This is a genomic window from Brevundimonas albigilva, from assembly GCF_023503965.1.
GTDB classification, from domain to species: Bacteria; Pseudomonadota; Alphaproteobacteria; order Caulobacterales; family Caulobacteraceae; genus Brevundimonas; species Brevundimonas albigilva.
In genome coordinates this window covers 3111968-3214410 of the sequence record NZ_CP097298.1, presented here as the reverse complement: position 1 = coordinate 3214410, position 102443 = coordinate 3111968, and the positions used below count along the sequence as shown (strand labels likewise).

Annotated in this window: 105 protein-coding genes, 1 tRNA gene and 11 pseudogenes; 48 read left to right on the top strand and 69 right to left on the bottom strand. The window is 68.4% G+C overall.

Features of this window, described 5'->3' with window-relative positions:
- Positions 1–475: 475 nt before the first annotated feature.
- The 10 genes and pseudogenes from MU852_RS17095 to MU852_RS17055 all read right to left on the bottom strand — a co-directional run bounded on the left by MU852_RS17095 (position 476) and on the right by MU852_RS17055 (position 10938).
- Entirely contained in the window at positions 476–637 is a 162-nt protein-coding gene (locus MU852_RS17095; RefSeq protein ID WP_249750548.1) for a GcrA family cell cycle regulator, read from the bottom strand.
- Between the two features lie 47 nt (positions 638–684).
- Positions 685–951, bottom strand: a pseudogene (locus MU852_RS18345) (GcrA family cell cycle regulator); the annotation flags it as partial.
- Between the two features lie 131 nt (positions 952–1082).
- Positions 1083–1502 (bottom strand): single-stranded DNA-binding protein, encoded by a 420-nt coding sequence (locus MU852_RS17090; RefSeq protein ID WP_249750547.1) that lies wholly within the window; start codon positions 1500–1502, stop codon positions 1083–1085.
- Positions 1503–1543: 41 nt separating this feature from the next.
- Entirely contained in the window at positions 1544–1897 is a 354-nt protein-coding gene (locus MU852_RS17085) for a single-stranded DNA-binding protein (RefSeq protein ID WP_191558544.1), read from the bottom strand.
- A 120-nt stretch (positions 1898–2017) separates the two neighbouring features.
- A pseudogene (locus MU852_RS17080) lies at positions 2018–6278 on the bottom strand (strawberry notch-like NTP hydrolase domain-containing protein).
- A gap of 1192 nt (positions 6279–7470) precedes the next feature.
- Positions 7471–8529, bottom strand: coding sequence for a ParB/RepB/Spo0J family partition protein (locus MU852_RS17075; protein ID WP_249750546.1), 1059 nt, complete (start codon positions 8527–8529; stop codon positions 7471–7473).
- Between the two features lie 26 nt (positions 8530–8555).
- Positions 8556–9485: a toprim domain-containing protein gene (locus MU852_RS17070; protein WP_249750545.1), complete on the bottom strand. Its 930-nt coding sequence runs from the start codon at positions 9483–9485 to the stop codon at positions 8556–8558.
- The gene (locus tag MU852_RS17065; RefSeq protein ID WP_191558548.1) at positions 9482–10156 is read right to left on the bottom strand and encodes a JAB domain-containing protein; all 675 of its coding nucleotides are present in this window, start codon (positions 10154–10156) and stop codon (positions 9482–9484) included. Before MU852_RS17065 ends, MU852_RS17070 begins: the two co-directional genes overlap by 4 nt.
- Positions 10157–10360: 204 nt before the next feature.
- Entirely contained in the window at positions 10361–10723 is a 363-nt protein-coding gene (locus MU852_RS17060) for an SOS response-associated peptidase family protein (RefSeq protein WP_249750544.1), read from the bottom strand.
- The gene (locus MU852_RS17055; RefSeq protein ID WP_249750543.1) at positions 10669–10938 is read right to left on the bottom strand and encodes a hypothetical protein; all 270 of its coding nucleotides are present in this window, start codon (positions 10936–10938) and stop codon (positions 10669–10671) included. The genes MU852_RS17060 and MU852_RS17055 overlap by 55 nt, the downstream gene beginning before the upstream one ends.
- A 149-nt stretch (positions 10939–11087) precedes the next feature.
- Between MU852_RS17055 and MU852_RS17050 the strand changes: the two genes are divergently transcribed.
- The 3 genes and pseudogenes from MU852_RS17050 to MU852_RS17040 all read left to right on the top strand — a co-directional run bounded on the left by MU852_RS17050 (position 11088) and on the right by MU852_RS17040 (position 13284).
- Positions 11088–11846 (top strand): ImuA family protein, encoded by a 759-nt coding sequence (locus MU852_RS17050; protein WP_224762200.1) that lies wholly within the window; start codon positions 11088–11090, stop codon positions 11844–11846.
- Positions 11761–12159: pseudogene (locus MU852_RS17045) on the top strand (Y-family DNA polymerase); the annotation flags it as partial. The gene MU852_RS17050 and the pseudogene MU852_RS17045, both read left to right, overlap by 86 nt.
- Positions 12160–12342: 183 nt before the next feature.
- Positions 12343–13284 carry a DNA polymerase Y subunit UmuC family protein gene (locus MU852_RS17040; RefSeq protein ID WP_249752007.1) on the top strand — a complete coding sequence of 314 codons (942 nt, stop codon included), beginning with the start codon at positions 12343–12345 and terminating at the stop codon, positions 13282–13284.
- Between the two features lie 247 nt (positions 13285–13531).
- Here the strand turns inward: MU852_RS17040 and MU852_RS17035 are convergent, their stop codons facing one another.
- Positions 13532–13777, bottom strand: a complete 246-nt coding sequence (locus tag MU852_RS17035) for a hypothetical protein (protein ID WP_185224174.1) — start codon at positions 13775–13777, stop codon at positions 13532–13534.
- Between the two features lie 259 nt (positions 13778–14036).
- Between MU852_RS17035 and MU852_RS17030 the strand changes: the two genes are divergently transcribed.
- The 8 genes from MU852_RS17030 to MU852_RS16995 all read left to right on the top strand — a co-directional run bounded on the left by MU852_RS17030 (position 14037) and on the right by MU852_RS16995 (position 22095).
- On the top strand, positions 14037–14609 hold the full coding sequence (locus MU852_RS17030) for an alpha-ketoglutarate-dependent dioxygenase AlkB (protein ID WP_191558551.1): 573 nt from the start codon (positions 14037–14039) through the stop codon (positions 14607–14609).
- Between the two features lie 36 nt (positions 14610–14645).
- Positions 14646–17888, top strand: a complete 3243-nt coding sequence (locus MU852_RS17025) for an error-prone DNA polymerase (RefSeq protein WP_249750542.1) — start codon at positions 14646–14648, stop codon at positions 17886–17888.
- Positions 17889–18357: 469 nt separating this feature from the next.
- Positions 18358–18858 carry a YciE/YciF ferroxidase family protein gene (locus MU852_RS17020; protein ID WP_249750541.1) on the top strand — a complete coding sequence of 167 codons (501 nt, stop codon included), beginning with the start codon at positions 18358–18360 and terminating at the stop codon, positions 18856–18858.
- A gap of 355 nt (positions 18859–19213) precedes the next feature.
- A complete protein-coding gene (locus MU852_RS17015; protein ID WP_249750540.1) occupies positions 19214–19534 on the top strand; it encodes an OmpA family protein in 321 nt (106 codons plus the stop codon).
- Positions 19535–19593: 59 nt separating this feature from the next.
- Positions 19594–19992 carry a DUF3597 domain-containing protein gene (locus MU852_RS17010; protein WP_249750539.1) on the top strand — a complete coding sequence of 133 codons (399 nt, stop codon included), beginning with the start codon at positions 19594–19596 and terminating at the stop codon, positions 19990–19992.
- A 627-nt stretch (positions 19993–20619) separates the two neighbouring features.
- Positions 20620–21513, top strand: coding sequence for an SDR family oxidoreductase (locus tag MU852_RS17005; RefSeq protein WP_249750538.1), 894 nt, complete (start codon positions 20620–20622; stop codon positions 21511–21513).
- A 27-nt stretch (positions 21514–21540) separates the two neighbouring features.
- Positions 21541–21753: a hypothetical protein gene (locus tag MU852_RS17000; protein ID WP_249750537.1), complete on the top strand. Its 213-nt coding sequence runs from the start codon at positions 21541–21543 to the stop codon at positions 21751–21753.
- Positions 21754–21888: 135 nt separating this feature from the next.
- Complete coding sequence (locus MU852_RS16995; RefSeq protein ID WP_249750536.1) at positions 21889–22095, top strand: hypothetical protein; 207 nt, start codon at positions 21889–21891, stop codon at positions 22093–22095.
- A 34-nt stretch (positions 22096–22129) separates the two neighbouring features.
- Here MU852_RS16995 and MU852_RS17625 read toward each other — a convergent pair whose 3' ends face one another.
- The 10 genes and pseudogenes from MU852_RS17625 to MU852_RS18335 form a co-directional block, all read right to left on the bottom strand.
- On the bottom strand, positions 22130–22735 hold the full coding sequence (locus tag MU852_RS17625; RefSeq protein WP_283843701.1) for a cation:proton antiporter: 606 nt from the start codon (positions 22733–22735) through the stop codon (positions 22130–22132).
- 23 nt (positions 22736–22758) lie between these two features.
- Positions 22759–23274: a cation:proton antiporter domain-containing protein gene (locus MU852_RS17620; RefSeq protein WP_283843700.1), complete on the bottom strand. Its 516-nt coding sequence runs from the start codon at positions 23272–23274 to the stop codon at positions 22759–22761.
- Between the two features lie 376 nt (positions 23275–23650).
- Positions 23651–23953 (bottom strand): annotated as a pseudogene (locus MU852_RS17615) (NADH dehydrogenase ubiquinone Fe-S protein 4); the annotation flags it as partial.
- Between the two features lies 1 nt (position 23954).
- A complete protein-coding gene (locus MU852_RS16980) occupies positions 23955–24128 on the bottom strand; it encodes a hypothetical protein (protein WP_249750535.1) in 174 nt (57 codons plus the stop codon).
- Positions 24125–24574: a hypothetical protein gene (locus MU852_RS16975; protein ID WP_249750534.1), complete on the bottom strand. Its 450-nt coding sequence runs from the start codon at positions 24572–24574 to the stop codon at positions 24125–24127. Before MU852_RS16975 ends, MU852_RS16980 begins: the two co-directional genes overlap by 4 nt.
- Positions 24575–24765: 191 nt before the next feature.
- Entirely contained in the window at positions 24766–25389 is a 624-nt protein-coding gene (locus tag MU852_RS16970; protein WP_283843699.1) for an HdeD family acid-resistance protein, read from the bottom strand.
- A gap of 69 nt (positions 25390–25458) precedes the next feature.
- Positions 25459–26145 carry an RNA polymerase sigma factor gene (locus tag MU852_RS16965; protein ID WP_249750532.1) on the bottom strand — a complete coding sequence of 229 codons (687 nt, stop codon included), beginning with the start codon at positions 26143–26145 and terminating at the stop codon, positions 25459–25461.
- Between the two features lie 44 nt (positions 26146–26189).
- The gene (locus MU852_RS16960) at positions 26190–26600 is read right to left on the bottom strand and encodes an HPF/RaiA family ribosome-associated protein (protein ID WP_249750531.1); all 411 of its coding nucleotides are present in this window, start codon (positions 26598–26600) and stop codon (positions 26190–26192) included.
- 78 nt (positions 26601–26678) lie between these two features.
- Positions 26679–28208 (bottom strand): AAA family ATPase, encoded by a 1530-nt coding sequence (locus MU852_RS18340; RefSeq protein WP_249750530.1) that lies wholly within the window; start codon positions 28206–28208, stop codon positions 26679–26681.
- A 116-nt stretch (positions 28209–28324) separates the two neighbouring features.
- Positions 28325–29536, bottom strand: a complete 1212-nt coding sequence (locus MU852_RS18335; RefSeq protein WP_249750529.1) for a Clp protease N-terminal domain-containing protein — start codon at positions 29534–29536, stop codon at positions 28325–28327.
- An 809-nt stretch (positions 29537–30345) separates the two neighbouring features.
- Between MU852_RS18335 and MU852_RS16945 the strand changes: the two are divergent.
- Positions 30346–30630: pseudogene (locus tag MU852_RS16945) on the top strand (transposase); the annotation flags it as partial.
- A 46-nt stretch (positions 30631–30676) separates the two neighbouring features.
- Here the strand turns inward: MU852_RS16945 and MU852_RS16940 are convergent.
- Positions 30677–31003, bottom strand: a complete 327-nt coding sequence (locus tag MU852_RS16940) for an ArsR/SmtB family transcription factor (RefSeq protein ID WP_249750528.1) — start codon at positions 31001–31003, stop codon at positions 30677–30679.
- Between the two features lie 343 nt (positions 31004–31346).
- On the opposite strand from MU852_RS16940, the gene MU852_RS16935 reads away from it, so the two are divergent.
- Positions 31347–32864: an alpha/beta hydrolase gene (locus MU852_RS16935; RefSeq protein WP_249750527.1), complete on the top strand. Its 1518-nt coding sequence runs from the start codon at positions 31347–31349 to the stop codon at positions 32862–32864.
- Between the two features lie 298 nt (positions 32865–33162).
- On the opposite strand, the gene MU852_RS16930 is transcribed toward MU852_RS16935, so the two are convergent.
- From MU852_RS16930 to MU852_RS16915, 4 genes and pseudogenes are all read right to left on the bottom strand, one after another.
- Positions 33163–33846 (bottom strand): TolB family protein, encoded by a 684-nt coding sequence (locus MU852_RS16930; protein WP_249752006.1) that lies wholly within the window; start codon positions 33844–33846, stop codon positions 33163–33165.
- Positions 33847–34231: 385 nt separating this feature from the next.
- Positions 34232–34828: pseudogene (locus MU852_RS16925) on the bottom strand (radical SAM protein); the annotation flags it as partial.
- A 236-nt stretch (positions 34829–35064) separates the two neighbouring features.
- On the bottom strand, positions 35065–36258 hold the full coding sequence (locus tag MU852_RS16920) for an ImmA/IrrE family metallo-endopeptidase (RefSeq protein ID WP_249750526.1): 1194 nt from the start codon (positions 36256–36258) through the stop codon (positions 35065–35067).
- The gene (locus MU852_RS16915) at positions 36255–36572 is read right to left on the bottom strand and encodes a type II toxin-antitoxin system HigB family toxin (RefSeq protein WP_249750525.1); all 318 of its coding nucleotides are present in this window, start codon (positions 36570–36572) and stop codon (positions 36255–36257) included. Before MU852_RS16915 ends, MU852_RS16920 begins: the two co-directional genes overlap by 4 nt.
- Positions 36573–36707: 135 nt before the next feature.
- On the opposite strand from MU852_RS16915, the gene MU852_RS16910 reads away from it, so the two are divergent.
- The 3 genes from MU852_RS16910 (at position 36708) to MU852_RS16900 (ending at position 37565) form a co-directional block, all read left to right on the top strand.
- A complete protein-coding gene (locus MU852_RS16910; protein ID WP_249750524.1) occupies positions 36708–36848 on the top strand; it encodes a hypothetical protein in 141 nt (46 codons plus the stop codon).
- A 67-nt stretch (positions 36849–36915) separates the two neighbouring features.
- Positions 36916–37191 (top strand): hypothetical protein, encoded by a 276-nt coding sequence (locus MU852_RS16905; protein ID WP_249750523.1) that lies wholly within the window; start codon positions 36916–36918, stop codon positions 37189–37191.
- Positions 37191–37565, top strand: a complete 375-nt coding sequence (locus MU852_RS16900) for a hypothetical protein (protein WP_249750522.1) — start codon at positions 37191–37193, stop codon at positions 37563–37565. Before MU852_RS16905 ends, MU852_RS16900 begins: the two co-directional genes overlap by 1 nt.
- 438 nt (positions 37566–38003) lie before the next feature.
- Here the strand turns inward: MU852_RS16900 and MU852_RS16895 are convergent.
- From MU852_RS16895 to MU852_RS16860, 8 genes are all read right to left on the bottom strand, one after another.
- Positions 38004–38080, bottom strand: a tRNA-Pro gene (locus tag MU852_RS16895).
- A 60-nt stretch (positions 38081–38140) separates the two neighbouring features.
- On the bottom strand, positions 38141–38566 hold the full coding sequence (locus tag MU852_RS16890) for a MerR family transcriptional regulator (protein ID WP_249750521.1): 426 nt from the start codon (positions 38564–38566) through the stop codon (positions 38141–38143).
- Positions 38567–38571: 5 nt separating this feature from the next.
- A complete protein-coding gene (locus tag MU852_RS16885; protein WP_249750520.1) occupies positions 38572–38880 on the bottom strand; it encodes an integration host factor subunit alpha in 309 nt (102 codons plus the stop codon).
- Positions 38881–38969: 89 nt separating this feature from the next.
- Positions 38970–39947, bottom strand: coding sequence for a beta-ketoacyl-ACP synthase III (locus tag MU852_RS16880; protein WP_249750519.1), 978 nt, complete (start codon positions 39945–39947; stop codon positions 38970–38972).
- A complete protein-coding gene (gene plsX / locus MU852_RS16875) occupies positions 39944–41017 on the bottom strand; it encodes a phosphate acyltransferase PlsX (protein ID WP_283843698.1) in 1074 nt (357 codons plus the stop codon). Before plsX ends, MU852_RS16880 begins: the two co-directional genes overlap by 4 nt.
- A 97-nt stretch (positions 41018–41114) precedes the next feature.
- The gene (locus MU852_RS16870) at positions 41115–41441 is read right to left on the bottom strand and encodes a YceD family protein (protein ID WP_249750517.1); all 327 of its coding nucleotides are present in this window, start codon (positions 41439–41441) and stop codon (positions 41115–41117) included.
- Positions 41442–41578: 137 nt separating this feature from the next.
- Complete coding sequence (locus MU852_RS16865; protein ID WP_249750516.1) at positions 41579–42001, bottom strand: ubiquinol-cytochrome C chaperone family protein; 423 nt, start codon at positions 41999–42001, stop codon at positions 41579–41581.
- On the bottom strand, positions 42001–42168 hold the full coding sequence (locus MU852_RS16860; RefSeq protein ID WP_249750515.1) for a hypothetical protein: 168 nt from the start codon (positions 42166–42168) through the stop codon (positions 42001–42003). Before MU852_RS16860 ends, MU852_RS16865 begins: the two co-directional genes overlap by 1 nt.
- A 93-nt stretch (positions 42169–42261) precedes the next feature.
- Between MU852_RS16860 and MU852_RS16855 the strand changes: the two genes are divergently transcribed.
- A complete protein-coding gene (locus MU852_RS16855; protein ID WP_249750514.1) occupies positions 42262–42741 on the top strand; it encodes an outer membrane protein assembly factor BamE in 480 nt (159 codons plus the stop codon).
- Between the two features lie 121 nt (positions 42742–42862).
- Here MU852_RS16855 and MU852_RS16850 read toward each other — a convergent pair whose 3' ends face one another.
- Positions 42863–45010, bottom strand: a complete 2148-nt coding sequence (locus tag MU852_RS16850) for a sodium-translocating pyrophosphatase (protein WP_249750513.1) — start codon at positions 45008–45010, stop codon at positions 42863–42865.
- A gap of 343 nt (positions 45011–45353) precedes the next feature.
- On the opposite strand from MU852_RS16850, the gene hemA reads away from it, so the two are divergent.
- The 13 genes and pseudogenes from hemA (at position 45354) to MU852_RS16785 (ending at position 53466) form a co-directional block, all read left to right on the top strand.
- A complete protein-coding gene (gene hemA / locus MU852_RS16845) occupies positions 45354–46580 on the top strand; it encodes a 5-aminolevulinate synthase (RefSeq protein ID WP_249750512.1) in 1227 nt (408 codons plus the stop codon).
- Positions 46577–46762, top strand: coding sequence for a DUF6898 family protein (locus tag MU852_RS16840; protein ID WP_249750511.1), 186 nt, complete (start codon positions 46577–46579; stop codon positions 46760–46762). The genes hemA and MU852_RS16840 overlap by 4 nt, the downstream gene beginning before the upstream one ends.
- A gap of 78 nt (positions 46763–46840) precedes the next feature.
- Positions 46841–48124 carry a serine hydroxymethyltransferase gene (glyA, locus tag MU852_RS16835; RefSeq protein ID WP_283843696.1) on the top strand — a complete coding sequence of 428 codons (1284 nt, stop codon included), beginning with the start codon at positions 46841–46843 and terminating at the stop codon, positions 48122–48124.
- A gap of 7 nt (positions 48125–48131) precedes the next feature.
- Entirely contained in the window at positions 48132–48602 is a 471-nt protein-coding gene (gene nrdR, locus MU852_RS16830; RefSeq protein WP_249750510.1) for a transcriptional regulator NrdR, read from the top strand.
- The gene (locus MU852_RS16825; RefSeq protein WP_249752005.1) at positions 48602–48775 is read left to right on the top strand and encodes a hypothetical protein; all 174 of its coding nucleotides are present in this window, start codon (positions 48602–48604) and stop codon (positions 48773–48775) included. Before nrdR ends, MU852_RS16825 begins: the two co-directional genes overlap by 1 nt.
- Positions 48694–49221 carry a RibD family protein gene (locus MU852_RS16820; protein ID WP_249751988.1) on the top strand — a complete coding sequence of 176 codons (528 nt, stop codon included), beginning with the start codon at positions 48694–48696 and terminating at the stop codon, positions 49219–49221. The genes MU852_RS16825 and MU852_RS16820 overlap by 82 nt, the downstream gene beginning before the upstream one ends.
- Positions 49222–49306: 85 nt before the next feature.
- Positions 49307–49897, top strand: a complete 591-nt coding sequence (locus MU852_RS16815; protein WP_249750509.1) for a riboflavin synthase — start codon at positions 49307–49309, stop codon at positions 49895–49897.
- Positions 49894–51031 (top strand): annotated as a pseudogene (gene ribB, locus MU852_RS16810) (3,4-dihydroxy-2-butanone-4-phosphate synthase). Before MU852_RS16815 ends, ribB begins: the two are co-directional and overlap by 4 nt.
- Entirely contained in the window at positions 51028–51489 is a 462-nt protein-coding gene (ribH, locus tag MU852_RS16805) for a 6,7-dimethyl-8-ribityllumazine synthase (protein WP_249750508.1), read from the top strand. The pseudogene ribB and the gene ribH overlap by 4 nt, the downstream one beginning before the upstream one ends.
- Complete coding sequence (nusB, locus tag MU852_RS16800; protein WP_249750507.1) at positions 51486–52010, top strand: transcription antitermination factor NusB; 525 nt, start codon at positions 51486–51488, stop codon at positions 52008–52010. Before ribH ends, nusB begins: the two co-directional genes overlap by 4 nt.
- Positions 52010–52579, top strand: coding sequence for an AIR synthase related protein (locus tag MU852_RS16795; RefSeq protein ID WP_249750506.1), 570 nt, complete (start codon positions 52010–52012; stop codon positions 52577–52579). The genes nusB and MU852_RS16795 overlap by 1 nt, the downstream gene beginning before the upstream one ends.
- Positions 52486–52998 carry a thiamine-phosphate kinase gene (locus MU852_RS16790; RefSeq protein WP_249750505.1) on the top strand — a complete coding sequence of 171 codons (513 nt, stop codon included), beginning with the start codon at positions 52486–52488 and terminating at the stop codon, positions 52996–52998. The genes MU852_RS16795 and MU852_RS16790 overlap by 94 nt, the downstream gene beginning before the upstream one ends.
- Positions 52999–53040: 42 nt before the next feature.
- Complete coding sequence (locus MU852_RS16785) at positions 53041–53466, top strand: hypothetical protein (RefSeq protein WP_249750504.1); 426 nt, start codon at positions 53041–53043, stop codon at positions 53464–53466.
- 8 nt (positions 53467–53474) lie between these two features.
- Here MU852_RS16785 and MU852_RS16780 read toward each other — a convergent pair whose 3' ends face one another.
- Positions 53475–54056, bottom strand: coding sequence for a class I SAM-dependent methyltransferase (locus tag MU852_RS16780; RefSeq protein ID WP_249750503.1), 582 nt, complete (start codon positions 54054–54056; stop codon positions 53475–53477).
- A 361-nt stretch (positions 54057–54417) separates the two neighbouring features.
- Between MU852_RS16780 and hemB the strand changes: the two genes are divergently transcribed.
- Together hemB and MU852_RS16770 are read left to right on the top strand one after the other, a co-directional pair.
- Positions 54418–55416 carry a porphobilinogen synthase gene (gene hemB, locus MU852_RS16775; RefSeq protein ID WP_249750502.1) on the top strand — a complete coding sequence of 333 codons (999 nt, stop codon included), beginning with the start codon at positions 54418–54420 and terminating at the stop codon, positions 55414–55416.
- Between the two features lie 92 nt (positions 55417–55508).
- Complete coding sequence (locus MU852_RS16770; RefSeq protein ID WP_249751987.1) at positions 55509–55715, top strand: alkylphosphonate utilization protein; 207 nt, start codon at positions 55509–55511, stop codon at positions 55713–55715.
- Positions 55716–55718: 3 nt separating this feature from the next.
- Here the strand turns inward: MU852_RS16770 and MU852_RS16765 are convergent, their stop codons facing one another.
- On the bottom strand, positions 55719–56585 hold the full coding sequence (locus MU852_RS16765; protein WP_249750501.1) for an NAD(P)-dependent oxidoreductase: 867 nt from the start codon (positions 56583–56585) through the stop codon (positions 55719–55721).
- 116 nt (positions 56586–56701) lie between these two features.
- Between MU852_RS16765 and MU852_RS16760 the strand changes: the two genes are divergently transcribed.
- Entirely contained in the window at positions 56702–57601 is a 900-nt protein-coding gene (locus tag MU852_RS16760) for a flagellar motor protein MotB (protein WP_249750500.1), read from the top strand.
- A gap of 114 nt (positions 57602–57715) precedes the next feature.
- Complete coding sequence (locus tag MU852_RS16755; RefSeq protein ID WP_249750499.1) at positions 57716–58453, top strand: arginyltransferase; 738 nt, start codon at positions 57716–57718, stop codon at positions 58451–58453.
- A gap of 18 nt (positions 58454–58471) precedes the next feature.
- On the opposite strand, the gene parC is transcribed toward MU852_RS16755, so the two are convergent.
- The gene (gene parC, locus MU852_RS16750) at positions 58472–60685 is read right to left on the bottom strand and encodes a DNA topoisomerase IV subunit A (RefSeq protein ID WP_249750498.1); all 2214 of its coding nucleotides are present in this window, start codon (positions 60683–60685) and stop codon (positions 58472–58474) included.
- A 163-nt stretch (positions 60686–60848) separates the two neighbouring features.
- Between parC and MU852_RS16745 the strand changes: the two genes are divergently transcribed.
- Both MU852_RS16745 and MU852_RS16740 read left to right on the top strand, forming a co-directional pair.
- Positions 60849–62180 carry a chloride channel protein gene (locus tag MU852_RS16745; protein WP_249750497.1) on the top strand — a complete coding sequence of 444 codons (1332 nt, stop codon included), beginning with the start codon at positions 60849–60851 and terminating at the stop codon, positions 62178–62180.
- A gap of 52 nt (positions 62181–62232) precedes the next feature.
- Positions 62233–63960 (top strand): cytochrome c biogenesis protein DipZ, encoded by a 1728-nt coding sequence (locus tag MU852_RS16740; RefSeq protein ID WP_249750496.1) that lies wholly within the window; start codon positions 62233–62235, stop codon positions 63958–63960.
- A 63-nt stretch (positions 63961–64023) separates the two neighbouring features.
- On the opposite strand, the gene clpX is transcribed toward MU852_RS16740, so the two are convergent.
- Positions 64024–65292 (bottom strand): ATP-dependent Clp protease ATP-binding subunit ClpX, encoded by a 1269-nt coding sequence (gene clpX / locus MU852_RS16735; RefSeq protein ID WP_249750495.1) that lies wholly within the window; start codon positions 65290–65292, stop codon positions 64024–64026.
- Between the two features lie 293 nt (positions 65293–65585).
- Between clpX and MU852_RS16730 the strand changes: the two genes are divergently transcribed.
- On the top strand, positions 65586–66119 hold the full coding sequence (locus MU852_RS16730) for an HAD-IB family hydrolase (RefSeq protein ID WP_347342406.1): 534 nt from the start codon (positions 65586–65588) through the stop codon (positions 66117–66119).
- 55 nt (positions 66120–66174) lie between these two features.
- Here the strand turns inward: MU852_RS16730 and MU852_RS16725 are convergent, their stop codons facing one another.
- From MU852_RS16725 to MU852_RS16690, 8 genes and pseudogenes are all read right to left on the bottom strand, one after another.
- Positions 66175–66816, bottom strand: coding sequence for an ATP-dependent Clp protease proteolytic subunit (locus tag MU852_RS16725; RefSeq protein WP_249750494.1), 642 nt, complete (start codon positions 66814–66816; stop codon positions 66175–66177).
- Positions 66817–66919: 103 nt separating this feature from the next.
- The gene (locus MU852_RS16720; protein WP_249750493.1) at positions 66920–67894 is read right to left on the bottom strand and encodes a hypothetical protein; all 975 of its coding nucleotides are present in this window, start codon (positions 67892–67894) and stop codon (positions 66920–66922) included.
- 54 nt (positions 67895–67948) lie between these two features.
- Positions 67949–68578, bottom strand: a complete 630-nt coding sequence (locus MU852_RS16715; protein ID WP_249750492.1) for a hypothetical protein — start codon at positions 68576–68578, stop codon at positions 67949–67951.
- A 68-nt stretch (positions 68579–68646) separates the two neighbouring features.
- Positions 68647–68826, bottom strand: a complete 180-nt coding sequence (locus MU852_RS16710) for a hypothetical protein (protein WP_249750491.1) — start codon at positions 68824–68826, stop codon at positions 68647–68649.
- Positions 68827–68925: 99 nt separating this feature from the next.
- Positions 68926–70269, bottom strand: coding sequence for a trigger factor (gene tig, locus MU852_RS16705; protein WP_249750490.1), 1344 nt, complete (start codon positions 70267–70269; stop codon positions 68926–68928).
- A 147-nt stretch (positions 70270–70416) separates the two neighbouring features.
- The gene (gene recO, locus MU852_RS16700; protein WP_249750489.1) at positions 70417–71148 is read right to left on the bottom strand and encodes a DNA repair protein RecO; all 732 of its coding nucleotides are present in this window, start codon (positions 71146–71148) and stop codon (positions 70417–70419) included.
- Positions 71149–71215: 67 nt separating this feature from the next.
- A pseudogene (locus MU852_RS17610) lies at positions 71216–71647 on the bottom strand (nuclear transport factor 2 family protein); the annotation flags it as partial.
- 20 nt (positions 71648–71667) lie between these two features.
- Positions 71668–72273: a flavodoxin family protein gene (locus MU852_RS16690; RefSeq protein ID WP_249750488.1), complete on the bottom strand. Its 606-nt coding sequence runs from the start codon at positions 72271–72273 to the stop codon at positions 71668–71670.
- Positions 72274–72460: 187 nt separating this feature from the next.
- Between MU852_RS16690 and MU852_RS16685 the strand changes: the two genes are divergently transcribed.
- Positions 72461–72901 carry a VOC family protein gene (locus MU852_RS16685; protein WP_249750487.1) on the top strand — a complete coding sequence of 147 codons (441 nt, stop codon included), beginning with the start codon at positions 72461–72463 and terminating at the stop codon, positions 72899–72901.
- Between the two features lie 103 nt (positions 72902–73004).
- A complete protein-coding gene (gene scpC, locus MU852_RS16680) occupies positions 73005–74516 on the top strand; it encodes a succinyl-CoA:acetate CoA-transferase ScpC (protein ID WP_249750486.1) in 1512 nt (503 codons plus the stop codon).
- Here scpC and MU852_RS16675 read toward each other — a convergent pair.
- From MU852_RS16675 to folK, 12 genes and pseudogenes are all read right to left on the bottom strand, one after another.
- Positions 74513–75310 carry a serine hydrolase domain-containing protein gene (locus MU852_RS16675; protein ID WP_249750485.1) on the bottom strand — a complete coding sequence of 266 codons (798 nt, stop codon included), beginning with the start codon at positions 75308–75310 and terminating at the stop codon, positions 74513–74515. The two genes, scpC and MU852_RS16675, sit on opposite strands and share 4 nt — an antisense overlap.
- Positions 75193–75687 (bottom strand): serine hydrolase domain-containing protein, encoded by a 495-nt coding sequence (locus MU852_RS16670; RefSeq protein ID WP_249750484.1) that lies wholly within the window; start codon positions 75685–75687, stop codon positions 75193–75195. The genes MU852_RS16675 and MU852_RS16670 overlap by 118 nt, the downstream gene beginning before the upstream one ends.
- Positions 75688–75762: 75 nt before the next feature.
- Positions 75763–76715 (bottom strand): annotated as a pseudogene (gene era / locus MU852_RS16665) (GTPase Era).
- On the bottom strand, positions 76712–77422 hold the full coding sequence (gene rnc / locus MU852_RS16660; protein ID WP_249750483.1) for a ribonuclease III: 711 nt from the start codon (positions 77420–77422) through the stop codon (positions 76712–76714). Before rnc ends, era begins: the two are co-directional and overlap by 4 nt.
- The gene (gene lepB, locus MU852_RS16655) at positions 77422–78261 is read right to left on the bottom strand and encodes a signal peptidase I (protein WP_249750482.1); all 840 of its coding nucleotides are present in this window, start codon (positions 78259–78261) and stop codon (positions 77422–77424) included. Before lepB ends, rnc begins: the two co-directional genes overlap by 1 nt.
- A gap of 57 nt (positions 78262–78318) precedes the next feature.
- Positions 78319–78720, bottom strand: a complete 402-nt coding sequence (gene acpS, locus MU852_RS16650; RefSeq protein ID WP_249750481.1) for a holo-ACP synthase — start codon at positions 78718–78720, stop codon at positions 78319–78321.
- The gene (locus MU852_RS16645) at positions 78717–79454 is read right to left on the bottom strand and encodes a pyridoxine 5'-phosphate synthase (RefSeq protein WP_249750480.1); all 738 of its coding nucleotides are present in this window, start codon (positions 79452–79454) and stop codon (positions 78717–78719) included. Before MU852_RS16645 ends, acpS begins: the two co-directional genes overlap by 4 nt.
- Positions 79455–79487: 33 nt before the next feature.
- Positions 79488–80069 carry an orotate phosphoribosyltransferase gene (pyrE, locus tag MU852_RS16640; protein WP_249750479.1) on the bottom strand — a complete coding sequence of 194 codons (582 nt, stop codon included), beginning with the start codon at positions 80067–80069 and terminating at the stop codon, positions 79488–79490.
- Between the two features lie 50 nt (positions 80070–80119).
- Positions 80120–80881, bottom strand: a complete 762-nt coding sequence (locus tag MU852_RS16635) for an LOG family protein (RefSeq protein ID WP_249750478.1) — start codon at positions 80879–80881, stop codon at positions 80120–80122.
- Entirely contained in the window at positions 80878–83034 is a 2157-nt protein-coding gene (locus tag MU852_RS16630; RefSeq protein ID WP_249750477.1) for a RelA/SpoT family protein, read from the bottom strand. The genes MU852_RS16635 and MU852_RS16630 overlap by 4 nt, the downstream gene beginning before the upstream one ends.
- Before the next feature lie 138 nt (positions 83035–83172).
- Positions 83173–83532 carry a DNA-directed RNA polymerase subunit omega gene (gene rpoZ / locus MU852_RS16625; protein ID WP_249750476.1) on the bottom strand — a complete coding sequence of 120 codons (360 nt, stop codon included), beginning with the start codon at positions 83530–83532 and terminating at the stop codon, positions 83173–83175.
- 83 nt (positions 83533–83615) lie between these two features.
- Positions 83616–84182: a 2-amino-4-hydroxy-6-hydroxymethyldihydropteridine diphosphokinase gene (gene folK, locus MU852_RS16620; protein WP_249750475.1), complete on the bottom strand. Its 567-nt coding sequence runs from the start codon at positions 84180–84182 to the stop codon at positions 83616–83618.
- On the opposite strand from folK, the gene MU852_RS16615 reads away from it, so the two are divergent.
- Both MU852_RS16615 and MU852_RS16610 read left to right on the top strand, forming a co-directional pair.
- Positions 84181–84717: a LabA-like NYN domain-containing protein gene (locus tag MU852_RS16615; protein ID WP_249750474.1), complete on the top strand. Its 537-nt coding sequence runs from the start codon at positions 84181–84183 to the stop codon at positions 84715–84717. The genes folK and MU852_RS16615 overlap by 2 nt on opposite strands.
- Complete coding sequence (locus tag MU852_RS16610; protein WP_249750473.1) at positions 84714–85352, top strand: uracil-DNA glycosylase; 639 nt, start codon at positions 84714–84716, stop codon at positions 85350–85352. Before MU852_RS16615 ends, MU852_RS16610 begins: the two co-directional genes overlap by 4 nt.
- A gap of 191 nt (positions 85353–85543) precedes the next feature.
- Here MU852_RS16610 and smpB read toward each other — a convergent pair whose 3' ends face one another.
- Both smpB and dapA read right to left on the bottom strand, forming a co-directional pair.
- Positions 85544–86014: an SsrA-binding protein SmpB gene (gene smpB, locus MU852_RS16605; protein WP_283843690.1), complete on the bottom strand. Its 471-nt coding sequence runs from the start codon at positions 86012–86014 to the stop codon at positions 85544–85546.
- Positions 86014–86897, bottom strand: a pseudogene (gene dapA, locus MU852_RS16600) (4-hydroxy-tetrahydrodipicolinate synthase). The gene smpB and the pseudogene dapA overlap by 1 nt, the downstream one beginning before the upstream one ends.
- Before the next feature lie 118 nt (positions 86898–87015).
- On the opposite strand from dapA, the gene MU852_RS16595 reads away from it, so the two are divergent.
- Positions 87016–89073 carry a lytic transglycosylase domain-containing protein gene (locus tag MU852_RS16595; protein ID WP_249750472.1) on the top strand — a complete coding sequence of 686 codons (2058 nt, stop codon included), beginning with the start codon at positions 87016–87018 and terminating at the stop codon, positions 89071–89073.
- Here MU852_RS16595 and MU852_RS16590 read toward each other — a convergent pair.
- The 4 genes and pseudogenes from MU852_RS16590 to MU852_RS16575 form a co-directional block, all read right to left on the bottom strand.
- Positions 89067–89807 carry an ABC transporter ATP-binding protein gene (locus tag MU852_RS16590; protein WP_249751984.1) on the bottom strand — a complete coding sequence of 247 codons (741 nt, stop codon included), beginning with the start codon at positions 89805–89807 and terminating at the stop codon, positions 89067–89069. The two genes, MU852_RS16595 and MU852_RS16590, sit on opposite strands and share 7 nt — an antisense overlap.
- A gap of 14 nt (positions 89808–89821) precedes the next feature.
- Positions 89822–90812, bottom strand: a pseudogene (locus tag MU852_RS16585) (FecCD family ABC transporter permease).
- Positions 90809–91582, bottom strand: coding sequence for an ABC transporter substrate-binding protein (locus tag MU852_RS16580; protein WP_249750471.1), 774 nt, complete (start codon positions 91580–91582; stop codon positions 90809–90811). The pseudogene MU852_RS16585 and the gene MU852_RS16580 overlap by 4 nt, the downstream one beginning before the upstream one ends.
- A 20-nt stretch (positions 91583–91602) precedes the next feature.
- Positions 91603–92226 (bottom strand): TetR/AcrR family transcriptional regulator, encoded by a 624-nt coding sequence (locus MU852_RS16575; protein WP_249750470.1) that lies wholly within the window; start codon positions 92224–92226, stop codon positions 91603–91605.
- A 113-nt stretch (positions 92227–92339) separates the two neighbouring features.
- Between MU852_RS16575 and MU852_RS16570 the strand changes: the two genes are divergently transcribed.
- From MU852_RS16570 to MU852_RS16555, 4 genes are read left to right on the top strand one after another with little or no spacing between them, the layout of a single operon-like run.
- On the top strand, positions 92340–93746 hold the full coding sequence (locus MU852_RS16570) for a glycosyltransferase family 2 protein (protein WP_249750469.1): 1407 nt from the start codon (positions 92340–92342) through the stop codon (positions 93744–93746).
- An 18-nt stretch (positions 93747–93764) separates the two neighbouring features.
- Positions 93765–94661 (top strand): RsmD family RNA methyltransferase, encoded by an 897-nt coding sequence (locus MU852_RS16565; protein ID WP_249750468.1) that lies wholly within the window; start codon positions 93765–93767, stop codon positions 94659–94661.
- Entirely contained in the window at positions 94658–95455 is a 798-nt protein-coding gene (locus tag MU852_RS16560; protein WP_249750467.1) for a TrmH family RNA methyltransferase, read from the top strand. Before MU852_RS16565 ends, MU852_RS16560 begins: the two co-directional genes overlap by 4 nt.
- 46 nt (positions 95456–95501) lie before the next feature.
- On the top strand, positions 95502–96224 hold the full coding sequence (locus tag MU852_RS16555; protein ID WP_249750466.1) for an SIMPL domain-containing protein: 723 nt from the start codon (positions 95502–95504) through the stop codon (positions 96222–96224).
- Positions 96225–96228: 4 nt separating this feature from the next.
- Here the strand turns inward: MU852_RS16555 and MU852_RS16550 are convergent, their stop codons facing one another.
- A complete protein-coding gene (locus MU852_RS16550) occupies positions 96229–96462 on the bottom strand; it encodes a hypothetical protein (RefSeq protein WP_249752004.1) in 234 nt (77 codons plus the stop codon).
- A 142-nt stretch (positions 96463–96604) separates the two neighbouring features.
- Between MU852_RS16550 and MU852_RS16545 the strand changes: the two genes are divergently transcribed.
- Positions 96605–98962 (top strand): ATP-dependent helicase, encoded by a 2358-nt coding sequence (locus tag MU852_RS16545; protein ID WP_249750465.1) that lies wholly within the window; start codon positions 96605–96607, stop codon positions 98960–98962.
- Positions 98963–98980: 18 nt separating this feature from the next.
- Here MU852_RS16545 and MU852_RS16540 read toward each other — a convergent pair whose 3' ends face one another.
- On the bottom strand, positions 98981–101026 hold the full coding sequence (locus MU852_RS16540) for an NAD(+) synthase (protein WP_249750464.1): 2046 nt from the start codon (positions 101024–101026) through the stop codon (positions 98981–98983).
- Positions 101027–101177: 151 nt separating this feature from the next.
- Positions 101178–101597 carry a hypothetical protein gene (locus MU852_RS16535; protein ID WP_249750463.1) on the bottom strand — a complete coding sequence of 140 codons (420 nt, stop codon included), beginning with the start codon at positions 101595–101597 and terminating at the stop codon, positions 101178–101180.
- Between the two features lie 99 nt (positions 101598–101696).
- Here MU852_RS16535 and MU852_RS16530 point away from each other — a divergent pair, with 99 nt between their 5' ends.
- Positions 101697–102026 (top strand): MafI2 family immunity protein, encoded by a 330-nt coding sequence (locus tag MU852_RS16530; protein ID WP_249750462.1) that lies wholly within the window; start codon positions 101697–101699, stop codon positions 102024–102026.
- 93 nt (positions 102027–102119) lie between these two features.
- Here MU852_RS16530 and MU852_RS16525 read toward each other — a convergent pair whose 3' ends face one another.
- Positions 102120–102431, bottom strand: a complete 312-nt coding sequence (locus tag MU852_RS16525) for a YdeI/OmpD-associated family protein (RefSeq protein ID WP_249750461.1) — start codon at positions 102429–102431, stop codon at positions 102120–102122.
- Positions 102432–102443: the final 12 nt, after the last annotated feature.

The following is a 102443-nucleotide window of genomic DNA, read 5'->3' as shown; positions in this document are numbered from 1 at the left end:
CCAGTGCGGTGTCAGCGACCACGTCGAGCAGCTCGGTCATCAGCGCGTGCCCCAGCTGGAGCAGCGCCTCTTCCGTCGGGTGCGGACGGGCCTCGCCGAGGGCGTCCGTCTGGTCGTCGAAGGCGGAGGCGGACTTGAGGAAGGAAGAAGAAGCGAAGGGTTGCATCGGGAACATCCTTGAAGATGTCGAAGCGCCCCATGCGCAACGACCCCGGTCTTGGCCACGTCGGGGTCCCCGGCAGTCACCGGAGCGGAGGACCGCTTGTCCTGCGCGGAGGGGAACGGCGCAGCCGTTGACTTCCGGGGTGACGTGACAAGATCGGAGGGCGTTGTGTGGGGGCATGTCCTCGCCCCTTCGGGCGAGGACCCCGTTCGGCGCCGTCGCGCCGAGACCGCCCGAAGAGACAGTCGCCGCCCGTCCCGTCGTCGCCGGCCCCGCCGGCGACGGTTACGGCCCGTCATATCCGACCGGCCGTCAGGCCAGACCGGCGAGCTGCATCAGCATCTCGGCCGACTGGGGCCTGCGCTGGTAGGCGATCTCCGCGTGCGCGGCGCAGAAAACGCCGCGCGCGACCGGACGGCCGCAGAGGCGGAACGCCGACGCGCCGGGTTCGCCATAGGGGAAGCGGCGTCGCACCGGCGGACGCTCAGGATGGTGGCGAGCCCGAACGCCGGCGCCTCTGGCGCGACGCCGGACCGGGCGGCGATCCGCACGGGCGCCGGACGGCCGGAACGCCCCGACGCGCGGCGCGGACCGCCCGGCGCCGCCACAGCCGAGTTCACCGGCGAGGCCGGCGACCGGCGGACGGACAGTTGCATCCGATGCACCTTGCCGAGCACGGCGCTGCGGGTGACGTCCTCGCCCAGGGTGTCGGCGATCCGCTGGGCGCTCCACCCCAGGGACCAGAGCGTCTTGAGTCTCGCGATACGGTCTTCGGTCCAGACAGACATGATCAGGCTCCCTCGCCTTTCGAGCCCCATCGGCTCGCCTGTCCGTCCCCGCCTTCTCCTCCCGCCCTCAGCACAAGAAGGGCCCGGCGCGCGAAGCGTCCGGGCCCTCACGCCTGTCGCGGCCTCCCCGATCAGAACGGGATGTCGTCGTTCAGATCGTAGCCGCCGTCGCCTTCCGGCGACCGGTCCGCCACGCCGCCGGCGGACGTCTCCGTCGCGGCGCGGCGGTTCTTCAACCGGATGTCGCTGACGATCAGGCGCAGGTCGTAGTGCTCGACGCCGTCCTTGCCCGTCCAGGTGTCGTTCTCGACATGGCCTTGGATCACGACGCGGCTGCCCTTGCGCGCATAGGGCTGCAGGTAGTTCTCGGTCGTGGCCTCGTTGAAGCAGATGCAATTGAAGCCGGTCGTCCGTTCGCCGGGCGTGCCGTCGGCGCGCCGGAAGCGCGTGGTCTCCAGCACGCGGAAGCTCGCGCGCTTCTTGCCGCTGCCCTGGGCCGACAGGATCGAGGGATCGGCGGCCAGATAGCCTTCGAGGGTCAGGGTCTGCATGGTTCAATCTCCTTGGAATGAGGGGTTGATGGATGGGCGGTTCAGGCCGCGACGCGGTCTTCGGCGGCCTGGTCCTGCCGGTCTTCCGCCCAGTCGAGGACGGTGAGCCGGTTCACCACAAGCTCCTTGGCGGTGCGCTCCTGGCCGTCCCGTGTGGCGTAGGCGGTGTCGATGAAGGCGCCGATGACCACGGCCTCGCAGCCCTGCGCCAGGCCGCGGGCGATGACCTTCTCGTTCAGGCTCTTCGACCAGCTGACGCAGTTGACGCCGACGAGCCGGGGCTTGCCGGCGTTGTCGGTCCCGCGCTGTTCGAGCAGACGAAAGACCGCCTTGCCGAAGTCGTCGCTGATCTGGGGATCGGCCGCGAGGCGGCCTGTGAACACCATGGTCTGCATGTCAGTCTCCTGTTGATCCGAAGCCGTCCGGGGAGACGATCTCCCCGATCCTGCTTCATCCGGGACCTCCCTTCCTCCCGACCTGCTCCCGGTCGGGCCTCCGCCCGACCGGGACCCGGATCACGCGGCCGCGCCGTCGAGGACGGACTGCACGGGATGACGCCGCAGCACCGCTTCCACCACATCGGGCCGATCCACCGGCACGAAGAGCCTCGGGGTATAGGCGATGATCTCGACGAAGCAGCCGAGCGCCACGAGCGCGTCCCGGTCCATCCGTCCGCCCACCACCTCCAGCCGCCATCGATCCATCACCCGTGCGCGCTTCAGCCACAGCCCCCCTGTCAACGCGAGCTGCACGTTGCGATCCAGGAGCGCGGCCGCCGTGCGCGCGCCGTCGGCCCAGGCGTCGCCCAGGGACGTCAGGCCGAGCGCGGCTTTCAGGGACGACGCCTGGACCTCGTCCAGCACCCGGCCGAGCCAGCGCCGACCGTCCGGCGCGCGGACGCGCCGCACGGCGCAGCCCTTGGCCGGCAGCCGCCCCCAGATCGGCAGGAGAAGGCCGGTCGCGAGCGTCAGCCGGCGCGTTCGCCATGGATCCGCCGCGGCCACCTCGGCGTCCCAGATCGAGCGCCATGTCGCCTCGTCCGCCTCGGCCCAGGCGGATTCCGCGAACGCCCTTTCCGGCATGACTCCCCGTTGGTCGGGCCGCACCAGTCGCACGGCGGGCACGAGACGATCGTCGTCGGTCGTCGTGGTCAGGCCGAGTTCCGCCACCGCCGCTCGGCCTGAGCGCGCATTGACGACGAACCGGCAGGCTCCCGCCTTCGCCTGAGCGGACGCCGCGTCGGCTGGGAGCAGGTCGCGCGCGACCTTCAGCTCGAAGGTGACGAGCGCCGTTTCGGCGCCGGTGGCGACGTCGGTGCGGATGGTCTCGGCGTCGATCACCTCCAGCGCCTCCGCCTCGATGTCTTCCAGTCCGCGATCGAGCTCCCCCGAGGCCGCGGCCCGCTCCAGAATGCCGGAGAGGATCGCGTCGAAGTCCGCGAACAAGGCGTTCTGATCGGCGATCCGCAAGGCCAGAAGCCGGTTCAGGAAGGTGTGGATCGGCGGCAGGTCGTCCGACGGCTTCAGGCCGCCGTCGGCGTCGCGCAGCTTCAGCCCGGTCTTGCCTTCGAACGTCTCCAGGTCCATCGCCGCCAGCTCCCCGAAGCCGAGCGCGCCGTAGAACACCAGCAGGGCCCGACGCGCCCACGGACTTTCCAGATTGTCCTCGGCCCGGAACAGGCCGGCCCCGGCCGTGCGGCGTTCGCCCCGCGTCAGGGCGCCCAGGGAGTCGAGCCGTCGGGCGATGGTGGAGGTGAAGCGCTTCTCGCCGTGGATGTCGGTGACAACGGGCCGGAACAGCGGCGCCGAGGCCTGGTGTGTCCGGTGGGTCCGCCCCAGCCCCTGGATGGCGTTGTCCGCACGCCAGCCCGGCTCGACGAGATAGTGGACGCGAGGCTGCCGGTTCGGGGCCGACTGGTCGGCGTGGTAGCTGCGCCCCGTCCCCCCGGCCTCGGAGAAGACGAGCACCCGTTTGCGGCCCGACATGAAGGCGTCCGTCTCGGCGCGGGCGGCCGACGCTCCGCGGCGCTCGACGACGCGACGGCCCGCCCGACGGACCACGCGGCGGGACCGTCCGGTGATCTCCGCCACATGATCGGTCCCGAACGCATCCAGCAACGCGTCCAGCGCGCCGGGGACCGCGGGCAGGCCGGCGAGGCGGGCGATCAGGAAGGCGCGACGCTGGAGCGCCTCCTGGCTGACGGCGGGCCGCCCATCGACCAACACGGGAACGAGCGTTACGCCGCCGTCCGCGTCCTCGACCGCCTCCATCAGATGCACGGGAAAAGCCTCGCGCAGATAGTCGAGGACGTATTCGCGCGGCGTCAGGTCGATCGAGAGGTTGTTCCACTCCTCCGGCGGAACGGAGGCCAGGCGGCGTTCCATCACCGCCTCGTTGGTCGACACGATCTGGACGACGGCGGAGCGTCCTTCGGCGAGGTCCGCCCGGATGGCGGCGATCAGGGTGGGCGCCTTCAGTCCGGCCAGCAGATGGCCGAAGAAGCGCAGCTTTGCGCCCTCGAATGCCGAATGGACCGCCGAGGCGGCCATCGGGCTTTTGGGTTTGCCGTCCGCGTCCGCCAGGCCGGTCGCCTTCAGGGCTTCGGCGAGATGGGCGTGGATCATCTGGAACGCGTCGGCCCAGGCGTCCCAGATGGCGACGTCGTCCTCGGTCAGGGCATGGGCGAGCGGCGCATATTCGACGCCCTCGAACGACAGGCTGCGCGCCACATAGAGGCCGAGCACCTTGAGCTCGCGCGCGACCAGCTCCATGGCCGCCACGCCGCCCTTGTCCATGGCGTCGAGGAAGTCCTCGCGGGTCGTGAACGGCGCCTCCGGTCCGCCCCACAGGCCCAGCCGCGAGGCGTAGGCGAGGTTCTCGGCGGTCGTGGCGCCGGTCGCCGAAACATAGAGGATTCGGGCGTTCGGAAGGCGGTTCTGCAGGGCCAGGCCCGCCATGCCTTGCAACGACGCCTTCTTCGCGCCCCGGGCGCCCTTGCCGCCCCCGGCGGCGTTGGCCATGGCGTGGGCCTCGTCGAACGCGATCACCCCGTCGAAATCCTCGCCCAGCCAGGCGACGATCTGATCGAGACGGGACATCTTTGCGCCGCGCGCGGGCTGCCGCAGCGTCGCATATGTGGTGAACACCACGCCCCGATCGAGCCGTACGGTCTCGCCGAGCTTCCAGCTGTTCAGCGGCGTAAGGTCCGACGCGGCCCCGCCGATGGCCGTCCAATCCCGCCGGGCGTCCTCCAGCAGGGCGTCGCTGCGGGACAGCCAGAGCGCGCGCGTGCGGCCCTGGGCCATGTTGTCGGCGATGACGGCGGCGATCTGACGGCCCTTGCCGCAGCCCGTGCCGTCGCCGAGGAAAAAGCCCCGGCGAAGCTGGACGGCGCCGGGGAGTTCTCACGGGACAGGACCAGCCGATGGGCCGCCTCGCCCGGCGTCCACCAGGCCGGCAACAGGCCGGAGTGGGCCTCGCCGGCGTAGATGACGGTCTCGGTCTGGGCGTCGGAGATCCGCCCTTCGTCGCGCAGAGCCCGGGGCAACAAAGGCCGGTAGGTCGGCGCGGGCGGGGGCACGGAGGCCATCGGTCCGGACTCCACCAGCGGCGACGGGTGCGGCCGAGGGTCCGGCAGGACGATGCGCGCCAGCCCATGGGCCTGATAAAGACCGACACCGCGGCCCTCGCCCGTCCAGGCGCGCGTTTCATAGTCCACGGCGGACGCGCCCGCCAGGAAGGCGAGGCGCGCCGACGCGCGCGCACCGGCGCGACCTCCGGGCGCCAGAAGCGAGGCCGGCGACGCTTCAATCCGGGCGCGCGGCCGGGCTCCCGCGCGCCCCGGCACGGCGGCGGCCAGAATCGCGGCGGTCGGCAGGTCGTCTGCCACGGCGAGCGGTGCGATCTCCGCACCGGCCTCGCCCCGATCCAGCACCAGCAGACCGGTCTCCACCGAGGTGCCGTGCCGGGCGAAAGCGCGCGGCGGAAAGAGTATCCGGGCGACGATGCGGCCCCGATCCGACAGCTGGCGCAGGCCGCCCTCGTCCGACAGGGTCGAAGCCGGCGCGACCGCCGCGAGACGTCCGCCGTCGGCGAGCGCGCCCAGCGCCGCTGTCAGGTGGCGCTCCAGGTCCGTGAACGGCGGATTGCAAACCGCGACGTCGAACCGGCCTGCGGCGTCCAGCAGGTCGTGGATGTGGCGGCCGTCGAGGCGCGATCGACGCGCTGCGGGAAACAGGCCGTCGAGCAGGGCGGCGCGGCCGTCCGCCGGCTCGTTGAGCCACACGGTGCCCCCACAGGCTTCCGCCACGGCCGCGATCAGGCCCGTGCCGGCCGAGGGTTCAAGGACCCGGTCCCCGGGACGCACCTGGGCCGCGAGCACCGCGATCGCCGCCAGCTCCGGCGGCGTGGAGAACTGATCCAGGGCGACCTGGTCCTCGGTGCGCCGGCTGTGCGTCAGGCCGAGCGCGGAGACCGCGGCCAGCAGGGCGGCGATTTCGGCTGGCGCGTCCTCGAGGCGGGCGACCTGGGGGCCATCCGCCGGATCTGAAGCACCGTGGCGGCCTCGATCGCCTCGTAGGCGTCGCGCCAGAGCCATTTGCCCTCCGTGTCGGCGCCGCCGAAGAGGGTCGTCATCACCTCCGAGACCAGACGGCGATCCAGCGGGCGCGATCGCGCGAGATGGCCTGCCAGCGCCCGGGCGGCCGCCAGCACATTGGCGGCGTGGGGCGTGTCGGTCGCGGGAGGAAAGAGGGACAGGGTCGAGGTCGATGACATGGTCGCGGCTCCGCTCGCCGGGAGCGGAGGGCGCATCCCCCACGGTCCTCCAGGCTCGCCGCGCCTGGCCCTCTTCTTCCCTTTCAACAGGAACGGCGCGCACAAAACCCGCCCCGCCGGACGGCGGAGCGGGTTCTTGGGCGGCAGGGGTCTCAGGCGGTCTGCTGGAGGGCCGCCTCCCCCGCCTCGGTGACGACGAAGGCGCCGGCGCCGTCCACCTCGGGCGAGGCGGTCCCTTCGGCCGCGGCGTCCGACGGGTCGGGCCCGTCCATCACCGCCCCGTCCGGATCGCCGTCCGGCATGTCGGTCGTCCACGACAGACCGGCCGGCGCCCAGGTGCGTTCGGCCGCCCGTTCCGCCACCCAGTCGACCAGGTCCGTCTTCTTCAGCACACCGACGCGGGGATCGCTCGGCTCTTCCATCGCCTCCAGCATGCCGAGCAGGAGCGCCTTGGAATGCGGCTTGAGGAAGTCGGCGTCCGGCGTCCAGTGCAAGGTGATGTCCGCGCCGCAGAGAGCAGCCAGTTCCGCCGCCTCGGCGCGCGCGGCCCGCCGGATCAGGCTGGTCCGCTCTTCGCGCAGATCGAGCGTCAGGGCCGTCAGCTCGGCGAGCAGGCTCATCTTGTCGCCATGCGCGAGCGCGTGAACCCAGGCGATCACCGTCTGGTCCGACCCCTCCCAGGCCGCGCGCCGCTCATCAAGCCGTTGGCGAACGTCGCCGTCCAGAGGCTCGATGATCCGTCCGCCGGCGGGGTTGAAGGCCGTCGCGGTCAGGGCGAAGGCGGATTCGGATCGTGCGCCGAACCCGCGGACCGCGACCTGGACGAACAGGCGCGCGATCAGCGCCGTGAGCGCCGCGCCCGGATCGTCGGCCAGCGCCCGGATCAGGCCGCGGGTCGCGACATCGGTGCGCACCGCGTGCAGGGCGTGACTGATCCCCTCGGTCTCGGGCTCCGGCGCCTCGACCTCCGGCGCCCGATGGGATCGCCCGTTCGCCGGCGACAGATCGCCGTCGTCGTCGACCTCCTCGCGGGCGTCGCTGAGCTCCTCGTCGTCCTCGATCTCCGGCTCGACCGGGGTAAAGCAGCGGATGTCGAGGCCCGCCCGGACGGACGGAAAGAAGACCATTGTCGTGGCGATGCGGCCGCCCCAGCTGATCTGGTCCATCGCGAGGCGCGCCTTCGCCATCGCGATCAGCAGGGGATCGACGACGGCCGGGTCCGTGGTTTCGGCAAGCCGTTCCCCGACCGCCTCGGCGGCGGCGTTGAAGACCTCGCGCGCCTCGCGATAGGCGTCCAGCTCGGCGGCGGGCAGCATGCCGCCATAGGCGTAGCGAGCCGGTTCCAGATCGTCCGGCAGCTCGAGAGCGTCGCCCGCCGACACATGGACGGCAAGGCCTTCCGCCTCGAAGACCAGGGCGATCTCTCGCGCGCGCGCGTCCAGACGTCGGTCAGGATCGCCGGGTCGAGAAGCACCGGCGCGCGCTCTCCGAACAGATCGACGACGGTGCGGCCGCCGGCCGCTGCATAGCGCTCCGCGCCGACCAGGGCGCAGCGCGGGTCGCCCGCCGTGACCTGGTCTTCGTCCAGCTTCTCGGTGATGCGCCAGTCCTGGAAGCCATGTCCGTCGAGCGTCATTTGCGCATATTCGGCCTGCTCGGCCTTGTCCGGCAGCCGGGCGAGCAGCCGGGCCTGCCGCAGATTGAGCCGACCGCGCCGCAAGGCTTCGAGGGCCACGGGCGGCAGGGCCGACAGGGCGGCGAGCCGCTTCACGTCGATCTCGGCGTACCCCAAGGCCTTCGCGATCCCGGGCACGGCGAGTTTGCCCTTGAGCATCCGGCCGATCGCGGCGATGACGTCGGCGACGTGAACCGGGGCGGCGGTGTTGGTGAGCAGGACAGCGGCCGCCTGGCGCGCGGGATCCGTCTCCACCACCACGTCCACGAGGAAGCCGTCCTCGATGCGGCCGCCTTCCAGCAGATAGCGCAAGGCGAGGAGGCGACGACGGCCGTCCAGGGCCATGTTCGCCCGCTCGTTTCGCCGTCCCGGGCGCACGGTCAGCGGCTCCAGCTGGCCCGCCGCGAATAGGGTTTCCGCCAGCAGCGGAATGTCGTCGTCCGGCGGTTCGCCGAAGCGCAGGTTCTCGGGGGCGATGTCCACATCGCGCAGGGGAACCCGCAGTCGGGCGCGGGCTGCGGCGATGTCGAACGGGGTCTCGACGACCGTGAGGGCGGCGGAGGCGGATCTGGGCATGACGGAACTCCTGCCGGCGACGGGGCCTATCCCCGCCTCTCCGGCGCACTCCCTCGCCCTTCCTTTCCCCCTTCGGCGGTCGTGCGGATGGCGTCGTTCCAATCGCCACAGCCGGGCGGCGGCAGACGCATCTCCACAGCAAGGCCGAGCGCCGTAAGGCGATGCTTCAAACGGCGGGCGGCGGCCTCGCCGGCGAGACCGCGGTCAGCGGCGATCACAACGCTGCGGACATCGGGCGGCGGCGTCCAGGCCGCCAGATTGCCGGCGGAGAGCAGCGCCCAGCCGGGCAGGTCGAACCCGCGCACGGCCGAAAGGGTCGTGACGACCCCTTCAGCCACCAGCATCCTGCGGCCGACGACGGACAAACGGACGGCAGCGCCGGGCGGAACACAGCCCACGGTCTTGCGTGACACCGCCAATCGGACCGCCTGACGCGCCGCAGCGTCCAGATAGGTCAGTTCCACCCCGGTCGTGCGCCCGTCGGGATCGCTGATGCGGGCCATCAGAGCCCGCAGGGTCGGCCCGCCGGTCCGATAGACCGAGACCGGCGCGGCGGGATGTTCGAGAAGGTCGCGAACGCCAATGGACCAAGGAACGGCGCGACGCTGCAGATGACGGGCGGCCAGGCCGGACGGGCCGATCCTCACGCCCTGCGACCAGAGCCGCTCGGCCGTCTGCCGACGAACGCGCGTATCCGGACGTGCGACCGATGCGGCGCCGGACAGCGGCGCGCCCGTCGGCCGGCCCGCCGCGTCCACGAGGCCGCGACGGCGCAGATCCGCCATCACGGCGCGCCAGTCCGACCCTCCGAACGAATGGGCCACGACGCGCCCCTCCGTCAGCCACAGGGACACGGAGCGGTCTTCGCCGGAATGGCCGGGCCCAGGCACGTTGGCGCGCGCGCCGTTGTGATAGAGATCGCCGCCGAGGGCGGCGACAATGCCGCGCAGGCTCATGGGAGCAACCCCATCTGCCGAAAGCTCGCCGTGCCCTCCCGACCCACCACGAGATGGTCGTGCACCGGGATGTCAAACACCCTCGCCGCCTCGACCACCTTGCGCGTCATGGCGATGTCGGCCTGCGACGGCTGGGGATCGCCGGACGGGTGATTGTGGATGAGGATCAGGGCGGACGCGCCGGCCTCGAGCGCCCGCCGCACCACCTCGCGGGGATACACCGGAGCATGGTCCACGGTGCCATCCGCCGCCGCTTCGTCGCAAAGCAGGCGGTTCTTCTTGTCGAGATACAGGACGCGGAACTGTTCCCTTGGCCGATGACCGACGGACACACGGGCGTAGGCGACGAGGCTCGACCATGAGGTGATCACAGGCTGGCGGCTGGCGGTTTCCCGGGCGAGATGTTCGATCAGTCCCGCCAGGCGTTTGATGCGGTCTACCGTCTTCTGGTCGAGACCGTGGCGCTTCAACTCCGCAGCGTCGGCGTGAACGAAGGCGCCGACTGTTTCGAACCGGCGCTGGAGCGCGCCGACCAGGGCTCCGTCGGCCGCGAGGTCGAGATCGATGAGGAGACGGTGAAGCCAGGCGCAGCCGCCGTCGGCGGTGGTTACAGCGCGACCGAAAGTGGACAGCCGCCGCGGGTTGGGCGGCTCGATGAGGGCGAGAGACATGATGAGCTCCTGACCACTCCGAAGCGGAGCGCCCCTCCCCGCCCTTCCCTTCCCTCCGGTCGCGGCCCCGGGGAACGGTCCTGAGACCTGTTCAGCGGCCGCCGGAAGTTCCGCGACGACTTGGCCGCTCCCCTCAGACGCGCGTTGGCCTCGCGGCGCGTGACCCGGCGCCACATTCGTTCAGACGCCTTCTCGGATTCAGGCTCAGGCCGCGACCGGGAAGACCTTCTCGGCATCGAGGCTCCCGGCGGGCAATGCCCGCAACAGGTCGTCGTGCGGTGTCTGCAGATTGAGCCAGGCCGCACCGTCTTGGGGGCGCAAGACCACGATCTGGCGGTCGTGATAGGGGGCGATGTCCACCCCCGGCTCGGTGGTCAACATGGCGAAGGCGCCGTCCTTGATCAGACCCGCCACCCAGAAGAGCCGCTGGCCGGCGAGGGTGAAACGCCACTTCGTCTTCCGCTTCTGGCCCGGTTCCGCGTCGGTGAACTCGAAAAAGCCGTCCGACGGAATCAGGCACCGGTGCGATCCTTGGAACGACCGTCCATCGGAGCGGAAGTTGAACACCGGCCGTCCCCCGGCCCCTTCCACGCCCAAGGCGTCATGAGAACCTCTGGCCCCGCCTTTCCCATGTGGATGACAGGCGCGCGATCGCCGATGCGGATCGACGCCATCGGTCCGAAATTCGGCATGCCTCCTGGAAAGACCAGCCGGTCGCCCGTCTGGTTGAACGCCGCGATGATGTCATCGAACGGCAGGATGAGCTGATATTCGTTGCACATAGAACCTTCCGGGGCCGTCGGGCGCAGGATTTCACGGCTCCGACCTCGCCGCAAATCGGCGGGGATAAACGCCCCGCCGGATTGACTCCGCCCCCGGCGCCGAACCAGAACGTTTCAAGAACATTATCGTGGCAATGAGGAGTTCGTCGATGCCGGCCGCGCGCTCGGCCAAACTTGAAGATCTGCGTGCTCAGGTCCTGGCCCTGGAGCAGGCCGACCGAAGACCGGTCGGTGTGTTGCCGTTCGGCGTGGCGCCGGTGGATGCCGCCCTGCCGGGCGGGGGACTGACCCTGGGCGCGCTCCACGAGGTGGCCGGAGGTGGTGACGACGCCGTCGGCGGCGCTGCGGCCGCTCTGTTCGCTGCCGGGGTGGTCGCCCGCCTCCCCGGTCCCGTGCTCTGGTGCATCACGCGACCGGACCTGTTCGCCCCCGCGCTCAGCCAGGCCGGACTGGAGCCGGATCGGGTAATCTATGTCGAGGCCGGAGACGAGAAGGCCTTGATGGCCTGTTTCGAGGAAGGCTTGCGTCATCGCGGTCTCGCCGGTGTCGTGTGCGAGACGTCCCGCCTCAGCATGACCGCCTCGCGCCGGCTTCAACTCGCCGCCGAAGCCTCGGGTGTGATCGGTCTGGCGGTCCGCCGATGGCGTCGCGCGGCCGAGGCTGCAGACTTCGGTCAACCGACCGCGGCCGCGACCCGCTGGCGCGTCAGCGCCGAGCCGTCGGCGCCCTTGCCGGTTCCAGGCATCGGGCGAGCGCGATGGCGGATCGAACTCATGCGCTGCCGCGGCGCCGACGCGGCGGACTTCATTCTGGACGCTTGCGATGAGACGGGTCGTCTCGCTCTTCCTGCCGAACTGGCCCGTCGATCGGCTTCGCCGACGGCTCGGCGCGGACGCGCCGCCGCCTGATCGGCCCCTCGTGCTCACCGGCCGGGTCGGCCGCAGACGAGTCGTCACCGCCTGCAACGCCGCCGCCGCCGCCAGCGGCGCGCGCATTGGCATGGCGGCCACCCAGGCCCAGGCCCTGATCCCTGATCTGGACTTGAGAGACGCCGATCCGAACGGAGACGCAGATGCGCTGGATCGTCTCGCCGTATGGGCGATGCGCCGCTACGCGCCCGTCTGCCAGGCTGATCCGCCTGGCGGGCTGGCCATCGACATCACCGGGGCCGCGCATCTCAAGGGCGGCGAAACGGCGCTTCTGGGCGATCTGACGGCGCGCCTCCAGCGGGTCGGCGTCCGCGCCCGCGCAGCCGTGGCTCCGACCTACGGAGCCGCCCATGCGGTCGCCCGCTTCCGCCGCGACCTGGACGTCGTCGGCGAGTTCGCGATCGACGCGGCCCTGGCCCCGCTCCCGCTCGAGGCCTTGCGCCTCCCGGCGGAACTGCCCGCCGCCCTGCGCCGAATGGGCTTCGAGCGGATCGGCGACCTCGCCCACCGGCCCCGCGCGCCGCTGCAGCTACGGTTCGGCGCGGAACTGGGGCGACGGCTGGATCAGGCCTACGGGCGGGCGGCCGAGCCTCTGATCCCTGTCGAGGCGCCGGAGACACCACGCGTCGAACAGGTCTTCGCCGAACCGATCGGCGCCCCCGAGACGCTGGCCCGCTATGCGGGCGTTCTTGCCGCCGCCCTGTGCGGCCTTCTGGAAGCGCGCGGTCTTGGCGTCCGCCGCCTCGACTGGCTCTGCCACCGCGTCGTCAACAACCGGATCGAAGCGGTCCGCGTCGGGCTGGCCGGGCCGGTACGGGATACGCGTCGCCTGACGCGCCTGTTGACCGACCGGATCGAGACCATCGAGCCCGGGTTCGGCATCGAGCGCATGACGCTCGCGGCCAGCGCGGCCGAACCGCTGGATTGGCGTCCGGCCGCAGGCCGCCTCGGCGAGCCGGCGATGCCCGATGTCTCCGGGCTGATCGATACGCTCTCGAACCGGATCGGCGCCGAGCGGCTCTATCGCCTGGCGCCCGTCGAGAGCGATGTTCCCGAGCGGTCGATGCGCAAGCTCGCGCCGTTGGCCGCGCCCACCGGTAAGGCCTGGTCGCCGGACTGGCCCCGCCCTGCCAGGCTGTTCCGCCGACCGGAGCCGATCGAAACCCTCGCGCTCCTCCCCGACAACCCGCCGACCCACTTCACCTGGCGCGGGGTCCGGCGCCGTATCCGCCGGGCCGACGGCCCGGAACGGATCTTCGGCGAATGGGGCCGCCGCGATGCCGAGATGTGGGCGGTCAGGGACTATTTCCAGGTCGAGGACGAGGCGGGCGAGCGGTTCTGGCTGTTCCGGGCCGGCGACGGCGAGGACGCCGCGACGGGGTCCCAGGCCTGGTTCATCCACGGCCAGTTCGGCTAGGGCCGTCAGGGTTGAGCGTCGCCCCGCCCGTCGTCGTCCACCGCGTCCTCGCGCTCGACGTCGTGTTCGGCGTCGTCCTGAGGTCTCTGGTCGCTCTCGCCTGGTCCGACGGCGTCGGGACTCTCGATGCCGGGCGACCGGTCGCTGTCCGAATTCCGGTCTACGTCGTCTGGGCCGGAGTCAGGACTGGAACGCGGGTCTGGTGTATGGCTCATGAGGGTTCTCCTTTGCCCCATGAACCTCAGCGCTACCCGCGAGGTTCCTCTCGTCGATGCTCGTCGCGCTGCAGTTCAGGATCCGAAAGGACGGCGATGACCTCTAGGTCGAACGCGTCGTGCGCCTCACGCTCCTCGGCGATCCGCTGGGCCTCGACGAACCGGCGGCTGGACAGTTCGAAGCCGCTGAGGTGCGCGGCGCCGCGCGCGCTCAGGCGCTCGATCCGTTCGAGCGTCACGCCGGCTTCCGACCGCACCAAGGTCTTGCGCGTCCCCATAGGCCTATTCTGCCATGAAGCGGCGTGGCGTTGAAGATCGGCGGTCAGCTAAGTCGGGTCAACGACCCGGCCCGTTCGCTTTTGCCCAAGCCCGGTGCCGACTTGGCGCGGACGGCGTCGCTGCGTCGTGGCCTGATTAGCTGATTATCGTGCGAGGACCACAGTCGCGGAAGCGGCGGAATGAGCCGCGCTTCGGTCGAAGGCACGGCCGTCCGCACAGCCCCGGCCACCGTTCGCGGCGCCCAGGCGTTGTCGCCGGATGACGTCCCAGACCGATCTCTTCGGCGCGCCGGCGCTGGAGCCGGCAGGCCTTCGGCTTGATCCGGCGCTGAACGACGCCGACGAACAGTCTGCACTGGCCGCCGCCTTCGCCGAACTGCCCTTCGCACCCTTCGAATTTCATGGCTGGCAGGGCGCCCGTCGCGTCGTCTCCTACGGCTCCCGCTATGACTTCACGCGCGGGCGTCTCGAGGCCGCCGAGCCCATCCCGCCGTTTCTCCATCCGCTGGCGGACCGCGCCGCCGGCTTCGCCGGCCTCAAGCGGGACGCCGTCGCCCAGGCGCTGGTCACCGAATATCAGCCGGGCGCCGGCATCGGCTGGCATCGGGACCGACCGCAGTACGGCCAGATCATCGGGATCTCCTTCGGCGCACCGGCGCGGATGCGGTTCCGCCGCCGGACCGGGTCGGGTTGGGAACGGCGGTCGCTCGACCTGCCATCGGGGTCCGCCTATCTGCTGGACGGGCCGGCGCGTTGGGACTGGGAGCACAGCATCGCCCCCATGGCCGCGCTGCGATATTCGGTGACCTTCCGCACCTTGCGCGAGACCTGAGTTGACGGGACGGCGCGAAAAGAACAAAGCGCGAACATGTCGCCACGCTACGTCGAACTGGAATGCGCCTCCCACTTCTCCTTCCTGCGGGGCGCCAGTTCCTGCGAGGAACTGTTCGGCCAAGCGGCGGTCTGCGGCGTCGAGGCCTTGGCGGTCACCGATCGCAACAGCGTGGCGGGGATCGTCCGCGCCCACGAGGCGGCCAAGGCCACGGGCGTGAGGCTCATCGTCGGCTGTCGCCTGGTCCTGACCGACGGAGCCGAGATTCTCGTCTATCCGACCGATCGGGCGGCCTATGCCCGGCTCTGCCGTCTGCTGACGCTCGGCAAGAGCCGCGCCGGCAAGGGCGGCTGCGATCTGTCCTGGGACGACCTCGCGCTCTGGAGCCAGGGCCTGATCGCCGTCCTCGCCCCGGATCGGGCCGATGCCGTCTGCGCGCGTCGGCTCGATCGGCTGGCCGAACTGTTCGGCCGCGATGCCTTCGTCGCCCTGACCTTGCGTCGACGGCCGCGCGATCAGCTGCGGCTGCATGCTCTGTGCGAGTTGGCCGAGGCCGCCGGCGTGCGGCCCGTGGTCACCAACGACGTCCTCTTCCATCATCCGGATCGGCGTATCCTGCAGGACGTCGTCACCTGCATCCGCAACGGCTGCACCATCGACGATGTCGGCTTCCGCCGCCAGCGATCCGCCGACCGACATCTGAAGCGGGCCGAGGAGATGCACCGCCTCTTTGCCCGCCATCCCGAAGCGCTGGCGCGGACTCTGGAGATCGCCGACCGCTGCCGCTTCAATCTGGACGAGCTGGCCTATCAGTATCCCGAGGAGGCGACGCCGGGCGCGACGCCGCAACAGGAGTTGACGCGGCTGACCTGGGCCGGCGCCGCCGAGCGCTACCCGGAAGGTCTCCCGGACGCGGTCCGCGCGACGCTCGAGCACGAACTCGGACTGATCGAAAGCCTCGACTACGCGCCCTATTTTCTGACGGTCAACGCCATCGTCCGCTTCGCCCGCAGCCAGAGTATCCTTTGTCAGGGCCGGGGCTCGGCCGCCAACTCGGCGGTCTGTTACGTCCTCGGCATCACCTCGATCGACCCCGGCCGTAACGACCTTCTGTTCGAGCGCTTCGTCAGCCAGGAGCGCAAGGAGCCCCCGGACATCGACGTCGATTTCGAGCACGAACGGCGCGAGGAGGTCATCCAGTGGGTCTATGACACCTACGGCCGCAACCGCGCCGCCTTGTGCGCGACCGTCATTCGCTACCGCTCACGGGGGGCCCTGCGGGATGTCGGGAAGGCCGTGGGACTTTCCGAGGACCTGCTCAAGACCCTGTCGTCCCAGGTCTGGAGCTATTCGAGCGAAGGCGTCGAGGATCGGCACGCCGAGGAGCTCAATCTCAATCTCCAGGACCGCCGCTTGAGGCTGGCGCTCGATCTGTCCCGTCAGTTGATCGGCTTCCCCCGCCATCTCAGCCAGCACCCGGGCGGATTTGTGCTGACGAACGACCGGCTGGACGATCTCGTCCCCATCGAACCCGCGGCCATGAAGGATCGCCAGGTCATCGAGTGGGACAAGGACGATATCGACGCGCTGAAGTTCATGAAGGTCGATGTCCTGGCGCTCGGCATGCTCAGTTGCATGCGGCGCGGTCTGGACCTGCTGTCCGAACACAAGGGGATCGATCTGGACCTGGCCTCCATCCCGGCCGAGGATCCCAAGACCTACGCCATGATCCGCAAGGCGGACACGTTGGGGGTGTTTCAGATCGAAAGCCGGGCCCAGATGGCCATGCTGCCACGCATCAAGCCCCGCACCTTCTACGACCTGGTCATCGAGGTCGCCATCGTCCGGCCCGGCCCGATCCAGGGCGACATGGTCCACCCCTATCTGCGCCGGCGCGAAGGCCGGGAGCCGATCGTCTATCCCAAGCCCGAGCTGGAGAAGGTGCTCGGCAAGACCCTGGGCGTGCCGCTGTTCCAGGAACAGGCCATGCGCGTCGCCATCGAATGCGCCGGGTTCACGGCGTCCGAAGCCGATCAGCTCCGCCGGGCCATGGCCACCTTCAAGTTCACCGGGGGCGTCAGCCACTTCAAGGACAAGCTGGTCTCCGGCATGGTCGAACGCGGCTATAAGGCGGAGTTTGCCGAGAAGACATTTAGCCAGCTGGAGGGCTTCGGGTCCTACGGCTTCCCCGAAAGCCACGCGGCCTCCTTCGCCCTGATCGCCTACGCCTCCTCCTGGCTCAAATGCCATCATCCCGATGTCTTCTGCGCAGCGCTCCTGAACGCCCAGCCGATGGGCTTCTACGCCCCGGCCCAGATCGTGCGCGACGCGCGCGAGCACGGGGTCGAGATCCGCCCGGTCTGCGTCAACGCCAGCCGCTGGGACTGCACCCTGGAGCCGACCGACCGAGAGGACCGGTTCGCCGTACGTCTCGGCCTGCGCATGGTGCGCGGCCTGGCGAACGCGGACGCCGGACGTCTTCTCGTTCACCGGCAGACCGGCGCCTTCACCTGCATGGAGGACGTGTGGCGACGGTCTTCGACGCCGGTCGGAGCCCTGACCCGCCTCGCCGAGGCGGATGCGTTCCTGCCGGGTCTCGGCCTGCAACGACGGGAGGCGCTGTGGGCGATCAAAGCGCTTCGCGACGACCCTCTGCCGCTCTTCGCGGTAACCCAGGACGACGGCGCGACCACGTCGGAGGTCTCTGAACCGCAGTCGACGCTGCCCGCCATGCCCGCCGGCCAAGAGGTGGTCGAGGATTATCGTCATGTCGGGCTCACCCTGCGGGACCATCCGATGACCTTCCTGCGGGACACCCTTCGGTCCCGCCATGTCATGAGCTGCGCCGACGCCTCCGCGATGCGGGATCGACGCCTGACGCGCGTCGCCGGTCTGGTGCTCGTCCGGCAGAAGCCCGGATCGGCCAAGGGGGTGATGTTCATCACCATCGAGGACGAAACCGGCGTGGCCAACCTCGTGATCTGGCCGAGCCTCTACGAACAGCAGCGCCGGATCGTGCTCACCGCCAGTCTGCTCGTCGTCGATGGCAAGGTTCAGCGCGAAGGCGATGTCGTCCATATCGTTGCGACACGGCTGCACGACGGCTCGGAACTGCTCGCCTCCCTCGGCCGACGGGACTCATTCCCTCTGCCCCACGGCCGCGGCGACGAAGTCTACAGGGGCAGCGCGCCGGACGCCCGCACGCCGAAGGCCCGGGACATCTCCATCCCCGATCTCTCGCTCGACACGATCCGAGTCCCAACCCGGGATTTCCGATGAAACGCCGTGCACCGGCTCAAACCATCACGCTGTAGATCCGCTGAGGTCCCTGCGGCCACGCTTTCCTCCGGGCGCCGGCCTGGATGGCCTGTCGAGGATCTCAAGTACGAACTCTGCGGCGCCGAGAATAGGCAAGGGCTCTCCGAACCGCGCCCGCCAGCGTGCATCAAGGTCCTGATCCTCAGCCGTCATAGTACGGGTGCGATGCATGCGCCCTCGAACGCCGCTCGCCCCCGCCCTGTTCCTCGCACCGAGCTGGCCAGGGCAACCCCGACCCGTTCGGCCGTTGCTATTCCGTTGGCCGCTTGGGGGGATCGCGTCGCGCGCAGGCTGGGATCGCGCTCTCGGTCATTCGATCGGGGCACGGAGAAGCGCGCGGCTTTCAGCCGAGCCGACCACGAACCGGAAACCTTCGCCCCTCGAGGCGTTCTCGTTCTGCGCGAAGGGCGCGGATCCGAGGATGAACCACATGGCCGATAAGACGCTCGACACCCTGTTTCACGACACGCTGAAGGACATCTACTACGCGGAACGTAAGATCCTGAAGTCGTTGCCCAAGATGGCTCGCGCGGCCCAGTCGCCTGAACTGAAGGCGGCGTTCGAGAAGCACAAGGATCAAACCGAAGGCCAGATCGAGCGGCTGCAGCAGGTGTTCGAGATCATCGGCAAGCCGGCGCGCGGCAAGACCTGCGACGCGATCGAGGGAATCTTGGCGGAGGGCGACGAGGTCGCGGAGGAGTACAAGGACACCGCCGCGCTGGACGCCGGCCTGCTCGCCGCGGCCCAGGCCGTCGAACACTATGAGATCACCCGCTACGGCACCCTCAAGCGCTGGGCGCTCGTTCTGGGCCTGAAGGACGCCGCCGCCCTGCTCGACGAGACGCTGCAGGAGGAATCCCAGACGGATGAAGATCTCACCACCATCGCGGACGCCGCGGTCAACGCGGAAGCGTTGCGGCCGAAAGCCTAGACCGCCCGCTCTTCTTCATCGGACGACCGCCGTCACGCGTCCGCTTTGTCTCCTTAACCCTGAAAGGCTATGAAATGACCCTCAACAGAGATCGCAATCCGCGCACGCCGCCGCCTCCGGCAGGCCTGCGACGGTATTTGCCCTGGATCATTGGCGCCGCTGCGCTTTTGATCATTCTCCTGCTGCTAACCCGATGCGGAAGCCGCAACGACGTCGCCCCTGCCGTTCCGGCGGAGCCCGTCGCGCCCGCAGCGACCGAACCCGTCCTGCCTGGCGACGCCGCTCGGGCGTTTCCGGCCTCGACGCGTATCTCGGGGGCACGGAGGCGGCTCCCCGCACCTTCGCGTTCGAACGGGTGCATTTCGATACCGGCTCGAGCACGATCCGCCCGCAGGACCGTCCCGAGATCCAGGCCGTCGCCGGCGTCCTGAACCGTTACCCGAACGCCCGCGTGCGGCTGTACGGCTACGCCGACGCGCGCGGCGGGGACGCCGCCAACCGCACGCTGGCGCAGGCTCGCGCCGATGTGGTGCGATCGGCCCTGACCGCCGCCGGCGTCGATGCGCGCCGCATCGAGGCGCTCTCGGGCGGAGAGACCAACCCTGTCGACAGTAACGCGACCGCGGGCGGCCTCGCCGAGAACCGGAGAACCGAACTGGTCGTGGTTCAACGATAACCTCTTGGCCCCGGACGGCGTCCGGGGCCCAAGTCTCCCACCACCGCAAGGACCCTCAAATGAGCCTCTTCGGAAAAATCTGGAACAAGATCACTGGCCATAAGCCCGCCCCGGCCCCGTCCGCCGGGCACCCCACGCAGCCCGGGCCCGCGACCGCTTCCCCCGTCCCGACTGCGGCGGCCCCCACGTTCACGCCACAGCCGGTGGACGTGGAGCAGGTGCTCGAACAGATCGCGGCGAGCAAGGGCGGCGGGGGCAACTGGCGCACTTCGATCGTCGATCTTCTCAAACTGCTCGATCTGGACTCCAGTCTCGAGAACCGCAAGGAACTCGCCGAGGAACTTGGCGTCCACGCCGGCGCGCCCGGCTCGGCGGAGCAGAATATCGCCCTGTCAAAGGCGGTCTGGCGCAAGCTCGCGGAAAACGGCGGCCAGGTTCCTGCCAGCCTGCGCGACTAGCGGCGAACGAGGCGGCCTTGCCCTCAAGGTCGCCTCCTCACCCGATCTGGAGGAACTCCGGCATGATCGCCACGAGTGCGGGTCACAGAGTGCTCAAGCTGATCCCTCTGTCGCTCTTCATCGTCGGCTGTTCGCCGACCGCACGGGAAAGCCTTCAAAGAATTCGGGGCCGCCTACGCGAGTCAGACCGACGTCCCGACGCCCGACTACGCGGTGTTGCAGGACCGGCCCCAGCCAACTCGGGCGCACGGGAGCATTCGTGAAGCCTCGGCCGCGCCGCCGCCCGATGCCCGTGAGGTCGGCGAACTCTGGATCAAGCGGCTGGAGCGCCGAGGCGCTCTTCTGGGATACGGCTTGGCAACTGACGCGATCGGCCTCAACCCGCACGGACGTCTGATGCGAGCTGTCAGGCAATTCCACGGCCGCCGGCGACGCATAGACCTCGTCCATGATCATCACGCGGGTTCGGACGCCACTCTACAACGGCCGAGGATGTCTCCAGATTTATGACGGTCTGCACGGCAGGGCTGATTCAGCACTTTCGGCTGGGCTCCATTCGACATCCCTCGGCCAAGGAACGCGCGCGCGCAGGCCGTGTTGTGATTTCAGATGAGCCGGAGAGCTATGATGGCCGATCGTTTGAAGATGCAGGATCCCCGCGAGCAATACCCCAAGCCGCCCTTCCCCCAGCAGCCGCAACCCGAACCCGGCCTCGCCCGGCGGATGGAGCCCCGGCCTGATCACGGGGAAACCTCCTATTCGGGCTGCGATCGACTGACCGGACGCAAGGCGCTGGTGACCGGCGGAGATTCCGGGATCGGGCGCGCCGCCGCTATCGCCTATTCCCGGGAAGGCGCCGACGTGGCGATTTCGTACCTGCCTTCCGAAGAGAGCGACGCCAAGGAGGTCATCGCCCTGATCGAGGCGGAGGGACGCAAGGCGGTCGCCTTGCCAGGAGACGTCACGGATGAGGCCTGGTGCGAAGAGCTGGTCGCCCGCGCCGTCAACGAGCTGGGCGGTCTCGATATCCTGGTGGTCAATGCGGGACACCAGCAGTACCGGAACGATGTATCGGGGGTCTCGAACGCCGACTTCGATCTCACGATGAAAACCAATCTGTACGCCCTGCACTGGATCGTCAGAGCTGCAACACCTCATCTCAAGCCCGGCGCGGCCGTCATCACCACAGCCTCCGTCCAGGCCTATGAGCCGTCCGCGATCCTGCTTGACTACGCGACGACCAAGGCTGGCATCGTCGCCTACACCAAGGCGTTGGCGAAACAGCTCATCGAGAAAGGCGTCCGCGCCAATGTCGTCGCGCCCGGCCCGTTCTGGACCGCGCTACAGCCTTCAGGCGGGCAGCCGCAGGAGAAGGTCGCCAAGTTCGGCGAACAGAGCGAATTCGGCCGTCCGGGCCAGCCGGTGGAAATTGCGCCGGTCTATGTCCTGCTCGCATCCCAGGAGGCGAGCTACATCACGGGCGAGGTCTACGGCGTCACCGGCGGAGCCGGGATCGCCTGAACCTTCGTCCATCAATCGGAGATCGCCATGCGGATTTACAAGGTCACTGTCGGCCAGGAAGGTGGAACGCCCCGGATTCTCCGCGTGCCGTCAAAGACGGACGTCCAGGCCGGCGATGCCGCCGTCGCGCTGATGACGCCGTTGGAGAGCATCCTTTCGATCGAGGAAACTGACGATCCCTATCAGCAGGTGGACGGTATGCCGGCCGGCACCCAAACCCATCCTGACAAACCGGCGTGATCACCCGGCGGGATTGGACCCCCAAGTCGTCCGGGCCCGGGCGCGCCGGGCCGAAGTTGTTGGTCGCGTCGGTTGGGAGGCGCGCGGAACAGTGGCGACGACCGACCCGTCCACGGCCAGGAGCGCGAGACGCAGGTGACGAAGTTCAATGAGGAATGGACCGTCGGTCCTCATGGCGACGTCGAAGAGATCGCCGAGGGCGTTCTAAGTGTCCCCGGCGAGATCGTCATGCCGCTGGGTCGGTTTCCGCGGCGCATGACCGTGGTTCGGCAGAAGGACCAGACCACGGTGATCTGGAGCGCGATCGCCCTTGCCGAACCGGACATGGCGTGCTGTCAGTAATCTGAGAAATATAGTTATTTTGATGTCGACCCCACTAAACCTTCAGTCCTGCCCATCTGACCATAACACTCCCGGCCAGCATGCTCATGCCAATCGCGAGGAGTAATGGACCAGCGAATTCCTCCGCAACAATGCCCGATGACGAGGAAACCGACAGCAGCATCAGGCTGAATTCTCCTCCGTGGGCCAGGATTATCCCAGTCCGCCATGAGGTCTGAAGCGACTCGCCGAATATTCGGGCGACAACCAAAACGATCAGCGCCTTGCCCGCAAAAATGATCGCGAGCCAGCTCAGCACGACTGGCCACGCATACGGGATGATCCAAAGTGGCAATTGCGTTCCGATGCCGACAAAGAAAATCCCCACAAAAAAATCGCGGAAAGGCCGGATCTCGTTCTCGACAGCATGGCGCGCGTCACCCTCGCCGATGATCATCCCGGCCGCGAATGCAGCGAGCGCTGGAGAAAGACCGGAGGTGGCCGCGACATTCGCAGCCCCTAGTACAATGGTGAGGGCGAGAAGCTGGGCAAGTTCCGGATCGCCACGCGACGCTACCCAACGGGCCAGCAACTGCAACGGGCCACGGGCAATGAAGAGAGCTGCAACCAATGCCGTTGCACTGGCGACGACCGTTATCACGCCATACCCTTCGGCGGCTCCACTCATCGATCGTGCAGAAGCAGGAATGCGACAGCTGCCAAGTCTTGAAACAGAAGCACCGCAATGGCCAGGCGTCCTTGGGCCGATCCCAGAGCGTTCGCGCTTGCGAGCACCTTGAGGCACATGGCCGTGGATGACATGGCAACGGCCCCGCCGATGAGGATTGCGGGGACGGGCGCGAGATCGAAGATCAGACTCGCTATCAACGACACCGTTATCGTCGTGACTGCAACCTGCACGGCTCCAAGACCGAAGACATGCTTCCTGAGCCTTACGAGCTTCTCGAATGAGAATTCCAGGCCGAGCGCGAACAGCAGCAGCACCACTCCGATCTCGCCAATGCTGCTAAGGGCAGCGTTTTCGGCAATCAGGTCGAGGCCGGCGGGTCCAATGACGATACCGGCAAGAATGTAACCGACAATGCTGGGCACGCCGATCCGTGAACATATCGTCACGAGCACGAACGCGGCAAAGACCAACAAGGCCGCGCTTTCGGCAAATCCGGTCACTCCATGCATGTTCTTCTCCTGATCGCATGGCGCAGAGAAGGCCAATAGCGGCTCGCGACGCTGTCAAGGTGAGGAAACAAGCGGCAGTTCCTCGCTCGAGCTGGCCATTGCGTTCGTTATTTTTTCCCGGCGATCGTCCCGCCCGTCCAGGCTGGGGATCGGAGGCCGGGAAGGATTCAAGACTGGCTTCGAAAACTGGATCGAATTCCGCCTGTTCTTGCGACGGCAGGTCCACCGAGCCTTCCTGATCGACTGCGCGCCGGAGTCGGTGGTCCGTGCGACCCCGATCCAGGCGCGACGGTATGCGAAAGGCGTTCGGGGCGTCGGCTCCCTTGTAGAGGCGATGCCGCTCCTCTCCCCGCCAGCGGTCAGGCGCATGCCGATGAGCCACGTCCTCACGCACGAAATAGCGCCAGTCCTGCTGCTCCGCGAATTTCACGGCGCTTTCGCGGTCGGGAAATTTCAGCCGGATCGAACGATACGGATCGTTGCTGGAGGTATATCCCATCAGCGGCTCGACCTGCGGCGGCCGGGACGGCTCGAACTCGAGGACCCAGTACTTGGGCCGAGGCGCCGATGTCATCGCGGAACGGGCAGGACGGTAGATGATTGCCGTCGGCACGTCCCAGGATGGCAGATCGGTTCCGGGAATTTTCGGCGGGAATGGTGGGGGATTATGGCCGCGCATATCAGTTCTCCCGGGTGTCGGTGGATACGAGAAGGTGACGTTCGAGATCGTCGAGTTTTTCCATTCGCCTCGAATTCAGGCGAACGGCGCGTTCGGTGTTCTGCGAAGGAAAGGCAGCAGCGTGCAGGACGTCCGACCGCATCGCTATCGTGAGATCGGCGACGGCATTCATCACGCCCTCTCCGTCCCGTCCGAGAGCGAGCCGTCAGCAAAACCGGACTGCAAGCTCTCCAGTACCTGCTCGAAGCTGGACACGACCCCTGCACTCGCGACCACAGCCAGCTTGTGGCTGAGAACACGCAGTTGATCGATCAGCTTAGCATCGTGCTTTGCGGTTTCCACGATCTCTGCGACCTTCTCGATACAGGCCATGTAAATGTCGCATTGCTGCTGGAGGATGATGACCCTTCCTTCCTTGCGAAGCTCGAGATCGGTCTGGCGATTGAGAAGCGCCGCGGTCAGAATGATCGTCACGACAGCGCCGAGGAAGATGAGCGTCATCTCCTGCGCGAAAGGCAGTATGTCTTCGGCAAGATACATCGAACGAAAAACGAGAACGATGCCGATGCCCAAGGCAGCGGCCGCAGCAGCAAATGCCAAGTCAGGCAGGCGGTTCGACATCAGCACCTCGCATTTTGGTGTCAGGTGGCATGCACGGCTTTGCATCGGCGTCCGGCGCCTCTGCGTTCCGGTGCCGCAGGAAGATTGGCGTCGGACCGCTGCCGAACGGATTGAAGCCGGTGCTCAGGCAACGGTCGAAGATCGTTTCGTCCCATCGGGTGAAATCGTGCTCCTCGCCGGCAAGTCGCCCGTCATCCACCACAGGGCACCTCACGCCTTTGCCGATGGGGAGCATCAGCGAAGGCCGCACCGTCCGAACGATCCGCCTTGCGAAGCCGTAGTCCGAGGAGGATCATCATCACCCCGAAGACCGCGGCGTAGAAGCCGATCAGCCAGCCGAGCGCGAGGAAGCTTTCGACCGGGCGCGTCAGCAGCATCCAGGTCACGACGACACCGAGAACGACCGAGAGAAGGCCGCTCAGGATCAGCCAGATTTCGCCGTTGATTTCCTTTCGCAGGCGGATCGCTGCCGCGATCTCGAGGGCACCCGAGAACACGGACCAGAAGGCAATACTGGCCCAAAGGAACGTCGCTAGGACGAGTGTGGCAACGAAGGGCGAGACAACCACGACGACGCCGGTGGCGATCCCCAGGAGGCCGCTGAACATCAGCCAGCCCCAGCGTTCGCCCTTGCGGATGTTACGTATCGCGGCGACGAGGCCGAACACGCCGTCGGCAAAGGCGAACGCGCCGAAGACCAGCGTGAGCGCCAGAAGCGATTCCGCAGGCATGACGAAGGCCAGCACCGCGATGATCAATGCGAGCACGCCGCGCAACACGAATGCCCACCAATTCCGGGACAGGCTGCACAGCATGTCTTGCATCTTGTCGGTCGGGTTTTCAGAGGCTGTTCTCATTGGTCCATCTCCTGTTCCTGTTTCAACTCAGTTTTCTGCGTTGGTCTCCGCGCCGGAGAGCGCGGCAGCCACGCGGCGCCGGTCCTCGACTGGCTGGGGCAGGCGCTGCGTCAGGGCAATTTCCCGTTCGATGGGCGCGCGCCCCGGTGCCTCGCTGATCAACCCCGCCTCGACAAGCTTGCTGCGCAGTGTCTCGCCCGCCTTCTCGGCGATTTCTTCGACCTCTGCTTCGGAAAGGCCGAGGAGGTCCGCCGTCTCCGCAAGCGTGGCGTGGTCTAGGTGGAGCCGATAGAGGACGCGGCGTTCTACCGACGGAAGATCGGCGATTGCCCGGTGCAGCGTCACGGCGATATCATGACGGCTCATTTCGGTCTCAGGATCCGTGCCGCCGTCGTCGGCGATGAGTTCCTCCAGCCTCAACACGTCGTCTGGCTGGTAAAACTCGAACATATCCTGGTCCGCCACGGTCGGATCCTCGGCCGGGGCCTCGGGCTCCGCCTCGATCGATGCGGCACCTTCGGGCACCGCCCGGCGCGCAGCCTGCGCCTCGGCCTCGACGGTCTCGAAGGCCAGCTGCGTCAGGCAGTCCCGGACGGAGAATTCGGTCGGCCGCCGCTCGAAGCGGTTGAGCCCGTTGAGGATCGTCGCGTCGACGATATCGCCAACGCTCAGGTAGCCAGCCGGCACAGACCCGCTACACTCGAGATAGGTCAACTCGCGCCTGACGGTGTTATAGACCGTATCGAGATGATCCTCGATCAGGTCGAAGAAGAAGGCGCGGCGGTCGGCTTCCGCCGCATGCCGCGCGGGCGGCAGGGGGCGCCGATCCGGCGCCGGCGGGCGGGACGCTTGTACTCCGGCTCGTGCTTGAGGCGCGCCACATGCCGATCGACCTGGTGGCGCAGGTCGGCAAAGGCCTTGCGCAGGACAGGCTCGATCTCGAACCCCTCTTCCTGCGCCGCGATCACGCCCGAGGGCAGTTGCAGGCGCAGGCTGACCTGGATGCGCGTCTTGCCGCTCGTCTGGGAGGCGACGACTTCGAGCCGGACGAGATCCTCGCGGAAGCGTACAAGATGCGGTTCAAGTTGCCGCACCTCTTCCTCGATGACCTCAGGCGCGCGCTGTTGGCCGTGCCGGTCGAGATTGCGAAATGCTCTGATGACTTCCATGCCGTATGACCTTGCTTGTCGCTTTTTGACGAAATGAGCCGGCGCGACCGTCATCGCGCCGGCCAGTCCTTCACGACGTCATCCGGTAGACTTATCGCCCTTGGACTGCTCCTTGTCATTGGCGTCGACTGGGACATCGGGCGTCGGAGCGTCCGCCTTGTTTTCGGCAACTGCGCTGGACTCGCCGATCCCGGCCTGGGCCGGATCGTCCGGGCTGTCGTCACCGGTGTCTCTTGCGATCTTTTCGAACACGATCTTCTGTTGGTCCGCTGACCAAGCGACGCGGACCTTGTCGCCATCCTCGATCCGCCCCGAGAGCAGTTCGCGAGCCAACTCGGTCTCCAACTCCGACCGGATCAGCCGGCGCAGCTCGCGGGCACCGAATTCGGGACGGAAGCCGACCGCGCCGAAGTGATCCACGACGCTCACATCGAATTCGAGTTCGACGCCCTGGGTAAGGGCGGTCCGCTTCACCCGGTTAAGCTGCAACTCGACGATCTGGCGGATCTCCGACTGGTTCAGCGAATGGAAGACGATGATCTCGTCGATCCGGTTGATGAACTCTGGCCGGAAATGACCCCGCAACACCTCCATCAGTTCGGATTTCTGCTTGGCCTCGTCGAACTCACTGCTGCCGCGTTTCGTGAGGTTGCGCTGAATGATATCCGAACCGAGGTTCGAGGTTGCGATGATGATGGTGTTGGTGAAGTCCACCACGCGGCCCTTGCCGTCGGTCAAGCGGCCATCGTCGAACACCTGAAGCAGGATGTTGTAGACATCGGGATGCGCCTTTTCGATCTCGTCGAGGAGCACGACCGAGTAGGGCCGACGGCGCACCTTCTCCGTCAGCTGCCCGCCTTCGTCGTATCCGACGTAGCCCGGAGGTGCGCCAACCAACCGGGCAACCGAGTGGCGCTCTCCATACTCCGACATGTCGATACGGATCATCGCATCCTGATCGCCGAAGATCACCTCGGCGAGCGTCTTGGCCAGTTCCGTCTTGCCAACCCCGGTTGGCCCGAGAAACAGGAAGGTCGCGGTCGGACCGGAATCTTCGCGCAGACCCGCACGCGCGAGGCGCACCGCATCGGCCACGGCGCGGATCGCTTCTTCCTGGCCGATGACGCGCTCGTGCAGCTTCTCCTCGAGCTTGAGGAGCTTGTCCTTCTCCTCAGCGGTCAGCTCCGTGACCGGAACGCCGGTGATCTTGGAGACGATCTGCGCGACATGATCGGCGCGCACCTCGGCGGTCGCCGAAGCCTGGTCGCGCTTCCAGATTTCCAGAAGCTCGTCCAGCTCCTTCTGCTTCTGCTCCAGCTCCTTCTTCAGTTCCGCTGCTCGGTCGAATTGCTTGCGGGCGGCGGCATAGTCCTGCTCGCGCTTGATCTGCGCTACCTCGGCCTCCAGCTCCTGGACGTCCACGGGGCGCGCTGTGGCGCTGATCTTCACCCGTGCGGCGGCCTGGTCGATCAGGTCGATCGCCTTGTCAGGCATGAAGCGGCCAGTGATGTAGCGGTCCGAAAGCTCGGCCGCCGCGACGATGGCCTCGTCGGTGATCGTCACCTTGTGGTGCGCTTCCAGCGTGTCGCGCAGACCGCGCAGGATCATGATGACCTGAGCTACCGTGGGCTCCTCGACATAGACCGGCTGGAAGCGGCGTTCGAGCGCCGCATCCTTCTCGATGTACTTCTGGTACTCGTTGAGCGTCGTCGCACCGATCAGGTTCAGCTCCCCCGCGCCAGCGCCGGCTTGAAGGTGTTAGCGATGTCGAGACCACCTTCGCCGCCGCCCTGGCCGGCGCCGACGATGGTGTGGATCTCGTCGATGAACAGGACCAGGCTGTCCTTCTCCTCGGTGATCTCCTTGAGGATCTTCTGGACTCGCTCCTCGAACTCGCCGCGATACTTCGACCCGGCCACCATCGAGTTGATGTTGAGCTCGACCAGCCGCTTGTCGCGCAGCGCCTCGGGCACTTCACCCGCGACGATCCGTTGTGCAAGTCCCTCGACGATGGCGGTCTTGCCCACGCCGGGCTCGCCGATCAGCACCGGGTTGTTCTTTTTCCGGCGGGCCAGCACTTCGATCGTCGTCTCGATCTCGCGGGCGCGGCCGATGACAGGATCGAGCTTGCCCTCGCGGGCGAGCTTCGTCAGGTCACGGCTGAACTGGTCGAGATCGGGCGTGCTGGAAGGCGCCCCTACGCGGCCCTCCTCGGCTCCCTTGCCCACGACCTTGGTCACCTGCTGGCGAAGCGCCTGCGGCGTCAATCCGTATTTGCGCAGGATCGACGCGGCCAGCCCTTCACCTTCCTCGGCAAGGCCGATCAGCAGGTGCTCGGGACCGACATAGGAATGGCCGAGTTCGTTCGAGGCGATGAAGGCCCGGTTCAAAGCGTCCTTCAGGCGAGGACTGACGCCGATTTCGCCCTCCGCCTTGGCCTCTCCACGCTTCGCTTCCTTCTCGATCTGGCGCCGCAGATCGTCCACATCGACCTTGAACTGTTCCAGGATCGTCTTGACGACGTCAGACGAGGTCAATGCCAGAAGCAGATGTTCAGTATCGACCTCGCTGCGCCCGAATTCCCCGGCCTTCTGTGCGGCCTCCTGCAGCAGCTTGTTGCCCTGTTCGCTCAGCCGGTCGGCGATGGTGCGTCCACCGCCGCGCCGCGACCCACGCCGCGGCGCACCCTCGCCGAAGGTGGCGTCGGCGGCAGCGTCATCGCCGTCACCCATGGAGCCGAGCGTGCCGCCTCGCTGCGGACTGTCACCAAAGAGACTGCCGAAACCGCTCTCGCCGAAGAATTCGTCAAGAAGGGAACGCCGTCCGAACAGGGACTCCAGGGGAGAGGCGCTGCGACCCGACCGGCGCGCCATTTCGCTGTAGTGCTGATCGCACAGCTCCATGTTCTGAACCCTGCCGTTCACCGACGCGCGCACGCGCGCCGTCGCCGGGCGACCGCAAATATCGCAAGCTCCGTTTGCCATTCGTCTTCTCCGTTTCTTTATCCAGTCAGGGTTGTTCGCCGATCATCTGCGCCAGTGACAGTGTCACGCAGCGACCGCTTCCGTTCTTTTCACCTTGGACCCAACTGCCACAAGATCGGGCTCGTCCAGTGTCTCTCGTTGCAGGAGATCCGGCGCCGATTGCTCGGGAAGATCCAGTCTTCCTTTTCATACCGATTTGCTCCCTCTAGCGTGAAAGCTGCGCACGTATGCACTCGAGAAGTGCGAGAAGGACACGCCTCTCGTCGACTGATAGGTCCGATAAGATGTATTCCTTCAACGCCGCTCGTCGGGGATCTAACTCTCGCATGATTTTTTGCGTCTTTCTCGTCGGCACAACGATCTGCGACCGCCGACGATTCGGTGACGGCGAACGCTCAACCCAGCCGCCGCGCCATGCGGTCCACAAGTTGCGGGGCTGTCGCACTGCCGACTTCCAGTCGCGCCGCGGGGTCGCCGATCGCGAGGCCCGGAACTCGTCCACATGGGAGACTGCCATCCACGACAGTCGCGTCTGACCGGTCTCACGGCTTTCATCGTCGATCCGGTGCTGGATGTGCTGGGCGACCCGATGGGACGTCGTCCCGATCAACGCATTGTCGGATGCAATCATCGTTTGACCTCCAATGATCTGTTGGTCGTCGCGAAGCTCCATTAGACGCCGATAGAGATTGAAATGCTAGGCTCAGGACCCATTGATGTGAGGCGTGCGATCTGATTCAGGATCCTGAGGAGTCTGGATCATGAGTGACCTGTATTGGCTGACGGACGAGCAGATGGCTCGGCTGGAGCCCTTCTTCCCCAAGAGCCACGGCAAGCCGCGCGTTGACGACCGCCGGGTGTTGAGCGGGATCATTTTCGTGAACCGCAACGGTCTGCGCTGGCGGGATGCGCCGGCGGCCTATGGGCCGCACAAGACGCTCTACAATCGCTGGAAGCGGTGGAGCGAAGCGGGCGTCTTCGTCCGGATGATGGAGGGGCTGTCCGGCGCCCAGACCGAACGTCGGACTGTCATGATCGACGCGACCTAGACCCGCTCAATCGAGAAGGTCTCGTGGGAGACGGTCGTGCTCATCAGTTGTTTCCTTGTTTCAAGAACTGGCCGAGGTCGTCGAGGCGTTGGGCCCAACCACGGCGGTGCTGCGTCACCCAGTTCTCGACCCAGTCGAGGGCGTCGGGCGAAAGATGCACGGTGCGCACCCGTCCGCGTTTCTCGCTTGTGACCAGTCCGGCTTCCTCAAGCACCCTCAGGTGCTTGAGGAAGGACGGAGCCGCCATGTCGAACGGCGCCGACAGTTCGGAGACGGATGCCGGCCCCCGAACCAGTCGCTCGACGACCGCGAGCCTTGTGCGATCACCCAGGGCCGAGAACAGGATCGCTGCATGCGGAGAGTTAGCCATACGGCTATCTGATGAGGCGAACTTTTACTGTCAAGTCAATTAGCCGAATGGCTACCGAACAGCGCCCTTAAAATACAGTCGTCGGGCGTCCTGGCGCGACCGCTGCGTGAAAGTACATGAGGCCCAAGGTCGCCAAGGTGCGGAAAAGATGGCTGACCACCATACCAACGCCAGTCAATCCTCAACCTGTCGGAACCTCATGCATCGACATATCCTCTTGTCTGGGTGCGCCGCCCTCGTCGTCGCCGTCTCGTCCGCTTTCGCGGAGAGCGGCGGACAAGGGCGAAGGCAGCCGGACCCCGCGCCCATTGTGATCGGCGCCTCTTGGACGCTGTCCTCGGCCGTGCTGGGCGACACGCGCCAGGTCAACGTCTGGACGCCAGCCGCTCAAGCCAGGGACGGTCGACGCTACACGGTCCTCTATGTCCTCGACGGCGCACTCGACCAGGATTTCCAACACGTCGCGGGACTGGCGCAGCTGGGCGATCTCAGCTGGACCTTCGAGCCCGTGATCGTTGTCGGCGTCCAGACGCGCAACCGACGCGCCGAGCTGACGCCTCCGGCCTCCGACGCCCGCTATGTCTCGGCGTTTCCCGAGGCTGGCGGGGCGGCCGCCTTCCGACGCTTTCTCGAGACGGAGGTGATTCCCTTCGTGGAGGCGCGGTACCCCGCGTCCGGCCGGCGGGCGCTCGCGGGCGAATCGCTCGCGGGCCTGTTCGTGGTCGACAATCTTCGAATCCCGACCCTCCGAGCGACCCTTCGGCGCGTTCGAAGCGCCCCGGGCCGGTCCATCACCAGTTCCAACGCCAACCCCGGAAGACCGTCAATGCGCCTGAAACAGATGATCCGCGCACTCCTGATCGGAGCATCCCTCGCCGGTTGCGAGATGCAGCCGGGCGCCGGCCCGTCCAGCAAAACTACGGTCGATGCACCGGCGGGGACCCGCACCGTCCGCTCGGCGGATGGGACCGAGATCGCCTTCGCCGTCGCGGGCGCGGGCCAGACGGCGCTGGTGTTCATCCACGGCTGGTCCTGCGACTCCGGCTACTGGGACGCACAGGTCCCCGCCTTCTCGAACCAATACACGACGGTCGCCGTGGACCTGGCGGGACACGGCCGGTCGGGCGCGGAGCGGCGGAGGTGGTCGATGGCGGCCTATGGTCAGGACGTCGCCGCAGTGGTCCGGTCGCTGCCGCACCGGCGCATTATCCTGATCGGCCACTCCATGGGCGGTTACGCCGCCCTCGGGGCCGCTCGTCTGCTCCCCGAGCGGGTGATCGGCGTTGTTGGAGTGGACAGCCTGCAGGACCTGGACGGCCAGGCGACCGACGAGGCCGGGGCGGAGATGCTGCTGGCCGGGCTGCGACGGCAGCCGATGGAAACCACTCGCGGCTTCGTCCTCGAGACGTTTTTCACCGAACGGTCCGACCCCGCCCTCGCCCGCCGGATCGCCGACGACATGGCGACCGCGCCCCCATCGGTGTCCGTGCCGTCCATGGAGGCGCTGATGCGCTACGACCCGAAGCCGACGGCTTCGGCCCTGCGAATGCCGGTCGTCGCCATTATCGGCGAGATGATGCCGGTCGATGAAACCGCTGCAAAAAGGCTGGTTCCCGGCTTCCGCGCCCGGAAGATCTCCAGGGGCGGGTCATTTCGTTCAAATCGAGGAGCCCGATACCTTCAACGCCGAACTTCGGTCGGAGCTCGCCCGGATCGAGGCCGGCCGAACCAGCGCCGGACAGACCGCCGCGGCGCGGCAAGGCTCCACTTTCCACCCGTCCCCAGTGACCTCGCCCTCGCCCTCGATGGCCACGCCCTGACAGCCGGCGGCCCGCGCAGGGTCCGGTCCCGCCGTCCGTGACGCCCACCGCCGGCGATCCGCCTGGCGGCGGCCGGTCGCCGCCCGTCCGGAAGCGGCTCGCCAGATGCCGGCTTTCCCTCGTTCTCGCGGAATTTTCAGTCTCCGGCGGAGGCCGTGCATGGCGGCCAGGCGAGGTCGGGGTCTGATCGCAGATCGAACAGGTGGAGTTCTCCTGATCGACTCGGATCGGCTTGGGCGAAAAGAAGCCGGTCGCCTCCAGGCGACTGCAGCGGTCCGACCTGGAACACGTCGTCCCGGCCGGGCCCCCGCCCGACCTCGACCCACGCGCCGTTCCGTTTCACGAAGCGGTAGAGGTGCGATCTGGCGCCTCGGTCCGACACCAGAACCATGGACGACCCATCCCCGGTGACGTCCGCCTCGTAATCGTTGGCCACGGTGCTGACCGGGGCCCGACGTTGCGGACCGTCCACTGGCCCGGGCGGTCCTCGGTCGCGGCGTAGATGTCGCTCTGACCGTAGCCGCCCGGCCGGTCGGAACCGAAATAGAGCGTCCCGTCGGCGGTCACCCTGGGCAGAAGTTCGGCGTGTTCGGAGTTCACCGGTTCGGGCAATCTGACAGCCGGCCCCCAGGCCCCGTCCGCCCCGCGCTCGACATGCCAGATGTCGAAGTCCTCGCGGTCCGGGGCCTGGCGCGACGAGATAAAATAGAGACGCCGGCCGTCGTGCGTCACGAAGGGGTCGGCCTCGATCACCGGAAGCGGAAGCCCGAAGGGCGCCGGCTGGGGCGACGACCAGTCGCCGGCTTGACAGGTCGACCGCAGGATCCGGTAGTTCCGGAAGTTGCGGTCGGCGGCCACGTAATACATCTCCCGTCCATCGGGCGTGAATGTCGGGGAGGACTCGTAGTTCTCGGTCGAGACGGCCTGCGGCGTCCACGGGACCGGCGACGCCCCCGCTCCCGGATTCGTGGCCGGCGCGCAGCCCGGCAGGGCGACGAGGGCGGTCAGCGACACGAAAGACATCAGCCGCGCCATGCGAACGCCTCCGCCAGACACTCGACGATCCGCGCGGCGTGCCGCCCCTCTCCTCGAACGCCTCCCCCCGCGCATTCAGATCGAGGATGTAGTCGAGCGCCGCTTCATAGAAGACGGCGAACTCGGCCATGTCGTACCCGATCGCCCGACGCGTCTTCAGCGCGAAACCGTAAGGACTGACTGGCCGAAGGAAGATCGAGGGGAAGCCGAGGGCCCGGTAATGGTCGATCAGTCGTATCGGATCCGACAGGGCGGCGCGTGTCAGGGTCGGTAGGGCGCTGACGCCTTCGGGGCCCAACACGGCCCTCGCACGCTCCAGGGAGGTGATCGTCCGCGCCCAGCTGTCCCGCGTGGGATTGGGACGATTGCGGTCGTGCAGGTCCGGCGGCCCATCGATCGAGGTCGACAACCGGATCTGGTGATCGCGACAGAATAGGAGGTCCTCGTCCGACAGATGATGGAGCGTCGACACCATCGAGAAGCTGAGGCGACGCCCGACGGTCTCAGTCCGCTGCAAGGCCTGTTCGACGATCTGCTTCACGAGGTCGAACCGCAGGGCGGGCTCTCCTCCCTGGAACTCGATCGTCAGATCCGGCGAGGGCGACTCGAACACCCGATCGAGGGCGGAGGCGGCGTCCCGCCTCGACATGTCGAAACCCGAGGCGTCCACCGCCGCGCGCGAGACCTGACAGTACTGGCAACTGTGATCGCAGCGCAGGGTGACGACGAAGATGTGGAGCGAGGGCCCCTCCAGCAGGAACGATTTCCGAGTCGCATGGGCCGCTCGCTCCAGATCGGTCCACTGCTCCGGTCCGTGATCTTCGAGCAGGCTTCGCCCCTCAAGATCCCTGAACCTCGGCTCGCCGGGCGTGAGCTCTCCCTTGAGCAGCCGGACGTGGGTATCCGCATCTAGGACCGCGTAGTCGCCGAAGTCGTTGCTGACGAGGACCCGCTCGCCGTTGGGGTCCAACTGGGTTGATCTGCGCAACAAGACCTCCCCTTCCCGTCACGGTTGCGAGAGAACCCGGTTTCGGTTTTCCGTGCAAGACCAATATCCCGTCACGCGTAATCTGGTCCACTTCGCCGGGCGGCAATATCAGGGCGGCCTAGTGGTGCGCCATGAGCTGACCTGCGCGGATTGCCCAAATAGCAGACCTCTCGACAGTGTCGGATCTTCGGTCCGGTACGGCGCACAGGCCGTTGCTCTTACCGGGTTGCCGACGGCACGACATCAGGAAAGTTTGGTCGGACGGTGCCGTGCCCAAGCATTTTGGAAAACTTGCGATAGTCCCGGTGCGTCATCTGCCAGCGGCCGGCGACGATTGCGGGATTCACGCCCATCTGCCGTGCAAAGGATTGAACGTCAGCAAGGCTCGCATAGGCGCCTTTGCGACTCCACGCGTCCCACTCTTCGTCCGGAATGAGCGCCACCCGGGCCAACCTGTCTGCCTCGTTCTCGAATTCCTCGGAACTGCTGATGTCGAGGTCATCCAGGATGTAGGTGCGATCGGCCGTCAGGTGGAAGGCGACGTGAGCGAGTTCATGCAGAAGCGTGAACCAGAAATTGTCGATCCGATCGCGGCGTAGGGTGAGCGCGATGACCGGCACGCCGTCTCTCGGCCGTCTTAAAGCGGCCCCGTCCAAATGCGTGCCAGGAAGATGTGGCAGGACAACCAGGATGATCCCGAGGTCGTTCAGCATCGCCTTCGCGCGCTGCGGGCCGTCGCTATGGACGCTGAGCCTGGCAAGCTCCCGCACGACCTCAAACTTCCGGATTGCATTCTCGTCGAAGTTCCCAGCCGTTGTCTCGTTTTCCGAAAGCAACAGAACAGCCGCGCACCAAGCATGCACTGCAGTGAAATCGGTCTTCGCGTTGGTGCGCTCAGTTCTCGTTTTTCGGAGCATCGCTGGCGCCGCGGCACCGCAGACCGCTCTGGCCAGAAACGCGTCAAACGACTCCTTGGCGTTCATGAGGCCCCAGGCGACAAGCTGCTTGGCTGCCGGCTTGGCGAGTTCGAAACCGCCCTTTTCGCCAGCCTTCGGCTCTTCGCGGATCAGAACCTCAGCCGGTATCCCGAGATGTTCATTCAACGAGCGGATCATGCTGATTGAGAGCGGCCGGGCTCCACTGAGCACCTCGGAAACGCGTGAACGCGAGCCGATGTAGCTTTCCAGATCGCGCGCCGTCAGTTCGCTCTGTTCCATGCGAAAGCGGATGGCCGCCAGAGGCGTAGGCAGCGCGATCGGATAGCGATCGCTTTCATAGCGCTCGATGAGCGTCGCCAGGACCTCCAGCTCGTCCCCTTCGGGCGTACCCGGCTCGGCGTCGATCAGCTCTTCGACGCGAGCGAGATTGGCTTCGTAGTCGCTCTCGGTGCGAACAGGCTTCACCATCATCATGACCGACCTCTTCCGCCAACGGTTGCCGCGTCGATTTCGTCGTATTCCGCATGGGATCCGACGAACTTGATCAACACGATCCCCAGCCCGTAGTTCAGGTGGACGACAAGCCGATGTTTGTTGCCGCCAATATTGAAGACCACCCGGTTATCGCTGACGAAACTCGCGGAGCGATAGCGGGCCTTGATGTCTGCAGGTGATCGCCAGGCAGCCGACTTTGCTTCGGCGTACCAAGCCTTGAGAGGATCCTCGGCGTCCTCGCGCCCCGGCCGCTCCCAATACTCCTGAAGCGCCCCTCTCGTGATCACACGCATGACACTAGCTTATCCGACTCGCATTGTCAAGTTAACGGTCCCATGATGGGAACAATGATATTGCGCCCATTTTGGGAACAGGACATAGTCGACGGGTGAACGGCGATTCCCGTCGCTCCGCAGAGAAACCATCCAATGACCAAGCAAAGAAACGAAACCACCTCGCCGCGCGCCGCCAGCGCCGCCGGAAAGGTGCTCAGCAATCCCAAGTCGTCCGCCGCCGCCAAAACTGCGGCGGCCTCGGCGCTCACCCAGGCCCGCAACAAGGGCAAATGATCGGAGCCCTCGCTGGCGGCCGTGTCCCGCGCGGCCGCCAGTCACCGCCTTCCAAGGACACCAATCCATGCCGACGTTCGGTTTTTCCGCCTATCTCAAACTGCTCTCTCTAAATGAGAAGCCCCGCGGAACCGCGATCCGTGGCCGGGTTGCAGGTGGGAAAGGCGGCTACGATTTCCACCGCAGCATGAAACGGGGGGCGTCCCGATTTCTCGGAGAAGAAGCGTCGCTCGATGAGATCCTGCAGTCTCTGACCTCCATCAAGCGTGCGCCGGAACGGTCGTCTGCGAGCCAGGCCCTGAAGCGCCTTGCGACGTGGCGCGCGGCCAATCCGGGGAGCTGATGACGTTCAAGCCGGCGACCTACGCGCACGCTTCCGGTCTGTTCAAAGTGACGTTCACACCGGACTTCGGAATACGCCTCGGTCGCACCTCGACCGCTGTCCATATCTGGAACACCGCTCAGCCGGCTATCAACGCCCGCACGGTCTACTCGGCCTTGTCGCTGTTTCCTGAGCTTTACGACGAAGGCAACGCCCCGGATGACTTTGCACTCCTCTCACTGAGGGAGCCCAAGCTCTACCGACTGAGCGAGGCTGGACGGTATGCGAGCCTTGGCGAAAGCGCGGCCGAGAATGTCGCCGAAGGTTTCCGCAAGGCGATCGAAGATGCAGGACGAAAGGAAGATCCCGACCAGCCGATTGCGCCGCACGGCTAGTGGACATTGCTCGAATCCTCCGGGCCGTGGAGACACAACCTCCCATTCTGCAGCAGTTGCATCACCGTGGCCGCATTTACAGGGAGCAGTTGAAGGCTACCGGCCGGTGGGGCCTCGTCGCAAAGCGGACGCTCCCAAGGTCGCTTTCGAGTCAGCAACAGTCATTGAGCCGGGCCAGGGCAGCCGGACATCGATACTCGTTCTTGGCAATGCTCAGGGCATGGCCGACGTGCTTCCCAGGCCCGAGACTCCCCAAGCCCGTCGCGGCACCCGAGAAAGCCGGGCAGACCTTTGAAAAGCGGCGACACGGGTAGGGAACCGCTGAACAAGTCACGAGAGCGAATCGCAGCTTGTGCCCCATATGTGCCCCACGGCGGAACTGCGAAGGGGCCGCCGTACGGCGGCCCCTTCAAAACCATTCCAAATCAATGATTTAGATGGTCGGAGCGACAGGATTCGAACCTGCGACCCCTTGACCCCCAGTCAAGTGCGCTACCAGGCTGCGCCACGCTCCGAAGGCGCTCCCTATAGACGGGCGGCTCGCCGGCCGCAAACCCAAAAACCGGGTTTTCCACCTACTGTGAGAGAACGGCGTCCAGCCGGGCCCTGGCCTGCTCCAGATCGGCCAGGACGGCGCGCAGCCGGGCGCTGTCGGCGGGCGTTTCCACGCCTTGCGTCGGCGCGGCAGGCGGGGGCGGCGGCGCATCGCCGTCGTCGATCAGCACGGAGGCCTCGGCGCCCAGCAGCTTCTTCAGCCCCTGGTCCTTGTGCAGGCGCTGCACGCCGCGAATCGTCAGGCCCTCGTCGTGCAGCAGGCGTTTGACGGCCTTGAGCACCGCGATGTCGGCCGGGCGATAGAAACGCCGCCCGCCCGCCCGCTTGACCGGCGCGACGAAGGCGAACTTGGTCTCCCAGAACCGCAGCACGTGCTGGGGCGCGCCGACTTCCTCGGCCGCCTCGGAAATGGTGCGAAAGGCGTTGGCGCTCTTGGGCGAGGCCACGGCGATCAGTCTTCCAGGACCGCGTCGTGCACACGCCCCTTCATGATCTGCGAGGCGCGGAAGCTGATGACCCGGCGCGGGCTGATCGCGGCGGGTTCGCCGGTCTTGGGATTGCGACCCATGCGGGCGCGCTTCTCGCGCACCTGGAAGACGCCGAAGCCCGACAGCTTGACCGTCTCGCCGCGCTCCAGCGCGTCGACGATCAGATCCAGGGTGCGCTCGACCAGCTGCGAACACTCCTGGCGCGACAGTCCGACTTCCGCATGAACCGCTTCGCACAGGTCCGCGCGCGTGAGGGTCTGCTGTCCAGCCATGACGACCGCCTCCCTGATTGCCTACCCGACTACCTTGCGCCGCATAGAGACGCGAAACCCGCCGGAAATCAATGGGCCCCGCGCGCTTGCTACAGTCGGACCGCGCAGGCGCCCCAGGTCAGGCCCCCGCCCATCGCCTCCAGCAGGACCATGTCGCCCTTCTTGATGCGGCCGTCCTGGATCGCGGCGTCCAGCGCCAACGGGATCGAGGCGGCCGAGGTGTTGGCGTGCATCGCCACGGTCGAGATCACCTTATCCTCGTCCAGGCCCAGCCGGTCGCCGACGCCCTTGATGATGCGCTGATTGGCCTGGTGGGGCACGAACCAGTCGACGTCGGACACCTGGATGCCGGCGGCCTCGCAGGCGGCGGTGATGCCTTCGGCGATGTTGACCACGGCGTGGCGGAAGACCTGGTTGCCGGCCATGCGCAGGTGGCCGACCGTGCCGGTCGAGGCCGGGCCGCCGTCGACGTAGAGCAGGTCGGTCTTGGTTCCGTCGGCGCGCAGGGCGAAGCCCAGCATCCCCTGGTCGGCCGCCGTCCCCTGCCCTTCGCGCGGCTCCAGCACCACGGCCCCGGCGCCGTCGCCGAACAGGACGCAGGTGGTCCGGTCGGTCCAGTCCATCAGCCGAGTCATCTCCTCGGCGCCGATGACCAGGGCGCATTTCGACAGGCCGCGCGCGACGAAGCCGTCGGCGACGCTCAGCGCATAGACGAAGCCCGAACACACCGCCTGGACGTCGAAGGCGATCCCAACCGGCGCGCCCAGCTTGCGCTGGACGATGGAGGCGACGGCCGGAAAGGTCATGTCGGGCGTGGTGGTGGCGACGATGATCAGATCGACGTCGGCCGCCGTTTTGCCGGCGTCGATCAGGGCCTTCCTGGCCGCCTCGACCGCCAGGTCGCTGGTCGGCTGGTCGTCGCGCGCCTTGTGGCGCTGCTTGATGCCGGTGCGTTCCTGGATCCATTCGTCGGAGGTGTCGACGATCTCGGCCAGGTCGGCGTTGGTGACGATCTGCTCCGGCAGGAAGGAGCCGACGCCGGTGACGGCGCTGCGGGTGACGCTCACTGGGGGGTGTCTCCAGAGATTTCGCCGGCGGGGGCGGCGTGGTCGAACACGGCTTCCAGCCGGCCCAGGTTGGCGCCGACCTTGGTCATGTAGTCACTGCGCGCCAGGTCGACGGCGATGCGGATCGCATTGCCGAACCCCTTGGCGTCGGCGCCGCCGTGGCTCTTCACCACGATGCCGTTCAGCCCCAGCAAGGGGCCGCCGTTGATGGCGCTGGGGTCGATCTTTTCGCGCATCCGGCGCAGGGCGGGCATGGCGATGGCCGCGCCCAGCTTGGCCTGAAGGTTCGAGGTCAGCGCCTCGCGCAACAGGGCCGAGACGTAGCGCGCGGTGCCCTCGGCCGTCTTCAGGGCGATGTTGCCGGTGAAGCCGTCGGTGACGACCACGTCCACCGTGCCCTTGCCGATGTCGTCGCCCTCGACGAAGCCCTGGTAGTTCAGCTCGAACGGCCCGTCGCGCAGGATGGCGTGGGCCTCCTTGACCTGCTCATTGCCCTTCATGTCCTCGGACCCGACGTTCAGCAGGCCGATGCTCGGGCGCGCCACGCCGTGGACCGCGGTCTGGAAGGCCTCGCCCATGATGGCGAACTCGACCAGCTGTTCGGCGTCGCTGCCGATGTTGGCGCCGACGTCCAGCACCGCCGTCACCCCCTTGAAGGTGGGCCAGCTGGCGACGATGGCCGGACGCTCCAGCCCCGGGGCCGCCATGCGCAGGATCAGCTTCGAGATCGCCATCAGGGCGCCGGTGTTGCCGGCCGAGACGACGCCGCCGGCCTCGCCGGTCTTCACCGCCTCGATGGCGTTCCACAGGCTGGAGCCCTTGCCGCGACGCATCGCCTGGGCCGGCTTCTCGTCCATCGCCACCACCTTGTCCGTGTGGCGGATCTCGCAGAGTTCGGTCAGGCCGCAGCGCGACAGCTCGGGCGCGATCGCGGCCTCGTCGCCGTGCAGCAGGAAGCGAACGCCCTGCCCGCCGTGGGTGCGGAGATAGCTGCGGACGCCGGGCACGACGACGGACGGCCCGTGATCGCCGCCCATGGCGTCAAGCGAGATCGTTACTGGGGCTGGCAATGGGACCTCGTATGGCCGCGTCGTCTTGTCGCGACGCCTCATGGGGGGCGCGGGACGATAGCGCCTCGGCCGGGGATGCAACCAACCGGCCGCTAGGTCAACCTCGGCCTGGGTCGCCGCCCGGCTTCAGGGCCTTCAGCGCGGCGAAGGGCGAGATCTCGGCCGGCTCGTCGGGCTGGACAAACGCGGCGCCGGCCTTGCGCGGGAATGGGTCCAGCGACAGGGCCAGCTGTTCGACGGCGTATTGGCCCAGGTCGATCTTGCCGTCCTCGATCGGATCGACGTCGTCCTCGTCCAGCGTCACCTCGATCTCCTCGGCCTCCTGCGGCGCCGATTCGACCAGCTGGATGGAAAAGCGGCGATCCACGTCCAGGGGCAGCGGCTCCAGCGTCAGGCCGCAGGTCTGGACCGCATGGGCCGTCACCCGACCCTTCAGCGTCCAGGCGCTGGACGTCGGCGTGGGGGCCAGTTCTATCTCGGCGACGAAGCTCTCCAGCCCCTGCAGGTCCAGCGACCGAGCAATCCGCTTGCGCGCATCGGCGTCCGGTTCCAGCCGCCGGCTCAGGCCCGCGCCGATCTGGTTGATCTCGCACCGTGTCGGTGAAAGGAAGGTCTTTCATGGCTCTCTAGACGTCGCCCCCAGGCGGGCCGGGCCAGCACCGCGTTGAAATCCTGCGCGCCCAGCCCCGTGCGGGCCGCCAGGGCGTAGCGCGCCAGCGCGCCGGCGTGTTCCGCCGCGTCCGCGCCGTAGACGTTGCGCGCCAGGGCCTGGGCCAAGGCCTCCGCGTCGCCCTGGCGCAGCGGCCCTTCATAGGCGGTCATCCGGCCATACAGCGCCTCGCCCAGCTTGCGCATCTTCTTGCCGACCGAGATGTCGCCCACGCCTTCCTCGCGCAGGGCGTGGTCCAGCGCCGACACATAGACGTCGAACAGGGTCTGGGCGGTTTCCTGGCCGCGCACGGTGTCCTCGTCGCGCAGACGCATCACCAGCAGCAGGACGTGCAGGGTGTAGAGTTCGATCGCGCGTCGATCCGGTCCTCAACCCCCAGTCGGGTGTAGAAGGCCGGATTGCGGGCCTGGGCCACGGCCAGGGCGTAGAGATCGTCGCCGATCCGGCCGCCGGGCCGCGTCTTGAAGAGGTGTTTCAGCATGATGTCCCGCACGGCCCCTTTTACGCCGCGACGTTGAACTAGGACGCGGGTCCGTCTAGGTCAAAGACCTTGTTCCCTCGCAGGCGCCCGATCATGTCCCGTTTCGCCCCGCTTCTCGTCGCCGTTTCGCTGGCCGGCCTCAGCGCCGCGTGCGCGCCGACCATCGGCAACAACGGCTTCCAGGCCATCGACGCCAAGCCCCAGGACGTGGTCGCCGGCACGGACACCAAGGAAACGGTGCTGGCCAAGCTGGGCTCGCCGTCCACCACCTCGACCTTCGAGCCGGACCAGGTCTGGTACTACATCAGCCAGACGACCGAGAAATACACCTACAATCGCCCCGTCATCTCCCAGCGCACCGTCACCGAAATCACCTTCGAGGACGGCGGCGACAAGGTCGCGGGCGTGCGCACCCTGGGCCTGGCCGACGGCGAGCAGATCGCCATGAATTCCAACGAGACGCCCACGCGCGGCCGCTCGCTGACCGTGCTGGAACAGCTGCTGGGCAACGTCGGCCGCGGCCAGCTGCCCCGCACCGAGGAAGACATCCCCGGCCAGCGCCGCCCGGACTAGGACCGCCAAGGCGCCGGATTGGCCTCAGGCCGCAGGCCACCGCGTCGCGCGCACAGGCCCGAAAGAAAAAGCCCCGGAGATCGCTCTCCGGGGCTTTGGTCTTTTCCGGGACCAGGCAGGATCAGCCGACCGTGCCGCTGGCCAGCACCGCCAGCAGCAGCAGGGCCACGATGTTGGTGATCTTGATCATCGGGTTCACCGCCGGGCCCGACGTGTCCTTGTAGGGATCGCCCACGGTGTCGCCGGTGACGGCGGCCTTGTGCGCCTCGGATCCCTTGCCGTGGACCACGCCCGCCTTGTCGGTGAAGCCTTCCTCGATCACCTTCTTGGCGTTGTCCCAGGCGCCGCCGCCCGACGTCATCGAAATGGCCACGAACAGGCCGGTGACGATCACCCCCATCAGCATGGCCCCCAGCGCCGCGAAGGCGTTGGCCTTGTCCGAAATGGCCAGGACGGCCACGAACAGCACGATCGGCGACAGCACCGGCAGCAGCGACGGCACGATCATCTCGCGGATCGCCGCCCGGGTCAGGATGTCGACCGCCCGGCCGTACTCCGGCTTGACCTGATAGGTCATGATGCCGGGGTTCTCGCGGAACTGGCGGCGCACCTCGGCCACGACCGATTCGGCCGCGCGGCCCACCGCCATCATCGACATGCCGCCGAACAGGAAGGGCAGCAGCCCCCCGAACAGCAGGCCGACCACGACATAGGGGTTGGTCAGGTCGAAGGCGATCGGCCCCATGTCGGCGAAGAACGGATAATCCGCCGGATTGGCCGAAAAGTACTGCAGGTCCGACGTATAGGCCGCGAACAGCACCAGCGCCCCCAGGCCGGCCGAACCGATGGCGTAGCCCTTGGTCACTGCCTTGGTGGTGTTGCCCACCGCGTCCAGGGCGTCGGTCGAATGCCGCACTTCCGACGGCAGGCCCGCCATTTCGGCGATGCCGCCGGCGTTGTCGGTGACGGGGCCGAAGGCGTCCAGCGCCACGATCATCCCCGCCACGCCCAGCATGGTCGTGGTGGCGATGGCGATGCCGAACAGGCCCGCCAGCTGGAAGCTGGCGACGATGCCGACGATGATCGTCAGCGCCGGCAGCGCCGTGGCCTCCAGCGAGACGGCCAGGCCTTGGATCACGTTTGTGCCGTGGCCGGACACCGAGGCGTTGGCGACCGAGCGCACGGGGCGCGAATGGCTGCCGGTGTAGTATTCGGTGATGACCACGATGGCGGCGGTCACCGCCAGGCCGACCATGCCGGACCAGAACAGGGCCATCGGCTGGATCTCCAGGCCCCCGACCGTGACGATCGGGCCGGTCACCATCTGGTCGATAACCCACCAGACCGCGCCGATGGACAGCACGCCGGTGACGATCAGCCCCTGGTACAGCGCGCCCATGATGTTGTTCGACTTGCCCAGCCGCACGAAGAAGCTGCCGATGATCGAGGTGACGACGCAGGCGCCGCAGATCGCCAGCGGCAGGGCCATCATCGCCCCGACATAGGGTTGGTCGCGGAAGAAGATGGCCGCCAGCACCATGGTCGCCACCGTCGTCACCGCATAGGTCTCGAACAGGTCGGCGGCCATGCCGGCGCAGTCGCCGACGTTGTCGCCCACATTGTCGGCGATGGTCGCGGCGTTTCTGGGATCGTCCTCGGGGATGCCGGCCTCGACCTTGCCCACCATGTCGCCGCCGACGTCGGCGCCCTTGGTGAAGATGCCGCCGCCCAGACGCGCGAAGATGGAGATCAGCGAGGCGCCGAAGCCCAGCGCCACCAGGCCGTCGATCACCTCGCGGCTGGTCGGGGCCAGCCCAAGGTGATGGGTCAGCACGATGTAATAGCCCGACACCCCGATCAGGGCCCCGCCCGCCACGAACATGCCGGTGATGGCGCCCGAGCGGAACGCCAGGTTCAGCCCCTTGGCCAGGCTCTCCGACGCCGCCTGGGCGGTGCGGACGTTGGCCCGCACCGAGATGAGCATCCCCGCATAGCCCGCGGCGCCGCTGAGCACCGCGCCGATCAGGAAGCCGACCGCCGCATAGGGGCCGATCAGGAAGAAGGCGGCGATCAGGATCACGATCCCGACCAGGCCGATGGTCATGTATTGCCGCTTCAGATAGGCCGACGCCCCTTCCTGAATGGCGGCCGCGATCTCTCGCATCTTGTCGTTGCCGGCGCTGGCCTTCATCAGCACGCCGGTCTGGACGGCGCCGAACAGCACCCCCAGCACGCCGGCCGCGAAGGCGAGCGAAAGATAAATGGTCATTGGCGTTTCCATGCCCTTGCAAAGTGAAGCGCACGGACCCTTGGCGCGGCGGGCGTTATCGCCTCTATCCGCCTTCCGGTCCCCCCGAGCGCGGCGGACGCACCAGCGCGTCCCTTTGGGAATTGCAGGGGCGAGCCTGTCACGGGGCAAACGATGGCGCAACGGGGGTATTCAAGCTTGGCCTTGCACCGAATGGCGCGGCCGCCCTCCCTCGCCGCGCCCAATCTGAGAACCGTTATCAATTAAGGGTTTGGGGCGTTTTGTCCACGTCGGGGACATGGACAAGCCCGTCCGAGCGGCGCAAATACCGGGGCACGTCGCCATAAGCGAAAGAACGCGTCTCTTGTTCGACTATAAGGCCGCCTTTCAGAACTCCGTGGAGCAGGTCCGCAGCGAGGGCCGCTACCGGGTCTTCGCCGACCTGAAGCGCGTGCGCGGCCAGTTCCCGCGCGCCACGCGCCGCAGCGCGGACGGGTCCGAGCAGGACGTGGTGATCTGGTGCTCCAACGACTACCTGGGCATGGGCCAGCATCCGGCGGTGCTGGACGCCATGCATGGGGCGCTGGACGAGATGGGCGCCGGCGCCGGCGGCACGCGCAACATCTCCGGCACCACCCGCCCCGCCGTCGACCTGGAGGCCGAGCTGGCCGCCTGGCACCACAAGGAAGCGGCGCTGCTGTTCACCTCGGGCTATGTCGGCAACGAGGCGACCCTGTCGACCCTGCAGAAGATCCTGCCGGGCCTGATCACCTTCTCGGATTCGCTGAACCACGCCTCGATGATCGCCGGCATCCGCCACGGCGGCGGCGAGCGGCACGTGTTCAAGCACAACGACCTGGCCCATCTCGAGGCCCTGCTGGCCGATGCGCCAGCCGACGCGCCCAAGCTGATCGCCTTCGAGAGCGTCTATTCGATGGACGGCGACATCGCCGACCTGAAGGGCACGATCGCCCTGGCCAAAAAGTACGGCGCCCTGACCTATCTGGACGAGGTGCACGCCGTGGGCCTGTACGGCGACACCGGCGCGGGCGTGGCCGAGCGCGACGGCGTGCTGGACCAGATCGACATCATCGAATGCACCCTGGGCAAGGCCATCGGCGTGATGGGCGGCTATATCGCCGCCGACGCCGTGATCGTGGACGCGGTGCGCAGCTGGGCCTCGGGCTTCATCTTCACCACCTCCCTGCCCCCGGCCCTGACCGCCGGCGCCCTGGCCTCGGTGCGTCACCTGAAGGCCCACCCCGAACTGCGCGACCAGCACCAGGAGCGCGCGGCGACGCTGAAGGCCCGGTTCGAGGCCGCCGGCTTGCCGGTCATGGCGTCGGAGAGCCACATCGTGCCGGTGCTGGTGGGCGATCCGGTCCACTGCAAGATGATCTCGGACATGCTGCTGGAAGACTTCGGCGTCTATGTCCAGCCGATCAACTATCCGACCGTGCCCAAGGGGACCGAGCGGCTGCGCTTCACCCCCTCGCCGAACCACACCGATGCGATGATGGATCACCTGGTCCAGGCGATGGACAAGCTCTTCTCCCACTGCAACGTGGCGCGCCGGCCCGTCGCCGCATGACGTCCGGCGACGACCTCGGAGAGGTCATCGTCGAGTTCGTCCGCAACGGCCCCTACGTCAAATGCTCGGCCATCCATGTCGCCTCCGGCCGCGAGGTCAGCGCCATGGGCCCGGCGAACGAACCAAAGGCCGTCGAACGCGTGGCGATCGCCAAGCTGAGGCGCGTGCTGGGCCACGGTTGAGCGCGTTCACCACAACATGTTGTGGTTCTTCCCGCCGCGGCCTAGATAGGCCAGCTTTCGATTTGCGGGGATTTCAGCGTGACCGCCTTCACCCACGACGCCTATTTCACCAAGACGCTCGCCGACGCCGATCCGGACGTCTTCAAGGGCATCCAGGGCGAACTGGGCCGTCAGCGCGAACAGATCGAGCTGATCGCGTCGGAGAACATCGTCTCCCAGGCGGTGCTGGACGCGCAAGGCTCGGTCCTGACCAACAAATACGCCGAAGGCTATCCCGGCCGTCGCTACTACGGCGGCTGCGAATACGTCGACATCACCGAGGACCTGGCCCGCGAGCGCGCCAAGACGCTGTTCGGCGCCGCCTTCGCCAACGTCCAGCCCCACTCGGGCGCCCAGGCAAACCAGGCGGTCTTCTTCACCTTGCTGCAGCCGGGCGACACCTTCCTGGGCATGGATCTGGCCTGCGGCGGCCACCTGACCCACGGTTCGCCCGCCAACCAGTCCGGCAAGTGGTTCCGCCCCGTCACCTACAAGGTGAAGGAAGACGACCATCTCATTGATTACGATCACGTCGCCGAGATGGCCGAGCGGGAAAAGCCCAAGCTGATCCTGGCCGGCGCCAGCGCCTACAGCCGCCACATCGACTTCAAGCGCTTCCGCGAGATCGCCGACAGCGTCGGCGCCTATCTGATGGTCGACATGGCCCACTACGCCGGCCTGGTCGCCGGCGGCGTCTATCCCGACCCGATCCCGCACGCCCACGTCGTCACCACCACCACGCACAAGACCCTGCGCGGCCCGCGCGGCGGCATGATCCTGTCCAACGACGCCGACCTGGGCAAGAAGATCAACTCGGCCGTCTTCCCCGGCCTGCAGGGCGGCCCGCTGGAGCACGTCATCGCCGCAAAGGCCGTGGCCTTCGGCGAGGCGCTGAAGCCCGAGTTCAAGCTCTACGCCCAGCAGGTGGTCAAGAACGCCCAGGCCCTGGCCGCCGTCCTGGTCGAGCGCGGCCTGGCCATCGTCTCGGGCGGCACCGACAGCCACCTGATGCTGGTCGACCTGCGGCCCAAGGGCGTGACCGGCAAGGCCACCGAGCACGAGCTCGAAAAGGCGCTGATGACCTGCAACAAGAACGGCGTGCCGTTCGACACCGCCCCCTTCACCGTCACCTCGGGCGTCCGGCTGGGCACGCCGGCCGGCACCACGCGCGGCTTCGGCGAGGCCGAGTTCCAGCAGATCGGCCACTGGATCGCCGACGTCGTCTCGTCGATGAACGGCGGGGACGAGGCCGATCCCGCCCTGGTCGCCGGCGTGGCGGCCCAGGTGCGCGAACTGACGCACCGCTTCCCCATCTACGGATGACCGTCCGATGAAGTGCCCCTTCTGCGGTCATCAGGACACCCAAGTGAAGGACAGCCGGCCGTCGGACGACGGTTCGGCCATCCGACGCCGCCGGTCCTGCCCCAACTGCAACGGGCGCTTCACCACCTTCGAGCGGGTGCAGCTGCGCGAACTGGTCATCCTGAAGCGCAACGGCCGCCGCACCCCGTTTGACCGCGACAAGCTGGAGCGCTCCCTGGGCGTGGCTCTGCGCAAGCGCCCGGTCCACGCCGACCAGATCGAGCAAATGGTCAACCGCATCGTCCGCCAGCTGGAAAGCCTGGGCGAGACCGAAATCCCGTCCAGCGTGGTCGGCGACTTCATCATGAAGGCGCTGAAGGGCGTCGATGAGGTCGCCTACGTCCGCTACGCCTCGGTGTACAAGGACTTCCGCCACACCGGCGACTTCGCCAAATTCCTGGGCGACGAAGGCTTCGACGAGCCGCCCGGCAAGGCCTGATGCGCGTCACCCTCAAGCTGGCCACCTCCCTGGACGGGCGCATCGCCACCGCGTCCGGCGAAGCCGCTGGATCACCGGCGAGGCCGCGCGGCTGGAGGGCCACCGCCTGCGCGCCGCCCATGACGCCATCCTGGTCGGGGTGGAGACGGTGCTGCACGATGACCCCGAACTGACCGCCCGCCTGCCGGGCCGCGCGGTGGATCAACCGTTGCGCGTCGTCCTGGACAGCCGGCTTCGCACGCCCGCGACGGCGAAGCTGGCGGGCGAGAACACCCTGATCCTGACCGCCGCCCCGCCCGCGCCCGTCGGCGCCGCCCGGGTCCGCCAGGTCGAGACCGAGGACGGCCGGCCGTCGATCCCGGCCGTCCTGCGGGCGCTCGACTCCGCTGGCGTCGCCTCCCTCCTGATCGAGGGGGGCGGCCAGGTCGCGGCCTCGTTCCTGCGGGCCGGGGCGGTGGATCGGCTGGAATGGTTCCGCGCCCCGATCCTGCTGGGGGCCGAGGGGCGGCCCTGCGTGGCCGCCCTGGCGCTTGCAAAGCTGGCCGACGCCCCCAAGTTCCGTCGCCTGGGCGCCGCGCCCGCCGGAGACGATCTGTGGGAACGTTACGACCGACTCTGACGCCGCACGGGCCGTCGACCGGTCGATTTCATACCTTTCACACTATTCACACCCTGTTTTTCGCGGCCGAAGGGGGCCGAGCGTAATGTTCACCGGCATCGTCACCGACATCGGCCGCGTCCGCGACGTCACCCAGACCGAGCGCGACCGCCGCTACGAGATCGAGACCGCCTGGGACACGGCCGGCATCGACCTGGGCGCCTCGATCAGCCATGCGGGCTGCTGCCTGACGGTGGTGGAAAAAGGCCCCGGCTGGTTCGCTGTGGAGGTGTCGAACGAGACCCTGTCCAAGACCACGCTCGGCGCCTGGAAGGCCGGCGACGGCGTCAATCTGGAACGGGCCGCGAAGCTAGGCGACGAAATGGGCGGCCACGTCGTCTCGGGCCATGTGGACGGGCTGGGCCGGATCGTCTCGATCACGCCTGAGGGCGGCTCGCACCGTATAGAGGTCGAGGCCCCCGCCCCGCTGCATCGCTATATCGCCGCCAAGGGCTCCATCACCGTCGACGGCGTGTCCCTGACGGTGAACGCGGTCCAGGACCGCGTCTTCTCCCTGAACATCATCCCGCATACGTGGGAGGCGACGACGCTGGGACGCCTGAATCCGGGCGATCCGGTCAATCTGGAGATCGACATGCTGGCGCGATACCTCGCGCGGTGGCAGGAGACGGCATGATGCAGCTTGCAGCCAGTAATATGAACGACAGCCCGATCAGCCCCATCGAGGACATCCTGGAGGACGCCCGCAACGGCCGGCCCTACATCCTGGTGGACGCCGAGGACCGCGAGAACGAGGGCGACATCATCATCCCGGCCCAGTTCGCCACGCCGGACCAGATCAACTTCATGATCCGCCAGGCGCGAGGCCTGGTCTGTCTGGCCCTGACGGCCGAGCGCGCCCAGCAGCTGCGCCTGCCGCCGATGGCCGCCGACAATCGAGAGCATGAAGACCGCCTTCACCGTCTCGATCGAGGCCAAGGAGGGGGTCACGACCGGGATCTCGGCGGCGGACCGCTCGCGCACCATCCATGTCGCCACCGACGCCTCCAAGGGCATGGACGACATCGTCTCGCCCGGCCACATCTTCCCCCTGGTGGCGCGCGACGGCGGCGTCCTGGTCCGCGCGGGCCATACCGAGGCGGCCGTGGACATCAGCCGCATGGCCGGCCTGACCCCCGCCGGGGTGATCTGCGAGATCATCAAGGACGACGGCACGATGGCGCGGATGCCCGACCTGGTCGCCTTCGCCCAGCTGCACGGGCTGAAGATCGGCACCATCGCCGACCTGATCGCCTATCGCCGCCGCACCGAGCGGTTCGTCGAACGCATCATGGACACCCCGTTCGAGAGCGTCCACGGCGGCCCGTTTCGCATGATGCTCTACAAGAACACCATCGAGGGGGCCGAGCATGTGGCCCTTGTCCACGGCCGGATCGAACCGGGCAAGCCGACCCTGGTGCGGATGCACCAGGTCGATTTCGCCTGCGACATGCTGGGCCACGTCGAGCGGCGCCAGGACTATGTGCCCAAGGCCCTGCGCCAGATCACCGATCACGACGGCGCCGGCGTCGTCGTCTTCCTGCGCGATCCGTCGCTGACCTCGCTGGCCGAGCGGCTGGCGGGCGCGGACAAGCCGGCGGCGGTCGATCGGTCGCTGCGGGCCTACGGGGTCGGCGCGCAGATCCTGCTGGACCTGGGCGTTCGCGACATGATCGTGATGAGTTCGACGCGGCCCGAGCCGACGGCGCTTGAGGGCTACGGCCTGCGCATCGTCGGCTGGCGCGACATGGACGGAGAGGACCAGAAGTGAGAGACGCCCCGCGCATCCTGATCGTCGAGGCGCGCTTCTACGACGACCTGGCCGACGCCCTGCTGGAGGGCGCCAAGGAAACGCTGAAGGCGCACGGCGCCGACTTCGACGTCGTCACCGTGCCCGGCGCCCTGGAGATCCCGACCGCCATCGCCATGGCCGACGAGGCCGGCCGCTATCCGACCGCCCCGCGTTACGACGGCTTTGTCGCCCTGGGCTGCGTGATCCGCGGCGAGACCTATCATTTCGAGATCGTCTCGGACCAGTCGGCCGCCGGGATCATGCAACTGGGCGTCAAGGGCCTGGCCATCGGCAACGGCATCCTGACGACCGAGGACGAGGATCAGGCCTGGGCTCGCGCGCGGCTGTCCGAAGGCGACAAGGGCGGCGGCGCGGCGAAAGCCTGCCTCGACCTCATTGCATTGCGCCGTCGGTTGCGCTTAGGCCTCGGCGCATGACCGAACCGAACAGCCTGAAGTCCGTCCTCGAACAATTGGCCGAGGCCGAAAGACAGCGCGCCGAGCCGCAGTTGACCTCCAAGCAGCGCCGCGCCCGCACCGTGGCGCGCCTGGCCGCCGTCCAGGCCCTGTACCAGATGGAGCTGGCCGGCGAGGGCGTGGAGACGGTGATCGCCGAGTTCGCCAACCATCGCTTCGACGCCGACATCGAGGGCGAGGCCCTGGCCGAGGCCGACGAGGCCTATTTCGCCGAGATCGTTCGCGGCGTGGTCGAGAACCAGCGCGAACTCGACGCCGCCATCAAGGCGCGCCTGGCCTCGAACTGGCGGCTGGAGCGGCTGGACGCCACCCTGCGCGCCCTGCTCCGCTCGGGCGCCTGGGAGCTGCTGAAACAGCCCGACACCCCGCGCGAGGTGGTGATCGACGAATATGTCGAACTGGCCAAGGCCTTCTTCGACGACGCCGAGGCCCGGTTCGTCAACGCCGCCCTGGACGGCGTCGCCCGCGACGCCCGCGCCTGATGCCGGCCCTCGACGTCGCGGGCGAGTTCGAGACCATCGACACGCTCCTGGCGCCGCTGGCTCATCCCGAATGGGCGCGGGGCCTGCGCGACGACGTCGCGGCCCTGCCCTCGCGCCCCGGCTTCGACCTGGTCCTGACCAAGGACGCCATCGTCGAGGGGGTGCATTTCCTGCCCGACGACCCGCTGGACGCCGTGGCCCGCAAGCTGTTGCGGGTGAACCTGTCGGACTTGGCCGCCAAGGGCGCGGAGCCCTTCGGCTATCTCCTGGCCTGCCAGTGGTCGGAGCGCTGCGGCTGGCCCGAGCGCCAGGCCTTCGCCGCCGGCCTGGCCGAGGACCAGGCGACGTTCGGCGTGCATCTGCTGGGCGGCGACACCGTCTCCACCCCCGGCCCGGCCGCCTTCTCCCTGACCGCCCTTGGATGGACGCCGGCGGGCCGAACCGCCCCCGCTCGGGCGCGCGCCCCGGCGACCTGGTGTTCGTCACCGGTCATATCGGCGACGGGCGGCTGGGGCTGCGCGCCGCGCGCGGAGAGCTGTCGCTGGACCCCGAGCGGCTGGACGCCCTGATCGCCCATTACCGCACCCCGGTCCCGCGCCTGGACTTCGCCGAGATGGTCCGCGACCACGCCACAGCGGCGATCGACGTCTCGGACGGCCTGGCCGCCGACCTGGCCCATATCGCCCGCGCCAGCGGCGTCGAGGTGCGGCTGAACCTGAACGTCCTGCCCCTGTCCGCCGCGGCCCAGGCCTGGTTCGCCGATCGGGTCGACCCGCAACTGTCCCTGGAAGAGTTGGCTGCGGGCGGCGACGACTACGAGATCGCCTTCACCGCCGACCCGCGCGACGAGGACCTGCTGCGCCGCGAGGCCGAGCGCCGGCTGGTCCGCCTGACCCTCATCGGCCAGGTCGCCGCCGGAGAGGGCCTGACCGTGACCTACGACGGCCGCCCCATCACCCTTGCGCGCGCGGGCTGGACCCACGGCTGAGCGGAAAGGGAATCCTAACCCGGACGTGGCATGGAAAGGCCCATGAACCGTCGCGCCCTCTTCGCCGCAGCCGGCCTGGCCCTGGCCGCCGCCCCGGCCCGCGCCTCCTCGCCCAAGGCCGGATCGGCCGAGGCCCCCGCGCTCGGCGTCGCCGGCGTCGGCCTGCCGGTGATCGAGGGCGGGCGGCTGCGCAACTACGTCTTCGTCTCGCTGCGCCTGCACCTGGGCGCGGGCAAGACCGTGGAGCAGATGCGGCCCAAGGAGGCCTTCTTCCGCGACGCCCTGGTCAAGGCCGCGCACCGCACCCCCTTCACCGTGCCGGGCGACTGGACGCGGCTGGACGAGCGCGCCCTGTCCAACGCCCTGGTCGCGGCCGCCGCCGGCATATCGGGCCGGGGCTCGGTGACGCGGGTGGAGGTGGTCGCCCAGAACCCGCGCCGCCGGTCGGGAATGCCGACCGCCCGCTGAACCGGCGCTCAGCCCGGCTTGCGGAACCGATAGACGAACTGGTCGGTGCGGCCCCGGATGCCCTCGTCGAACACATTCAGGCTGTGGTCGTCGGCGGCGTTCGCCACCGCGCGGCTCTCGCCCTCGAAGACGAACCCGGCCGCCTCGACCTCGCGACGCAGATAGTCGCCTTCGATCCGATGCAGCGTCGAAACCGCCGAGACGCCGGTTCCCGGCGCGGCCTGGTGGTCGATGACGACGTAGCGGCCGCCCGGCTTCAGCGCCGCGAACACCGCCGCGTTCATTCGCGCCACGTCCGTTTCGAAGCGGGGAATGTGGAAGTCGTGATACTCCTGGCTCATGAACACCAGGTCCAGCGGCTCGTCGAACGTCATCGCGTCCAGCGCGCCGTTGACGCGGCTGACGTTGGGATAGGCCTGGGCCAGGGCGTCCGCGCCGGGATTTTCGCGCTCCGCCGTGCGGTTGGGCACGAAGGCGTAAACGTGGCCGTTGGGGCCGGCGACGTCGGCGAACAGGCGGGTGAAGTAGCCGGCGCCCGGCCGGATGTCGGCGATGCGGTCGCCCGGCGCCACCTGGGCGAAGGCCAGCATCTCGGCCGGATGTCGCAGCGGATCGCGCGCGGTCTCCTCGGCCGGGCGGCGCGGATCGGCGACGGCCTCCTGATAGAGGACCGCGAAACTGGCCTGGGGCGGGCATGGCCGCCGACGCGCCCGATGTCACGACCGTCCGCTCTCCCCCCTCGGAGGCGATGACGATGCAGCCCGACAGGGCGGCGCCCACCAGCGCGACGGCCGCCGCGACGCCCAGACGATGGATCATGATCTCTGTCCTCCCGGCGCGGCGCGCGCCTTCTCCTGCATAGCAGATCGGCGCGGAAAGGATCCGATGCAAGACGCGATTTGCACTGGCGCGGCGTCGGGCTTAGTCCAGCACCCGAATTCGAGGTCCGCCATGCTCCCCTTCCAACCCGCCCCCTTCCCGCTGGCCCGTCCACGCCGGCTCCGGTCCAGTCCCTGGATCCGTCGCCTGGTCGCGGAGACGATGCTGACCCCCGCCGACCTGATCTGGCCGCTGATCGTCCACGACGGCGCCGAGGACCGCGCGCCCGTCGCCTCCATGCCCGGCGTCTTCCGCCTGTCGCCCAAGGCGGCGGCCAGGGCGGCGGTCGAGGCGCGCGACCTGGGCATTCCGGCCGTGGCGCTGTTTCCCAACGTCGGCGGGGAGAAGGACAATGTCGGGACGGGCGCGACCGATCCGGACGGCCTGATCCCCGACGTCATTCGCGCCATCAAGGACGCCGCGCCCGAGATCGGCGTCATCACCGACGTGGCGCTGGACTGCTACACCGACCACGGCCACGACGGGGTCATGGAGGACGGCCGGATCGTCAACGACGCCACCCTGGAGCGCCTGGCCGAACAGGCCTTCATCCACGCCCACGCCGGCGCCGACGTCGTGGCGCCGTCGGACATGATGGACGGACGCATCCAGGCCGTGCGCGAGGCGCTGGAGGCCAACGGCTTCCAGGACACGCTGATCCTGGCCTATGCGGCCAAATACGCCTCCTGCTTCTACGGGCCTTATCGCGACGCGGTAGGATCGTCCAAGTCCCTGACCGGCGACAAGAAGACCTATCAGATGGACTACGCCAACGCCGACGAGGCGCTGAAGGAAGTCGCGATGGACCTGTCGGAGGGCGCCGACGCCGTGATGGTCAAGCCGGGGACGCCCTATCTCGACGTCGTGCGGCGGGTGTCGGAGACCTTCCGCGTGCCGACCTTCGCCTATCAGGTGTCGGGCGAATACGCGATGATGCGCGCCTCGATCGCCAACGGCTGGCTGGAAGAGGATCGCGCGATCCTGGAGACGCTGCACGGCTTCAAGCGCGCGGGCGCGGCGGGCGTGCTGACCTATTTCGCGCCCCAGGCGGCGCGGCTTCTGGGAGCCTGAGGGTGAGCGACGACTACGTGTACGACGAAGCGACCGGCGAGTGGCTGAGCCCCGCCGAAGCCGCCGAGAAGGCCGCCGCCACGACGCCGAAGGTGGTGGATTCCGTCGGCAACGAACTGAACGACGGCGACGCCGTCACCCTGATCAAGGACCTGACGGTCAAGGGCGCGGGCCAGACGCTGAAGCGCGGGACCGTCATCCGATCGATCCGCCTGACCGGCGACGATCAGGAGATCGACTGTCGCCATCCGACCATCAAGGGCCTGGTCCTGCGCGCGGAGTTCGTGCGCAAGGTCTGAGGCTCAGGCGCCGTCCGGTCCCGGCAGGCGCGCCTTGAGGCTGGAGGTGTCCCAGCGGTTTCCGCCCATCGCCTGGACCTCGGCGTAGAACTGGTCGACCAGGGCGGTCAGGGCCAGGCGCGCGCCGTTGGACCGCGCCTCGTCCAGCACCAGGCCCAGGTCCTTGCGCATCCAGTCGACGGCGAAGCCGAAGTCGAACTCGCCCCGCGCCGCCGTCTTCCACCGGTTGTCCATCTGCCAGCTCTGCGCCGCGCCCTTCGACACGGCGTCATAGGCCTTGTCCGTATCCAGGCCCGCGACCTGGGCGAAGTGCACCGCCTCGGCCAGGCCTTGCACCACCCCGGCGATGGCGATCTGGTTGACCATCTTGGTCAGCTGGCCCGAGCCCGCCGGCCCCATGTGCTGGATCGCCTTGGAATAGGCCTTCAGGGCCGGTTCGGCCTTGGCCAGGGCCTCGGCGTCGCCGCCGGCCATGACGCTGAGCTGTCCGTTTTCGGCCCCCGCCTGCCCGCCGGAGACGGGGGCGTCCACGAAGGCGACGCCGAATTCGGCGGCCTGCTGGGCCATCTCGCGCGCGATCCTGGCCGACGTCGTCGTGTGGTCGACGATGACGGCGCCGGACGCCAGCACGGGCAAGGCCTCGGCGACGACCGCGCGCACGTCGTCGTCGTTTCCGACGCACAGGATGAACAGATCCGCGCCCTGCGCCGCCTCGACAACCGTCGCCGCGAAGCGCCCGCCCGTCCCTTCCGCCCAGGCCTGCGCCTTGGCCGCAGAGCGATTGTAGCCCGCCACCTGATGACCGGCCTCGACCAGATGCCGGGCCATCGGCGCGCCCATGACCCCCAGGCCGGCGAATGCGATCTTCATGACAGGCTCCCGTGTTCGCCGCCGGACTAGGCCGGTCCTCCCGCGCGAGCAAGGGAAAGGACGCCTTAACCCTTATCCGCGCCATGATGCGGCGCAGAATTCAGGGGTGCGTGCCGATGTCCGTGAGCGATCGTCCGATCCTCATCAAGAAGGTGAAGAAGGGCGGCGGCCACGGCCACCACGGCGGCGCGTGGAAGGTCGCCTATGCGGACTTCGTCACCGCGATGATGGCCTTCTTCCTGCTGATGTGGCTGGTCAATGCGACCGACCCGGAACAGAAGAAGGGCATTGCGGAATATTTCGCCCCCGCCAGCGTGTCCGAGACGACGTCCGGGTCGGGCGGCATCCTGGGCGGCACCGCGCTGGGCGACGACGGCCCCAAGAGCTCGGGCTCCATGTCCGTGATCGAGCAGTTGGCGCCCGAGGCGCCGCCCGACGCCACCCAGGCCGGCCCCAGTTCCAACCTGTCCTCGGCCAGCGACGCCGCCCTGGAGGCGGAAATGCGCCGTCGCGAGGCCGACCAGTTCGCCAGCGCCGCGGAATCCCTGCGTCAGGCGATGCAGTCCATGCCGGAGCTGGCCGAACTGTCGAAGCAGCTGATCGTCGACCAGACGCCCGAGGGGCTTCGCATCCAGCTGGTCGACCAGGAAGGCCGGTCGATGTTCGACAACAACTCGGCCCAGCCGAACGCGCGCGCCCAGGTGTTGCTGCGGGCGGTGGCGCGGGTCATCAACCAGTTGCCGAACCGGATTTCGATCACCGGGCACACCAGCGCCGTCGCCGGCTCGGGCCGCGCCAGCGGCCCCGGCGACTGGACCCTGTCGTCGGCGCGCGCCAACGCCTCGCGTCTGGTCCTCCAGGGCGCCGGCGTCGACCCCGACCGCGTCTATTCGGTGGCAGGCAAGGCCGGCTCGGATCCGCTCTATCCCGACGACCCCAGCCTGGCCGGAAACCGCCGCATCTCGATCGTGCTGCTGCGGGAAGCGCCGGTGCTGCCGATGGACACCTCGCTGTGATCGCCGGCGGCTGTGGCGCCCGTGCGCTTGCGGCCGGGCGGCGAATGCCGCCAAATCGCGGGATGCACGTTGCATCGTCGCAATATTGGCATGATCGGATGCGGACCTGAGGCCGTGACGCAACACGTACCGACCCGGCAACTTCGATTCTTCATGACCTCGGTCGCGCCGTGCCCGTATCTGCCCGGCCAGACCGAGCGCAAGGTGTTCGCCAACCTGCCCTTCTCGGACGGCGCCCACGTCAACGACGAGCTGACGATCGCGGGCTTTCGCCGCAGCCAGAACATCGCCTACCGCCCGGCGTGCGAGGCGTGCGATGCGTGCGTTTCCGTGCGCATCCCGGTGGCCGACTTCGCCTTCTCCCGCTCCCAGCGCAAGGTGCTGGCCCGCAACGACGACCTGTCGCGCAATCTGGTCGAGGCCGAGGCGACGACCGAGCAGTTCCAGCTGCTGCGCCGATATCTGACCGCGCGTCATCCGCAGGGCGGCATGAGCGACATGGGCTGGCTGGACTATGTCGCCATGGTCGAGGACACGGCCGTGCGCACCCACCTGATCGAATACCGCCTGCCGTCGACCGATGGCGGGCCTGGCGACCTGGCGGCCGTAACCCTGACCGACCTGCTGCGCGACGGCCTGTCGATGGTCTACAGCTTCTACGATCCGACGATGGATCGACGCAGCCTGGGTCGGTTCGCCATCCTGGACCATGTCCGTCAGGCGGAGCAGGTCGGCCTGCCCTTCGTGTACCTGGGCTATTGGGTCCAGGGGTCCGAGAAGATGAACTACAAGGCCGAGTTCCGGCCGATGGAGGCGCTGCGCCCTCTGGGCTGGATGCGGCTGGAGCGCTGATCCTCTCCGACGCCGCCTCTACCTGAACTTGCGCAGTCCGCGCGGGCCCTGGCGTCCGGCGCCGGCGCGCTTGCCCAGCCAGTCCTTCCAGTCGGGCCAGTTGCGACGACGGCCGCCGCCGTCGACCCATTCCGGCCCCGCCTCGGCGTTGAACACGGCGACGTCGGCCAGGCCCCCCTGCTTGAAGTTCTGCAGCTTAACCCCCTTGCCGCGCCCCATCTCGGGCAGTTCGGCCAGCGGGAAGATCAGGGTCTTGATGTTCTCGCCGATGGCGGCGACGTGGTCGGCCGCCGGGGATTGCGGGATGCGCAGCATCGCCAGCATCTCTCCGTTCAGCACCTGCTTGCCGCCGCGCTTCTGGGCCAGAAGATCGTCCTCGGGCGCCACGAAGCCGTAGCCGGCCTTTGACGCGATCAGCAGCTTGGCCCCCGGCTGGTGCGCCACCAGGTTCACGATCTGGGCGCTTTCGTCCAGGTCGATCATCAGGCGCAACGGCTCGCCATGGCCGCGGCCGGACGCCAGCTTGTCTGCGCCGATGGTGAAGATGCGTCCGTCAGACGCCCCGACCAGCAGCTTGTCCGTCGTATAGGCGGGCGCCAGGAAGGCCAGTTGGTCGCCCTCCTTGAACTTCAGCTCCGACGGGTCGTCGACCTTGCCCTTGGCGGCGCGGATCCAGCCGCGCTCGGACAGGATGACGGTGATGGCCTCGCGCGGGATGAAGGCCTCGGGCGCCACGAAGGCCGACGCATCCACCGCCTCGGCGATGGTGGTGCGGCGCGGCGAGACCAGCGCCTTGCGCACGGCCTCCAGCTCCTTGGAGATCGCCTTCCACTGCTTGCCTTCCGACGAGGTCAGCGCCTTCAGCTGCGCCAGTTCCTCGGAGAGTTCCTTGAACTCCTTTTCGATGGTCATCTCTTCCAGCCGCGCCAGTTGGCGCAGCCGGGTGTCCAGGATGAAGTCGGCCTGAAGCTCCGACAGGCCGAAGCGCGCGATCAGCACCGCCTTGGGCTGCTCTTCCTCCCGGACGATGCGGATGACCTCGTCAAGGTTCAGGAAGACGATCCGCAGGCCTTCCAGCAGGTGCAGCCGCTTCTCGACGCGTGCGATGCGCCATTGCGAACGGCGGTTCAGGACCTCGCGGCGATGGTCCAGGAAGGCGCGCAGACAGTCCTTCAGCCCCATGACGCGCGGGGTGCCGCTGGCGTCCAGCACGTTCATGTTGATGGGGAAGCGGACCTCCAGATCGGACAGCTTGAACAGGCTCTCCATAAGCATCTCGGGCTCGATGGCGCGGTTCTTGGGCTCCAGGATCAGGCGGATGTCCTCGGCCGACTCGTCGCGCACATCGCCCAGCAGGGGCGCCTTCTTGTGTTCGATCAGGTCCGCCAGACCCTCGATCAGCTTGGACTTCTGCACCTGGTAGGGCATCTCGGTGACGACGATGCGCCACACGCCGCGCCCCAGGTCCTCCGTCTCCCAGCGCGCGCGCAGCCGCACCCCGCCGCGACCGGTCTCGTAGGCGTCGAGGATCGAGGCCGCGCCCTCGACCGACACCCCGCCCGTGGGGAAGTCCGGCCCCGGAACCCTCTGCACCAGGTCTTCGGTCGTCGCCTCGGGCCGGTCCAGCAACAGCTGGCAGGCGTCCAGCAATTCGCCGACGTTGTGGGGCGGAATCGACGTCGCCATGCCCACGGCGATGCCCGACGAGCCGTTCGCCAGCAGGTTCGGGAAGCCGGCCGGCAGGACAACGGGTTCCTCGTCCTGGTCGTCGTAGGTGGCGCGGAAATCGACGGCGTCCTGATCGATCCCGTCCAGCAGCAGGACGGCGGCGGGCGTCAGCTTGCACTCGGTGTAGCGCATGGCGGCGGCGCTATCGCCGTCGATGTTGCCGAAGTTGCCCTGCCCGTCGACCAGCGGATAACGCTGGGCGAAGTCCTGGGCCAGGCGCACCAGGGCCTCGTAGATCGAGGCGTCGCCGTGCGGGTGGTATCCGCCCATCACCTCGCCGACGACCTTGGCGCATTTGCGCGCCGCCGCCTGCGGGTTCAGCCGCATCTGGTGCATGGCGTAGAGGATGCGCCGGTGAACCGGCTTGAACCCGTCGCGCACGTCCGGCAGGGCGCGGTTGGTGATGGTCGACAGGGCGTAGGCCAGATAGCGGCGGCTGAGCGCCGTCTCCATCGGCTCTTCGATGATGCGACCGCCTTCCGGCGGCGGGGCGTGGATCGTCATGGCTCTGCGAATCGGGGATCGGAAGCCGATAGTCTAGCCCCCGCGGCCGGCGATGGGGCGGCAAACTGTGGGGAAGGCGGCGCCCGCGCAACGGGTCTCCCATTTGCCCTGAGCCGCCTGAGGGGTTAGGCCCGGACCGCTCCCGCTGAACGAAAGAGCAAGAATGGCCTCCCCCACCCGCGCGGCCCTGCACGCCGCCTGGCGCGAACACATCGGTCCCGTGTGGAAAAGCCGGCTGGCGGCCGGCGGCGGCGCGGTCGGGGTGGGCCTGTTCGCCTGGTTCTTCGCCAACGCCGCGGACGAGGCGCAGCATCTGTTCGCCGGCATGACCCAGGCCTGGCCCTATGCGCCGCTGATCGTCACCCCGGCGGGCTTCGTGCTGCTGGCCTGGCTGACGCGGCGCTATGCGCCGCTGGCGCGCGGATCGGGCATTCCCCAGATCATCGCCGCGGCGCGCCATGTCGACAACGGACGCACCGGCGGCCTGGTGTCGATCCGGACCGGCGCCTTCAAGACCTTCGCCACCCTGGGGGCGCTTCTGGTCGGGGGTTCGGTGGGCCGCGAGGGGCCGACCGTGCAGTTGGGCGCCTCGATCATGGTGGCGACCCACCGGCTGCTGAGGGTGCCCGTCAACGGCGCGGTCATCATCGCCGGCGGCGCGGCGGGCGTCGCGGCCGCGTTCAACACCCCCATCGCGGGCGTGGCCTTCGCCCTAGAGGAGCTGGCCTCGGCGTACGAGCAGCGGATGACCCTGCTGGTGATGGCGGCGGTGGTCATCGCCGGCCTGGTGCCGCTGAGCCTGGCGGGCGACTACGTCTATTTCGGCGTGGTGCGCGAGGTCGTTTCCGGCGTGAAGGCTCTGCCCATCGCCCTGGTGGTCGGCGTCGTGGGCGGGGTTGCCGGCGGCCTGTTCTCGCGGATATCGCTGCGGCTGCTGGCGGCGGGCTCGCCGTTGGGGCGGCGACCGGTGTTGACGGCCCTGGTCTGCGGCCTGGTCGTCGCCGCGATCGGCGTGCTGACCGGCCTGACCTGGGGCACCGGCTACGAAGCGGCGCGGACGCTGGTGGAGGGCGAGGCCCAGCCGTTCTGGTTCGCGCCCGCGAAGTTCGTCTCCACCTTGGCCTCCAGCCTGTCGGGCGCGCCAGGCGGGGTGTTCGCCCCCTCCCTGTCGGTCGGGGCGGGGCTGGGCGGCCTGATGTCGAACCTGTTTCCCGACGACAGCCGCAGCGCCATCGTGCTGCTGGGCATGATCGCCTATTTCGTCGGCGTGGTGCGCGCGCCCCTGACGGCGGTGGTCATCATCTCCGAGATGACCGCCAATCGCGGCATGATCCTGCCGCTGTTCGCCGCCGCCGTCGTCGCCGACGTGGCCGCGCGCCTGGTCTGCAAGCAAAGGCTCTATCACGGCCTGGCGCAGGCGTTCACGCCGCCCCGGCCCGAGCCGGAGCCGACGGCGAAGAAGGACGCGCCGGACGCCGCGCCCGGCGCGGGGTAACCGATCCGCCCTTCCGTTCGTATCTAGACGGATAGTCCTTGGAAGGCGCGCGATGATCCTGTTCCTGTTGTCCTACCTCGCCGGCGTCCTGACCATCGTCAGCCCCTGCATCCTGCCCGTTCTGCCGTTCGTCTTCGCCCGCGCCGACAAGCCCTTCATGCGCAACGGCTTTCCGTTGCTGGTCGGGATGGCGCTGACCTTCGCGGGAGTCGCCACCCTGGCGGCGCTGGGCGGCGGCTGGGCGGTGCGCGCCAACGAAGCCGGCCGCTGGATCGCCCTGGCGGTGATGGCCGTCCTGGGGCTCAGCCTGCTGCTGCCCGCCCTTGGCGACCGTCTGATGCGCCCCCTCGTCTCCCTGGGCTCCTGGCTGACGGAAAGGGCCGAACGGCGCACGGGCGAAGAAGGCGACGTGCGCGCCTCTCTTTTGCTGGGCGTGGCCACGGGCCTGTTGTGGGCGCCCTGCGCGGGCCCGATCCTGGGGCTGATCCTGACCGGCGCGGCCTTGCAGGGCGCGGGCGTTGGGACCACGGCGCTGCTGCTGGCCTACGCCGCCGGGGCCGCCACCTCCCTGGCCCTGGCCCTGCTGGTCGGCGGCCGGGTGTTCCGGGCCATGAAGGGGGCGCTGGGCGCGGGCGAATGGATCCGCCGGGGCCTGGGCGCCCTGGTCCTGGTCGGCGTCGCGGTCATCGCCCTGGGCCTGGACACCGGCCTTCTGACCCGGGTGTCGGCGGCGGGCACGGGGCGGGTCGAGCAGGCGCTGCTGACGCGCATCGGCGCCGGCGTTCCGACCAACGCGGCGCCGGCCGACTTGGCCGACCTGCCTATCGAGGGAACCATGCCGCCGCTGACGGGCGCCACGACCTGGCTGAACTCGCCGCCGCTGACGACCCAGCAGCTTCGCGGCAAGGTGGTGGTGGTCGACTTCTGGACCTACTCCTGCATCAACTGCCTGCGTTCCATCCCCTATGTGAAGGCCTGGGCCGAGAAATATCGCGACCAGGGCCTGGTCGTGATCGGCGTTCACACGCCCGAGTTCGCCTTCGAGAAGTCGCAGGCCAATGTGCGTCGCAACGTGGAGCGGCTGGGCGTGACCTATCCGGTCGCCATGGACAACGACTACGCCATCTGGCGGGCGTTCAGGAACAACTACTGGCCGGCGCACTATTTCATCGACGCCCAGGGCCGCATCCGCCATCACCATTTCGGCGAGGGCGACTATGAGGGCTCCGAACGGGTGATCCAGCAACTGCTGAAGGAGGCGGGCGCCCAGGTGGACGCCTCGACCGTTCAGGTGAAGACGGCGGGCGCGGAAATGGCCGCCGACTTCGCGCAGGTCGCCTCGCCCGAAACCTATGTCGGCTATGCGCGCGCCGAGAACTTCCGCTCGCCCGGCGGCCTGGCCCGCGACATCGTCAAGACCTATCAGCCCGCCTCGCTGGCCCTGAACGACTGGAGCCTGGCCGGCGACTGGCGCGTGACGCGCGAACACGCCGATCTGCAGACCGCCGGCGGTCGGGTCGCCTTCCGATTCAAGGCGCGCGACCTGCATCTGGTCATGGCCCCCGCGACAGCGGGCGCGACGCCGCAGTTCCGGGTGCGCATCGACGGCCGGTCCCCCGGCGCTGACGCCGGCTCGGACATCGACGCCCAGGGCGCCGGCCGCATCGACGGCGAGCGCCTGTATCAGCTGGTGCGGCAATCGGGGCCGGTGCGCGAACGCACCTTCGAGATCGAATTCCTCGATCCCGGCGTCCAGGTCTTCGCCTTCACCTTCGGCTAGAAACGAAGAAGGGCGCGGCCGAAACGACCGCGCCCCTCAAGATCATCGTGCGGAACGCCGCAATCAGGCGGCGCCGTCGGCCTTCTTCTTGGAGGCTTCCGAATAGATCAGCAGCGGCTGGGCCTTGCCGTCGATCACCTCGGCGTTGACCACCACCTCTTCGACGCCCTCGAACGTCGGCAGTTCGAACATGGTCTCCAGCAGGATGCCTTCCAGAATCGAACGCAGGCCGCGCGCGCCGGTCTTGCGCTTGATGGCCTTGGCCGCCACCGCCGACAGGGCGTCTTCGGTGAAGGTCAGTTCGACATTCTCCATCTCGAACAGGCGCTTGTATTGCTTGACCAGGGCGTTCTTGGGCTCGGTCAGGATGGTGACCAGGGCCGTCTCGTCCAGGTCCTCCAGCGTCGCCAGCACGGGCAGACGGCCGATGAACTCGGGAATCAGGCCGAAGCGCATCAGGTCGTCCGGCTCGACCTGCTTGAGGATTTCGCCCGTGCGACGCTCGTCGATCTCCTTGACCTTGGCGCCGAAGCCGATCGAGGCCCCCTCGCCGCGCGCCGAGATCACCTTCTCCAGGCCGGCGAAGGCGCCGCCGACGATGAACAGGATGTTGGCGGTGTCGACCTGCAGGAATTCCTGCTGCGGATGCTTGCGCCCGCCCTGCGGGGGCACGGAGGCGACGGTGCCTTCCATGATCTTCAGCAGGGCCTGCTGCACGCCCTCGCCCGACACGTCGCGGGTGATCGAGGGGTTGTCGGACTTGCGCGAAATCTTGTCGATTTCGTCGATGTAGACGATGCCGCGCTGCGCCCGTTCGACGTTGTAGTCGGACGCCTGCAGCAGCTTCAGGATGATGTTCTCGACGTCCTCGCCCACGTAACCGGCTTCGGTCAGGGTCGTGGCGTCGGCCATGGTGAACGGCACGTCGATGATGCGCGCCAGCGTCTGGGCCAGCAGCGTCTTGCCCGAGCCGGTCGGCCCGATCAGCATGATGTTCGACTTGGCCAGTTCGACGTCGTTGTTTTTCGTCGCGTGGTTCAGGCGCTTGTAGTGGTTGTGGACGGCGACGCTCAGCACCTTCTTGGCGTGGGCCTGGCCGATGACATAATCGTCCAGGACGTCGCGAATTTCCTTCGGCGAAGGCACGCCGTCGGACGTCTTCTTGAACCCGATCTTGTGCTCTTCGCGGATGATGTCCATGCACAGTTCGACGCATTCATCGCAGATGAACACGGTCGGTCCGGCGATGAGCTTGCGCACCTCATGCTGGCTCTTGCCGCAGAAGGAACAATACAGGGTGCTCTTGGCGTCGGTGCCGGCTGCTTTGGTCATAGACCCTTCTCACTCCCGCGATACGCCCCGACATGGGGCGAAACGCGCTTCCCTCGCGTTGATTCGATGATCATGAACGCGAAGGTCTTCAAAAAATGACAATCACCCATCCCTCGTTCCACCACAACCCCGTTGAAGACACGGGGCGGTCGCGGCCTTGGGATGTTTCAGTTTCCACGGGGATCACGGCGAATGTCTGACATGGGGATTCCAGGGGCGGTTCGCCAGCCGCGTTCGATCGTCGCCTTCGATTTCGACGGCACGCTGACGATCGCGACAGCTTCACCGAGTTTCTGCGCTGGCGGGCCGGCCCGGGCGGCTGGGCCCTGGGACTGGTCAGGATGGCGCCGGCGGTGGCCCTCTACGCCCGCGATCGCGACCGGGGACGCATCAAGGCGGCGTCGGTGAAGGAGTTCCTGCGCGGCGTCACGCGCCAGACCCTTGCAGCGGACGCCGAGCGCTTCGCCGACCAGGCGTGGGATCGCTTCATGCGGCCCGACGCCTTGCGCGCCTGGGACGACTGGGGCCGGCGCGGCGCCCTTCGCGTCATCGTGACCGCCTCGCCCGAGACGACCGTGGCGCCCTTCGCCCAGCGACTGGGCGCGGACGCGCTCCTGGGCACGCAACTGGTGTTCGACGCCGAAGGCCGGGTCACCGGCGCCTTCGCCACCCAGAACTGTCGCGGCGAGGAGAAGGTGCGTCGACTCCGCGCGGCCTACGGCGACGACGTTCGCCTCGCGGCCGCCTATGGCGACACCTCCGGCGACACCGAGATGCTGGCGATCGCCGACGCGCCGGGATTTCGCGTGTTCAGAGAGCGCCCCTGACGACGAAGGGCCCGGCGTCGCCGCCGGGCCCCGTCCGTCCTGCTGGTCGCAATGATCAGACGGTCTTCACGCCGTCCGCATCGGCCTGCTCGCGACGATCGTAGACGTGGTCGACGATGCCCCAGGCCTTGGCTTCTTCGGCGCTCATGAAGTGGTCGCGATCCAGCGTCTTCTCGACCTCTTCATAGGTCCGGCCCGTGTGGTGGACATAGATCTCGTTCAGCCGCTTCTTGGTGTAGCGGATGTCCTCGGCGTGGCGCTCGATGTCCGAGGCCTGGCCGCGGAAACCGCCCGAGGGCTGGTGCACCATGACCCGCGCGTTCGGCAGGGCGATGCGCTGGCCCGCCTCGCCCGCCGTCAGGATCAGGGAGCCGGCCGACGCCGCCATGCCCATCACCACGGTCGACACCGGGCTCTTGATGTATTGCATGGTGTCGTAGATCGCGAGCGCCGAGGTCACCTGACCGCCGGGGCTGTTGATGTACATGCTGATTTCCTTCTTCGGATTCTCCGACTCCAGGAACAGCAGCTGGGCGCAGATCAGCGACGCCATGCCGTCCTCGAATGGCCCGGTCAGGAAGATGATCCGCTCGCGCAGCAGGCGCGAAAAGATGTCGAACGAACGCTCGCCCCGGCTGGATTGCTCCACCACCATGGGCACGAGGTTGGATTGAAGATAATCGATGGGATCGCGCATTCAGGCCTTCTCGGGATGCATAGGGGCGGCCGCGACTCGAAAGCCGCGTCTCGTTGCCTTCTCATATCGCGTTCCGCCGCCTAGGCCGCAAGGCGTCGACAGTTTATTGGTCCGCCTGCGCGGTTCGAGCGTCACGCGAAAGGGCTCTCTGCATCGACCGAGCAATCTCCCGCTCCTGCCAGCCGGCGTGCAGAGCATCGCGTTTCGCGGAATAGACGCCGTCCAGGTAAGCGCGATCCCATGTCGTCAAACCTTCGACAGAAACCCTCGTTTCTTCGTCTTGAAAAAGATTCAGGACGGTATTCAGCCCGCTGACGTCGGCATTCGGCTCCAAGCGGGCGAGGGCGATCATGGCGATATAGTCGCCAAGGGCATTGATGCCGACCCGGCCGACCTCTCGGGTATCGAGCACCACGATAGCGCCGGCGATGTTGGTGACGGAGCCTCGTGACAAGATGTTTCCGCCATACCCGCCGCCCACGGGCGCTCCCGTGCCAGAGAGCCCATGGTCAGTCGCGCCAGGTCCTGCATTGGCAGGTGTCGCGCTCCAGCTCATCCCAGCGAAAACACCTGTTTCCGCACGACTGATGTGCCACCAACGCGCGGGTTGTCGGGGCGCAAGGAAGGCGGCTCGCCGTTCGCGGGCACGCCATGATTGATCACGACCGCCAAAGAGGCGCGGCTCCATTTCGACCAACTCTGAGGCCACGCGATCAGCACCGTCTGCAGCGATGACTAGAATGTTGGCCTGGCAGCCCGGCTCCCCGACTTGAAGGCCCAAAGACAGAGCGAGCCCGGCGATACGGTCATTGATCGCCTGCGCTTGGGTCGCCGGCAGATTGACGATCCCAGGACAAACCTTGCCATTGAACTGGGCAACCTGTCCCTGATAGCCCGGGGAGGCGGTGACCGCCCGAACGAAATTGTCGATCACATCCCCTCGGGCGCGTGCTCTGACATCGATGGACGGAAGTTCGGTGACTGCGTCATCGTCAGGCGAGGGAGGCTCTTGCTGCAGGGCGGCCGCAGGCTGCGCCAGGAGAATAGCCAGAACAGAAAATGCAACCCAATGCTTCATCGGATACCTCCCTGACGATCATGAGGCATCAGAGATGCTTTGTCTATTGCCTTGCTAGTCTCGAGCCCGGACGCCACGCAACATTCGATTGGCGATATCGCGCTGTTGCAACCATTGCGATCTCGTATCGGCGTCGCCGGAATAGACGGCCCGCAAATAGGCTTCGTCCCAACCCGTCATCGACAGCGGCCTTTGAGCCGGCGGCGTGTCAAACAGCGAAAGCACGGTGTCGAGTCCAGCTAGGTCGGCGTCTGGCGACAGCCGCGCCAAGGCTGTCATCGCCACATAGTCGCCAAGCGCCTCAAGCGTCACGGGTCCTGTGCGGCGCGTGTCAACCAGGATGATAGCGCGGAAGATGTCGGTTTCGTAAGCGGCGCGCAATCTCGATCCGCCGTCGTGACCCATCTCGTCGCGTTCCGTCAGATGCCACCACCGCACGGCGCGACCCGAACGCTGGAATTCGGCGAGCAAGTCCGGTCCTCGCTCCTGATAGGCAACGTGATATTGGAATGTGAGCTTGTGCCGCGCCACCAAGTCCGCAGCCAGTTTGTCGGAGTCATCTGTGACCACCACGACCACATTGGGATGACACCCGGGCCTCCCGACCTGTAGGCCGACAAGCAGGGCGGCCCGAGCAACCCGGTCATTCACAATCTGCGCCTGCGCCGCAGGCAACCCGATCACGCCCGCGCAGATACGTCCGTCAAAGCGCGCGATCTGACCATTCCGCTCATGAACCGCAGAGATGTCGCCTACAAAGCTCCCACAATGTCAGACAGGTGTCGAGTGCCGTCCACAATGATGGGATCAAGATCGGTGACCTGACCGGGCGCCTCCAGGGTTTCGGAAGCCGTGGGCGCATTCTGCGCGCAGACGGATGTCGCGACGGCTGCGGCCGCCAAGAGCGCGGTGGAGAAAATCTTCAATTGCATGATCGACAACCCCTGGACGCCGCATCGAGCCACCGAAAACAGGCGGGAAAGTGTCCACTTTCCCGCCTGTCAATGAAGTTATCTTAATGATGCAGCGCTTTACGCCTCGTCTTCTTCCTTCAGCAGGTCTTCCTTGCTGATCGGCTTGTCGGTGACGTCGGCGACGCCGACGATCAGGTCGACGACCTTTTCCTCATAGATCGGCGCGCGCATCTGGGCGGCGGCGTTGGGGTTCTGGCGGTAGAAGTTCAGGACGGCCTGCTCTTGGCCCGGATAGTTGCGGGCTTCCTGCAGGATGGCGGCGTTCAGCTCCTGGTCGGTGACCTGGACGTTGTTGGCGCGGCCGATTTCGGCCAGCACCAGGCCCAGGCGCACGCGGCGCTCGGCGATCTTGCGGTATTCGGCCTTCAGGTCGTCGTCGGACTTCTTGGCGTCCTCTTCCGGCAGGCGACCGGCGGCCTTGTCGGCCTCGACCTGTTGCCAGATGCCGTCGAACTCGGCCTCGACCATCTTGGGCGGCAGCGGGAAGTCGTGGGCCTCGTCCAGCTGGTCCAGCAGGGCGCGCTTCAGCTTGAAGCGGGCGGCGCCGGCGTACTGCTGGTTCAGGTTCTGGCTCAGCAGTTCCTTCAGCTTGTCCAGCGATTCCAGGCCGATGCGCTTGGCGAAGTCGTCGTCGACCTTGGATTCGGCCTCGGCCTTGATCGCCTTCACCTTGATGTCGAAGGTGGCCGTCTTACCGGCCAGGTGGGCGGCCTGGTAGTTTTCCGGGAAGGTGACCTCGATGGTCTTTTCCTCGCCGACCTTGGCGCCGGTCAACTGTTCTTCGAAGCCGGGAATGAAGCGGCCCGAGCCGATCACCAGGTCCGCGTCCTCGGCGGCGCCGCCTTCGAACGGCTCGCCGTCCAGCTTGCCCAGGAAGTCGATCGTCAGCTGGTCGCCCTCGGCGGCCTTGACGGTCTTGCCCTTCTTGTCCTCGTAGGTCTTGGCCTGGCCGGCCAGTTCCGTCAGCGCCTCGTCCAGGTCGGCGTCGGACGCCTCGTAGGTCGGGCGCTCCAGCTTCAGGGTCTTGGGATCGACCGGGGTGAAGTCCGGCATGATCTCCAGCGACATCTCATAGGCCAGGTCTTCCTCGCCCTTGATGACCTTGTCCATGTCGGAGGTCAGCTTCATCTCGGCCGGGGCGGCGGGACGGACCTTGGCCTCGTCCAGGGCCTTCTGGCTGGATTCGTTCAGCTCGGCGTTGATGATCTCGCCCATGAAGTCGCGGCCGAAGGTCTTCTTGACGTGGGCGGCCGGCACCTTGCCCGGGCGGAAGCCCTTCAGCTTCACCTGCGGGGCGACTTCCTTGACGCGGGCGTCGAGCTTCTCGTTCAGCTCCGCGACGGGGATGGTGACCGCGATCACGCGGCTGAGGCCTTCGTTCGACTTTTCGACGACTTGCATGGTCGGGATTCTGACGCTCTGGGGCGCATGGCCTGAGGGGTCGGCCGGCGCGAATGGATAAAGCAAGAAGGCCGCCCCTTGCGGAGCGGCGCCTCGAAGCCCGCCCTTATGTCGAGAAGGGCGCCAAAGGTCAACGGAGGCCCGCGATTACAGCCGCCCGGCCTCCGCCAGCCGGTCCAGCATCCAGACGCGCGCGGGCGGCAGGGGCCGGTTCTGCGGATGAAAGACGAACTGCTCCAGGAAATGGCCGGTCAGATCGAATCCCGCGCGCACGTCCCCCTCGACCAGTCCGGCCTGGGCGCCCAGCAGGAAGGGCGGCAGGGCCAGCATCTTGTCCGCATAGGGGGCGCCCGCGTCGCGGCTGACCGCCCGGCCCGTGCGGGGGCTGACGTAGATCAGGTCGTCCAGCACGCCCGTCGCGGCGCACCGCGACAGGTCCAGCCCGAATCCCAGGTCCTCCAGCAGCCCCATCTCGAAGCGCACGAAGATGGCGGGCCAGACGGCCGCCAGGGAAAAGGCGCCCATCAGGGCCTCGAACGCCAGGAAGACGCCGGGATGCGGCTCCCGCTCCGGCAGGGCCCCTTGCGCCACCGCCGCCGCGCCCGCCAGGCCCGTCAGGGCCAGCGGATCGTCGAACAGAGCGCTGGGTCCCTCGCCCACCGGCTCCAGCCGCGCGGACCCCAGGTGGTCGGCCGTGCGGGCGCGATAGTCGGCGACGACCCGCGCCCCCGGCTGCAGGAAGGGCCGCATCTTGCGCGACGCCCCGCCGGCGACATAGGCCGAGCGACGCCCGTGCGTCTCGGTCAGCAGGTCCGCGACCGCGCCAGTGTCGCCATGCGCCCGCGCGGACAGGACGAAGGCCTCCTCGTGGAAGTCCATCAGGGCGCTCGCCGGCCTCGCGGATGACGTCGACGACCGCCTCGGCCCGGTCGTTCGGCACGGCGAAGCTGAGGACGTATTGCTCGATCTTCCACACGCCGTCGCGGCGGCGCAGGACGCCGGACCCCCTCAGCACGCCATAGGCGTCGTGATCCAGGATCTCGTCGAACCAGGCCAGGTCGCCCGCGGTGGTCAACGCCCGCTCGCGCGGATGGTAGGTCCAGCCCCGTCCCCGGGCGAAGACGGGGTCGGCGTAGGCGTGGAATTGATCCAGGCTCCAGCGCTCCGACGCATCGGTCCCGATGAAGCGCGCATCGGGCGCGAACTGGGCGAAATAGGCCGCGCCGTCGCCCCGCGCGGCCGCCTGGTGCATCCGGTCCAGCGTCGCCGCCGCCTGCGAGGCGGCCTCGGCGAGGGCGATCCCGTCGCTGGGCGCCGACGGTCCTGTCGCGGGAACGGGAGACTGCAGGGCCAGGGCGGCGAGGAGAACGGCGATCATGGCCCCGTCTAGTCCTGTTCTCAGCTTTCGGGAACAGGATAGGTGTCGGGCCTCAGCACCTTGGCCAGGGCCAGCAGGTTGCGCGCGGCGTTGCGCCCGACCCGGTCGGAATAGTCGTGGCCCTGATCGGTCTCGACATAGTCGGGACCCGGCCCCGGCCCCAGGTGCCAGTAGGTCCAGCTCTGGCCCGGAATGGTGAAGCCCATGTCGATCAGCCCCTGGCAGACGGTGGCGACGATGTGGTGGGCGCCGTCCTCGTTGCCGGTGATGACCACGCCCGCGACCTTGCCGAAGGCGACCGGCCGGCCGGTGTCGTCGGTCTCCTCGAACAGGGCGTCCATCCGCTCCAGCGCGCGCTGGCAGACGCTGGACATCTGGCCCATCCAGGTTGGGGTGGCGAAGATCAGGATGTCGGCGGCCAGGATCTTGTCGTGCACCGCCGGCCAGTCGTCGCCCTCGCCTTCGTCGGTCTTCACGCCCGGCTTGATGTTCAGGTCGACCAGGCGGACCAGGTCGGTCTCGGCCCCCCCGTCCGCCAGTTCCTGCATGACGACGCGCGCCAGCGCCTCAGTGCTGGACGTCTCGGGCGAGGCTTTGAGGGTGCAGTTCAGGACCAGGGCTTTCATGGCGTTCCTTTCGGCGTTTCGCTGCCAACCCGCCGCGGAGGCGTCCGTTCCGCGCCGCCTTCGACGGGTCGGTCGAATCGCTGGCCGCCGACCGTTCTCCGAACACTCGGGAATCCGAGCGCCGGATGGTAAGCTGCAAGCCCGCGAACAGCCTGGCGCAGCGCCCGGCCGCCCGAAGGAGACGACCATGAAGATCGTGACCAGCCTGAGCTTTCAGGGCGAATGCCGCGAGGCGTTCGACTTCTACGCCAAGGTGCTGGGCGGCAAGGTGACCGCCTTCGCATTCCGCGACGTCCCCGGGGAGTCGCCCGTCGACCCCAAATACCAGGACTGGCTGATGCACGCCTGGCTGGAGTTCGGAGACCAGGCCTTGATGGGGGCCGACATGCCGCCCGAGGTCGCGCCCAATATCGACAAGCCCAAGAACGGCTTCGACGTCATGCTGCACACCGAGGACCTGGACGAGGCGAGGCGCGCCTTCGACGCCCTGGCCGAAGGCGGAAAGGTCGGCATGGCCTTCGGCGAGGCCTTCTGGTCGCCCGGCTATGGCAATCTGACCGACAAGTTCGGCGTGCCGTGGATGGTCAACACGAACGGAGGGCCGGATTGGAAGCCGTCCCAGGCCTGAGCGCGCATCGGCCGGACTCGACCAAGGTCGAATGGATCGGGGATACTGCGCCGCCTAGCACCGCCGCACTTAGGTCCTCCCCGACCGCAGCCCCGACAACACCATGTCGCGTATCCGCAACCCGTCCCTGCGCTCCAAGGTCGTATCCGCCGAGGACGCCGCCGCCCTGATTCCCCCCGGGGCGACCGTGGGCATGAGCGGCTTCACCGGCTCGGGCTATCCCAAGGCGGTGCCGCCGGCGCTCGCGACGCGCATCGAGGCGGCCCATGCGGCGGGCGATCCGTTCCGGGTGCGGGTCTGGACCGGCGCCTCGACCGGGCCGGAACTGGACGGCGCCCTGGCCAAGGCCGACGGGATCGAGTTCCGCCTGCCCTACAACTCCGACCCCATCGCCCGCGAGAAGATCAACACGGGCCAGATGGAATACCTGGACATGCACCTGAGCCAGGTCGCCCCCGCCGCCTGGCAGGGATTTCTGGGGCCGCTGGATACGGCCGTGGTCGAAGTCTCGGCCATCCACGAGGACGGCTCGCTGGTCCCCTCCTCTTCCATCGGCAACAACAAGACCTGGCTGGACCGGGCCGAGCGCGTGATCCTGGAGGTCAACGCCTGGCAGAACGCGGCGCTGGAGGGGATGCACGACGTCTATTACGGCACCGCCCTGCCGCCGGACCGCGTGCCGATCCCCCTGACCCGGCCCGACCAGCGGATCGGCCAGCCGACCTTCCGCATCGATCCGGCCAAGATCGCCGCCATCGTCGAGACCGACGCCCCGGACCGCAACCTGCCCTTCGCCGCGCCGGACGAGAACGCCCGCGCCATCGCCGGCCACCTGATCGAATTCCTGAAGCACGAGGTGAAGTCGGGCCGGCTGCCGTCGTCGCTGCTGCCGTTGCAATCGGGCGTCGGCAATGTCGCCAACGCCGTGCTGGCGGGGCTTCTGGACGGCCCTTTCGAACGGATGGCCGCCTATACGGAGGTGCTGCAGGACGGAATGCTGGACCTGCTGGATGCCGGCAAGCTGACCGTCGCCTCGGCCACCGCCTTCTCGCTCAGCCCCGAGGCCGCGGCCGACCTGAACAGCCGCATGGACCAGTTCCGGGGCAAGCTGATCCTGCGGCCGCAGGAAATCTCGAACCACCCGGAGATCATCCGCCGGCTGGGCTGCATCGCCATGAACGGCTTGATCGAGGCCGACATCTACGGGGCCGTCAACTCCACCCACGTCATGGGTTCGCGCATCCAGAACGGCATCGGCGGCTCGGGCGACTTTGCGCGCAACGCCTACATCTCGTGCTTCGTCACCCCCTCGACGGCCAAGGGCGGCGCCATCTCGGCCATCGTGCCGATGGCCAGCCACGTCGATCACATCACCCAGGATGTCCAGGTCATCGTCACCGAACAGGGCCTGGCCGACCTGCGCGGCCTGTCGCCCAAGCAGCGCGCCCGGGTCATCATCGCCAACTGCGCCCACCCGGACTATCGCGACGCGCTTGAAGACTATCACCAGCGCGCCCTGAAGGGCTCTTACGGCCTGCAGACGCCGCACCTGCTGACCGAAGCCCTGTCCTGGCACCAGCGCTTCATCGAGACCGGCTCGATGAAGCCGGCCTAGCGATCCAGTCCGGTTGGAAACTCCCGTCCCAGCGCCTCGGCCATCGCCTGCTCGGCGATCAGGAACACCTGGTCGCGCAGGTGATAGTTGTTGGACAGGACGATCACCGAAATGTCCGCCTCGGGCTGATAGAGCATCAGGTTGCGGAAGCCGCCCCAGCTGCCGGTGTGGTAGATCTGGCGGTCCTCGAAGGACGGCGTGACCTGTTCGCCCAGCCGGTTCGAGAAGATGCCGTAGCCCCAGGCGCGGTGCGGCCGGCCGCGTTCCTTGGGCGTGTCCTCGGGGGAATGATCGCTCAGCATCTGCTGATAGCTGAACGGCTTCAGCACCTCGCCGCGGTGCAGGGCGCGCTGCCAGACCAGCAGATCGTCCAGGGTCGAATAGACGGCCCCCGCGCCGGCCACGATCGAGGTGTTGGCGTTCGGCTGGGGCGCCAGGCCGCCCGGGAAGTTGGCGTAGCCCATGACGACGCCGTGATCCCCGCCGTCCAGGTCCAGCCCGGTGTCCTTCAGGCCCAGCGGGCCGAACAGCGCCTCGTTCATATAGGCTTCGAACGGTCGGCCGCTGGCCTTCTCGACGATGGCCGCCGCCAGGTTGAAGCCGGCGTTGTTGTAGCGGATTTTCGACCCCGGCTCGAACTGCAGCCGGAAAGCCTTTGAATCCTCAGTCAGTTCGCCTAGCGTCGCCGGCGTGACCCGGCGCAGCCCCCAACCCCGCGCGCCATCAGGTCGGGAATGCCCGAGGTGTGCGACAGCAGGTGGTGAATGCGGATCGGCGCCCAGGCCTCCGGGCACGGCTGGATCCACTTGCAGACGGGATCGCCGATGCTCAGCCGCCCCTCATCCTGAAGCTTCAGGATGGCCACGGCCGTGAACTGCTTGGAGATGGAGGCCAGCCGGAACCGCGAGTCCAGCCTCAGCGGCTGATCCGCCTCGTAGTTCGCCTTGCCATACACCTGGCGGAACAGGATGCGGTCGCCCTTGGCCACCAGGACCGCGCCCATGAAGCGGTGCGCCGCGGCTTCCCGATCCAGCCGCTCGGCCAGATTGGGCAGATCCTCGATCACGACGACCGGCGGCCGGGGCGGCGTCTGGGGCCGCAGGGAGGCCAGAACCGCGTCGCGCGGGGGCCGGTTCGCCGTCGCCACCCCGGCCCAGACGGCGCTGCCCAACGCCAGGGCGGCGAGAACGGCGATGACGGTGCGGGGGTGCCCCCGGCTTTACGCGGCACTTCGAACACGACGCGATCAGACGTCGAAATCGAGGCCGAATTGAGCGTAGAGAGCGCGGGAATCCTGCCACTTCGGATCGACCTTCACCGTCAGGAACAGGTGCACCGGGCGGCCCAGGATCTCGTTCAGCTCCTCGCGCGCCTTCTGGCCGATCCACTTCAGCGTCTGGCCGCCCTTGCCCAGGACGATGGGGCGCTGGCTTTCACGCTCGACATAGATGGTCTGTTCGATCCGGGCCGAGCCGTCGGCGCGGTCTTCGAAGCTGGTGGTCTCCACCGCCGCCGAATAGGGCAGTTCCTCATGGACGCGCAGATAGACCTTCTCGCGCGTGATCTCGGCGGCCAGCACGCGAACCGGCACGTCGGCGGCCTGATCCTCGGGATACAGCCAGGGTCCTTCCGGCATCGAGCGGGCCAGGCGTTGCTTCAGGTCGTCCACGCCGTCGCCGTTGGCGGCCGAGATCATATAGACCTCTTCATAGACGCCGCTCTCGAACAGCTTTTGCGACAGGGCCAGCAGCGTGTCGCGGCGCATGCCGTCGATCTTGTTCAGCGCCAGCACCACCTTGGTCCCCGTCGCCTGCAGATTGGCGATGATGGTCTCGGTGTCCTCGGCCGAGCGGCGGTCGGCGGCCGTGCCCTCGCGTCCCTCGGCGTTGATGTGCGACTGGGCGTCGATCAGGTGCACGACGATGTCGGCGTCCTCGGCCCCGCCCCAGGCGGACGCGACCATGGCCCGGTCCAGCCGCCGACGGGGGTGAAGATGCCGGGCGTGTCGACCAGAACGATCTGCGCGTCGCCTTCCATGGCGATGCCGCGCACCGGAAATCGCGTGGTCTGGACCTTCTGGGTGACGATGGAGACCTTCGAGCCCGTCAGCCGGTTCACCAGGGTGGACTTGCCGGCGTTGGGCGCGCCGATGATCGCGGCGAAGCCGGCGCGCTGTGCGGGGTTGGGGGTCTCGGTCAAATCACGCCTTCACGTTTCAGCAGCGCCGTCGCGGCGGCCTTCTCCGCCTCCTGACGCGAACGCCCCTGTGCGGTCAAGGGTTCGACGCCCTGCACGGTCACTTCGACCGTGAAGGTCGGGGCGTGATCGGAGCCCGTGCGCTGGGCCACGCGATAGGCCGGCAACGGCCGCCCCTGCCCCTGCGCCCACTCCTGCAGGGCCGACTTCGGATTGGTCAGGCTGCGCGGCGGGGGCGCGGCCAGATCGCCGGCCCAGCCCCGCTCGTACACCCCACGCGCCGCCTCAAGCCCGCCGTCCAGATAGACCGCCGCCAGGATCGCCTCCACGGCGTCGGCGATGACCCCGGCCTTGCGCCGCCCCCCGGTCTTGGTCTCGCCCGCCGACAGGCGCAGCGCCGCGCCCACGCCCCACGCCTCGCCCACCTTGGCGCAGGCGGCCTTGTCGACGAGGGCGTGCAGGGACGAGGACAGCTGCCCTTCGTCCGCCGCCGGAAAGTCGCGGAACAGTCGTTCGGCCGTCAGCAGCCCCAGGATGCGGTCGCCCAGGAACTCCAGCCGTTCGTTGTCGCGTGCGCCGTGCGCGCCGGGCGGCGCGCCCTCGCTGACGCTGGCGTGGGTCAGGGCGCGCTCCAGCAGGGCGTGGTCCCGAAAGGCGTGGCCCAGCCGCGCCTCCAGCGCGACCACGGCCTCGGCGCGGGCGTTCGCCATCAGTGCAGGACGGTGAAGAAGCGGTCCAGCCGCACCCGGAACCAGCTGACCGGGTTCCACAGCGACGAGCCCGGCTCCCACGAGAACAGGATCATCTGCGCCTTGCCGACCAGGTTCTCGGCCGGGACCATTCCCACGCCGTTCAGCGGATCGACGCGGCTGTCGATCGAGTTGTCGCGGTTGTCGCCCATCATGAAATAGTGGCCGGCCGGCACCTGATAGACGGGCGTGTCGTCCAGGTCGCCGCCGGGGCCGAAGTCCTGGGTCATGAAGGTCTTGCCGTTGGGCAGGGTCTCGCGCACCTCGGTGATCGGGCGCGGGCCGAAGATGTCCTGCATCTCGCCCTGGCTGACCACCACGTCCTGCACCGGCTGGCCGTTGATGTAGAGCTTGTTGGCGATCATCTGCACCCGGTCGCCCGGCAGGCCGATCACCCGCTTGATGAAGTCGGTCTTGTTGTCGCGCGGCAGCTTGAACACCACGATGTCGCCCCGCTCGGGCGCTCCGGCGGGGATGCGGCCGTCGAACAGCGGCGGGCTGAACGGGATCGAATGCTTGGAATAGCCGTACGACCACTTGGACACGACGATGTAGTCGCCCTCGTAGAGGTTGGGCTCCATCGAGGCCGAGGGGATGGTGAAGGGCTGGAACAGGAAGATGCGCAGCACCATCGCGATCAGCAGGGCGAAGACCACGGTCTTGATGACTTCCAGGGTCTCGTTTCCGGCCGATTTCGCCTTGCCGCCCGGCGCGGCGCCGGCGGCGTACACCGGGCCGTCGCCGGCGGTGTCGGAGGTTTCGACCGCGCGGTCGGCGTGCGGCTTTTCGGCTTCGCTCATGCGATCAGGCATCCTTTGCCGCAGGGTCGCGGTCGTCAGCGGACGGGTATAGCGCGATTACGCCACCGGCAAGGCTTCGATGACGACAAAAGCCAGCGCATACGGATGTTCGTCGCTCAGCGTCAGGTGGATTTTCGCCTCATGGCCCGGCGGCGTCAGACGCGCCAGATGTTCGGCGGCGTGGCCGGTCAGCGCCAGGGTCGGCTGGCCCGAACGCAGGTTCACCACCCCCATGTCGCGCCAATAGACGTCGGCGCGCATTCCGGTGCCCAGCGCCTTGGCGCAGGCCTCCTTGGCCGCGAACCGCTTGGCGTAGCTCCAGGCCGGGTCGGGCTTCCGGTCCGAGCGCGTGCGCTCCAGCTCGGTGAAGCAGCGCTGCTTGAACCGCTCGCCGAACCGGTCCAGCGACGCCTGGATGCGCCGGATGTCCGACAGGTCGGCGCCGACCCCGACGATCATGCCGCGTCCATCGCCGCGCGCATCCGGCGGATGGCGGCGTCCAGGCCGACGAAGATCGATTCGCCGATCAGGAAGTGGCCGATGTTCAGCTCCCGCACCTCCGGGATCGCCAGCATGCGCGGCGCGGTGTCGTAGTCCAGGCCGTGACCGGCGTGGACCTCCAGACCCAGGATGTCGGCCTGGGCGGCCGCGGCGGCCAGGCGTTCGAACTCGACCTCGCGCTCGCCCGGATCGGCCAGGTGGCAGTACCGGCCGGTGTGGAACTCCACCACCTGCGCGCCCACGGCGGCGGCGGCCTCGACCTGGTCCTCGGCCGGCTCGATGAACAGCGAGACGCGGATGCCCGCGTCGGCCAGGGCCTTGGCCAACGGGGCGATGCGCGCCTCATGGCCGGCCACCGCCAGGCCGCCCTCGGTCGTCAGTTCCTCGCGACGCTCGGGCACCAGGCAGGCGGCGTGGGGCCGGTGGCGCAGGGCGATGGCCAGCATCTCCTCCGTCACCGCCATCTCGAAATTCAGCGGCTTTCCCGCGCGGGCGCAAAGCGCGCTCAGCACGTCGATGTCGGCGTCGGTGATGTGGCGGCGATCCTCGCGCAGGTGGGCGGTGATCCCGTCCGCCCCCGCCGCCAGCGCCGCCTCGGCGGCGCGGACCGGATCGGGGTGCGTCCCGCCCCGCGCGTTCCGCACGGTGGCGACGTGGTCGATGTTGACGCCGAGGCGGACCCTCTGTCTCACGCTATCCTCCGCCGGGATGAGGGGAAGAAAAGATCATTTCGAAAGGCGTCGGCTGCCCGGATCCTCGACCGGGAGGGCCGCCAGTTCCGGCGGCAGGGCGTCGGCCGGATAGGCGGGGACCTCCATCGAGGCCAGGGCGATCAGCGGCACGCCGACGTCCGCCTTGCCGCCCGAGCGATCGACGATGCAGGCGGCCGCCACCGCGCCGCCCGCCGCCTGGATGGCCGCGATGCATTCGCGCGACGACAGGCCGGTGGTCACGATGTCCTCGACCATCACCACCTTCTCGCCCGGCTCGACCGAGAAGCCGCGCCGAAGCTTGAACTCGCCGCCCTCGCGCTCGACGTACATCGAACGGACCTTCAGGTGTTTGGCCGTCTCGTAGCCGGGAATGATCCCGCCGACGGCCGGAGAGATGGCGACGTCGACCTCGCCGACCTGGGCCGTGATCTTCTCGGCCAGGGCCTTGCACAGCCGCTCGCACCGGGCCCCGTCCATGAAGACCAGGTTCTTCTGCAGGAAGACCGGGCTGTGCAGCCCGGACGACAGGACGAAATGGCCTTCGCGCAGGGCGCCGGCGTCGCGGAACTCGTTGAGGACGTCTTCGGTGTTCATCCGTCGTCTCTAGACCCGGACCGCGCGCGGATGAACCCTCCGGCGACGCTTCAGTCGATGTTTTCGTGCGGCCGAAGGCCTCGCGCCAGCAGTTCGGCCCAGACGCCTTCGGCGTCCTCGGCGAATCCGATCAGGTCCAGGTCCCTTTCGGCGATCATGCCGTACCGGGCCAGGGCGTCGAAGTTGATGACCTCGGTCCAATAGGCCCTGTCGAACAGCACGACGGGGATCGGCGGCGCCTTGCCGGTCTGGCGCAGGGTCAGGAGCTCGAACAGTTCGTCGAAGGTGCCGAACCCGCCCGGAAACACCACCAACGCGTTCGCGCGCATGGCCAGGTGCATCTTCCGCATCGCGAAATAGTGGAAGCGGAAGGTCAGCTCCGGCGTCGAATAGGCGTTCGGCTCCTGCTCGTGCGGCAGGGTGATGTTGAAGCCGACGGAAGGCGCGCCGGCGTCGACCGCGCCGCGATTGGCCGCTTCCATAATCCCCGGCCCGCCGCCGGTGGCGATGACGTTGTCGCGCGGCTCGCCGACCGATCCTCGCAACGCCCCGCCCCGTTCCGAAGCCAGCCGGCCGAAGGCCCGCGCCTGCTCGTACCAGCTGGCGTCCTGGCGCACCCGCGCGCTGCCGAACACGACGATGGTGGAACGCACGCCCCACGCCCGCAGCGCCTCCTCGGCCTTGGCGTATTCCATCAGGAAGCGCACGCCGCGCATGGAATCGCCCAGTAAGAAGTCCTGGTCCATCGCCGCCATGCGATACGACGGCGACGCCATCTGCGCCGCATTGGCCTTGCGACGGTCGTCCTTCATCCGCCCCGCGCGCGCTCGACGTTGTCGACCGACGGATTGGCCCGCAGGGCGGCCATGATCATGGTCGCGTGCTTGGCGTCCTCGACCTCGACATCCACGTCCACGTCGAAGAAGTCCTGCTGGCGGTGCGCCATCGACAGGTTGATGATGTTGCCGCCCGCCTCGCCGATCAGCGTCGTCACCTGCCCCAGAACGCCGGGCGCGTTGCGGATGGTGGCGCGCAGGCGGGCGGCGGCGACCGCGCGCTGCTCGGCCTCGGGCGTCCATTGCAGGTCGTGCCAGACTGAATCGTCGTCGGCGTAGTCCGCCAGGGTCTGGCAGTCGATGGTGTGGACGGTCAGGCCGACCTCGGGCTCCAGTATGCCCACGATCCGGTCGCCCGGCACCGGGGTGCAGCACTGGCCGAAATGGACGCTGACGCCGGGCGTCAGGCCCCCGCCCCGCACGAACAGCCGCGCCTTGTCGTCCTTGATCCGCTGCTTCTCCGGCCCGGCCTTCAGCCGCCCCTTCAGCGACGGGAACAGCGTCTCGGCCACCACGGTCGGCGACACCCGGCCGCGGCCCAACGCCTCGAACAGATCCTCGTCCGAGGCCACCGCGAAGGTCTCCAGAACCGGCTTCAGCGACACGTCCGCCAGCGCCTTCTCCACCCGCGTCAGCGTGTGCTCCAGCGCCGTCCGGCCCAGCTTGATGAACTCTTCCCGCTCGGTCGTGCGGATGTGGCGGCGGATGGCCGAACGCGCGCGGCCGGTCACGGTCAGGCTGCGCCAGTCGGCCGGCACCTCGCGCTTGGCGCCGGTGATCACCTCGACCACGTCGCCGTTCTGCAGCGGCGTGCGCATCGGCTTCAGTTCGCCGTTGATCTTGACCCCAACCGCCGTGTCGCCGACCTCGGTGTGGACGGCGTAGGCGAAGTCCAGCGGCATCCCCCCGCGCGGCAGGGTGACCAGCCGGCCCTTGGGCGTGAAGACGAACACCTGGTCCAGGTACATCTCCAGCTTGGCGTGCTCGACCCAGTCCTCGCCGCCCTCGCCGTGCTCGATCACCTGCACCAGATGGCGCAGGTTCTGCAGCGGATCGCGGCCCCCGCCCTTCTCCATCGCCTCGTGATCGAAACCATAGGACGAGTTCTTGTAGCGCCAGTGCGCCGCCACGCCGTCCTCGGCGATCCGGTCCATGTCCTCGGTGCGGATCTGCATCTCGATGCGCAGGCCGCGCGGCCCGACCACCGTCGTGTGCAGAGAGCGGTAGTTGTTCGACTTGGGCGTCGAGATGAAGTCCTTGAACCGCTCCGGCACCATCGGCCAGGCGCGGTGGATCACGCCCAGTGCGCGATAGCAGTCGTCCTCGGCCTCCACGATCACGCGGAAACCATAGATATCCGACAGGGACGAAAAGCCCACCGACTTGCGCTGCAACTTGCGCCAGATCGAATAGGGCGTCTTCTGCCGGCCGAAGACGCGCGCGGCCATTCCGGCCTCGGCCAGGACGCGCTCGATCTCGTGCGACACCCCCTCGATGGCCTGGCCGTGCTCCAGCTTCAGCGCCTCCAGCCGCCGCTCGATCGCGGTCTTGGCCGTGGGATTCAAGTGGGTGAAGGCCAGTTCTTCCAGTTCGGAGGCGATGGAGTGGATGCCGATCGACCGGCCCAGCGGCGCATAGACCTCCAAGGTCTCGCGGCTGATGCGTTCACGCTTCTCGGGCTTCACGAACTGGAGCGTGCGCATGTTGTGCAGGCGGTCGGCCAGCTTGACCAGCAGCACGCGCACGTCGCGGCTGATGGCCAGGATGAACTTGCGCAGGTTCTCGGCCTGGCGCGTGTGCTCGGCCTGAAGTTCCAGACGGCTCAGCTTTGTCACGCCCTCGACCAGGACCGCGACCTCCTCGCCGAACATCCCCGCGATGTCGTCGCGCGTCGCCGAGGTGTCCTCGACCACGTCGTGCAGCAGGGCGGTGACGATGGTGGCCGTGTCCAGCCGATAGTCGGTCAGTATGCCCGCGACCTGGATCGGATGGGCGAAATAGGGATCGCCCGAGGCCCGCAGCTGCGAGCCGTGCATCTTCATCGCATAGACGTAGGCGCGGTTCAGCAGCGCCTCGTCGGCGGTCGGGTCATAGGCCTTGACCGCCTCGATCAGCTCGAACTGGCGCATGATCGGCGCACGCTTCGGCGCCGGCGCCTCCTTGGGCGACGCCGGAGCGGGCTCGTTTCGGTTTGCAGCTTGGGGCGCCGGCGGGGCCGTCTCGGTCCGCGCCGGCAGGATAGTGACGCCAGGGGGCTCCCTCGGGCGTCAGTACCGCTCCTCCTGGCCGCCGTCGCGGTCGCTTTGCAGCGCGCGGATCAGCTCGGCCTCGGCCATGTTCATGTGTTGCGGTTCGGCCAGCAGGGCGACGGTCTCGGCCTCGTCCTCGGCCTCGGTGCGCTCGTCGACGCGCTGCAGCGTGGTGATGATGTTCTCGCGCAGCTCGTCCGGCTTGACCGTGTCCTCGGCCACTTCGCGCAGGGCCACGACCGGGTTCTTGTCGTTGTCGCGGTCGAGCGTCAGGGCGGCGCCGTTGGCGATGTTGCGGGCGCGGTGACCGGCCAGCAGCACAAGGCCAAAGCGGTTCGGAACCTTCTCGATGCAGTCTTCGACGGTGACGCGGGCCATGAAATTCCTCGAACGCGGGGAGAACCGCGTCAAATACAGATGGGGACGGCTTTTTGCAACGCCACAGGGGCGGAAGTTGGGCGTCAGGCCGGATGGGCGTCCTGGCCCACCGTCGCCTCTCGCGCCAGATCGCCGGCGGCCCCGCCCGTGACGGGGTGGCGCCAGTCCGCGGCGATTTCCGCCAGCGGGCCCATGACGAACCGGCGCTCGGCCGCGCGCGGATGCGGCAGGATCAGGCCGTCCAGGTCGCCGCTCAGCCGCCCGTAGGCGATCAGGTCCAGATCCAGCGTGCGCGGCGCGTTTCGGGTCGAACGCTGGCGGCCGAAGGCGTCCTCGATCCGTCCCAGGGCGGCCATCAGCGCATGGGGATCGTGCTCGGTCCTGACCACCACGACGCCGTTCAGGAAGGGCGGGTCGTCCGCGTCGGGCCAGGCCAGCGAAGACCACCAGCGCGATCGCGCCACGACGTCGATCCCCTCGCACCGGAAACGGGCCAGCGCGGCCTCCAGCGCCTCGCGGCACGACGACCACGCCCCCTTGTCATTGCAGCCCAGGGCCACGATGACTGCGCCGTCCAGATCAAGGCCGTCGTCGATTCCGACGTCGGGCCGGACGCCCTTTTCTTCATCGCTTTTGACGGCTTCGACCATGTTTCATTCCACCGACCGGCTGGCGGTCTTCATCGACGGTTCGAACCTCTACTCGGCCGCGCGGTCTCTGCAGCACGATCTGGACTTCCGGCGGATGCTGGACTGGTTCCGCGAGAAATCCATCCTGACGCGGGCCTATTATTACACGGCGGTGGTCGAGGGCGAAGAGTTCTCGCCGGTGAAACCCCTGGTCGACTGGCTGGACTACAACGGCTTTTCGGTGGTCACCAAGCCGGTCAGGCGCTTCACCGACGGCCAGGGCCACAGCCGGATCAAGGGCAATATGGACATCGAGATCGCGGTCGACATGCTGGAGCTGGCGCCCCGGCTGGACCATGTCGTGCTGTTCTCGGGCGACGGCGACTTCCGCCGGCTGGTGCAGGCGGTCCAGGACAAGGGCGTCCGCGTCACCGTCATATCCACCCAGAAGACCCAGCCGCCGCACATCGCCGACGAACTGCGCCGCCAGGCCGACGCCTTCCTGGACCTGAACGACCTGATGGCCGAGTTCGGCCGACCCAAGGCCACGCAATGAGCCTGACGCCCGAACCGCCCCGCGACTGCCCCCTGTGCCCGCGCCTGGTCGCCTATCGTCACGAGAACGCGCGCCAGAACCCTGACTGGTGGAACGGCCCGGCCCCGTCGTTCGGCGATCCGAACGCGCGCCTGCTGGTGGCGGGCCTGGCGCCCGGCCGCATGGGGGCCAACCGCACGGGCCGCCCCTTCACCGGCGATCATGCCGGCTGGCTGCTCTACGACACGCTGAAGAAGGCCGGCTTCGCGACCGGCCGCTACGACCCCGACGGCGAGGACGATCTGACCCTGACCGACTGCATGATCACCAATGCGGTGCGCTGCGCCCCGCCCGGCAACAAGCCCCTGCCGATCGAGGAGACGACCTGCCGCCCCTTCCTGATCGACCGGCTGAAGCTGCTGCCGAACCTGAAGGTGATCGTCACCCTGGGCGACGTGTCCCGCCGCAACATCCTGAAGGCGTTCGGGCGGCCCGGCACGGCCATGCCCGCCGGCCACGGCGCCGAGGGCGAGGCGGGCGGCTACGTCATCCTGAACAGCTATCACTGCTCGCGGCTGAACACGAACACCGGCCGCCTGACGCCCCAGATGTTCGAGGCGATCTTCGACCGCGCCCGGGCGCTGATCGAGGCCTAGGACAACCGAATAGCGTCCCACGCCGTGGAATCGTCCTTCCGGGGCTGAGCGAAGCGAAGAACCCGGAATCCGGGACCGCGGTCTCGCCGCCAAATCCATCGGACGCCGGATGCAAGTCTCCTGGGTTCCGGGTTCGTCCTGCGGACGCCCCGGAATGACGGCGCAGACTGAACGTCGCTTGGTTCTCGCCCTCAGCCCTTGTCGCGCATCAGCCGGGCCTTGTCGCGCTGCCAGTCCCGTTCGGCGCTGGCCTCGCGCTTGTCGTGCAGCTTCTTGCCCTTGGCCAGGGCGATCTCCAGCTTGGCCTTGCCCGCCTCGTTCAGATAGAGGCGCAAGGGAATGATCGTCTGGCCGTCGCGCTGGACCGCGCCGATCAGCTTGTCGATCTGCTTCCTGTGCAGCAGCAGCTTGCGATGCCGGCGCGGCTCGTGGTTGAACCGGTTGGCCTGCTTGTAGGGCGGGATGTCGGCGTTGATCAGCATGATCTCGCGGCCCTCCACCGAGGCGTAGCTTTCGGCGATGTTGGCCCGACCGTCGCGCAAGGCCTTGATCTCGGTGCCCAGCAGCTGGATCCCGGCCTCCAGATTGTCGGTCAGGAAATAGTCGAACTTCGCCCGACGGTTCTCGGCCAGCACCTTCATCTTGGGCTTTTCGGCGGCCATCAGGTCAGGCCCGCCGCGGCCATGGCCCGGTCGATCTCGGGCCGCACCGCCTCGGCCGTCGGCGCCAGCGGCAGCCGCACCTCCTCGCCGCACAGCCCCAGACGCGAAAGGGCGTACTTAGTCGGCGAAGGCGAGTTGTCCAGGAACAGCGCCCGGTGCAGGCCGATCAGCCGATCCTGCCAGGACCGCGCGGTCGCCAGATCGCCCGCGGCCAGCGCCTGGTGAAGAGCGACCATCGCCTCGGGCGCGACATTGGACGTCACCGAGATCACCCCGTGCCCGCCCGACGCCGCATAGCCCAGCCAGCTGGAATCGTCGCCGGACAGATAGGCGAAGCCCTCAGGCAGGGTCGCGCGCATCCAGGCGATCCGTCCCATGTCGCCGGTGGCGTCCTTGACGCCGACGATGTTCGGATGACCGGCCAGGGCGGCCACGGTTTCGTTGGCGAGGTCCGATCCGGTGCGCCCCGGCACGTTGTAAAGCAGCACCGGCAGCTGCACGGCGTCGGCGATGGCGCGGAAGTGCGCCGTCATCCCCGCCTGCGAGGGCCGGTTGTAATAGGGCGCGACCACCAGCGCGCCGTCGGCGCCGACCGCCTTGGCGTGCGCCGCCATCTCGACGGCCTTGTCGGTGGCCGAGGAGCGGCGCCCGCGATCACGCGAATCCGTCCCGCCGCCGTCGCCACGGCCAGTTCGACCACGCGCTTGTGCTCGTCGGGGTGCAGGGTCGCGCTCTCGCCCGTCGTGCCCATCGGCGCCACGCCGTCGACCCCTGCGGCGATCTGGCGCTCCAGCAGTTTGACGAAAGCGGCCTCGTCCACGTTTCCGTCACGAAGTGGTGTGATCAGGGCGGTGATCACGCCCTTGAACAAGGGGGCGGTCATGGGACTAGCTTGGCCTGCGTGGGAGGGGGCGACGTCGATCGCCGCCGAGAAACGAGCGCGGGAAGTTAGGTCGCCGACGGCCTTGCCGCAACCGGATTGAATGGGAACAGGAAAGATCATGATCGGAACCAGCCTGGCGGCCATGCTTGCGGTGCTTGCTCCCAATCCGCAGGACCTGACCTCCGGCCCCGTTCCCTACACGGCGGTCCAGTCCACGGCCGCCCCCGTTTCGGCCTACCGGGGACCCCGCGTCCTGAACGATCAGGACACCGCGCTTTTCCGCCAGGGACTGGCCGCCGCCCGCGCCCGCGACGTGGCCGGAACCCAGGCCGTGCTGGCCCAGATCGGCGACCCGGCCGCGCGCAAGCTGGTCGAGTGGGCGCTGATCGACACCTCGGGCGAACAGCTGTCCTACGCCCAGCTGGCCCAGGCCCAGGCCGGCATGGCCGGCTGGCCGCGCGCCGAATCGCGCCGCGCCGCGACCGAGAAGGTGCTGGACCGCTCCGGCATGGGCGCCGACGCCGCCCTGGCCCTGTTCGCCGACGGTCCGCCGACCACCATCGAGGGCGCCATCGCCCTGGCCTCCGCCTATGAGCAGCGCGGCCGCACCGACGAGGCGCGCGCCCTGATCCGCGACTGGTGGACGACCCAATCCTTCGACGAGGCGCCGCAGTCGCGCGTCCTGGCCCGCTGGGGCGGATGGCTGACGCCGGCCGATCATGAAAGACGGCTGAACCTGCTGCTGCTGGGCCCGCACGGGCCGGCCACGCGCGCGATGCTCGGCCTGGTCTCGCCCGACCGGGCCGCCGTGGCCAACGCCGTGCTGGCCCTGCGCACCGCCTACAGCCCCGACGCCATCGTCGCCGGACTGACGCCGGCCCAGGCCGGCGATCCCGCCGTCGTGCTGGAACGCGTGCGGATCCTGCGCTCCCAGAACCGCCAGTCCGAAGCCTTCCCGCTGCTGGCCGCCCTGCCGCCCGCGCCGTCGCACGACACGGGCCAGAACACCCTGTGGAGCGAGCGCCGCAATTATTTCCTGGACGCCCTTCAGGTCGGAAACTGGCGCGCGGCCTACGATGCGATGAACGGCCACGGCTTCACCGCCGGCGACCGGATGGTGGACGCCGACTTCTTCGCCGGCTGGGTCGCCCTGACCAAGCTGAACCAGCCCGAGGTCGCCGCCCGCCATTTCGAGGCCCTGCGCGGCGCCTCGTCCACGCCCATCACGCAAGGGCGGGCCTATTACTGGCTGGGCCGGGCGGCCGAGGCGCGCGGCGAACGCGACGCGGCGATGAACTACTACCGCAACGGCGCGCAGCACTGGCAGACCTTCTATGGCCAGCTGGCGGCCGAGAAGGCCGGTCTGACCACCCTGACCCTGCCGGGCGAGCCCGCGCCCGATCAGGCCGCCATCGCTTCCTTCGAGGGCCGCGAACTGGTCCGCGCGACGCGCATCCTGGGCGAGACGGGCGAAACCAGTCTACTGCGCGTCTTCGCCTATCAACTGGACAACGACCTGCCGACCATCGAGGACCTGGCCCTGCTGATGGACCTGTCGCGCAGCTATGGCGAGGACTTCACCGCCATGATGGTGGGCCGCGCGGCCAGCCAGCGCGGCTTCGTCCTGCCCGAACGGATGTACCCGGTGCGCATCCCGCCCTCGGTCAACGGTTCGGCGCCCCTGCCCTTCACCCTGGCCATCACGCGCCAGGAATCCAGCTTCGATCCCCGCGCCCGCTCCCACGCCGATGCGCGCGGCATGATGCAGTTCCTGCCGGCCACGGCCTCCGGCGTCGCCCGGCGCCTGGGCATGGGGTTCTCGGCCGAGCAGCTGTGGGACCCGGACTACAACATGACCTTGGGCAGTTATCACCTGGGCGAGCTGATGGCGGCCAACAGCGGCTCGATGCTGCTGGCGACAGTGGGCTACAACGCCGGTCCCGCCCGGCCCAGCCAGTGGGTCGCCCGCTGCGGCGATCCGCGCGGCGACGCGAACGCTGCGATCGACTTCATCGAATGCGCGCCCTTCACGGAGACGCGCAACTACATGATGCGGGTGATGGAGAACATGGCCGTGTACAAGGCGCGCCTGAACGGCGGTTCGGCGCCGCTGACGCCCTCGGCGGACATCTCGGCCGGGGCCGCGGCCGGCCCGCGCCCCTACGCCGGCTACTGAGCCCGGCGGGCCGCCAGCAACGGCCCGTCGACCGTCTCGACCCAGCGGCCGTCCAGCCCGAACGTCGTCTTCAGGACCTCGGGCCACAGCGCCTCAAGCGGCGGGCCGGCGGCGACGACGCGGCCGCCGTCCAGCACCACGACCCGATCCGCGAAGGCGGCCGCCAGCGTCAGGTCGTGCAGGCTGACCAGAACCGAGCCTCCGGCGTCGGCCTTGGCCCGCAGCCGCTCCAGCACCAGCCGCTGGGCGTCCGGGTCCAGCCCGGCGATCGGCTCATCCGCCAGGAGCAGCGGCGAAGGCGACGCCAGCGCCCGCGCCAGCAGCACCCTCGCCCGTTCGCCGCCCGACATCTCGGCGGCGCCCCGGTCGGCCAGATGGCCGGCGCCGACCTCGTCCAACGCGACCCGCGCTCGCGCCAGCGCTTGCTCGCCGGTGAGGAAGGGCGCGCCCAGCGCAGCGATCTCGATCGCCGGCAGATTCCAGGCGATGCGGCGCTCCTGCGGCAGATAGGCGACCCGTTCGGCCCGCTGGCGCGGCGACAGGGCCCTGACATCGTCCCCGCTCAGTCGGGCGATCCCGCCGTCCAGCGCAAGCAGTCCCGCGAACGCCCGGATCAGGCTGGACTTGCCGGCGCCGTTCGGACCGACCAGGGCGACCAGTTCGCCCCTGCCCGCCTGCACGTCCGCCCCATCCAGCACCTTGCGGCCGCCCAGGCTGGCTTCGGCGTCCCGCATCGTCAGCGGGGCGATCACAGCCGCCACTCCCGCGCCGCGCGCCAGGCGATCAGGCCGAACAGGGGCGCGCCGATCAGGGCGGTGAACACCCCCAGCTTCAACTCCTGATCCGTCGGCGTCAGCCGCGCCAGCAGGTCGGCGATCACCAGCATCAGCCCGCCGGCCAGGGCCGAGGGCCACAGCACCCGCCCCGGATCGCCTCGCACCGCCGCGCGCACCAGGTGCGGCGCGGCCAGGCCGACGAAGCCGATCACGCCCGCCACCGCCACCGCCGCCCCGGTCGCGACCGAGGCCGCAATCAGGGCGAAGGCGCGCAGCCGCCGCATCGGCAGGCCCGACGTCGCGGCGCCCCTCCTCGCCCAGGGTCAGCATCCGCAGGCCCGGCGTCGCCAGGGCGGCGAAGGCGGCGGCCACGATGACGGCCGGCGTCACCCAGGCCACGTCGATCCAGCTGCGGTTCTGCACCGAGCCCAGCAGCCAGGACATCACCTCGGCCTGGGCGATGGGCGACGGCGACAGGTTGAAGATCAGGGCGGTCGCCGCCCCCGCGAAGCTGGACAGGGCCACGCCGAACAGGATCAGCGCCTCCGGCGCCCGCACCACGCCCGACACGGCGATCAGCAGACCGCCCGCCAGGCCCGCGCCCACCAGGGCGCTGATCTCGACCAGCCCCGGCACGGCCGCCGCGCCCAGAACGATCGCCAGCGCCGCGCCCAACGCCGCCGCCGCCGACACGCCCAGCACCCCCGGATCGGCCAGCGGATTTCTCAGCAGGCCCTGCATCACCGCCCCGGCCAGGCCCAGCGCCGCCCCCACGATCACGGCGCAGACGGCGCGCGGCGCGCGCACCTGCCACAGCACCTCGGCCGGCCCCGAGGCCGGATCGAACAGGGCCTGGCGGTACTGGCCGCCGGTGAAGGCCGTCTCGCCGACCAGCACCGCCGCCGCCAGCGCCGCGACCAGCAGCAGCGCCATCGCCAGGCACAATGTCGCCGTCCGTGTCATGGCCGCCCCTTCGCCATCATCGCCACGCCGTCGGCGGCGAACCAGGCCGGGCAGGTCAGCACCGCGGCCGGCAGGGCGGCCGCCGTCCGCCCCCTCGCGGCGCGCCGCACCACCGGATGCCGGCCCGGCCCGCGCCAGTCCGCCCTCAACTCATCGAAGAAGCCCAGCACGAAGCGCACGGGCGGATGCAGGGCGATCCGCTCCACGCTCAGCGGCCCGAAGCCCGGCGCAGTCGTCACATTGTCGTAGCCCGCCGCCCGCATCATCGCATCGACCAGCGTGCCGGGCCCGGCGGTGAACCCGCCCGCCGTCAGATAGGCCGCGCCGGGCCGTCCGCCTTGCTTGGGCGCTGAGGCCTGCAGCGTGGCGCGCATCCGCGCCTCCAGCCGCCGCCCGCGCTCGGCCTGTCCCAGGCCGTCGGCCGCCCGCGCGATATTGGCGCTGATGCCGTCGAAATCGGCCGCGTCGTCCAGGGTCACGACGCGCACCCCGCGCCGCTCCAGCGCCGCCAGCAGGCGCGGCTCGCCGCCCCAGTAGCGCACCACCACGTCGGGGCGGAAACCGACGGCCGCCTCCAGCGTCGGCCGGATGCGCCGGCGTCCCTCGGCCTGGCGCCGCATCCAGGAATCCGGGTCGTCGGCGCGCGGCGACAGGGCCAGTTCGGCCTCCGGGGCCAGGGCCAGCACATACTGGTCCGCGCACTGATCCAGAGCCATCACCCGCAGCGGCTCGGCCCGCGCGGCGCCCGTCGCGACCAGGGCGACCGCCATACCGAGCCCGGCGGTCCGCCTCACGATTTCAACAATCCCCCGAACACGGCGTCCAGGGTCGTGTCGACCAGGGCCTGGCGCTCGGCCCACGGGAAATAGGGCTTGGTGATCATCAGCGACACCACGCCGTGGGCCGAGGCCCAGATGGCCTGGGCGATGAGCGTCGGCTCGCCCGTCATCCGGCCGGCCCGGACCGTCTCGGCCACCGCGGCCTCGAAGCTGTCGAACAGCCCGCCGCCCATTTCCTGGGCCATGGTCTGGGCGCCCTCGCGCGCCTCGGCGGGACGGGTCAGATAGATCAGCCGATAGGCGTTGGGATGGTCGAAGCCGAAGGTCACATAGGCCTCGATCATGCGCCGCAGCCGGACCTCGGGCGGCGCCGGCGTCTCGGCCAGGTCGCGCGTGGCCTCGATCAGCCGGGCGAACGCCTCGCGGCAGATCTCCTGCAGGATTTCGCCCTTGTCGGCGAAGTGCATGTAGAGCGCCGTCGACGACAGGCCCACCGCGTCGGCGATCTTGCGGATCGTGGCGCCTTCGTAGCCGTGCTCGACGAAGATGCGTTCGGCGGCGGCCAGGATTTCCCCTCGGCGCGAATGGCCTTCGCCCTTGGGCTTTCGGTTCGAACGCGGGTTGGCGGCGGTCAAGGGTCAGCTCCGTGCGGGCCCCTGCATACCCATTCCCGTCCGCAACCGCCAAGGCTTGAACTATTGGGTTGCGTCAAATACCAATCCTGGATTGTCGGGCTGGGGAGGCGGCCATGGGGGCGGACGGGGGCGCAGCCGTCGCGGACGCGGATCGCGTCGCGCACGCCAGCGCCGCGCGGGACGGCGCGACGATCGGCCAGACCCTGCTGTTCACGGGCCTTCTGGCCTTCGCCTGCTGCGCGCTGCTGTCGGCGCCCACGCCCGCCCTGGCGTGCGCCGTCGCCGGCCTTCAGGCGCTGTTCGTCCTGACGTCGATGTGGCGGTTCGCCCTGGCCATCGCCAGTCTGGCCCCGATCCCCCAGGCGCCGGCCCTTGAACGCTGGCCGCGCTACACCGTCCTGGCCGCGCTTCACGACGAGGCCGATGTCGCCCCGCAGCTGATCCGAAACCTGTCGCGCCTCGACTATCCGGCGCATCGGCTGGAAGGCTTCCTGGTGCTGGAGGCCCATGACGCCGCCACTCTGGCTGCGATCGAGGCGACGCCCCGCCCGGCCTGGCTTCACGTCCTGATCGCCCCGCCTGGCGCGCCCCAGACCAAGCCGCGCGCTCTGAACTTCGCCCTGTCGCGCGCCAGCGGGGCCGTTCTGACCATCTATGACGCCGAGGACGCTCCCGATCCGGGCCAGTTGCGCGAGGCGGCGTCGCGCTTCATGCACGACCCCGGCCTGGGTTGCCTGCAGGCGCCGCTCCGAATCCGCGACCGCTCCCACCTTCCGCGATCCGGCTTCCTGGATCGGCAATTCGCCCTGGAGTACGCCTCGCTGTTCGAGGTGACGCTGCGCGGCATGGCGCGCCTGGGCCTGCCCTTCCCCCTGGGCGGCACCAGCAACCACATCCGCATGAGCGCCCTGCGCCAGGCCGGCGGATGGGACGCCTACAACGTCACCGAAGACGCGGACCTGGGCTTTCGCCTGTGGAGGAACGGCTGGCGCCTGGGCGTGATCGCCCGTCCGACCCTGGAGACGCCGCCCGGCGGCTTCGACCGCTGGCTGCCCCAGCGGACGCGCTGGCTGAAGGGCTATATGCAGACCTGGGGCGTCCATACGCGAGCGCCGCTGGGCCTGGGCGCGCGCGGTCTGGCCGCCTTCGTCATGACCGTGGGCATGGCCATCGTCTCGGCCCTGGCCCACGCCCCTGCGCTGGCCTGGCTGACGGCGGCGGTGCTGATCGGCTTGGCGTCGGGCCTGTCGCCGGGGGTGCCGATCCCCTCGATCGGCGTTCTGCTGCTGGGCGCCATCGCCGCCTGGATGGGCTGCGCGGTCGGGGCCCGGCGCGCCGGCCTGGACTACCGCCTGTCCGACATGGCCTGCGCGCCCGCCTACTGGGCGCTGCTCAGCGTCGCCTTCCTGCACGCCCTCTGGCGGCTGGCGACCCAGCCCTTCGTCTGGGACAAGACGCCCCACGACCGGGACCGCGATCGCGTCGAAACCGTCGACGGCGCTGGACGCGAGGCGGCCTGAGCGCCTATCAGCGCGACGATGGCGCCCAAGCTCTCTCCCACGCCCGAAACCCTGGTGACCCGAGGCTGGTCCGACTACGCCCTGCTGGATTCCGGCGACGGAAAGAAGCTGGAGCGCTACGGCGGCCACACCGTGGTCCGGCCCGAGCCCCAGTGCTTCTGGTCCCCGCGCGATCCGGCCGCCTTCGACGCCGCCAACGCCGTCTTCGACCCTCAGCAGGAGGAAGAGGATTCCGGCCGCTGGCGGTTCGACCAGCACGGCCCCATCGACGCCTTCCCGCTGAAATGGCGCGACGTGCGCTTCACCGGCCGCTTCACCCCGTTCCGCCACCTGGCCTTCTTCCCGGAACAGGCGGCCAATTGGGAGTGGCTTGACGCCCGCGTGCGCGGCCTGGACCGGCCGAAGATCCTGAACCTGTTCGGCTATACCGGCGTCGCCAGCCTGGCCGCCGCCGCGGCCGGGGCCGAAGTCACGCACGTCGACGCCTCCAAGAAGTCCGTGACCTATGCACGCGAGAACGCCGACCTGTCCGGCCTGGCCGACCGCCCGATCCGCTGGATCGTCGAGGACGCGCGCAAATACGTCGCCCGCGAGGTCCGTCGCGGCTCGAAATACCACGGGATCATCCTGGACCCGCCCAAGTACGGACGCGGTCCCACCGGCGAGGTCTGGCGGCTGTTCGAGGACATGCCGGGCCTTTTGAAGGACTGCGCCGCCCTGCTGGACGACGATGCGGACTTCCTGCTGCTGAACGCCTACGCCGCGCGCATATCGGGCCTGTCGCTGGCCCACATGATGGCCGAGGCGACGCACGACCGGGGCGGACGCATCGACTGGGGCGAACTGGCGCTGTCGGAAGACGGTCCGGACGCCCGCGCCATCGGCCTGTCGTTCTTCGCGCGATGGAGCCGATGACCGAGCGCCTCATCACCTCCCTGACCAACGACACGGTCAAGGCCGTGCGCGCCCTGCACATGCGCAAAGAGCGCGAGACCACCGGGACCTTCCTGGCCGAGGGGCTGAAGTTCATCGGCGAAGCGCTGGACCAGGGCCGCGCGCCCCGGATGCTGCTGGTCGGCCAGGACGCCCGCCCCCACCCCCTGCTGGACCGCGCAAAGGCCGAAACGCTGAAGGCCGGCGGCGAGATCGTCGTCGTCACCCACGCCATCCTGGAAAAGATCAGCCGCCGCGACAATCCGCAGACCGTGCTGGGCGTGTTCGACCAGGCCTATGCGCCGCTGGACGCCCTGAACCCCGACAGCGCCCCCTGCTGGGTGGCGCTGGAGCAGGTGCGCGATCCGGGCAATCTGGGCACCATCATCCGCACCGCCGATGCGGCCGGCTGCGGCGGCGTCATCCTGATCGGCGACTGCGTCGATCCCTATTCGGTGGAGGCGGTGCGCGCGACGATGGGCTCGGTCTTCGCCGTGTCGATCACGCGGACGGACCCGGACGCCTTCCTGGCCTGGCGCAAGACCTGGCCGGGCAGCGTGGTCGGCACCCGGCTCGACGCGACCGTCAGCCACCGCACGGCCGTCATGCGCCGTCCGTCGCTGATCCTGATGGGCAACGAACAGGCGGGCCTCACCGACCGGCTGGCCGCCGCCTGCGACGTCAACGTCAAGATTCCGATGCGCGGCCGGGCCGACAGCCTGAACCTGGCCATCGCCACCGGCGTCATGGTGTACGCCGCCACCGACGACCTCTAGCCGGGCGGCCTCCGCCGGGCGTAGGCTGGCGGCCGGAGGGTCGACCATGACCGACAATCGCCTGCTTCCCGCCGCCGTCTTCGGCGGCCTCCTGGCCATCGGCTTCATCGGCGCCGGCGCGCTGATCGGCCAGGGCGTGATCCATGCCCGCGCCGGCGACCGCACCGTCACCGTGCGCGGCCTGTCCGAGCGCGAGGTGAAGGCCGATCTGGCGGTCCTGCCGCTGCGCTTCACCGCCTCGGGCGACGTGCTGTCCGACGTCCAGGCGCGCATCGACGGGGATCTGGTGCTGGTTCGCCGGTTCCTGGCCGCCCAGGGCTATCCGACCGAGGCCGTCGACCTGGGCCGGCTGGAGGTCGCCGACACCCGCTCGCGCGAATACGCCTCCCAGACCGGCGGCCCGCGCTTCATCCTGGCCCAGACGGTGATCGTCCGCACCAATGACGTGGCGCGGGTGCAGACGACGACGCGCGCGCTGAACGATCTGGTGCGCCAGGGCGTGGTGCTGCAGGATTTCCAGGGGCCGTCCTACATCTTCACACGGCTGAACGCGGTCCGGCCGCAGATGATCGCCGAGGGCACCGCCGCCGCCCGCACCGGCGCGGAACAGTTCGCCAAGGATTCCGGCACGCCGCTGGGCCCGATCCGTCAGGCGACCCAAGGCTCGTTCGAGATCCTGCCACGCGACGGCGACGGCGGCGGCGGCGAGGCCGCCTCCATCGACAAGAAGGTCCGCGTCGTCACCACCATCACCTACAGCCTGAAATAGACGCTCAGCGGACGGGCGCGGGCGCCGGGACGGGCGACGGCACGGTGGGCGGCTCGACCGGCGGCAGCCGGGGCGTGTCGGGAAGCGACGGGCGCGGCGGCTCCACGTCCAGTCGGGGGCCAGCCGTCGGGGTCGCCGCCCGTCCCGCGAACAGCAGCCACAGCGCCAGGGCTGCGACCACCACCACGACGGCGACCATGACCGCCCACAGCCTGGAATGTCGGGAACGCGTCGCCACGAACGGTCTCCTCGTCCTTCAGCGGACGAAACGGCGGTCCCGACGCGCCGGTTCCGGCGGCTGATTTCAACGACGGCCCTGACATCGCCGTCTGTGCCCCTTATGTTCCGGCCGAATCCGATCGTTCGAGCGTTTGCCCATTGTGACCGACCTGCCCTCTCCCCGCATCTCCGACCTGGCCCGGGCCCGCGCGCCCGAAGGGGCGGCGCCGCGCGACTACATGACCGGGCTGAACCCCGAACAGCGGCTGGCGGTGGAGACGACCGAGGGCCCGGTCCTGGTCCTGGCCGGCGCGGGCACGGGCAAGACGCGGGTCCTGACCACACGGCTGGCGCACATCCTGGCCACCGGCCGCGCCCGGCCGTGGGAGCTTCTGTCCGTCACCTTCACCAACAAGGCCGCGCGAGAGATGCGCGAGCGGATCACCCACCTGATCGGCCCGTCGGCGGAAGGGTTGCGCTGGCTGGGCACCTTCCACTCCATCGCCGCCCAGATCCTGCGCCGCCACGCCGAGCTGGTGGGTTTGAAGTCGACCTTCACCATCCTGGACACCGACGACCAGGAACGGCTGCTGAAGCAGATCCTGGAAGCCGCCAATGTCGACACCAAGCGCTTCACGCCCAAGTCGCTGGCCAGCCTCGTCGACCACTGGAAGAACCGCGGCTGGACGCCCGACAAGCTGCCCGCGACCGAGGACTTCGCCAACGGCAGGGGCCAGGCGCTGTATGGCGCCTATCAGGCCCGCCTGCGCACGCTGAACGCCTGCGACTTCGGCGACCTGCTGCTGCACAACATCACCATCCTGTCGCAGCACGCCGACCTGGCCGAGGAGTACCGCCGCCGCTTCCGCTACATTCTCGTCGATGAGTACCAGGACACCAACGTCGCTCAGTATCTGTGGCTGCGCCTGCTGACGGCCTCGACCGGCAACGTCTGCTGCGTCGGCGACGACGACCAGTCGATCTACGGCTGGCGCGGGGCCGAGGTGGACAACATCCTGCGCTTCGAACGCGACTTCCCCGGCGCCAGGATCATCAAGCTGGAGCGGAACTATCGCTCGACCAGCCACATCCTGGGCGCGGCCTCGGGCCTGATCGCGGCCAACCGCGACCGGCTGGGCAAGACCCTGTGGACCGAGGACGACAGCGGCGACAAGGTCCGGGTGCGCGGCGTCTGGGACGGCGAGGCCGAGGCCCGCCTGATCGCCGACGAGATCGAGACCGCCCGCCGCCCCCACGCCGGCGAACCGGGCTTGAAATACAAGGACATGGCCATCCTGGTCCGCGCCTCGTTCCAGATGCGCGCCTTCGAGGAACGGCTGGTCATGCTGGCCATCCCCTATACGGTCATCGGGGGCCCGCGCTTCTTCGAACGGGCGGAAATCCGCGACGCCCACGCCTATCTGCGCCTGATCCTGTCCGAGGACGACGACCTGGCCTTCGAGCGGATCGTCAACGTCCCCAAGCGCGGCGTCGGCGACACCTCGGTGCAGAAGATCCTTCAGATCGCCCGCCAGCACGACCTGTCGGCCGTCACCGCCGTGCGCGGCCTGGTCAACACCGACGAGCTTCAGGCCCGCACCCGCACCGCCCTGTCCAACTTCCTGCGCGACCTGGACCGCTGGCGCGCCCTGGCCGAGACCACGCCCCACTGGCAGGTCATGGAGACGGTGCTGGAAGAGAGCGGCTACACCGATATGCAGAAGGCCGACCGCACCAGCGGCCAGACCCGGCTGGAGAACCTGAAGGAACTGGTCCAGTCGATGCAGTCGTTCGACACGCTTCAGGCCTATCTGGAGCACGTCGCCCTGGTGATGGACCTGGACCGCGGCGCCGGCGACGATCCCAACGGCGACGGGGCGGTCCAGATCATGACCCTGCACGGCGCCAAGGGGCTGGAATTCCCGCTGGTCTTCCTGCCCGGCTGGGAGGAAGGCGTCTTTCCCTCGCAGCGCAGCATCGACGAGAAGGGCGAAAAGGGCCTGGAGGAGGAACGCCGCCTGGCCTACGTCGGCGTCACCCGCGCCAAGCAGGACGCCCGCATCTCCTTCGCCGCCAACCGCCTGGTCTATGGCCGGTGGACCAGCCAGCTGCCCAGCCGCTTCGTCGACGAACTGCCCCTGGCCCACGTCGAGGCCCAGTCGGACACCGGCTACTACGGCGCCTCGGCCGGCATGAAGGAGGCCAAGTCACGCTGGGACGACGACGCCCCGTCCTTCGGCAGCGGCTATTCCTCGCCCGGCTGGAAACGCGCCCAATCCTTCACGGCGGCCCAGACGCCCAGCCGCATCCCGGCCCGCAAGGCCGTCATCGAGGGCGACGGCCGCCTGGTCGCCACCGCCGACCCCAAGTCCGCCTCGGGCTGGACCAAGGGCCAGCGCGTCTTCCACCAGAAGTTCGGCTACGGCCACGTCCGCCTGATCGAGGGCAACAAGCTGCTGGTCGATTTCGAAAAGGCCGGCGAGAAGCGCGTCATCGACAGCTTCGTGGAAAAGGCCTGACAGCCCGCGTCCCAGGCGTCAGTCCGGGACGTTGGCCTCCAGTTCGTCCAGCCACACCCGCGCCGTGCCGTCCGACGGCGCGCGCCAGTCGCCGCGCGGCGACAGCGACCCGCCCGTCACCACCTTGGGCCCGTTCGGCAGGGCCGAGCGCTTGAACTGGGACGTCTGGAAGAAGCGCACCAGGAACTTCCTCAGCCACGCCTTGATGATCGGCAGCTCGAAGGTGATCTTCTCGTCGTCCGGCGTCCCGGCGGGCCAGTCGCCGCGCGCCGCATCGGCCCAGGCCTGTTCGGCCAGATAGGCGACCTTGGACGGCTTCAGCCCGAACCGGCTGATGTAGAACAGGAAGAAGTCGTTCAGCGCATAGGGCCCGACCGTGCTCTCGGTCGACTGGATCTTGCCGTCCGCCCCGGCCGGCACCAGTTCGGGCGAAATCTCGGTGTCCAGGATGGCGTGCAGCGTCGGCGCGGCGTCCGCCCCCACGAGCTGCTTGTCCGCCACCCAGCGGATCAGGTGCCGGATCAGGGTCTTGGCCACCCCGCCGTTGACGTTGTAGTGGCTCATGTGATCGCCGACGCCATAGGTCGCCCACCCCAGCGCCAGTTCCGATAGGTCGCCGGTCCCCAGGACGAAGGCCCCGTTCTGGTTGGCCAGGCGGAACAGATAGTCGGTCCGCAGCCCCGCCTGCACGTTCTCGAAGGTGATGTCGTGAACCGGCTCGCCGTCCGCGAAGGGATGGCCGATATCCTTAAGCATCTGCTCGGCCGCCGGGCGGATGTCGATCTCGGCGCCCGTGACGCCCAGCGCCTTCATCAGGGCCCAGGCGTTCGACTTGGTCCCCTCCGAAGTCGCGAACCCCGGCATCGTGAAGCCCAGAATCCCCTCGCGGGACAGGCCCAGCCGGTCGAAGGCGCGGCAGGCGACCAGCAGCGCCTGGGTCGAATCCAGTCCGCCCGACACGCCGATCACCAGCCGCCGACCGTTCGTCGCCTTCATCCGGCGCATCAGGCCCTGCACCTGGATGTTGAACGCCTCGTAGCAGTCCTGGTCCAGCCGCGCCGGATCGTCGGGCACGAACGGAAACCGGTCGATCGGCCGGATCAGGTCGCTGGCGATGGCGTCCTCGCGCGCGGTGAAGGGCACGACCGTCGCCGCCTCCCCCTCGACCCGCGCGCATTCGGAAAAGGTGCCGTTCCTCAGCCGCTCCAGCCCGATCCGGTCCACGTCCACGTCGGCGACGGTCAGGTGGTTCTCCAGCGCGAACCGCTCGCCCTCGGCCAGCCTGGCGCCCAGTTCATGGATCGTCGCCTGCCCGTCCCAGGCCAGGTCGGTGGTGCTCTCGCCCCAGCCCGAGGCGGTGAAGACGTAGGCCGACAGCGTCCGCGACGACTGGCTGGCGCACAGCATGGCCCGCTCGTCCGCCTTGCCGATCACGATGTTGGAGGCCGACAGGTTGCAGAGAATCCGCGCGCCCGCCAGCGCCGCCCGCGTCGACGGCGGCAGCGGCGCCCAGAAGTCCTCGCAGACCTCCACCGCGAAGACGAAACCCGGCCGGTTGACCGCCTCGAACACCAGGCCCGGCGCGAAATCGACGCTCTCGCCGTTCAGGACCAGCGCGTCCTCGGTCCGCGCCGTCGCCGGGGCGAACCAGCGCTTCTCATAGTATTCGCGATAGTTCGGCAGATAGGTCTTGGGCACGACGCCCAGCACCTCGCCCCCGCCCAGCACCACGGCGCAGTTGAACAGGGCGTCGCCGCCCCGGATCGGCGCCCCCACGATGGCGAGGACGCCGCTGTCCTCGGTCGCGGCGGCCAGCACCGCCACCTGGCGCTCCACCTCGTGCAGCAGCGCCGCCTGCAGGTGCAGGTCGTCGATCGCATAGGCCGACAGCGACAACTCCGGAAACACCACCAGGTCGCACCCCTCGCCCGCCGCCTCGCGGATCAGGGCCAGGTGCTCTTCCGCATTGGCGACCGGATCACCCACATGGCTGACCGGCGTCGCCGCCGCCACGCGCACGAAGCCGTGCGACTTGGGCGAATGAAAGAAATCAGTCTCGGCCATGGGCTCGTCCGCTGCTCCGGCGCGCGCCGGTCGGTTTCCGTATAGTCGGGAATGACGACCGACGGGAATCGTTCGTCCACATGCGCCGCTGCGGACATTCCGAACGTCAGCGGAGGGTGGTCAGCGGACATTGCCCACTTCATTGGCAAGGCTACTCGGGCGTCGCCTCTATCTCGGTGGCTGTCAGGAGTGCGAGCCGCACTCCATCGTCGTCTTGATAAGATAGGGTGTTGGGCGGCACGAGTTCGATCCTCGCCGTGAATAGGGCTTCAATAGAGCGCCTTGGGTAGAACCCAATAAGCGCTTCGGGATCCATCACCTTCTCAAGCCCATCGGCGATCCGATGGACGCTATAGCGATGCTGGCAATCGATGACGTCAATCCGAGCTCTTTCGCGCCCGTCGGAGGAGTAGCGGCCTCTGAAAGTGATCACCTCGCCGGCGTGATGGCGTGCCGCCGTCCGCAAAGCACAAGCTTGAGACGATGACGTTGTAAGTGCTGCTTCCTGCGATGGCGTAGTCGCACAGGCGACAAGGATGGCCGAGGCAGCCATAATCATGATCGCTTTCATGATCGAACGGTCGCACCGACTATCAATGTCCGCAATGGGTCGGGAGGCGACAACTGCATGTGGGTGGGAAGCGGACACTCGGAGATGTAGGCTAGCGCGATGACCGACGCGGACATTCGTCTCAACATCCTCATCTTTGCTCAGCGCGGGTTGCTTTTCGCGGTGCCGCCAAGCCTGCGCGCCATGACGTGCGGCTGGAGCGGAACGAACGTCATGGCGCGGTTCGTGTTCGACGGCCCCATCAGCGAAGACGATGAGGAAAGCGCGAGGATAGTCGGGACAGAAGTCATAGCGGGCTTTCCACCGCCTTGGACCCTGACTGAAGAGGTAGTGCGGCTGGACTATCCGGGCGACCTGCGATCCGGCCAGCTACCTCTCTGGGTCTATGCGCGGAAGGAAACTACGACCGAGGGGCTGCCCATTCGCTGACCGAGCCAGCGGCGGCGCGAAGCCAAGGTCTGCAATGGGTGGAAAGCGGCGCTAGGCTTCCCGCCCAAGCGCCAAGCAGAAGCCGAAAGCGAACTATCCGCCCTTCCCCTTCCCGTCGATCAGCACCGCCTGCTGCCAGGCGCTCGGCGCCTTGTCGGTGCGGTGGATGCAGCCGGGCCAGCAGCAGGGGCGTTTCTTGCCCTCGCGCAGCTCCTCGGCGGTGCGCTCGATCCGGCGCTGGCGGGTCTTGGCCTGTTTGGCGTCGTCGACCCAGCAGATGAACTCGTTGCGCCCCAGCGGCGTCAGTCCGGCCCACAGGTCCAACAGGCCGGGACCGGACCGGATCGCCGTCTCCAGGTCCGCCCCCGCCTCATGCACCACGCCCTGGGGAAATCCGTCCGACATGCCGCCCGCTCC

What these genes read in the sequence shown, in the direction of transcription:
- MU852_RS17090 (WP_249750547.1), bottom strand. Translation starts at nt 1,502, where the DNA reads ATGCAGACCCTGACCCTCGAAGGCTATCTGGCCGCCGATCCCTCGATC.
- MU852_RS17085 (WP_191558544.1), bottom strand. Translation starts at nt 1,897, where the DNA reads ATGCAGACCATGGTGTTCACAGGCCGCCTCGCGGCCGATCCCCAGATC.
- MU852_RS17075 (WP_249750546.1), bottom strand. Translation starts at nt 8,529, where the DNA reads ATGCCCAGATCCGCCTCCGCCGCCCTCACGGTCGTCGAGACCCCGTTC.
- MU852_RS17070 (WP_249750545.1), bottom strand. Translation starts at nt 9,485, where the DNA reads ATGAGCCTGCGCGGCATTGTCGCCGCCCTCGGCGGCGATCTCTATCAC.
- MU852_RS17065 (WP_191558548.1), bottom strand. Translation starts at nt 10,156, where the DNA reads ATGTCTCTCGCCCTCATCGAGCCGCCCAACCCGCGGCGGCTGTCCACT.
- MU852_RS17055 (WP_249750543.1), bottom strand. Translation starts at nt 10,938, where the DNA reads ATGTGCAACGAATATCAGCTCATCCTGCCGTTCGATGACATCATCGCG.
- MU852_RS17050 (WP_224762200.1), top strand. Translation starts at nt 11,088, where the DNA reads ATGCCGGCCGCGCGCTCGGCCAAACTTGAAGATCTGCGTGCTCAGGTC.
- MU852_RS17040 (WP_249752007.1), top strand. Translation starts at nt 12,343, where the DNA reads ATGGGCTTCGAGCGGATCGGCGACCTCGCCCACCGGCCCCGCGCGCCG.
- MU852_RS17035 (WP_185224174.1), bottom strand. Translation starts at nt 13,777, where the DNA reads ATGGGGACGCGCAAGACCTTGGTGCGGTCGGAAGCCGGCGTGACGCTC.
- MU852_RS17030 (WP_191558551.1), top strand. Translation starts at nt 14,037, where the DNA reads ATGACGTCCCAGACCGATCTCTTCGGCGCGCCGGCGCTGGAGCCGGCA.
- MU852_RS17025 (WP_249750542.1), top strand. Translation starts at nt 14,646, where the DNA reads ATGTCGCCACGCTACGTCGAACTGGAATGCGCCTCCCACTTCTCCTTC.
- MU852_RS17020 (WP_249750541.1), top strand. Translation starts at nt 18,358, where the DNA reads ATGGCCGATAAGACGCTCGACACCCTGTTTCACGACACGCTGAAGGAC.
- MU852_RS17010 (WP_249750539.1), top strand. Translation starts at nt 19,594, where the DNA reads ATGAGCCTCTTCGGAAAAATCTGGAACAAGATCACTGGCCATAAGCCC.
- MU852_RS17005 (WP_249750538.1), top strand. Translation starts at nt 20,620, where the DNA reads ATGGCCGATCGTTTGAAGATGCAGGATCCCCGCGAGCAATACCCCAAG.
- MU852_RS17000 (WP_249750537.1), top strand. Translation starts at nt 21,541, where the DNA reads ATGCGGATTTACAAGGTCACTGTCGGCCAGGAAGGTGGAACGCCCCGG.
- MU852_RS17620 (WP_283843700.1), bottom strand. Translation starts at nt 23,274, where the DNA reads ATGCATGGAGTGACCGGATTTGCCGAAAGCGCGGCCTTGTTGGTCTTT.
- MU852_RS16975 (WP_249750534.1), bottom strand. Translation starts at nt 24,574, where the DNA reads ATGTCGAACCGCCTGCCTGACTTGGCATTTGCTGCTGCGGCCGCTGCC.
- MU852_RS16970 (WP_283843699.1), bottom strand. Translation starts at nt 25,389, where the DNA reads ATGCTGTGCAGCCTGTCCCGGAATTGGTGGGCATTCGTGTTGCGCGGC.
- MU852_RS16960 (WP_249750531.1), bottom strand. Translation starts at nt 26,600, where the DNA reads ATGGAAGTCATCAGAGCATTTCGCAATCTCGACCGGCACGGCCAACAG.
- MU852_RS18340 (WP_249750530.1), bottom strand. Translation starts at nt 28,208, where the DNA reads ATGATCCTGCGCGGTCTGCGCGACACGCTGGAAGCGCACCACAAGGTG.
- MU852_RS16940 (WP_249750528.1), bottom strand. Translation starts at nt 31,003, where the DNA reads ATGGCTAACTCTCCGCATGCAGCGATCCTGTTCTCGGCCCTGGGTGAT.
- MU852_RS16930 (WP_249752006.1), bottom strand. Translation starts at nt 33,846, where the DNA reads ATGTCTTTCGTGTCGCTGACCGCCCTCGTCGCCCTGCCGGGCTGCGCG.
- MU852_RS16920 (WP_249750526.1), bottom strand. Translation starts at nt 36,258, where the DNA reads ATGATGATGGTGAAGCCTGTTCGCACCGAGAGCGACTACGAAGCCAAT.
- MU852_RS16915 (WP_249750525.1), bottom strand. Translation starts at nt 36,572, where the DNA reads ATGCGTGTGATCACGAGAGGGGCGCTTCAGGAGTATTGGGAGCGGCCG.
- MU852_RS16910 (WP_249750524.1), top strand. Translation starts at nt 36,708, where the DNA reads ATGACCAAGCAAAGAAACGAAACCACCTCGCCGCGCGCCGCCAGCGCC.
- MU852_RS16905 (WP_249750523.1), top strand. Translation starts at nt 36,916, where the DNA reads ATGCCGACGTTCGGTTTTTCCGCCTATCTCAAACTGCTCTCTCTAAAT.
- MU852_RS16900 (WP_249750522.1), top strand. Translation starts at nt 37,191, where the DNA reads ATGACGTTCAAGCCGGCGACCTACGCGCACGCTTCCGGTCTGTTCAAA.
- MU852_RS16885 (WP_249750520.1), bottom strand. Translation starts at nt 38,880, where the DNA reads ATGGCTGGACAGCAGACCCTCACGCGCGCGGACCTGTGCGAAGCGGTT.
- MU852_RS16865 (WP_249750516.1), bottom strand. Translation starts at nt 42,001, where the DNA reads ATGCGTCTGCGCGACGAGGACACCGTGCGCGGCCAGGAAACCGCCCAG.
- MU852_RS16860 (WP_249750515.1), bottom strand. Translation starts at nt 42,168, where the DNA reads ATGCTGAAACACCTCTTCAAGACGCGGCCCGGCGGCCGGATCGGCGAC.
- MU852_RS16855 (WP_249750514.1), top strand. Translation starts at nt 42,262, where the DNA reads ATGTCCCGTTTCGCCCCGCTTCTCGTCGCCGTTTCGCTGGCCGGCCTC.
- MU852_RS16850 (WP_249750513.1), bottom strand. Translation starts at nt 45,010, where the DNA reads ATGACCATTTATCTTTCGCTCGCCTTCGCGGCCGGCGTGCTGGGGGTG.
- MU852_RS16840 (WP_249750511.1), top strand. Translation starts at nt 46,577, where the DNA reads ATGACGTCCGGCGACGACCTCGGAGAGGTCATCGTCGAGTTCGTCCGC.
- nrdR (WP_249750510.1), top strand. Translation starts at nt 48,132, where the DNA reads ATGAAGTGCCCCTTCTGCGGTCATCAGGACACCCAAGTGAAGGACAGC.
- MU852_RS16825 (WP_249752005.1), top strand. Translation starts at nt 48,602, where the DNA reads ATGCGCGTCACCCTCAAGCTGGCCACCTCCCTGGACGGGCGCATCGCC.
- MU852_RS16815 (WP_249750509.1), top strand. Translation starts at nt 49,307, where the DNA reads ATGTTCACCGGCATCGTCACCGACATCGGCCGCGTCCGCGACGTCACC.
- nusB (WP_249750507.1), top strand. Translation starts at nt 51,486, where the DNA reads ATGACCGAACCGAACAGCCTGAAGTCCGTCCTCGAACAATTGGCCGAG.
- MU852_RS16795 (WP_249750506.1), top strand. Translation starts at nt 52,010, where the DNA reads ATGCCGGCCCTCGACGTCGCGGGCGAGTTCGAGACCATCGACACGCTC.
- MU852_RS16785 (WP_249750504.1), top strand. Translation starts at nt 53,041, where the DNA reads ATGAACCGTCGCGCCCTCTTCGCCGCAGCCGGCCTGGCCCTGGCCGCC.
- MU852_RS16780 (WP_249750503.1), bottom strand. Translation starts at nt 54,056, where the DNA reads ATGCTGGCCTTCGCCCAGGTGGCGCCGGGCGACCGCATCGCCGACATC.
- hemB (WP_249750502.1), top strand. Translation starts at nt 54,418, where the DNA reads ATGCTCCCCTTCCAACCCGCCCCCTTCCCGCTGGCCCGTCCACGCCGG.
- MU852_RS16765 (WP_249750501.1), bottom strand. Translation starts at nt 56,585, where the DNA reads ATGAAGATCGCATTCGCCGGCCTGGGGGTCATGGGCGCGCCGATGGCC.
- MU852_RS16760 (WP_249750500.1), top strand. Translation starts at nt 56,702, where the DNA reads ATGTCCGTGAGCGATCGTCCGATCCTCATCAAGAAGGTGAAGAAGGGC.
- parC (WP_249750498.1), bottom strand. Translation starts at nt 60,685, where the DNA reads ATGACGATCCACGCCCCGCCGCCGGAAGGCGGTCGCATCATCGAAGAG.
- MU852_RS16745 (WP_249750497.1), top strand. Translation starts at nt 60,849, where the DNA reads ATGGCCTCCCCCACCCGCGCGGCCCTGCACGCCGCCTGGCGCGAACAC.
- MU852_RS16740 (WP_249750496.1), top strand. Translation starts at nt 62,233, where the DNA reads ATGATCCTGTTCCTGTTGTCCTACCTCGCCGGCGTCCTGACCATCGTC.
- clpX (WP_249750495.1), bottom strand. Translation starts at nt 65,292, where the DNA reads ATGACCAAAGCAGCCGGCACCGACGCCAAGAGCACCCTGTATTGTTCC.
- MU852_RS16725 (WP_249750494.1), bottom strand. Translation starts at nt 66,816, where the DNA reads ATGCGCGATCCCATCGATTATCTTCAATCCAACCTCGTGCCCATGGTG.
- MU852_RS16720 (WP_249750493.1), bottom strand. Translation starts at nt 67,894, where the DNA reads ATGAAGCATTGGGTTGCATTTTCTGTTCTGGCTATTCTCCTGGCGCAG.
- MU852_RS16710 (WP_249750491.1), bottom strand. Translation starts at nt 68,826, where the DNA reads ATGCAATTGAAGATTTTCTCCACCGCGCTCTTGGCGGCCGCAGCCGTC.
- tig (WP_249750490.1), bottom strand. Translation starts at nt 70,269, where the DNA reads ATGCAAGTCGTCGAAAAGTCGAACGAAGGCCTCAGCCGCGTGATCGCG.
- recO (WP_249750489.1), bottom strand. Translation starts at nt 71,148, where the DNA reads ATGGACTTCCACGAGGAGGCCTTCGTCCTGTCCGCGCGGGCGCATGGC.
- MU852_RS16690 (WP_249750488.1), bottom strand. Translation starts at nt 72,273, where the DNA reads ATGAAAGCCCTGGTCCTGAACTGCACCCTCAAAGCCTCGCCCGAGACG.
- MU852_RS16685 (WP_249750487.1), top strand. Translation starts at nt 72,461, where the DNA reads ATGAAGATCGTGACCAGCCTGAGCTTTCAGGGCGAATGCCGCGAGGCG.
- scpC (WP_249750486.1), top strand. Translation starts at nt 73,005, where the DNA reads ATGTCGCGTATCCGCAACCCGTCCCTGCGCTCCAAGGTCGTATCCGCC.
- rnc (WP_249750483.1), bottom strand. Translation starts at nt 77,422, where the DNA reads ATGGCGAACGCCCGCGCCGAGGCCGTGGTCGCGCTGGAGGCGCGGCTG.
- lepB (WP_249750482.1), bottom strand. Translation starts at nt 78,261, where the DNA reads ATGAGCGAAGCCGAAAAGCCGCACGCCGACCGCGCGGTCGAAACCTCC.
- acpS (WP_249750481.1), bottom strand. Translation starts at nt 78,720, where the DNA reads ATGATCGTCGGGGTCGGCGCCGACCTGTCGGACATCCGGCGCATCCAG.
- pyrE (WP_249750479.1), bottom strand. Translation starts at nt 80,069, where the DNA reads ATGAACACCGAAGACGTCCTCAACGAGTTCCGCGACGCCGGCGCCCTG.
- MU852_RS16635 (WP_249750478.1), bottom strand. Translation starts at nt 80,881, where the DNA reads ATGAAGGACGACCGTCGCAAGGCCAATGCGGCGCAGATGGCGTCGCCG.
- MU852_RS16630 (WP_249750477.1), bottom strand. Translation starts at nt 83,034, where the DNA reads ATGCGCCAGTTCGAGCTGATCGAGGCGGTCAAGGCCTATGACCCGACC.
- rpoZ (WP_249750476.1), bottom strand. Translation starts at nt 83,532, where the DNA reads ATGGCCCGCGTCACCGTCGAAGACTGCATCGAGAAGGTTCCGAACCGC.
- MU852_RS16615 (WP_249750474.1), top strand. Translation starts at nt 84,181, where the DNA reads ATGTTTCATTCCACCGACCGGCTGGCGGTCTTCATCGACGGTTCGAAC.
- folK (WP_249750475.1), bottom strand. Translation starts at nt 84,182, where the DNA reads ATGGTCGAAGCCGTCAAAAGCGATGAAGAAAAGGGCGTCCGGCCCGAC.
- MU852_RS16610 (WP_249750473.1), top strand. Translation starts at nt 84,714, where the DNA reads ATGAGCCTGACGCCCGAACCGCCCCGCGACTGCCCCCTGTGCCCGCGC.
- smpB (WP_283843690.1), bottom strand. Translation starts at nt 86,014, where the DNA reads ATGGCCGCCGAAAAGCCCAAGATGAAGGTGCTGGCCGAGAACCGTCGG.
- MU852_RS16595 (WP_249750472.1), top strand. Translation starts at nt 87,016, where the DNA reads ATGATCGGAACCAGCCTGGCGGCCATGCTTGCGGTGCTTGCTCCCAAT.
- MU852_RS16590 (WP_249751984.1), bottom strand. Translation starts at nt 89,807, where the DNA reads ATGCGGGACGCCGAAGCCAGCCTGGGCGGCCGCAAGGTGCTGGATGGG.
- MU852_RS16580 (WP_249750471.1), bottom strand. Translation starts at nt 91,582, where the DNA reads ATGGCGGTCGCCCTGGTCGCGACGGGCGCCGCGCGGGCCGAGCCGCTG.
- MU852_RS16570 (WP_249750469.1), top strand. Translation starts at nt 92,340, where the DNA reads ATGGGGGCGGACGGGGGCGCAGCCGTCGCGGACGCGGATCGCGTCGCG.
- MU852_RS16565 (WP_249750468.1), top strand. Translation starts at nt 93,765, where the DNA reads ATGGCGCCCAAGCTCTCTCCCACGCCCGAAACCCTGGTGACCCGAGGC.
- MU852_RS16560 (WP_249750467.1), top strand. Translation starts at nt 94,658, where the DNA reads ATGACCGAGCGCCTCATCACCTCCCTGACCAACGACACGGTCAAGGCC.
- MU852_RS16555 (WP_249750466.1), top strand. Translation starts at nt 95,502, where the DNA reads ATGACCGACAATCGCCTGCTTCCCGCCGCCGTCTTCGGCGGCCTCCTG.
- MU852_RS16540 (WP_249750464.1), bottom strand. Translation starts at nt 101,026, where the DNA reads ATGGCCGAGACTGATTTCTTTCATTCGCCCAAGTCGCACGGCTTCGTG.
- MU852_RS16535 (WP_249750463.1), bottom strand. Translation starts at nt 101,597, where the DNA reads ATGAAAGCGATCATGATTATGGCTGCCTCGGCCATCCTTGTCGCCTGT.
- MU852_RS16530 (WP_249750462.1), top strand. Translation starts at nt 101,697, where the DNA reads ATGACCGACGCGGACATTCGTCTCAACATCCTCATCTTTGCTCAGCGC.
- MU852_RS16525 (WP_249750461.1), bottom strand. Translation starts at nt 102,431, where the DNA reads ATGTCGGACGGATTTCCCCAGGGCGTGGTGCATGAGGCGGGGGCGGAC.